We start from the raw sequence: 111544 nt of genomic DNA on the forward strand, positions 1-111544 counted from the left end.
ATCGAGGGGTTGTTCGCGCCGGAAACCCCTGCCGCACAAGGGCTATAGGACGCACTTTCTCCAGCGCGCGGTGACCCAAATAAAAAGGCCCGGCAGGATCGCTCCTGCCGGGCCTCTTCATGTGACCTGTCGGTCGGGGGCTGGGCTTAGAAGCCCATGCCGCCCATACCGCCCATGCCGCCCATGTCGGGCATTGCCGGGGCAGCCGACTTGTCTTCGGGCTTCTCGGCGATCGCAGCCTCGGTCGTGATCAGCAGGCCGGCCACCGAAGCGGCGTCCTGCAGCGCGGTGCGCACGACCTTGGTCGGGTCGATGACGCCGGCCTTGACCAGGTCTTCGTAGGTGTCGGTCGCCGCATTGAAGCCAAGCGAGGTATCGTTGGCATCGGTCAGCTTGCCGGCAACCACAGCGCCGTCATGGCCCGCGTTCGAGGCAATCTGGCGGACCGGAGCCTGCAGCGCACGACGGATGATGTCGATGCCGCGGGTCTGGTCGTCATTGATGCCTTCGAGGCCTTCGAGAGCCTTGGTCGCATAGAGCAGCGCGGTACCGCCGCCCGGGACGATGCCTTCTTCGACGGCTGCGCGGGTGGCGTGCAGCGCGTCGTCGACGCGGTCCTTGCGTTCCTTGACTTCGATCTCGGTAGCGCCGCCGACCTTGATCACCGCCACACCGCCGGCGAGCTTGGCGAGACGCTCCTGGAGCTTCTCACGGTCGTAATCGCTGCTGGTGTTGTCGATCTGGGTGCGGATTTCGTTCACGCGCGCCTTGATGTCGCCTTCGTCACCGGCACCGTCGACAATCGTGGTGTTGTCCTTGTCGATGGTGACGCGCTTGGCTTCGCCGAGCATGCCGAGGGTAACGTTCTCGAGCTTGATGCCGAGATCTTCCGAAATCATCTCGCCCTGCGTCAGAATCGCGATGTCCTGCAGCATCGCCTTGCGGCGATCGCCGAAGCCGGGAGCCTTGACCGCTGCAACCTTGAGGCCGCCGCGCAGCTTGTTGACCACGAGGGTGGCCAGCGCTTCGCCTTCGATGTCTTCGGCGATGATCAGCAGCGGACGACCGCTCTGAACAGCCGCTTCGAGCACCGGCAGCATTGCCTGCAGGTTCGACAGCTTCTTTTCATGGATCAGGATGTACGGATTTTCGAGTTCGACCGTCATCTTGTCCGGGTTGGTGATGAAGTAGGGCGACAGGTAGCCGCGGTCGAACTGCATGCCTTCGACGGTTTCGAGCTCGAATTCGAGACCCTTGCTCTCGTCGACGGTGATCACGCCTTCCTTGCCGACCTTTTCCATGGCTTCGGCGATCTTTTCGCCGACTTCACGGTCGCCATTGGCGGAGATCACGCCGACCTGGGCGATTTCTTCGCTGCCCGAGACGTCCTTCGAACGGCTCTTGAGGTCTTCGACGACCTTGATGACGGCGAGGTCGATGCCGCGCTTGAGGTCCATCGGGTTCATGCCCGCGGCGACCGACTTCATGCCTTCGGTCACGATCGACTGTGCCAGCACGGTAGCGGTGGTGGTGCCGTCACCGGCGGCGTCATTCGCCTTCGATGCGACTTCCTTGATCATCTGCGCGCCCATGTTCTCGAACTTGTCCTTAAGTTCGATTTCCTTGGCGACGGTGACGCCGTCCTTGGTGATGCGCGGGGCGCCGAAGCTTTTGTCGATCACGACATTGCGGCCCTTGGGGCCGAGCGTGACCTTGACGGCATTGGCGAGGGTATCGACGCCGCGCAGGATGCCTTCGCGCGCGTCGCGGCCGAACTTTACGTCCTTGGCTGCCATTGGTGTTTCTCCTGGAATTGGTGTGTCTGGTGGAAAGCGTCAGGATCCGGCGATCAGCCGATGATCCCCATGATGTCGCTTTCCTTCATGATCAGCAGGTCTTCGCCATCGAGCTTGACCTCGGTGCCCGACCACTTGCCGAACAGCACGCGGTCGCCGGCCTTGACGTCGAGCGGGGTGACCGTGCCGTCTTCCGCCTTGGCGCCCGAACCGACGGCGACGATTTCGCCTTCGCTCGGCTTTTCCTGGGCGCTGTCGGGAATGATGATCCCGCCGGCGGTCTTTTCTTCGGCTTCGATGCGACGGACCAGTACGCGGTCGTGCAGCGGACGAAATGCCATGATGATGACCTCTCTTCTAAGAGTGAAAAAGGGATGTTGGCACTCACTCGGTGAGAGTGCCAGCACGGGGCATTTGGGTGCACGGGTTGGCAGAGTCAACGGGTCGGCGAGCAAAAAATGAACTCTTGCGCCAGTGCTGCGTTGGGGGTGGCGAAGCCGGTGGACCAATCCCCGATGGGCCCACCCCGATCGATATGAAAATGCCGCGATAAAGGGCTGCCCACGAATGACGACCGACCAAGCCATTTCCGCACTGACCATTCCCGAACAGATCTGGCTTTGGCTGCGGCTGCACATGATGGATATCGCGGGGGCTTTCGCGGTGCTGGTCATCGGCCTGCTGCTTGCCGGGATACTTTCGCGTTGGGCGGAACGCGCGATGACGCGCTCGCCGCGGTTCGAGCCGACCGTGGCCAATTTCCTCTCGAGCATCGTGAAATACGCTCTGTGGGCGGTGGTGCTGGTCACCGTGCTCGCGCAGTTCGGAGTGGAAACCACCAGCATCCTCGCCGCGCTCGGCGGCATGGCGCTCGCGGTGGGCCTCGCGTTGCAGGGCACGCTCAGCAATGTTGCTTCCGGGGTGATGATCCTCGTCCAGAAGCCGTTCAAGGTGGGCGAGGCGATCTCGGCCGGATCGGTGACCGGTACGGTCCAGCAGATCGGGCTGTTTACGACCGAGCTCAAGCAGTTCGACGGCCTGTTCGTGATGGTGCCCAATTCGCAGCTGTGGAACCAGGCGATCGTCAATTTTCACCGGCATCCGAACCGCCGGCTCGAACTGGTCGTGGGCATTGCCTATGGCGACAGCATGCTGCGCGCGCGAGAGGAGCTGTTGAAGCTGGCACTCACCGACGAACGTGTGTTGTCCGAACCCGAGGCGGTCACCTTCGTCAGCTCGCTCGATGACAGTTCGGTCGGGATCGGCCTGCGCGTATGGTGCAGCACCTCCGACTATCTCGGCCTGTCATGGGATCTCACCGAAGCGGTCAAGGCGCGCTTCGACGATGTCGGCATTTCCATCCCGTTCCCGCAGCGCGAGGTGGTGCAGCGCGCCGCCTGAGCTATGCGTTCAGCGGGTGGCGGGTCAGCCCCAGCGCCTCGCGCCGGTGCCAGCGCCAGCCGAGCAGTGCGGCGGCCACGGTCAGCCCGGTCGCCAGCCCGATCCACACGCCGATCCCCGCCAGCGGGGTGTAGAAGCCCAGTACCAGCGCGGTGCCGATCCCCGGGACCCAATAGGCGAAAGCGGCGATCCACATCGGGATGCGGGTATCCTGCAGCCCGCGCAGCGCGCCTGCAGCGACCGCCTGCATCCCGTCGAACAGCTGGAAGGCCGCGGCGATGACGATATATTGCAGCGCGAAGCCTACCAGCACGGCATTCTTCGGGTCCCACGGATCGACATAGATCGCGATCAGCGGCTTGGGGATCACCACCATCGCCAGCGCGGTGAGTGCCATGAAACCGGTGCCGACGATGATCGCGGTCCATCCCGCGCGCTTGACCCCCTCGGGATCGCGCGCGCCATAGAAATAGCTCACCCGGATCGTCGCCGCCTGGCCGACGCCGAAGGGCACCTGAAACGCCAGCGCGGCGATCTGCAGTGCCACCGTGTGCGCGGCCAGTTCGCTCGCGCCGATATTGCCCATCAGGAAAGCGGCCGCGCCGAATATCCCTGCCTCTGCGGTAATGGTGAGCGCGATCGGCGTGCCCACGCGGACGATGTGCGTGAAGCGCGCCCAGTCGGGCGACCACCACCGCCCGAACACGCGGTAGCGGTGCAGCTTCGGGTCCACCCGGATCGCGACGACATATGCTGCAAGCGTGGTCAGCGTGGTGAAGATCGTCGCGACCGCGGCGCCCTGCAGCCCCAGCTCGGGCGCGCCCAGATTGCCGAAGATGAAAGCGTAATTGGCCAGCGCATTGACGAAAATGCCGCCCGCAGTAATCGCAGTGGCGAAGATCGGCCGGTCGAGCGTGGACACGAAGCTGCGCAGCACGTTGCAGAACAGCATCGGCACCAGGCTGAGCACCAGCAGCGAGTTGTATTCGATCGCCATCGCGATGATCTGCGGTTCCTGCCCCGTCACCTGCATCAGCGGGCCGAGCAGCAGGCACAGGCCGATCCCGGCCACGCCCGAAAACAGCGCCAGCCACAGCGCCATGCGGACCGTCCGCCGGACCGGGCGCAGCGCCGGGGCACGTTCGCCCAGCTCTGCAGCAGCCACCGGCGCCACCGCCCCGGTCAGGCCCGACAGCGCCCATAGCACCAGGCCGAACAGCGCGATCGCCAGCGCCGAGGCAGCGAGCTGGTCCTCGCCCAGCCGCGCGATGAAGATCACGTCGATCGCATAGGTCAGCATCTGCAACAGGTTTGCCGCCGCCAGCGGCCAGCTCAGCCGCAGCGTCGCGCGCAGCTCGGTGCGCCAGCCATCACTGCCAGGAGGCGTGGGCTCCATGGCGGTTGCGTTCGTCATGCAGCCGGACCGGATAGGGACGGGGGGCGCTGTCGCCAATTGCGATCTGGCCTATGGGTTGAATTCGTCCTGCCGGTGCAGCCATAGAGGCACACTTTTGGTGCCCGGCTCGCCACTCTTCACGCAGGAACCCCCGCAATGAACGCATGGATCTATCTTGCCCTGGCCATCACATTGGAGGTGACGGGCACGTTTTTGCTCAAACTGTCCGATGGCTTCGAAAAATGGCATTGGGGGGCGCTGTCCATCGCTTGCTATTCGGCCTGCTTCTGGGTGCTCGCGCCCGCGATGAAGGTTCTGCCGGTCGGGATCGTCTACGCCATATGGGCGGGCGTCGGCATCGTCGCCGCGGCCGCGATCGGGGTCCTGGCCTTCGACGAGAAGCTGGGCGCTATCCAGTATGCGTGCATCGCCATGGTACTGGTCGGCGCGATCGGTTTGCGCGTCACGACCACGACTTAGCGGGCTCGCTGCCCCGACAAACGAAAAGGGCGGCGCCTTGCGGCACCGCCCTTCCGTGATCTCGCACGCGAGATCGAAGCGTAAGCGCCCAAACGGGCAGTAGCTTACTTGAGCTCGACGGTGCCGCCGGCTGCTTCGATCTTGCCCTTGATTTCTTCGGCTTCTGCCTTGTTGACGCCTTCCTTGACGGGCTTGGGCGCACCTTCGACGAGAGCCTTGGCTTCCGAGAGGCCCAGACCGGTGATGGCGCGGACTTCCTTGATGACCTGGATCTTCTTGCCACCGTCGCCGGTCAGGACGACATCGAATTCGTCCTTTTCTTCGGCTGCGGGGGCGTCGCCGCCGCCGGCGGGGCCAGCAACAGCAACAGCAGCAGCGGCGCTCACGCCCCACTCTTCTTCAAGTGCCTTGGCAAGCTCAGCGGCTTCCATGACGGTCAGCTTCGACAGTTCTTCAACAAGCTTGGCGATATCGGCCATGATGTTTCACTCCAAATATAAGGCCGGGGTGTCCTGATGGACGAATGCCCCGATGAATGTGTGTTCGTACGTCGAACCAGCTCTTACGCGGCTTCCTTGGCGCCATAGGCGCCAACAACGCGTGCGAGCATCGACGTGGGTTCCTTGATCGTGCGGACAACCTTGGTTGCCGGCGCGTTGAGGAGGCCCACGATAGTGCCACGAAGTTCGTCGAGGCTGGGCATCGAGGCAAGCGCCCGAACCCCTGCTTCGTCGAGCTTCTGCGCGCCCATCGAACCACCGACGATTTCAATCTTGTCGGTGGTCTTGGCGAACTCCACCACGGCTTTCGCCGCAGCAACCGGATCCTCGGAATAACCAAGGGCGGTCGGACCGGTCAGGTACTCTTCGAGACCTGTGTAGTCGGTGTCCTTCAGGGCGAGCTTGGCGAGACGGTTCTTGGCAACCTTGTAGGACGCACCGGCTTCACGCATCTTCGTACGCAGTTCGGTGGACTGATCCACCGTAAGCCCCAGATTGCGGGTGACAACCACCACGCCGGACTGGGCGAAGACTTCGTTGAGCTGGGCGACCGCATCGGTTTTCTGCGAACGATCCATGCCATACTCCTTCACTATGGCCGCGCCGGGAAGACCCGCCGCGACCGGCTACGTTTGTCCGTCCCGGCGAGCCGGAACGGGCGAGTCCGTTGATGGGGAAGGAGTGCGCCTGGTGGCGCGAAACGGTGCCGAAGCACCGGAAATCTCTGTCCCCGCCTAGGCTGGAAATTAAGAAGGCGCCAATTCGCCTTCACCAACTGTCTCGGACGGATGAACGGGTGGAATCGAAAGAGACCCGCCGTTCGACCGCGGGCCTCTAAGGATTTGGGCGATTCTGTCAAGCGTCGGGCGCTATCGCGCGGCGGGTCCGGGCGACGCTTCGATCGGGGCGGGGCGCGTGGCGATCACATATTGGGCAGCGATCATCACCAGCGCGAGCCATGCGGTGACGACGCTGTCGAGTGTGAGCATGGCCCATTTCAGCTCTGTGCCCTCAACGAAGATTGCGCCGATGCCCAGCGCATAATGCAGCACCATCAGCGGGAGCATGGCGGCCAGCGGGAAGAGGATCGCGAACAGCGCGTCCGGCGCCATCACGCGGATCGACTGCAGCGGACTGATGAAGCTGCCCAGCGGCGCAGCGACGATGAAGCGCACGATCAGCGGCATGAAAATCAGGCCGAAGACAAAGAAGCCGATACCCATCGGTCCTTCGGTCCAGACAAAGAGGCCAAGCCAGGCGAGCAGTGCCTGCAACGCAATAACGAGGCCGAACAGCGTCACTGTGGGCCTGTCGAACCGCGTAGCGAAGGTGCGATCGCCTTGCGTATGCAGCCAGCGAATGAGGAAATAGGCGGGCAGGCCCAGCGCGACCGTCTTGAAGAACCCGGCGATCATCCGGTCGGGGTCGCTTTCGAGCGCCTGCGCGGCTTCGACCCCGGCATACATGCCGCTGCGTATCTCGACCACGTGCTGGACGAACTCGGCCACCAGCGGGATCGCCGCGACGAGCGGCAGCGCTGCGGCAAAGGCGAGGCTTCGGCTGTGAACGGTGCGGAATGCGGACAGGAAAGTGGTCATGGTTTGGTCCCCCCGGTTTCGGAATGGATTATCGGTTCGCCCGGCCGGATGAAATATGGGCTGATGCGCGGCCGCGCCACCGGATTGTCCCATCCTGATACATCTGCAGGCGAAGAAAAGTGCCCGCAATTTGGCGACAACCCGATTGCGCTGGTTGGCGGCGTGCAAGCCGTTGACTATGACGGGAAACCTAGGTGGTTCCCCTTATCGAGCTTCGATATGTCAACGCTGCCAATTATCGTCAATTGACCATCCCGAATTCCGCCGGGTCGGTTGGTTATGCCATTCGCCGGGTGCTGGCGGTCATTGGTGGAGGAGGTTTCGACCGTGAGGGTTCGATCGGCCACCGGGTCCTTGGATCGAAGGAGGAACTGTATGTATCGCCTGGCACCCCTGGTGGCGGCCTTTAGCCTGGCGGCCTGTTCCGGGTCCGCTGCCGATGCGCCCGTCCCCACCGAAGTGCGGATCGGCGGGTTGACCGCGGGGGATCGCGAGGCGCTGCATTCGCTCGACCGGGCCTATGTCAAAGCCTGGCGCGAGGATGGTACCGAGGCGCAGGCGGAGGCGTTGCTGAAGCTGTTTGCGGCCGATGCAATCGTTTATCCCGGGCGCGGCCGCGGCCCGCTCTCGGGGGTCGAGGAATTGCGCGCCTTCTGGTTTCCCGAAGGCGCGCCGCCGACCCGGATCGAGTATATCGACCATCGCACGATCGATGTCGAAGGCTCGGTCGCGCTGGCCGCGATCACAGGCTATAGCGAGATTGCCTTCGTCTTCGATGGCACGCGCACCGCGCAGCGCGGCCATTATATCATCCACGCCCGCCCCGACGCGGCAGGCCACTGGAAGATCGAACGGATGATGTGGAGCGCCCGCGCAGAGGGCTGAGCCCCGCGGCAAATCCGGCCCGATCGATTCCGCGTTTGACAGGCGCGGGGGCAATTCCTACATGCTGCTCCGACCGCACGCTTCGAGCGAGTCCGATTCATGCGCGGGAATCGGACACAGGATGGAAGCGGCGTTTCCATAATCGCGACGCTCGAGAAGCTGCAGCAGCCACCGCAACCGGTGTGCCATACGCTGCGGCCTTTTCGCGTCCCGACCATGGATCTCACGCGCATGAGAAGCAATCACCGGTCTTCCCGCACGGGACCGGCGCACACGAGAAGAGGTACGTACCCCTTATGGCTACCAAGGCGAAAGCTCCCGCGAAGTCCCCCAAGAAGGCACGCGGAGCAAATGCGCAGGGCACGGCGAAACGCCGGATCCGCAAGATCTTCGGCGACATCCACGAAGTCGTCGAGATGCCTAACCTCATCGAGGTGCAGCGCGAGAGCTACGAACAGTTCCTGCGTTCGAACAAGGAGATTGATTACGTCTCCGGCCTCGAGAAGACGCTGCGCTCGGTGTTCCCGATCCGCGACTTCGCCGGTACCGCCGAACTCGACTTCGTCCATTACGAACTCGAAGCGCCGAAATACGACATCGTCGAATGCCGCCAGCGCGGGATCACCTATGCCGCGCCGATGAAGGTCACGCTGCGCCTGATCGTGTTCGAGGTCGACCAGGAAACCGAGACCCGCTCGGTCCTCGATATCAAGGAGCAGGATGTCTACATGGGCGACATGCCGCTCATGACCGGCAATGGCACCTTCGTCATCAACGGCACCGAGCGTGTGATCGTGTCGCAGATGCACCGTTCGCCGGGTGTGCTGTTCGACCACGACCGCGGCAAGACGCATTCCTCGGGCAAGCTGCTGTTCGCCGCGCGCATCATTCCCTATCGCGGTTCGTGGCTCGATTTCGAATTCGACGCCAAGGACATCGTCAACGTCCGGATCGACCGCAAGCGCAAGCTGCCGGTCACCGCGCTGCTGTATGCGCTGGGCCTCGATAGCGAGGACATCCTCGCGCATTTCTACGAAACCGTCACTTGGAAGCGCGCAACCGGCAAGAAGGGCGAAGGCTGGAACATCCCCTTCGTCCCCGAAAACTGGCGCGGCCAGAAGCCGGCCTTCGCGCTGGTCGATGCCAAGACCGGCGAAGAAGTTTTCCCCGCCGGCCAGAAGATCAGCCCGCGTGCCGCCAACAAGGCCGCCAAGGACGGTCTTGAAACGCTGCTGCTGCCGACCGAGGAAATCTTCGGCCGCTATGCCAGCCGCGACATGATCGACGAGAAGACCGGGCGCATCTACATCGAGGCGGGCGAGGAAGTCTCGGCCGAGAACCTCGAAGTGCTCGATGCAGCGGGCGTCGATTCGATGGTCCTGCTCGACGTCGACCACGTCACCACCGGCCCGTGGATCCGCAACACGCTGCAGGTCGACAAGGCCGAGAACCGCGACGAGGGTCTCGAAGCGATCTACAAGGTCATGCGCCCGGGCGAACCGCCGACCAAGGAAACCGCCGAAGCGCTGTTCGAAGGCCTGTTCTTCGATAGCGAGCGCTACGACCTTTCCGCCGTCGGCCGCGTCAAGCTCAACATGCGTCTCGAGCTCGATGCCGAAGACACCGTGACCACGCTGCGCAAGGAAGACATCCTGGCCGTGGTCAAGGAGCTGGTCGACCTCAAGGACGGCAAGGGCGACGTCGACGACATCGACAATCTCGGCAATCGCCGGGTGCGTTCGGTCGGCGAACTGCTCGAAAATCAGTACCGCGTCGGCCTGCTGCGCATGGAGCGTGCGGTCAAGGAACGCATGAGCTCGGTCGATGTCTCGACCGTGATGCCGAACGATCTGATCAACGCGAAGCCGGCTGTTGCCGCAGTGCGCGAGTTCTTCGGTTCCTCGCAGCTCTCGCAGTTCATGGACCAGACCAACCCGCTGTCGGAAGTCACCCACAAGCGCCGCGTCTCGGCGCTTGGCCCCGGTGGTCTCACGCGTGAGCGGGCCGGCTTCGAAGTGCGCGACGTTCACCCGACGCACTATGGCCGCATCTGCCCGATTGAAACGCCGGAAGGCCCGAACATCGGTCTGATCAACTCGCTCTCGACCTTTGCGCGCGTCAACAAATACGGCTTTATCGAAACGCCCTATCGCAAGGTCCTCGACGGCAAGGTCACCGAAGAGGTGGTCTATCTCTCGGCGATGGAAGAGCAGAAGCACACCGTTGCGCAGGCTTCGGCCGATCTCAACGATGACGGTTCGTTCGTCGAGGAACTGGTTTCTGCCCGTCACGACGGTGACAACCTCATGGCGCCGCGCGAAACCATCACGCTGATGGACGTCAGCCCCAAGCAGCTCGTCTCGGTTGCCGCATCGCTCATTCCGTTCCTGGAAAACGATGACGCCAACCGCGCGCTGATGGGCTCGAACATGCAGCGTCAGGCTGTGCCCCTGGTTAAGGCCGAGGCACCCTTCGTCGGTACCGGCATGGAAGAAACCGTGGCGCGTGACAGCGGCGCGGCGATCGCGGCGACCCGCGGCGGGATCGTCGACCAGGTCGACGCGACGCGTATCGTCATTCGGGCGATCGGCGATGTCGAAGCCGGCCAGTCGGGCGTCGACATCTACACGCTGCAGAAGTTCCAGCGTTCGAACCAGAACACCTGCATCAACCAGCGTCCGCTGGTGAAGGTGGGCGAGACGGTCGAGCCGGGCGACATCATCGCCGACGGTCCTTCGACCGATCTCGGCGAGCTGGCGCTGGGCCGTAACAGCCTCGTCGCCTTCATGCCCTGGAACGGCTACAACTACGAGGATAGTATCCTCATTTCCGAGCGCATCGTGAAGGACGACGTCTTCACCTCGATCCACATCGAGGAATTCGAAGTCATGGCGCGCGACACCAAGCTCGGGCCCGAAGACATCACCCGCGACATTCCCAATGTCGGCGAGGAAGCGCTGCGCAACCTCGACGAAGCGGGCATCGTCTACATCGGCGCCGAAGTGCATCCGGGCGATATCCTGGCGGGCAAGATCACGCCCAAGGGCGAAAGCCCGATGACGCCGGAAGAAAAGCTCCTGCGCGCCATCTTCGGTGAAAAGGCCAGCGATGTGCGCGACACCTCGCTTCGCCTGCCGCCGGGTGTCGCCGGGACCGTCGTCGAAGTGCGCGTCTTCAACCGTCACGGTATCGAGATCGACGACCGTACCCGGGCGATCCAGAACGAGGAAATCGAACGCCTCCGCAAGGACTCGAACGACGAACGCGCGATCCTCAACCGGGCGACCTACAACCGCCTGCGCGACATGCTGATGGGCCAGACGGCTTCGGCAGCGCCCAAGGGCGTCAAGAAGGGCACCGAGATCAGCGAAGAGCTGCTCGACGACATCGACCGGCACGAATGGTTCAAGTTCGCCGTGGCCGACGATGGCCGCCAGGCGCAGCTTGAAGCGGTCAAGTCGCAGTATGACGAAGCGGTCAAGATCATCGAAGAGAAGTTCGAAGACCGTAAGGAAAAGCTCGAACGCGGCGACGAACTCGCTCCGGGCGTGCTCAAGATGGTCAAGGTCTTCGTCGCGGTGAAGCGCAAGCTGCAGCCGGGCGACAAGATGGCCGGACGTCACGGGAACAAGGGTGTGATTTCGCGCATCCTGCCGCAGGAGGACATGCCGTTCCTCGAGGACGGCACCCCGGTCGACATCGTGCTCAACCCGCTGGGCGTGCCCTCGCGCATGAACGTCGGTCAGATCTTCGAAACGCATCTCGGCATGGCGGCCCGCAATCTGGGCCACCAGATCGGCGAGCAGCTCGAAGAGTGGAAGCGCGCCAATCCGAATGCGTCGGAAGATTACGCCAAGGCGAAGCCGCCCGAAGCGATCATCGATCGTCTGAAGGAAGTTTACGGCGAGGAGTATCACGACGCGATCGACAGCCGTTCGACCGCCGAAGTGATCGAACTGGCAGGCAATCTGACCACGGGTGTCCCGATGGGTACGCCGGTGTTCGACGGTGCGCGCGAAGGCGATGTGACGATCGAGCTCGAAAAAGCCGGTCTGCACAGCTCGGGCCAGTCGGTCCTGTTCGACGGGCGCACAGGTGAAGCCTTCGACCGCAAGGTCACCGTGGGCATCATCTACATGCTCAAGCTGCATCACCTCGTCGACGACAAGATCCACGCCCGTTCGATCGGCCCCTACAGCCTCGTCACCCAGCAGCCGCTGGGCGGTAAGGCGCAGTTCGGCGGCCAGCGCTTCGGGGAAATGGAGGTCTGGGCGCTCCAGGCCTACGGCGCCGCCTACACGCTGCAGGAAATCCTCACCGTGAAGTCGGATGACGTGATCGGGCGGACCAAGGTCTACGAAGCGATCGTCAAGGGTGACGATACCTTCGAAGCGGGCATTCCGGAGAGCTTCAACGTGCTCGTCAAGGAAATGCGCAGCCTGGGTCTCAATGTCGAACTCAAGTCGCTCAGCGAAGGCGACGAGGACGGCGACGGCCTCGCGATCGCGGCGGAGTAAGGGGAGCCTAGCGCTCCCCACCACCGCCCCAAGGAATTCACCCGCTAAGGGAATAAGTCATGAACGAACTGACCAAATTCACCAACCAGCTCGCGAAGCCCGAAACCTTCGACGAGATCCAGATCGGCATCGCCAGCCCCGAGCGCATCCGCTCGTGGTCCTTCGGCGAAATCAAGAAGCCCGAAACGATCAATTACCGCACGTTCAAGCCTGAACGCGACGGGTTGTTCTGCGCGCGCATCTTCGGTCCCGTGAAGGATTACGAATGCCTGTGCGGCAAGTACAAGCGTATGAAGTACAAGGGCGTCGTCTGCGAGAAGTGCGGCGTCGAAGTGACCGTGACCAAGGTTCGCCGCGAACGCATGGGCCATATCGAACTGGCCGCGCCGGTCGCGCATATCTGGTTCCTCAAGTCGCTGCCCTCGCGCATCGGCCTGCTGCTCGACATGCAGCTCAAGCAGCTCGAACGCGTGCTGTATTTCGAAAGCTACATCGTCACCGAGCCCGGCCTGACCCCGCTCGAGAAGTTCCAGCTCCTCACCGAGGATGAACTGCTCGAGGCGCAGGACGAGTATGGCGAAGATGCCTTCACCGCCGATATCGGTGCCGCCGCGGTCAAGACCATGCTGATGGATCTCGATCTCGAGCAGGAAAAGGCCGATCTGCTGGAAGAGCTCGCGACGACCAAGTCGAAGCTCAAGCCGGCCAAGATCATCAAGCGCCTGAAGGTCGTCGAAAGCTTCATCGAAAGCGGCAACCGTCCCGAATGGATGATCCTCGAAGTCGTCCCGGTCATTCCGCCCGAACTGCGCCCGCTGGTGCCGCTCGACGGGGGCCGTTTCGCGACCTCGGATCTCAACGACCTCTATCGCCGCGTCATCAACCGTAACAACCGCCTCAAGCGGCTGATGGAACTGCGCGCGCCGGACATCATCGTCCGCAACGAAAAGCGCATGCTGCAGGAAGCCGTCGACGCATTGTTCGACAACGGCCGCCGCGGCCGCGTGATCACCGGCGCCAACAAGCGTCCGCTGAAGTCGCTCAGCGACATGCTCAAGGGCAAGCAGGGCCGCTTCCGCCAGAACCTTCTGGGTAAGCGCGTCGACTATTCGGGTCGTTCGGTCATCGTGACCGGTCCCGAACTCAAGCTGCACCAGTGCGGCCTGCCCAAGAAGATGGCGCTCGAGCTGTTCAAGCCGTTCATCTACGCCCGCCTCGACGCCAAGGGTCTCTCGATGACCCTCAAGCAGGCGAAGAAGTGGGTCGAGAAGGAGCGCAAGGAAGTCTGGGACATCCTGGATGAAGTCATCCGCGAACACCCCGTCCTCCTGAACCGCGCGCCGACGCTCCACCGTCTCGGCATCCAGGCGTTCGAGCCCGTGCTGATCGAAGGCAAGGCCATCCAGCTCCACCCGCTGGTCTGCGCCGCCTTCAACGCCGACTTCGATGGCGACCAGATGGCCGTCCACGTCCCGCTTTCGCTCGAAGCCCAGCTCGAAGCGCGCGTGCTGATGATGTCGACCAACAACATCCTCTCGCCCGCCAACGGCAAGCCGATCATCGTGCCGTCGCAGGACATGGTCCTGGGTCTCTACTACCTCTCGATGGAGCGGCAGGAGAAGACGCCCGAGTTCGTCGAGGACAGCGACGGCAACAAGGTCGAAAAGCTGCAGATGTTCTCGGACATGGCCGAGGTTCACCAGGCGCTCGAGACCAAGCAGGTCTCGCTGCACACCAAAATCCTCGCCCGCGTTCCGCAGGCCGACGAGAACGGCAAGATCGCGATGTCGCGGTTCGAAACGACCGCCGGCCGCATGCTGATCGGCGAATGTCTGCCCAAGAACCACAAGGTTCCGTTCGACATCGTCAACCGCCTGCTGACCAAGAAGGACATCGCCGACGTCATCGACGAGGTCTATCGTCACACCGGCCAGAAGGATACGGTGCTGTTCGCCGACGCGATCATGTCGCTCGGCTTCCGCCACGCGTTCAAGGCCGGCATCTCCTTCGGCAAGGATGACATGATCATCCCCGAAGAGAAGATCGAAATGGTCGAGACGACCAAGGCGCTGGTGGCCGATTACGAGCAGCAGTATCAGGACGGCCTGATCACCCAGCAGGAAAAGTACAACAAGGTGATCGACGCCTGGAGCCGTTGCGGCGACCAGGTTGCCGAAGCCATGATGGAGAAGATCCGGGCCCGCCCGATCGGCAAGGACGGTGTCCAGGCCGAGATCAACTCGATCTACATGATGGCGCACTCCGGTGCCCGTGGTAGCCCGGCGCAGATGAAGCAGCTCGCCGGGATGCGCGGCCTGATGGCCAAGCCGTCGGGCGAGATCATCGAAAACCCGATTATCTCGAACTTCAAGGAAGGCCTCAACGTCCTCGAATACTTCAACTCCACCCACGGTGCCCGTAAGGGTCTCGCGGATACGGCGTTGAAGACGGCGAACTCGGGTTACCTGACCCGCCGTCTCGTCGACGTGTCGCAGGATTGCACCATCGTCGTCGAGGACTGCAAGACCGACAACTCGCTCGACATGCGCGCCATCGTCCAGGGCGGTAGCGTGATCGCCTCGCTCGGCGAGCGTATCCTGGGCCGCACCGTGGCCGAGGATATCGTCAACGCGGCGACCGACGAGGTCATCGCCAAGGCGGGCACGCTGCTCGACGAACCGATGATCAAGGTCATCGAGGAAGCCGAAGTGCAGGTTGCCAAGATCCGTTCGCCGCTGGTCTGCGAAGCCCAGCAGGGCGTTTGCGCCAAGTGCTACGGCCGTGATCTTGCACGCGGTACGCCGGTCAACATCGGCGAGGCCGTCGGCGTCATCGCCGCACAGTCGATCGGTGAACCCGGCACGCAGCTGACCATGCGTACCTTCCACATCGGCGGTGCCGCACAGCTCAACGAGACCTCGCATCTCGAAGCGGTGTCGGACGGCAAGGTCGTCTATCGCGACATGCCCACCATCACCGACAAGAAGGGCCGTATCCTGTCGCTTGCCCGCAATGGCGAGCTGGCGGTGATCGACGCCGAGGGCCGCGAACGCGAAATCCACAAGGTGCCCTACGGTACCGTGCTGATGCACAAGGATGGCGGCAAGGTGAAGGAAGGCGATCGTCTGGCCGAATGGGATCCGTTCAGTCTGCCGATCATCACCGAGACTTCGGGCGTGGCGAAATTCCAGGACCTGATCGACGGTACGACCATGGAAGAACGCGTCGACGATGCCACGGGCATCGCGCAGCGCGTGGTAATCGATACGAAGACGTCGGGCCGCAAGAAGAACGAGGATCTGCGTCCGCGCCTGACCCTGTTCAACGATGCGGGCGACGAGACGGAAGCCGCGCGCTACATGCTGGCACCGGGCACCGTGCTTTCGGTCGAGGACAACCAGCAGGTCGATGCCGGCGACATCCTCGCCCGTGCATCGCGTGAAGCTGCCAAGACCCGCGACATCACCGGCGGTCTGCCGCGGGTGGCCGAGCTGTTCGAAGCGCGCTTGCCGAAGGACAATTCGGTCATTGCCAAGATTTCGGGCAAGATCGAATTCGTTCGCGAATACAAGGCCAAGCGCAAGATCGCGATCGTTCCGGAAGAAGGCGATGCAGTCGAGTACCTGATCCCCAAGACCAAGGTGATCGACGTGCAGGAAGGCGACTTCGTGAAGAAGGGTGATACCCTGATTTCCGGTTCGCCCAACCCGCACGACATCCTCGAAGTCCTGGGCGTCGAGGCGCTGGCTGAATATCTCTGCACCGAAATCCAGGAAGTCTATCGACTGCAGGGCGTGAAGATCAACGACAAGCACATCGAGGTGATCGTTCGCCAGATGCTGCAGAAGGTCGAGATCAAGGACGGCGGCGACACCGTGCTGCTGCCCGGCGAACAGGTCGATCTGGAAGAGCTCAAGGAAACCAATGCCAAGCTCGGCCGGAACAAGGAGCCTGCCAAGGGCACCCCGATCCTGCTTGGCATCACCAAGGCCTCGCTGCAGACGCGTTCGTTCATCTCGGCCGCTTCGTTCCAGGAAACCACGCGCGTGCTCACGCAGGCCGCGGTCGAAGGCAAGAAGGACACGCTGGTCGGCTTGAAGGAGAACGTGATCGTGGGCCGTCTCATCCCCGCCGGTACCGGCGCGGGTATGAACCGCATGCGCATCACCGCCACCAGCCGCGATGCGGCGCTGCGCGCCCAGTGGAAGAAGGCACAGGAAGCGATCATCGCTGCCCAGACCGCCGAAGAAGAGCACGCGGCGGAACTCGCCCAGGGCCCCGAAGCGGCGATCGGCGACGATCCGCTGGCAGTGATGGAAGGCGAAACGCATGGCACCGATGCCGATGCGGGCGAATACCTCAACGAGGATGCCAAGGACGGCGAATAAGCCGCGCCTAAATCGCACCGAAGTATTGGGCCCCGCCGGAGCGATCCGGCGGGGCCTTTTCTTTGGCGGGTAGCCTTTGCGCCGCGTTAATTAGTTCTGCTTCGCATGTTACTTGACCTTGAGTTGCGGGGGTTGCACGATGTGTCCCGAGTGGCCGCATCGGGGGTGTTGGCAACGACCGAGGGGAATTCGTGGCCACAGAAGTGCCCGATACCGAACTGCGTGCCGAGCCCGGTCCTGCCGGGGCGGATGCGGTGGGCCGCCTGCTCCTGACACGCCGACTGGACGACTTCATGGCCGGGGCGCGTCTGGCGCTGCTCCCCACGATCGGATCGCTTGCCGCGCTGCTGTTCACCTTTATCGGGCAGGTGCCCTTTGCAATTCTGCTCGCCTGGACCGCGATGCAGATCGCGCTGCTGGTGACCTATGTCCTGCTCGAGCGGCAGCTCGATTGTGAAGAGGCCCCGCTGGAGGAACTGGAGCGCCACTGGCGCCGGCTGATCGCGCTGCAATGGGTCGGCTCGTCGATCTGGGCGGCCATCTTTCCCTTTCTCGCCACGGTCGCGACCGGGTTCGATGCGGCGGTGCTGGCGGCCATTGCGATTGCGATCCTGTGCGGGGTCCTGCTGGTCCATCGCACTGCGCCGCAGGCGGCGATATTCCACATTGTCGTGATGACGGTGTCGATCACCGCGGCGACCTGGATCCAGACCGACGGTGCCGGCTGGCCCGCGCTGATGCTGCTGGCGCTGTTCGTCATCGCCCTGCTTGGTTCGACGCGCGAGCAGGAAAAACAGATCATCAGCGGGGCCGAGGCGGAGATCAGCCGCCGCGAGGCCGCGGGCACCGTCCGCATGCTGCTGTATGATTACGAGGAACATTCGTCCGACTGGCTGTGGACCGTCGATGCGAGCGGCAATTTGCGCGACGTTCCCGCGCGGTTCGCGGCGGCGGCGGGCAAGACCGAGGATGCGCTCGAAGCCACGCCGCTGATCGCCATGTTCTCCCCGGGGGACGACCGCGACCGGCTCGCGCGCCATCTGATGGAGCGCAGCCGGTTTCGCGATCTCGTGCTCAAGCTGCGGGTCGACGGGGCGGTGCGGTACTGGAAGCTGTCGGCGCGCCCGCGCAGCGATGGCCGGATGAGCGGGGTCGCGCGCGACGTCACCAACGACCGGCTGATCGAGGACCGCGTCGCCTTCATGGCGCATTACGACAACCTCACCGGCCTCGCCAACCGCTACCTTTTCAACGAACGGCTGCGTGCCGCGCTGGCGCAGCAGGACCGAGTGCGCAACATCGTGCTGTTCTATCTCGATCTCGACGATTTCAAGGCGGTCAACGACACCCGCGGCCATCTGGTCGGGGACCGGCTGCTGCGCGAAGTTGGGACCCGGCTCGAACAGGAGGTGCGCGGACAGGATCTCGTCGCGCGGCTGGGCGGGGACGAATTCGCCGTGCTGCTCGAAACGCGCGCGGGCGCGGGCATGCTGATCGAACGCGCGCATCGTTTCCTCTCGGTTATCCGCGACCCCTTCGAACTCGACGGGCAGGTCTATCGCATCTCGGGCAGCATCGGCATCGCCAAGGGCGCCGATGGCGACCGCGACGCGGAAGAACTGATGCGGCGCGCGGATATTGCGCTCTTCGCTGCCAAGGCCAAGGGCCGCGACACGCTGGCGCTTTACGACGAGGAACTCGACCGGGTGGCGCGCGAGCGGCGCGATATCGAGACCGATCTGCGCGAAGTGCTCGCCCGCGATCAGCTCCATCTCCATTACCAGCCGGTGATCGATCTCGATTCCGGCAAAGTCGCGGGCTACGAAGCGCTGCTGCGCTGGTACCATCCCAAGCGCGGCATCGTGACACCGGACGATTTCCTCGAGGTGGCCGAGGAAACCGGGATGATCGTGCCCATCGGGGAATGGGTCATCCAGCAGGCGCTGGCCGAAACCGGGCAGTGGGAAGGCAATTTCCGCATCGCGATCAACCTGTCGCCCACGCAGGTGCGCAGTCCGCATCTTGCCGATGTGGTCGCGCAGGCGATCCATGCCCACGGGATCGCGCCCCACCGGGTCGAATTCGAGATTACCGAGCATGTGCTGATGCAGAACAGCGATTTGTGCGAAGGCAATCTGGCAAAGCTGCGCGAGCTTGGCACCAAGGTCGCGCTCGACGATTTCGGGATCGGCTATTCCTCGCTCAGCTATCTGCGCCGCTTCCCCTTCGACCGGATCAAGATCGACAAGGATTTCGTCGAGGGGATCGAAGCCTCGGCGGACAATCAGGCGATCGTCTCCAGCATCACGCGGCTGGCCGATGCGCTGGGTATGGCCGCGACCGCCGAAGGCGTCGAAACACGCGCGCAGCTCGACCTCTTGCGCAAGCTCGGTTGCCAGGAAGCGCAGGGCTATCTGATCTGCCAGCCGGTCCCGGGCGAGAATTTCGCCACCCCCGCGGCGGTCCAGGCGGCGATGAAGGGCGATGCCAGCGGCATCCTCGATTACCGCAAGGCGCGCGAGGCTGCGCTCAGGCGGCGTTCCTCGCGGGCCAGCTGACCTCTCGCCAAGCGCGCGCCCCTCGGCTATCGGCGCGCGCATGACCCATGTCACCCGCTTCGCCCCGTCGCCCACCGGGCGGCTCCATGTCGGCAATATCCGCACTGCGCTGCACAACTGGATGCTCGCCAAGCAAAGCGGCGGGCGTTTTCTGCTGCGTATCGACGATACCGATGCCGAGCGCAGCCGCGAGGACTTTGTCGAGGCGATCCGCGCCGACCTCGAATGGCTGGGCCTCGAGCCCGATGGCGAGGCCCGCCAGTCGCAGCGGCTCGCGCTGTACGAACGCGCCTTTACGGCGCTGCGCGAGGCGGGCCGGGTCTATCCCTGCTACGAGACGCAGCAGGAGCTCGAGCTCAAGCGTAAGATCCGTCTCGGACGCGGGCTGCCGCCGATCTACGATCGCGGGGCGCTCGAACTGGGCGAAGCCGAGCGTGCCGCCAAGGAAGCCGAGGGCATCGCTCCGCACTGGCGTTTCCAGCTCGATCACACCGCGCCGATTACCTGGGTCGATAGCGTGCGCGGACCGCAGAAATTCGACCCCGCGCAATTGTCCGACCCGGTTATCCGCCGCGCCGACGGCAGCTGGCTCTACATGTTGCCTAGCGCAGTCGACGATCTCGACATGGGTATCACACAGGTGCTGCGCGGCGAGGATCATGTCAGCAATACCGCAGTGCAGATCCAGATGTTCACCGCGTTGATCGCGGCGCACGATGGTGCGGGGCAGATGCCGGGGTTCGCGCATGAGGCGCTGCTGGTCGGTGCGGAGGGCAAGCTTTCGAAGCGGCTCGGCTCGCTCGGCTGCGATGCGTTTCGCGAGCGCGGGTTCGAACCGCAGGCGATCGTCGCGCTGCTGGCGCGGCTGGGCACTTCGCTGCCGGTCGAACCGATTGCGGACCGCGCGGTGCTGCTCGAAAGCTTCGATCTCGCCACCTTCGGCCGCGCCCCCGCCCGGTTCGACGATGCCGAGCTCGAACGGATTAACGCCGCGCTGGTCCACCAGATGGACTATGCCGCGGTTGCCGAGCGCCTGCCCGAGGGGATGGACGAAGCCGGCTGGCATGCGATCCGGCCCAATCTTTCACGGGTATCCGAGGCGGATGAATGGTGGCGTCTGGTGACCGGTCCGATCGTCCAGCCACAATTTTCTGAGGAGGATCGTAGTTATCTGTCCGAGGCGGTCCGAGCGTTCGGGCAGCTCGAGTGGAGGTACGACGATATCCGTGAGGAGCTTTGGAAAACTCTCACGCAGATCTTGAAGAGAGAGACCGGTCGCAAGGGCAAGCCGCTCTTCCTCCCCTTGCGACAGGCCTTGACGGGAATGGACCATGGGCCCGACATGGGGGAATTGCTGCCGCTGATCGGTGAGACGCGCGCACGCGAGCGGCTGGAGCAAGCCGCGCAGGGGTAGGGGATACGCGATCATGGCCGCGACTTTGGCAAGCGAACTGAAATTGCCGTGCGGCGCCGTGCTGCCCAACCGGCTGGCCAAGGCGGCGATGACCGAAGGGCTGGCCACCCCCGACGGGCGGCCCACGCCCGAACTCGAGCGGCTCTACGGTCTGTGGGCCGATGGCGGTTCGGGCATGCTGCTGTCGGGCAACATCATCGTCGATGCCGACCATCTCGAACGGCCCGGCAATGTGGTGATCGACCGCGAGCCCGATGCCGACATGCAGGCGCGGCTGGCACGCTGGGCACAGGCGGCGACGCGGCAGGGCAATCATTTCTGGGCGCAGATCAGCCATGGTGGGCGCCAGACGCAGAAGCTGGTCAATCCGCATCCCAAATCCTCTTCCGACGTCGCGGTGGCGCTTCCCGGGGGGCAGTTCGGCAAGCCGGCGCCGCTAACCAAGGGGGAAATCGCCGATCTGGTCGCGCGCTGGGCCCTCGCCGCGCGCGTTTGCAAGGATGCGGGCTTCACCGGGGTGCAGGTACATGGCGCACATGGCTATCTGGTCTCGCAATTCCTCTCGCCCAGGGTGAACCGGCGGACCGACGAATATGGCGGCAGCCTGGAGAACCGCGCACGGTTCCTGCTCGAAATCGTCGCCGCGGTGCGCGCGGCAGTGGGGCCGGGCTTCCCCCTCTCGGTCAAGCTCAACAGCGCCGACTTCCAGAAGGGCGGGTTCGATTTCACCGACAGCCTGCAGGTGGTGCAATGGCTCGAAGCCGCTTCGGTCGACCTGATCGAAATCTCGGGCGGCACCTACGAACAGCCCAAGCTGCTGGGTGTGGCAGGGCAGGAGGCCGAAGAGGCGCCGCAAGTCGCGCCCTCGACCGCCGCGCGCGAAGCCTATTTCGTCGATTTCGCCAAGGCGATGCAGGCCGAGGTTTCGGTCCCGCTGATGGTCACCGGGGGCTTCCGCACCCGCGCGGCGATGGAACAGGCGCTGGCCAGCGGGGCGGCGGATGTGATCGGGCTAGGCCGCCCGCTCTGCGTCGACACCGATGCCCCCGCGCGGCTGCTGCAAGGTGCCGACGAGCTGGCGCGCTACGAAGACAGCCTAGAGCTGCTGCCTGGCTGGCTCGGCTTCCTCAAGCGGTTCGGCGCGGTGAAGGCGATCAGCGGCTTCGCGGGGATCTACTGGTTCTACCAGCAGCTCTGGCTGCTCGGGCATGAAGGGCGCACCGACCGCGCGTTCCCCGTTTTCAAGGCCTTCCGGCTCGTCGATGCGCGCAGCAAGCGCATCATGAAGGAACGCCCCGCTCTTGTAGCGGGCAGGGGGCAGGCCTAACTCCCGCCATCATGCTCGCTGCACTCTACCAATGGCCCTTGCGCGCGTGCGCCGCGCTGTTGCTGGCGGTCCTGTGCGCGCAGGCCTTGCCGCATCAGCCGATCTCCCTCGACCGCGGCCGCGGCCCGGTGTTCAGTGCTGCGACTGCAGAGGTCACGCTCCCGCCGCGTGAAGGGGAGGCAGGGCTGGTCTGCACGGTCGCAGCCCCCTGTCCGAAAACATATGTGGCGCTTGGACGGACGCTTCCCGCGCTCGCGCTCGATGCACAGCCGATCTTGCCCCAGCGCTGGGCAGCACATCGTGTTCGCGGCCCGCCGCTGCGGCCACCGCCACAGTCGATCGCCGACCCCCGCGGACCCCCGCACCTGATCTGAACCGCCACGCGCCCGCAACGGGCGCGTCCTTCCGTTTCAGACAGGACATATACCATGACACGTCCCACCGACGGCGCCACCGCCGTCCACGATCGCTTCGACCAGATCGAGGCGCTGCTGCTGCGTTATCCCGAGATCGCCGAAACCGAACTGGCCGATCTCAAACGCTGGTTCACCAAGGAGGCCTCGGCCTTCGAAGTCGCCAGCCTGTCGAGCAAGGATGAGCTACGCCAGCAATACCGCGCTTTCCGAGCCGAGCATATCGACCGGTTGGGCGCGGTGGAACTGGCCGCGATCATCCTCGGCGGCATCTTCTCGCTGGGGGCGATCGTCTTTCTCGCGCTCGGCGGTTGAGGCGATGCGGCTGGTGGGGGCAGAACGCGCCTGCCAGCCGCCGCTAGTCGTCGTGCTTGTCGAGCTCGTCGCCGCTGATGGTGACGACGTGGAGCAGATTGGTCGATCCCGGCGTGCCGAAGGGGACCCCGGCAAGCGCGATCAGCTTGCTGCCCGCTTCGGCAAAGCCATGACGCAGCGCCATGCGCTTGCCCTTGGCGATCATCTCTTCGAAGCTCCCGATATCCTTGGTCGCCACCGCATGTGCGCCCCATAGCAGGCCCAGCCGGCGCGCGGTCCGCATGCTCGGCGTCAGCACCAGCATCGGCACGCTGGGGCGTTCGCGCGCCACGCGCCGCGCGGTCGAACCCGACCCGGTAAACACGGTAATCGCGCTGACCGGGACGGTATCGGCCACGGTCATGCAGGCATGCGCCAGCGCATCGGCGGTAGTAGAATCGGGGGGCGTATCGAGCAGGCGCACGCGTTCGATATAGGCCTCGTCGCGTTCCACCTGGCGCGCGATCTTGTGCATGATCGTGACCGCTTCCTCGGGCCAGTCGCCCGCTGCGGTCTCGGCCGAGAGCATCACGCAATCGGCCCCGTCATAGACCGCATTGGCGACGTCGGAGACCTCGGCGCGCGTCGGGGCGGGGCTTTCGATCATGCTTTCGAGCATTTGCGTCGCCACGATCACCGGCTTGCCCTTGAGGCGCGTCTCGTTGACGATCCGCTTCTGCAGCGGCGGGACTTCCTGCGGCTCCAGCTCGACCCCCAGGTCGCCGCGCGCGACCATGATCCCGTCCGACGCCTCGATGATCTCGGCCAGGCGGCTCACCGCATTGGGCTTCTCGATCTTGGCGCAGAGCGAGGCATGCCCGCCCATCAGCCGGCGTGCTTCGGCCAGATCCTCGGGGCGCTGGACGAAGCTGAGGCCGATCCAGTCGACCCCCTTCGCCACGGCAAAGGCCAAATCCTTGCGGTCCTTGTCGGTCAGTGCGGGGATCGGCACTTCGGCATCGGGGACATTGACGCCCTTGCGGTCGGAGATCACCCCGCCGACTTCGGCCGAACAATGGATTTTCTCTTCATCCGCGCTGATCACCCTGAGGCGGATCTTGCCGTCGTTGATCAGCAGCCGCTGCCCCTTCTCGAGCAGGCCGAACAGTTCGGGATGCGGCAGTTCGACGCGGGTCTCGTCGCCGGGTTCGGGATTGCGGTCGAGCGTGAAATGGCCCGAATGGCGGATCACCGCCTGCCCGTCCTTGAACTTGCCCACGCGCAGCTTGGGGCCCTGCAGGTCGGCGAGGATCGCGATCGGGCGCCGGAACTGTTTCTCCAGCGCGCGGATCGTCTCGATCGTCTGCGCATGGTCGGCATGCTCGCCATGGCTCATATTGACGCGGAAGGCGTCGACCCCGGCCTTGAACAGGCGGGCGAGCATTTCGGGCGAACGGCTTGCCGGACCGACGGTGGCGAGGATCTTGACCTTGCGGCCGCGCGGATCGAGCTTGGGGGCGGGGTTGGCCATGACCATCGCCTATGGCAGCGGTGTGCGACAAAGCAAGGACCATACGATCATGATAACGAATGCACGCGATCCGCTTGACGATTTGCCCGATGCCGTAGCGGCGGCAGCATTCCGCCGGCTGGTGCGCCATTTGCGCCATCGCCACGATGCGCAGAACATCGAACTGATGGGGCTGGCGGGTTTCTGCCGCAATTGCCTCGCCGACTGGATCCGCGAGGCGGGGTTCGACGGCGACAAGCTCGCCGCGCGCGAGCTGATCCACCGCATGCCGCAGGATGAATGGAAGGCCACCCGCCAGACGCCCGCGACCGAGGAGCAATTGGCGCGGATGGAAGCGAGCGTCGCGAAAAATCGCGTGGAGTAACGAGTCGCCGCCTTCACCCGAGCAGGCTGGCTGGCTATCGAGCCGTCAACCGATTCTCATTTTACCGGAGTACACCCGACCATGGCCGAAGCCACCGACGACCGCCTGCGCCTGCTGATCGAGCGCATCGAACGCCTCGAGGAAGAGAAGAAGGGCATCGCCGACGACATTCGCGACGTGTACGCCGAATCCAAGGCGGTCGGCTACGACACCAAGATCATGCGCCAGATCATCCGCCTGCGGAAGATGAAGCCCGACGAGCGCAGCGAACAGGAAACCATCCTCGACACCTACAAGGCCGCGCTTGGTATGGGTTGATTCCGGCGGGGCGTGCCCTACATTCATAACACACCTATTGCCGAGGAGAATGAGGACATGCCCAGCCCCTGGAAAGACGCCCGCGGGATCACCGTGACGACCACGCCCACCATCGAAGGGCGGCCGATCCAGGACTATCTCGGCATCGTCACTGGCGAGGTGATCGTGGGCGCCAATCTCTTCCGCGACCTGTTCGCCAATATTCGCGACATCGTCGGCGGACGCTCGGGCAGCTACGAGCGCATCCTGCGCGATGCGCGCGAACAGGCGATCCAGGAATTGCAGGCCGAATGCGGCGCGCTCGGCGGCAATGCGGTGGTCGGGGTCGATCTCGACTACGAGGTCATCGGCGATACCGGCTCGATGCTGATGGTCAGCGCCAGCGGCACTGCAGTTAAGATCTGACCTAGCCCGCGCTGCCCGCCAGCAGCACCAGCGAAATGAACGCGCCATTGTGGAGCAGGTGGAGCAGCACGCTGGCCCACAGGCCATAATGGACACGCAGATAGCCGAGCATGGTCCCGGTCGCGAATTGCGGCAGGACCAGCGGCAGCGCCATGGCCATGTCCTCGGCGGGGAAATTGAACAGGTGGACGCTCGCAAACGCCAGCGTGCTCAGCCAGAACAATACTGGGAAGAAGCGCGCGAACCAGCCCATGGCCGCCCGCCTGCGCAGCGCGAAGAGGATGGCCAGCGCGGCCAGCAACCCGGCTCCCCCGACGAGCGCAGCGTAGATCGTCCCGTTACCGCTCAGCATGATCGCGGCCAATCCGGCGCCCAGCAGGACGATCAGCGCCAGCACGTGACCCGGCCGGCCCGACAGCCAGCCGCGAAACGCGATCTCTTCCACCAGCGGGGCGAAGATTACCACCGCGAACACCACCGCCGGACCGATATCGATCCCCGCCAATGCGGTTTCGGGCACGGTGATGCCGGTGGACATGACCAGCCCGGCAATTCCCAGCAACACGCCCATTACTGCCAGATCGAGCAGGAACAGCCGCCATACCGCACCAAGGCTTGCCAGCCGCGGCAGCGGTGCGCGTGCGGGCAGGGTGGGCCGCTTCAGGAAAGCGGCGAATTGGGTCCATTCGCCCCGCATCGAATTCGCGGGCGCAAGGCTTGTCGTTGCGGCGTGCATGAGGCTAAGGCGACCCTCTGATTCCAACCATTTCAGCTACGCAAAGCGAAACCATGGCCGGCCATTCCAAATTCAAGAACATCATGCATCGCAAGGGCGCGCAGGACAAGAAGCGCAGCGCGATGTTTTCCAAGCTCAGCCGCGAAATCACCGTGGCGGCGAAAATGGGCATGCCCGATCCCGACATGAACCCGCGCCTGCGGCTGGCGGTCAATGCCGCCAAGGCGCAGTCGATGCCCAAGGACAACATCCAGCGCGCGATCGACAAGGCCAGCGCTCAGGATGGCGAAAGCTATGAAGAAGTGCGTTACGAAGGCTACGGCCCGGGCGGCAGCGCGATCATCGTCGAGGCGCTGACCGACAATCGCAACCGCACCGCCACCAGCATTCGCACTGCCTTTTCGAAGAACGGCGGCAATCTCGGCACCGAGGGCAGCGTTGCGCATGGCTTCGACCGGCTGGGCTTCATCTTCTACCCGGCCGACGCGGGCGGCGAGGAAAAGGTCCTCGAAGCGGCGATGGAAGCGGGCGCGGAAGATATCGCCTCGAGCGAGGACGGCCACGAAATCTGGACTGCTGCCGAAGACCTGCACCAGGTCGCGGCCGATCTCGAGAAGGCGCTGGGCGAGGCCGAGACGGTCAAGCTGGCGTGGAAGCCCAACCTGACTGTCGACATGGACGAGAAGAATGCGAGCACGCTGCTCAAGCTGATCGACGCGCTGGACGACGATGACGATGTCCAGACCGTGTGGGGCAATTACGACATCTCCGACGAGGTGATGGACAAGCTCGAGTGATGAGCTTTCGCCTGGTGTACCTCTGGCCCCGGCGGACACCCTACGGCACCCGCCGATGACGCTTATCCTCGGCCTCGATCCCTCGCTCAGCTGTACCGGTTGGGGCGTGATCCGCGCCGAGGGATCGCGGATTGCGCATGTTGCCAACGGGCAGGTGCCGACCGACCCCAAGGCGCCGATGGCGCAGCGGCTGGCGGGCCTGCAGGCGGCGCTGGCCGATGTCATTGCCACGCACCGGCCCGACCGCGCGGCGGCCGAAGAAGTCTTCGTCAACAAGAACCCGCAATCGACGCTCAAGCTGGCGCAGGCGCGCGGCTGCGTGCTGGCCGCGTGCGGGGCCGCCGGGCTGATGGTGAACGAACACGCCGCGCGGCTGGTCAAGAAGGCCGTGGTCGGCACGGGCGGGGCGGACAAGACGCAGGTGCAGGCCATGGTCAAAATCCTGCTGCCGGGTGTGCAGATCGCCGGGGCGGATGCCGCCGATGCGCTGGCCGTGGCGATCGCCGACGCGCATCTGTCCTAGACTGCGGATTTCGCCCGCCGCAGGCGCGGTCGCCCGATGTCCAAAAGCTGTCCCAATTCCTTCTTATAATTGATAGACTTTCGCCGCCGGTGTGTCACAAGGCGGGGCTAGGCGCGTTGCGATCCAATCCAACGACAGGGGCCTTCCATGACATTCCCAGCTTTTCGCAGCGCCTTGCTTGCTTCCATCGCTCTCGTTCCCGCTCCGCTGCTGGCGCAGGAGGTGCCGACCGCGGACCAGCCCGCCAGCAGCACCACGATCATCGTCACTTCGCAGAAGATCGAACAGCGCGCGCAGGATGTGCCGATCACCATTTCGGCGGTGACCGGGGACCGGATCGAGGAACTCGGCGTGTCGGATCTGGACGAGCTGTCGAACTATGTTCCGGGGCTGAATATCCAAGAGCAGAGCGCCAACAACCCCGGCATCGTCATCCGCGGGATCACCTCGGATTCGGGTTCGTCGCAGCAGGGGCCGCGCGTCACGCTCTATTACAACGGCGTCGACATCTCGCGTTCGCGCGGGTCGTACCAGGCGATCTATGATCTCGAGCGGGTCGAGGTCATCAAGGGCCCGCAGGCGACGCTGTTCGGCACCGCTTCGGCGGTCGGCGCGATCAGCCTCGTTTCGGCGCGTCCGCGCGAAGGCTTCTCGGGCGAAATCACCGGCGGCTACGGCAATTTCGACCAGACGCTGCTCGGCGGCTATCTCAATGCCGGCAACGATGTGATCGCCGGACGGCTGGCGTTCGAATGGCGCACGCGCGACGGTTATGTCGAGAACCTCGCCGCCAGCCAGGAGGAAGAGCTCTATGCGCAGGACCAGCTCGGCCTGCGCGGCTCGCTGCGCTTCACCCCGACATCCGACCTGACGATCGACCTCATCGGCACCTACGACCAGCAGCGCAATGGCGGTACGCCCTTCATCTCGGGCACCTTCCCCGCCTTCGCCGGTGCGCCGGGCGGCCGCGACAATGCCTTCGAGGATGCCAATCTGGGCGGCTCGCCCTTTTCGGGCGCAGCGCTGGGCGACGACCAGCTCGGCCTCAACCGCGAGGTCTATGATGTGAACCTCACCGCGGAATGGGAGTTTGCCGACAGCTGGACCTTCACCACGGTCAATGGCTACCGCAAGTTCGACAGCGCCGAAGTGTTCGATGCCGACGGCACGGCCGCGCCCTTCCTCGAATTCGCCGAGATTGCCGAAGGCGAACAGTTCAGCCATGAAAGCCGCTTCAGCTATTCGGGCGTGGATTTGCGCGGTTCCTTCGGCTGGAACGTCTTCACCGAGGACGGGTTGCAGAACGTCCCCTTCTCGACCGAGGAAGGCACCTTCCTCCAGTGCCTGACGAGCCTGTTCGGCGCGCCGCTGATCCCGGGCATTCCCTGCGTCGCGCCCGACGGCAGCGTGCCGGCCAGCGCGGTCACCGGCCTCGCGACCGGCGGCGCCGCCACTGCCATCCCCTACCGCTCGATGTTCGAGAACCAGGGGCAGAACGACACTTACTCGGTCTTCGCCGATGCCACCTGGCTGGCCACCGACGCGCTCGAACTGACCGCCGGTCTGCGGTATCTGCGCGAAAACCGTCAGTCGGGCTATCGCACCGATGTTCCCGATTCGGTGCTGTCCGGCGCACCGTTGATCCCCGGGCAGGTCGATACCGGGGGGGAGACCTTCATCGGCGAAGCCGACTTCGATGCGTGGCTCCCGCGCTTCAACGTGCTCTACCGGATCTCGCCCGAAGTGAACGTCTTCGCCACCGTCTCCAAGGGCCGCCGCTCGCCGGTCGTGCAGCAGTCCACCACGCTGCAGCTTGTTGCCCGTGAAACGGTGTGGAACTACGAAGGCGGCATCAAGCTCGCCAGCGGCGGCGTTTCGGGCTCGCTCGGCGTCTATTACCAGGTCTATGACAACTTCCAGGTGTCGGTCGAGGAGCTGGACCCCGACGGCAACCCGACCGGGGGTTTCATCACCCAGAGCGCCGGTGCGGCGTCCAATCTGGGTGTCGAGGCCGAAATCGCGGTCGAGGCGACCGACTGGCTCAGCTTCTTCGGCAATGTCGGCTATATCGACGGGGGGATCGACGAGGACAACAGCTTCGCCCCCGAATTTTCGGGCGCGCGTTTCCGCCTCCAGCCCGAATGGCAGGCCGCAGCCGGTTTCACGGTCGATTATCCGCTGGGCGGCGGGGCGCGGCTGTTCGCCACCCCCAGCATCACGCATCGCAGCCGGATCTACTTCGAAGTGCCCAACAGCGAAGTGACTTCGCAAGGCCCGGTTACGCTGGTGAATGCGCGGGCGGGGGTAAGCTTCGCCGATGATCGCTACGAAATCGCCGGATTCATCCGCAATGCGTTCAACGAGGATTATCTGCTCGATGCGGGCAATACCGGCGGCGCTTTCGGCATCCCGACCTTCATCCCGGCAGAACCGCGCTTCTTCGGCGTCCAGCTGACCGCGCGCTTCGGCAACTGATCCGACAGCGCCGCCGGGGTTCGCGCCCCGGCGGCCTGTTCAAGCGCTGCGCAAGCCGTTAGCGAGGCGCGTTCCAACCAGAAGCGGGCAGATCAGTGACTGAGACTATCCTTTACGGCATTCCCAATTGCGACACGGTCAAGAAGGCGCGCACATGGCTCGATGCGCAGGGCGTCGACTACGCGTTTCACGATTACAAGAAGCAGGGCACCGATCCGGTCAAGCTGGCCGCATGGATCGAGACGGCGGGCGTCGATACCGTGCTCAATCGCCGCGGCACCACCTGGCGCAAGCTGCCCGAGGCCGACAAGGCCGATGTCGATGCGGCAAAGGCCGCCCGATTGCTGCAAGACAATCCGTCCATGATCAAACGCCCCATCGTCGAAGACGGCGGGGCCCTGCTGGTCGGTTTCAAGGAAGACGAATGGTCCGCGCACTTTTCCTGATCCTCGCGGCACTCGGTGCCGTCCCCGCGGCTGCTGCGGCCGAAGGCGACTTTCTCGTCATCGCGCATCGCGGCGCCAGCGGCGAACGGCCCGAGCATACGCTGGCCGCGTATGAGCGCGCGATCGACCAGGGGGCGGACTATATCGAGCCCGATCTCGTGGCGACGAAGGACATGCGGCTGGTGGCGCGGCACGAGACCGAGATCGGCGAGACGACCGATGTCGGCACGCGCGAGGAATTTGCCGATCGCAAGCGCTCGAAGACGATCGAGGGGCGGCTGGTGACCGGCTGGTTCGCCGAGGATTTCACGCTGGCCGAATTGCGCAGCCTGCGCGTGAAGGAACGGTTGCCCGGATTGCGGCCGGCCAATGCGCGGTTCGACGGGCTCTACCAGATCCCGACCTTTGAGGAGATCGTGACGCTGGTGCGCGCGAAAGAGGCCGAAACCGGCCGCGCGATCGGCATCTATCCCGAGCTCAAGCACCCCACCTGGCTGCTGCAGGAAGAGGGGATTGACACGGTCGACCTGCTCGCCACTGCGTTGCGCAAAGCCGATCTCGACGACGCCGATGACCGGGTATTTGTGCAGGCGTTCGAAATCGGCCCGCTGCAGCGGCTGGATGCGCTGGTCGAGAGCCCGCTGGTGCTGCTGATCGCGGTCGGGGGCGGTCCCTATGACGAACCCGCGATCACCTGGGACGAGTTGCTGACGCCCAGCGGTCTCGCCGACGTGGCGCAATATGCCGATGGTATCGGCCCCTATCTGGGCCGTGTCCTCGCTGCGGATGGAAGTCCAACTGCGCTGATCGCCGATGCGCATGCGGCGGGGCTGGCGGTCCATCCGTGGACCCTGCGAAAGGAAAATGCCTTCCTCCCGCCCGCGCTGCGCAAGGGTAGCGACGCCGCCGCGCCGGGCGATCTGGCCGCGCTGGTTCGCATGGTTGTGGCAGCAGGGGCCGATGGTGTCTTCACCGACGATCCCGCGCTGGTGCTCAGCGCGCTCGGGCGGTGACGATGTAGTTCAGCGACAGATCGCCCGACAGATGCAGGCCCTTGGCGGGTGAGAAGCCGATCCCGCGCGGTTCGCCCATGTCGAGGCCCGCATCGCCGAGCAATTCGTCTAGTTCCTCGGGCGTGATGAAATCGTCCCAGTGATGCGTGCCCTTGGGGATCAGCCCGATGCCTTCGGCCGCGCCGATCATCAGCAGCCGCGATTGCGGCGTGCGGTTAGGGGTCGACAGCACCATCAGCCCGCCCGGCGCCAGCCGGCTGGCAAGCGCCGCCACGAAGGCACGCTTGTCGGCAACATGTTCGATCACCTCCATTGCAGTGACCAGGTCGAAGCTGCCGATATCCAGCGCGCCGGCCTCGCCCGCGATATAGCGGATATCGAGACCCGCGCCTTCGGCATGCACCGCTGCAGCTGCGGCGTTCTCGGGCGCGGCATCGACGCCGGTGACATCCGCCCCCAGCCGCGCCAGCGGTTCGCACAGCAAGCCGGCACCGCAACCCACGTCGAGCGCGGTCTTGCCCGCGAGCGGTTGGCGCGCCTCGATGTCGCCTGCCCAGTGCAGGTCGATCGCCTCGCGCAGGAATTGCAGCCGCACGGGATTGAGCCGGTGGAGCATGGCCGAAGAGCCCCTGGGGTCCCACCAATCCTTGGCCAGCCTGCCGAAATGCGCGGCTTCGTCGGCGCGGATCGTTGCGCCCGAAATTGTGCCGGCCGAAGTATTGCTACGCGGCTGTGTGGTTGCATCGCTCATGCCCTCTGGCTAGCAGCCTAGCTCGACGCATTCCAGCACGGAGACCTCTACGCTTGGCCCGTATCGTGATGAAATTTGGCGGCACCTCGATGGCGGGGACCGAACGCATCCGGCGCGTGGCCAATATCGTGCGCAAGCAGCAGGCGCGCGGGCACGAGGTCGCGGTGGTGGTTTCGGCCATGGCGGGCGAGACCGACCGGCTGGTCAATTTCTGCCGCGAGGCCAATGCGCTCTACGACCCGGCGGAATACGACGTGGTGGTGGCGAGCGGCGAACAGGTCACCAGCGGGCTGCTGGCGCTGACGCTGCAGTCGCTCGGTTGCCAGGCGCGCAGCTGGCTCGGCTGGCAGATGCCGATCAACACGATCGAGGCGCATGCCAAGGCGCGGATCGACAGCATCGATGCGGACGCGCTGATCGCCAGCATGGAGCGCGGCGAGATCGCCGTGATCCCCGGCTTCCAGGGCCTGTCGGGCGAGGGCCGGCTGACCACGCTGGGCCGCGGCGGGTCGGATACGTCAGCAGTAGCGGTGGCTGCAGCCATTGGCGCGGATCGCTGCGACATCTATACCGATGTCGACGGTGTCTATACCACCGACCCGCGGATCGTCGCCAAGGCGCGCAAGCAGACCGCGGTGACCTATGAGGAAATGCTCGAACTCGCCAGCGTCGGGGCCAAGGTGCTCCAGACACGCTCGGTCGGGCTGGCGATGAAGGAGGGCGTGCGCGTGCAGGTCCTTTCCAGCTTCGTCGGCGACGACGCGGTTCCCGCAGACGAATACCCCGGCACGATGATCGTGTCGGAGGAAGAAATGAACGCACTGGTGGAGAAGGGCGATATGGAACGCCAGCACGTGACCGGCATCGCGCATGACAAGAACGAGGCCAAGGTGATCCTCACCCGCGTGCCCGACAAGCCCGGCGCGGTGGCCCACATCTTCGAACCGCTCGCCGCGGCCAGCATCAATGTCGACATGATCATCCAGAATGTCGGCCGCGACAAGGGCGAGACCGACGTGACCTTCACCGTGCCGCAGGCCGACCTTGCCCGCGCGCAGGCGCTGCTCGAGGACAAGCGCGACGACATCGGCTACAACCGCCTGATCACCGACAGCAAGGTCGCCAAGATCAGCGTCGTCGGCGTCGGCATGAAAAGCCATGCGGGCGTCGCCAGCACGATGTTCAAGGCGCTGGCCGACCGCGCGATCAACATCCAGGCGATCACCACCAGCGAGATCAAGGTCAGCGTGCTGATCGACGAGGACGAGACCGAACTCGCGGTCCGCGTGCTGCACACCGCCTATGGGCTGGACGCTGCCGACGAGGCGGCATGAGCCACACCGCCCGGATCCTCCTGCTCGGCTCGGGCGAGCTGGGGCGCGAATTCGTGATTTCGGCCAAGCGGCTCGGCGCCTATGTCGTGGCCTGCGACAGCTATGACGATGCGCCCGCCATGCAGCTGGCCGATGCACGCGAGGTGTTCTCCATGCTCGATGGCGAGGCGCTGCGCCGTGTAACCGAAAAGCACCGGCCCGATTACATCGTCCCCGAAATCGAGGCGATCCGCACTTCGGTACTGGCCGAACTGGAGGAAGAGGGCTTCACCGTCGTCCCCTCTGCGCGCGCCGCGCAGCTGACCATGAACCGCGACGCGATCCGCGACCTTGCGGCCAATGATCTGGGCCTCGTTACCTCCCGATATCGCTACGCCAAGAATTTCGAGGAAGTGCAGGCGGCCGCGCAGCACACCGGGCTGCCCTGTGTGATCAAGCCGGTCATGTCGTCATCGGGCAAGGGCCAGTCGACCGTGCGCGACGCGGCCGAGCTTGAAGCGGCTTGGGCCTATGCCTGCGCCAACATGCGCGGCGACCGCCAGCGCGTGATCGTCGAGCAATTCGTCGATTTCGATTACGAGATCACGCTGCTAACCGTGCGCCACAAGGACGGCATCAGCTTCTGCCCGCCGATCGGCCACCGGCAGGAACGCGGCGATTACCAGGAAAGCTGGCAGCCCACACCGATGACCGACGCGGCGATCGCCAAAGCGCAGGACATGGCGCGCACAGTGGTCGACGATCTGGGCGGCTACGGCCTGTTCGGGGTGGAGTTCTTCGTGAAGGGCGAGGACGTGATCTTTTCCGAGCTGTCCCCGCGCCCGCACGACACCGGCATGGTCACGCTGGTCAGCCAGAACCTCACCGAATTCGACCTGCATGCGCGGGCAGTTATGGGGCTGCCGGTCCCGCCCGTGCTGCGCGCACGGCCCGCCGCCAGCGCGGTGATCCTTGCCGAACGCGACAGCGAGACACTCGCTTATGACGGGCTGGCCGAGGCGATGGCCGACGGCGCCGATATCCGCATCTTCGCCAAGCCCACCAGCCGTCCCTACCGCCGCATGGGCGTGGCGCTGGCCACGGCGGGCGATACCGACGAGGCGCGCCGCATCGCACGCGACGCAGCGCACAAGGTCCGCATCGACTACGGCGACTAGCCCTCTCAGCCGAACAGCATGACATTCATCAACCGGCCCGGCAGCAGGAATGCGGCAAGGCCGGGAAAGACCAGCCCGGTGAGATAGGTGAACACCAGCTGCCGCCTGTGGCCGGTAATATTGCCGCGCCGCGCGGTCGCGACCGAACGCCAGGCGGAAAAGATGGTCAGCGGCACGAAGATATGGATCGGGCTGTAGCTGCCGCCGGTCTTGATGAAGATCGCCGAGAAGGCAGTGAGCAGCATCAGCAGCAGCCAGACCTTGCCCAGCTGCTTGTGCCGCGCATCGCCCTTGCGCGTCAGCAGGACATAGGCGCCCAGCGGGATCGCGGGGATCACCGCCACCACATGGATCGCGATCGCCACATTGCGAAGGCGCGGCAGTTCGGGCGTCAGTCCGCCTAGCGCGCGGCCGATTGCGACCACGCACAGCAGCGTCATGACAGTGCCGACGATCGTCACCAGCGCGCGGCTGACCGGGCCGATATCGAAACCGGAAGGCGTGCGGGCGGTGAAGGGGGCGGGAAGCGCGAATGCGAACATCGGTAGGTCTCCATGACGGGTCGTTGCACCTGCCTTGGTGGCAGCGCGACATTCGCGGGCAAGCGGACCTGCGCGAATGGGCCGCCCGCTTCGCAAAAGGGGCGCAAATCGGGCGCTTGGCCACTTTACGAAGCGCGAACGGGCACTAGTCTGCGCAGCCATGAACCAGCCCCAGACCGCTTCCGCGCGAATCGCCCGCAAGCTCGTGATCGACCTGTCGGTGATGACGGTGATCGGGCTGGTGCTGGCAATGATCGGTCCGTTCGGGACCGCTACTGCGCCGCTCGCGCTGCGGCTGGTGAGCTGGGTCGGGCTCGCCTGGCTCGGCTACGCCTTCTACCGCCCGCTGGCACCGCTGGTCGCGTGGCTGCATATGCGGCTTGAGCTGCCCAAGGTCGGGCTGTGGATCGGTTTGATCCTGCTCGCGACCATGCCGCTGACGGCGGCGATCTGGGTCATCGAATTCCTGCCCGGGCCGATCCCCGCACCAACCCTCGAAGATGCGTTGCTCGCCTATCTCAACGTGCTGGTGATCGGGGCCAGCATCGTGGTGGTGTTCTACCTGCTCGAACGCGGCAAGGGAGATACGCATGGGCAAGCCAGCGCGCTATCGCCTGCCGAAAAGCCCACTCCGCAAGACGACCTGCGGCCCGCGTTCCTCGCGCGCCTGTCGGCCGAACTGGGGTCCGACCTGATCGCGCTCGAGATGGAGGATCACTACGTCCGCGCGCATACCATGCTCGGCTCGGACTTGGTGCTGCTGCGCCTGCGCGATGCGCTGGGCGAGCTCGACGGGATCGACGGCGCGCAGGTCCATCGCAGCTGGTGGGTAGCGCGCGATGCGGTGGAGGGTGTCGAGCGCGAGGGGCGCAGCGTCCGGCTGGTGCTGCCGCGCGGGATCGCGGCGCCGGTCGCGCGCAGCCGCATGGCCGAACTGACCAAGGCGGGCTGGTTCTAAGCGGGTTGCCGTTGCGGCAAGCGCGCCGTAAGCGCCCAGCCATGAGCACCTATCCCAAGACCGCCCGCCTGATGCAGCGCGGCGCAGATTTCCTCGGCAGCGAAACCGCCATCCTGTGCGGCGCGATGAGCTGGGTTTCCGAGCGCACGCTCGTCTCCGCCATTTCCAATGCGGGCGGCTTCGGCGTGATTGCCTGCGGGGCGATGACCCCCGACCTGCTCGACGCCGAGATCGCCGCGACCAAGGCGCTGACCGACAAGCCCTTCGGCGTGAACCTGATCACCATGCATCCCGACCTGTTCGACCTTATCGCCGTTTGCGAAAAGCACGCGGTGGGCCATGTCGTGCTGGCGGGCGGCATCCCGCCCAAGGGCAGTGTCGAGGCGATCAAGGGCGGCAAGAACCCCGCCAAGGTCATCTGCTTCGCGCCCACGCTGGCGCTGGCCAAGAAGCTGCTGCGATCGGGCGCGGATGCGCTGGTGATCGAGGGGATGGAAGCCGGCGGCCATATCGGCCCCGTATCGACCAGCGTACTGGCGCAGGAAATGCTGCCCGAACTGGCCGAAGACCATCTGATCTTCGTCGCTGGCGGGATCGGCCGGGGCCAGGCGATCGCAGGCTATCTGGAAATGGGTGCGGCAGGTGTCCAGCTCGGCACGCGTTTCGCCTGCGCGCAGGAAAGCATCGCGCATCCCGATTTCAAGAAGGCCTTCTTCCGCGCTTCGGCCCGCGATGCGGTGGCCAGCGTCCAGGTCGATCCGCGCCTGCCGGTGATCCCGGTCCGCGCGCTAAAAAACAAGGGAAGTGAACTATTTACTCGGAAACAGATCGAGGTTGCCGGCGTTCTGGACCGTGAGGAGATCGCGATGAACGAAGCGCAATTGCAGATCGAGCATTATTGGGCGGGCGCATTGCGCCGTGCGGTCATCGACGGCGATGTCGAGAACGGCAGCCTGATGGCCGGGCAATCGGTCGGCATGCTCAAGGAAGAAGAGCCGGTCGCCGCGATCATCGACAAGCTGATGGCCCAAAGCGAAGCAGCGCTCGCGCGTCGCTGATATGCCCCCTCGCCCGCTCGACCTCGATGTCGCCATCTATCGCGATCGGGTGCAGGTCACCAATCGCGCCACCACAACCTTTGCCGACCAGCGCGCCAATCACGAGTTTTCGAACGCGGCCTCGGTAGTCGCCGAACCGCGTTATCTGGAAGACACGATCGTCCGCGCGATCCGTCAGCTCGCGCATGAGGACAGGGCGTTCATGCTGTGCGATCCGATCGCGCATGTGGTCGGCTGCGAGACTGCGCTTGACGAATCCGAACGCTACATCGTGGAAAGCGCCTTGCACCAGTCGGGCATGAAGACGGTGGTCTTCGAGATCGACTGACCAAGCCTGTATTGCGGCCGGCCAAGCCTGTTTGCGCTTGCACCGTTGGGCGCGGGGCGCACATGAGAGCGCATGTCCGACCCATTCGTCCTGACCCTGTCCTGTGCCGATCGTCCCGGGATCACCGCGCGCGTCACCTCATTCCTGTTCGAGCGCGGCGGCAACATCCTCGAAGCGCAGCAGTTCAACGACCGGATGAGCGACGCCTTCTTCATGCGCGTCGAATTCGATCCGGGCGCGATCTCGCGCGATGCCTTCCGCGCCGAGTTCGCCCCGCTGGCAAGCGAATTGGCGATGGAATGGAAGCTGTCGCTGCGCGACCGCCCGCGCCGCGTGCTGATCATGGTCAGCAAGTTCGACCATTGCCTGGCCGACCTGCTCTATCGCTGGCGGATCGGCGAATTGCCGATGGAGCCGGTGGCGATCGTATCGAACCATCCGCGCGAGGCGATCGAGCACACCGATCTCGGCGACCTCCCGTTCCACCATCTGCCGATCACCCGCGACACCAAACCCGCACAGGAAGCGCAGGTGCGCGCGATTGCCGAGCAAAGCGGGGCCGAACTGGTTGTGCTGGCGCGCTATATGCAGATCCTGTCGGATGAGCAGGCGGCGCATTTCGCCGGGCGCTGCATCAATATCCACCACAGCTTCCTGCCCGGCTTCAAGGGCGCCAAGCCCTATCACCAGGCCTATGAGCGCGGGGTCAAGATGATCGGCGCGAGCGCGCATTACGTCACCGGCGATCTCGATGAAGGTCCGATCATCCACCAGGATGCCGAGAGCATCGGCCATGCCGACACCCCCGATGCGCTGGTCCGCAAGGGCCGCGATATCGAAAGCCGCGTGCTCGCCGAAGCGGTCCGCCTGCATCTGGAAGAGCGCGTCCTGCTCAACGGCCAGCGGACAGTGGTGTTCAGGGGCTGAGCAGCTCTTTCCACGGCGCCATGGCAGCGTCGTCGCCGGATAGCGGGTCCCACACCGTCGCCATCCGCGCACGCGCTGCCTGTTCGTCCATCCCGGCCTCGAGATCGGTCAGGTAGAAGAACGCCGTGACGCGGTAGTTCATGATGCAATGGACATGCACCGGCGCTTCGCTCTGCTCCAGCGCGGCACGAAACGCCGCGACATGGCGCGCATCCGGCGCATCGAACGGCACGGGAATATGCGTGTAGCCGATCCCCTGCTCGGCCAGCAGCCGCTCTTCATCCGCTAACGCTTCGGGATGATCGTCCAGCGCCAGATTGATCACATGGCGCACGCCGATGGCCGCCAGCCTCGCCGGGTCGTCCGGCTCGAGCTTGCCCGACGTGGTGATCCCGTCGGGCCGCCTGCGCCAGTTCCTGATGTCGGATGGGTCGTCCACGCTCAGCGTGCGGCGACGCGGGTCTTGGCGCGTTCGACCTCCATCGCCTTGTCCTCATTGGCGCGCTTGATGACATATTGGCGGATCGCCTCGACCTCGTCCTCGGATAGCGATGGGGCGAAGCTGGCCATGCCATTGTCGCTCAGCGCGCCGCCATGGACGATCTGCAGCCACGCGGTCCGGTTTTCGAGCGCACCCGAGCGGCGCAGGTCGGGCAATTCGGTCGATCCGACCGCGCCCGGCGCATGGCACACCGCGCAATAGCGGGCGTATTTGCTGCCCCCCAGCGCAAGGGTCGCGGCACTCGCGCGCGACGGCGGCGGGTCGAGCGCGGCCAGCGTGAAGTCGGGTTCTTCGGGCAGGGCAGCGGTGCCGCCCAGCTTGAACGCCAGCAGGCGGCTGATGTTGCGCACCGGACGCATATTGTCGATCAGCGCGCCATCGGCGGAGATCGCGAAGGCGCCGCCCCAGCCGGCCAGAACCGCGACATATTGTTCGCCGTTCACGGTGTAGGTGATCGGCGGGGCGACCACGCCGGTCTGCGCGGCGAAACTCCACAGCCGTTCGCCATTGGCCGAATTATAGGCAGCGAACTCGCTGCCCGAATTGCCCTGGAAGACCAGCCCGCCGCCGGTCGCCAGCAGGCCGCCGTTCCACGGGCCCGGGTGCTCGACGCTCCAGCGCGCTTCCTGCGCCACCGGGTCCCACGCGACCAGCTTGCCCTTGATCGTGCCCTGCACCTCGCGGCGGATGCCCAGATCGGGCGGCAGGTCGCCCGCGCCCAGGTCGAAGCCGATGTTGAACCCGCGCGCGCGGTCGGGCTTCCAGTTCGCTTCGGGGGCATAGAGCATCGCGGCCTCGAAGGCGGGGATGTACACGAGGTTTTCGCCCGGATGGTATGCCATCGGGTGCCAGTTGTGCCCGCCCAGCGGCCCGGGCATCACCAGCGCAGGCTGACCGGTGATGTCGATCCGCGTTTCGGGATTCATCTGCGGGCGGCCATCCTCGCTCATCCCGGTCGACCAGTTGAGCGGGATATAGGGTTCGGCGGAAATGAACTCACCCGTCGCACGGTCGAGCACGTAGAAATAGCCGTTCTTGGGCGCCTGCATCAGCACCTGCCGGCTGCGTCCGTCGATTTCCATGTCGGCCAGCACGATGTGCTGCGTGGCGGTATAGTCCCAGGTCTCGCCCGGCGTGGTCTGGTAGTGCCAGACATATTCGCCCGTATCGGGCCGGATCGCGACGATGCTCGAAAGATAGAGGTTGTCGCCTTCGCCGCGCCCGTCTGCTCCGGGGCTGCGATAGGCGCGGTTCCACGGGCTGCCATTGCCGACCCCGAAATAGAGCAGGTCGAGCTCGGGGTCGTAGGCCATCGAATCCCACACCGTGCCGCCGCCGCCGATGCCGTCCTCGCCCGCCAGCGCATCACCGCTCCAGGTCTCGGCCGCGGTCTTGAGGTAGTCGGGCGCATCATCGCCCTCGTCGCCGGGCACGGTGTAGAAGCGCCACAGCTCCTCCCCGTTGTCGGCGTCATAGGCGGCGATATAGCCGCGCACGCCGAACTCGGCGCCGCCATTGCCGATCAGCACCTTGCCATCGACCACGCGCGGCGCGCCGGTGATGGTGTAGCTCTTGTCCTGGTCGACCGTAACCTTCTCCCACGCCACCGCGCCGGTGTCGCGGTCAAGCGCGACCAGCCGCCCGTCGAGCGTGCCGAAGAAGAGCTTGTCCCCCCAAGCCGCCAGCCCGCGATTGACCACGTCGCAGCACGCCTTCACTCCGGTTTCGCCGGGCACTTCGGGGTCGTAGCTCCACAACGGTTCGCCGGTCGCGGCGTCATAGGCGAAGACCTTGCTCCACGCGGTGGTGACATAGAGCTTGCCGTCCATCACCAGCGGGGTCGCTTCCTGCCCGCGCGCGGTGTCCATGTCGGAGAACCATGCAAGCCCCAGTTCGCCCACGCTGTCGCGGTCGATCTGGTCGAGCGGCGAGAAGCGCTGTTCGGCATAGCTGCCACCATGCGTGATCCAGTTGGCCGGGTCCTCGCCCGCATTGACCAGCCGGACGGTGTCGATCCCGCTTTCGGGTGCGTCCGCGGCACCCATCTTGCAGCCTGCCAGCGTCCCGCAAAACCCCAGCGCGGCCACTGCCGCCCAACCGATCCCTCGCATCATCCTCTCCCCGGCGACATTTGCGTCGCTCTATGCAACCTATCCTGCCGACGATGCGCGGGCTTGTCCATAAGGCTGCACCCTGCGAGGATCGGCGCGAACGGGGCTGCGAGGAGAGACGAGCGATGTGCGATGAACAGGATCTGGCGCGGTGGGCGCGCGGCAAGGTCTCGCGCCGGGCCTTCGGCGGCGGTGCGATGGCGGCGGGCGTGGCGGCTTGCGCGCCGGTCGATGCCAATGTCGATCGTCCGGCGGAGGCAGGCGGGCTGACCGAACGCATGGTCAGTTTCGCCGCACCCGGCGGGACGATGGACGGGTTCTTCGTCCATCCCGCGGACAGGGCGAGCCCGCTCGTGCTGTTCTGGCCCGACATTGCCGGACTGCGCGAAGCCAAGCGGCAGATGGCGCGTCGACTGGCGAGCGAGGGCTATGCCGTGTTCGTCGCCAATCCCTATTACCGCGATGTCGCAGGCGAGCAGTTCGCCGACTTCGCCGATTTCGCGGGCAATGGCGGCTGGGACAAGGCGCGCCTGTGGCGCGCAAAGCTCGATGCGGAAGCGATCCAGGCCGATGCGCGCGCCGCCACCGCATGGCTCGATACGCAGGACGCCGTCGATACCGCGCGCGGGATCGGCACGCAGGGCTATTGCATGGGCGGTCCCTTCACAGTGTGGAGCACGGCGGCGGTTTCGCGGATGAAAGCGGCGGGTAGTTTCCATGGCGGCGGGCTGGTGCGCGAGGGCGCGGACAGCCCGCACCGGATGCTGCGCGGCGATGCGCATTACCTGATCGCGATCGCGCAGAACGACGATGCCAAGGAGCCCGAGGCCAAGACCGAATTCCGCGCGGCCGCCGAGGCGGTGGGCGCGGCGGCGGAGGTCGAGGTCTATCCCGCCGACCACGGCTGGTGCGTGCCCGATTCGCCGTCCTACGACGAGGCCGAGGCCGAGCGGGCCTGGGCGCGCTTGCTGGCAACCTACGCTGCGGCGCTCTGACCGCTTTCGCTTGCCGCCAGCCCCGCGGGCGCTACGATGCGGGCGAATAGAGGAGGGTCGTGATGCTTGGTGGTACGCTTGTCCTGATGCTGCTGGTCCTGGTCGTTGTCATGTTCCTGGTGATGGGCGTGCGCATCGTGAAACAGGGCTTCGTCTATACCATCGAACGGCTCGGGAAATATCACCTCGCCGCCGATCCCGGCCTGCACATCATCTATCCCTTCATCGATCGCGTCGGTCACAAGATCAACATGATGGAGCAGGTGCTCGATATTCCGGGGCAGGAAATCATCACCAAGGACAACGCCATGGTCGGCGTGGATGCGGTGGTGTTCTTCCAGGTGCTCGATGCGGGCAAGGCGGCTTACGAGGTCTCGGGCCTCCACAATGCGATCCTGGCGCTGACGACGACCAATTTGCGCACCGTGATGGGTTCGATGGACCTCGACGAGACGCTGTCGAAGCGGGACGAGATCAACGCCCGGCTGCTCAGCGTGGTCGATCACGCCACCTCGCCCTGGGGGATCAAGATCACCCGGGTGGAAATCAAGGACATCCGCCCGCCGGTCGATATCTCCGAAGCCATGGCACGTCAGATGAAGGCCGAACGCCTCAAGCGTGCCGAAATCCTCGAGGCCGAAGGCGACAAGACAAGCTCGATCCTGCGCGCCGAGGGCCGCAAGCAATCCGCCATCCTCGAAGCCGAGGGCAAGCGCGAAGCGCAGTTCCGCGATGCCGAAGCGCGCGAGCGCGCGGCGCAGGCCGAAGCCAAGGCGACCGAGATGGTTTCCAACGCCATCGCCTCTTCGGGCAACCAGGCGATCAATTACTTCATCGCGCAGGAATACACCAAGGCAGTGGGCAAGTTCGCCGACAGCCCCAATGCGAAGACCATCCTGTTCCCGGTCGAGGCGACCCAGCTGATCGGCTCGCTCGGCGGTATCGGCGAACTGATCAAGGGTACATTCGACGGCGTCGAGGGCACGGTGGACAGCGGTATGCCGATCCCCGCCGGCCGCGGTAACGCGCCCCCGCGCCGCACCAGCGTCCCGCGTTCGCGCGGCGAGTGAGCGGAATTGCGATGGATGGCATCGAATCCTACTGGATCTGGCTGATCCTCGGCCTCGCCCTGGCCACGCTCGAGATGGTCGTGCCCGGGGTCTATCTGATCTGGCTGGCGATGGCGGCGCTGGGCATCGCGGTGCTGGCCTTTGTCTCGGCGCCCCCGCTGGCGCTGCAGATCATCGCCTGGCTGTCGCTCTCGTTGATCCTCGCCTTTTCGGCAAAGCGCTGGCTGCGCGACCGCCCGGTCAGCTCCTCCGACCCGTTGCTCAACAACCGCGTCGGCCGGCTCCACGGCGAAACCGCTTTAGTGACGCAGGCGATCGAAAGCGGCTCGGGCCGCGTGAAGGTGGGCGATAGCGAATGGATCGCACGCGGGGCGGATACCGCCGCGGGTGCGCGCGTGCGCATCATCGGCAGCAATGGCGCCGAACTGCTGGTCGAGCCGGTCGCGCTGCTCGAAGGCGATAGCCCGCCCGGAGGCGAGGGCTAGCTCAGCCGTTCAGCGCTTCGGTGAAGCGGCCGTGCTTGCGGTAGCGCACCATCCATTTGTCGAGGAACAGGCCCAGCGGCTTGGGTTCGATGCCCAGCTTCGCGAAACCGGGCAACTCGCCCGAGACGACATTGCCCTGCTTGAGCAGCTTCCACTGGTCGCTGCCCATCGGTGTGCCCGGCAGCGCGGCGAAGGTCGCCGAAAGCGCGTCGGGCATCGCCAGGAAAGTGCGCTTGCGTTGCTGCGCGGCGGCGATCGCTTCGTTGATCTGCATCATCGACATCTGCTCGGGCCCGCCAAGCTCGTAGGTCTTGCCGCCGAACGTGGCCGGGTCCTCGAGCGCGCGCACCGCCGCTTCGGCGACATCGTCGACATAGACCGGTTGCAGCTTCGCTTCGGGGGCGAAGACCGGCAGCAGGGGCAGCGCCGAAATCAGCCCGGCGAACATGTTGATGAAATTGTCGTCCTTGCCGAACAATATGCTCGGCCGCAGGATGGTCGCCTGGGGGAAGGCGGCAAGCACGCGCTCCTCGCCCAGCTTCTTGGCCGCGGCATATTCGATCTCGGTGCCCTCCTCGGGCTCTGCCGCGATCGCGCTCACATGGACGAACGCGCTTGCGCCTTCCTTGGCGGCGGCCTCGGCCATCCAGCCCGGTGCTTCGCCCATCAGCCGGCGCAGATTGCCGCCAAATGCGCCGACGAGGTTGATCACCGCATCCGCTCCGACGAGGCAGCGCTCGACCGACTGGCGATCGCTCGCATCGCAGCGGGCGAACTGCATCTGGCCGAGGTTGGCGAGCGGCTTGAGCTTGAACGCCTTTTCGGGGTTGCGGCTGGCGATCCGCACCCGCGCACCGCGCTCGAGCAGCGCCTGCGCCACGTAATTGCCGATAAAGCCGCTGCCGCCCATCAGCACTACCAGTCTGCCGTTCAACGCGCCGCTTTTCGCCATGGTATTCGCCTGTTTCCTCGAAGGGAGAAGTATCGCCACGCCCCTAGCCTCAACCCCCGCTGCGCCGCAAGCGTTCCGGCGGGTGTGAAAGGCGTTGACAGGTAAGCCACTGCTTCGCTAGTGGCCCGCGCCTACCCGCAGCCGTGCTACGACGACCGGCCAGCGACAGTGTGCCCAGATGGCGGAATTGGTAGACGCGCATGCTTCAGGTGCATGTATCCGCAAGGGTGTGGAGGTTCGAGTCCTCTTCTGGGCACCATTTGTTCTTCTCACGTTCTCCCAAATAATCTATAAAACCCGCAGAAATCCTAGGGATTTGGCCCTTGGATCGTTCCGGATCGTCCCGCCTGTTCTCGGGGGTTCCAGACACTTTTGTGGGCCTTTTGAGGCCGTTTCGCAAAGGCCCAGATGAAAAGGCCCCCACATGCCGCTGACAGATACTCGCCTCCGCGCTCTCAAGCCCAAGGACAAACCGTACAAGGTAACCGATGAGCGCGGCCTATATGTCGAGGTCACGCCGACCGGCAGCAAGCTTTGGCGATTCCGATACCGGATCGGTGGTGCGCAAAAGAAGCTCTGCATCGGCAGCTATCCTGACATCAGCCTCAAGCAAGCCCGAGACGCAGCCTACGAGGCACGACGAGCTGTTGCTTCTGGGGGCGACCCGGCCTTTGAGAAGCGGAAGCGGAAAATCCGCGCCGAGTTCCTTTCTGCACAGACGTTCGAGGCAGTCGCGCGTGAATATATCGAGCAGATGATGGTCCAGAATGGCCGCGCCGATGGCACGATCGTCAAGGCCAATTATTTCCTCGACAAGCTTGCGCCTGCCATCGGTAACCGACCCATCCACGAGATCGAGCCGTTCGAAGTCCTGGCTCCTCTGAAACGACTGGAAGCCACTGGTAAGCACGAGACTGCGAAGAAATGCCGCTCGTTCGCAGGCCGCGTGTTTCGTTACGGTGTCGCTACCACCCGCTGCAAATCCGATCCGACCAGTATGCTGAAGGGCGCTCTCGTAACGCCGAGAGCCACGCATTATGCAGCAATCCTCGAGCCCACCGAGCTAGGCGGGCTGCTGCGCGCAATCGACGACTTCACTGGCTACATGGTGACCAAGTTTGCTTTGCAGATCGCGCCGCATGTGTTCGTACGTCCCGGCGAACTCCGCCACGCCGAATGGCATGAGATCGACCTGGTCGATGGGGTCTGGAAGATCCCTGCCGGTAAAATGAAAGCGCGCCGAGCGCATGCCGTCCCGCTGTCCAAGCAAGTTAGAGGTTATCTCACAGACCTGGCCGAGATGCTCGGCCGCGAAGGATATGTCTTCCCGTCTGCGCGCAGCTCCAAGCGTCCCATGAGTGAAAACACGCTCAATGCCGCATTTCGTCGCATGGGATATTCGAAGGAAGAAGTCACCGCGCATGGACTCCGGGCGACAGCATCGACATTCCTGAACGAGTCGGGCCTTTGGAATCCCGATGCGATCGAGCGTGCCCTGGCACATGGCGACAGCAATGTTGTGCGTGGCATCTACCATCGCGGCAAACATTGGGAAGAGCGCGTGCGCATGGCTCAATGGTGGAGCGACTACCTCGATGAGCTCCGGACAGGAGGAAAGGTCATCATGGGAAAGTTTGCGAATGGTTGATCGGAAGAACGAATTTCTTCTCAGCCAGTGCAGGATTGAAGGCTCAGGACGAGCCCTATCAGGGACACTGACGCGAGCAAGGCGAACTCAATTCTGATGCCCCAGACTTTAAGCCACTTCCGCATCGTGCTGAGCCTCAGTTCGCAGAGCTTTGGCAGCTAAGCTGATCGAACCGTTCAGCAACAGTCTTCCACGTTGCTATGCCTGCCTCGTCCCCTTCGTTGGAAAGTCGCTGGATCTGCTTTGCGATAAACGCGGCTCCCTCTTCGCCATGGTTCTTTTCGACCCAAAGTGCAACGGCCCACAATTCTTGATCGCGGTTCAGCACCATGGTTCACGTCGCCCGGTCCAGGTCCGCGCCAGCCCTTCGCTGACCAACTGATCGCCAAGCGAGCGGCCGCCGCGCGTTACGACCCGCAGTTTACGACCGTACTGATCCTCATCTCTGCTTCCGATGGTCCTCAGTTCAAAGGGTCCGCCATTGAGCAATTCGACAAGGCGATGCGTCGCGCGCATGCCGAGTTGGTATTCATAATCGCAACGAGGCTCGCTGATCTCTGGTGTATCGATGTCAGCAATGCGGATCTTTACGCCATCAAGCCAGAAGGTATCTCCATCCACGACGCATGTGCGCCGGACGGATCCGCAAATGTCGAATTGTGGGAAGCTCGCTTGCTGGAATAAAGTTTGAGGCTGCTGATCGTCGTTAGCAATGCTGGCATCATGGACTGGCCAGGTGAGTGCCAGCATCCCTCCAGCAAATACGATCGCGAATGCTCCCAATCCCAACGCGATCTCCTTTCTCAGCTTCCGGCGCTTCTGTGCCTTCAACGACTTGCGAAAATCGAACGGCTCACCGGGGGTCTCATTCACTAGCGTTGTCCGTTTTCATTCCGGCACATGATTTCAGACAATAGCCGGAAATCAGGCAGTTTCGTCAATTGTACGTACCAATTGCTTGCCAACGTCCCAACACGGACCGGACATATTGCGGTGTTTCACCGTTGCTGGGAATGCCGCGTGATCGGGAGACGGCACCTGGGCCCGCATTGTAAGCAGCCAAGGCCAGGTGGACCGCGTCGAACCGGTCCAACATATCGCGAAGATACCGGGCGCCACCGTCGATCGATGCAAGAGGGTCATGACGGTTCCGGACGCCCAGTTCGCGCGCCGTGGCCGGCATAAGCTGCGCCAGCCCGGCAGCACCGGCTGGACTCACAGCCATCGGATTAAAGCGGGATTCAGCCCAGATAAGAGCACGAAGCAGGTTGGTCGGAAGCCCGTAACGGCGCTCAGCCTCGGCTATCGCCGCCATATACAGGCTTTCCCGATAGGATATGTTTGCTGGCTCGGCCTGGTAGATTGCAGGAAGATATTGCCTTGCCGGCTGCTGGTCCGTCTTCGGCGGAACGACCGCGTGTTCGAACAAGGTGAAATCCTGGGCGCGGACTTGCTGAGAGGAGGTCGCGATCATTCCCAAACAGGCGACCGCTATCGCGGTCCGACGATTGAGGCGGGTCATCTCGAGTGGTGCTCCATTGATTCGAATCGATATAGAACATAAGTAGAACATATGCCTGTAGGAAATCGGGAATTGGATTTTGGGGCTTTCGACCAAGCAAAAAGCGACATCGGGAGGTGCGATGCACGGGATTCGCGCAGGCTGATCGCGCAACAGCGCTGACTGTGCCGGCATCTGAGCGAAGAGAGCCGCGATATGCGCGCAGGCGACCGAAATTCGCGCGAATCGTCGGAGGAAGCTGATCGTTCCTTCCTCTATGTTCTCTAAATGTTCTTTTTGTTTTCCTACAGGCTTCCTTCGCGGTTAGCCGGAGAGTCGATCACTCTGGAGATAAGGATTCGTCGATGACCAACATGGCGCTCTTTGCCGAACAACAGGTTCGCGCCGACCTCGCCCGGCTGCTTTTGGCCGCCGTCGAAGCCAGCGGCCGTGCCCGCTGCGACATCGCTCGCGACGCGCAGATCCATAAGGATGCCCTGCGCCGTGTTCTTGCGGGCGAACGCTCGGCCAGCCTCGGCGAAGCCTTGCGCATTCTTGCCGCGAGCGGCGTCGCGCCGCACGCACACCTGCTCCTGTTCCTCGTCAGCGGCGGCGATCACGCGATTGCGTGGCTGCAATCGGACCTCGCGCAATTCTTCGAGGACTTTTCCGGCGAACTGCCTTCAGCGCTCGAGCGTGTCTTGGGCAACCAGGTTCACGATGTGAAGCCGCGCTGGGCCAAGGGGACCGCGCACCGCGTCGCCCGCTTGCTCTCCGACCACATCGACGAGCTCGAACGCAAGGATGCGCTGCTTGGCGATGTCTTTGCCGGTGCCGAGGGAGGCCATCGTGGGTGAAGAGATAGACAAAGGAGCGACCGAAACCCGGCGGGTGACGCGGCTCATTCGCCTGCCCGAAGTTCAGCATCGCGTCGGGCTTGGCCGTTCGACAATCTATCGCTGGATGGCCGAGGGCAAGTTTCCGAAGCCCGTGCAGCTGGGTGGATATGCGGTCGCATGGGCAGAAGACGAAGTGGAGGCCTGGATTTCGGACCGCCTGAAGTGACCGCTTATTGGTCTGGAGCTGACTGGTTGGAGGCGGACGTGCCATCGACAGGGGCAGTCAAAGGCATCCTTTGCGCGGTCGCCGGATCGAAGCAGTCGGCCCGATACCCTCGAGTATTGGGAGCGCTCGTCGCTGCAAGAACCGAGCTGATTTCGGAAGCCACCGGCGCCTATTAAGGAACATACAATATTGAGTAGGTCGAGCCGATCATGACAAAGTGCATCGAACAAGATTTCCCGTGTCAAAATCAAGAGTACGATGCGTTCGATCAAATAGCGCTCTTAGAACTAAGCCAGCCAATTTCTGCCCATGAGTTGGTGAACGAGAGCGCATTTTGTGCGGAACTGCCGGTCGACGACGAACTTCGTATTGGGAACATAACGTACAAGCTCTATCTTAAATTCCTCCGTGGTCAGACAGGCCTCTATCACCTGTGGGTAGACTATGACGCCTGCGACGACCATGGCAATTACACGATGTTATGCGTGTATGTCGGGAAAGGGTTTGCTGAGCTTCGCGTTGATAGCCACGTCAAAAAAATGGCCGAAGAATGCCCAGCTATACGTGACATTCACCAGCATGGAGAATCGTCTCTCTAAGTACTACGAGCAATTGTTTCTCGATGTGTACGATTTCGAATTAAACAACATTGAGAATTCTGGCGCAGAACATCTGTTTGCGGTTTGGGATGAGGAACGCCATCACTTGGAAACGCACTTGAATGAGGTTTCCAATCTGAGCAAAATTCAAAGTTTCGACGACTGGTAAGAAGTCGTAATCCGACCGGCCTCAGGTCGAACGAACTCCAGTCTACAGCCCACGCCGTTACCGGTCTGGACGTCTGGTGTTTTGGCGCAGAGCGGCGGCTATATTACACCCCAAAAGCGACCGCCGAGCACGAATATGGCCGCATGATTCTTCAAGAGATCGCACACCTGCGTGGAGCAATGAGAGCTTCCGGATCAGATCGGCTTAATGCCTTCGAATTGGACATCGGCAGCGTGTCCCCGCCAGATGGGCCTTTCAACGTTTTCCGCCAACGCAAAGCCAAAAGATGCGAAATTCCCCAAGTGACTGAGAGCTTCGCATTGCTTAGCGATGGCCTCTACGTTGCTCGGGATCTGAGCCACCTTTTCTGGATATCGCGCTGCTCGTACGATTACCCACTCGGGTCCATTGTCTCCGACAAATCAGATGTTCGGATCGACGTTGGGATTTGAGTGAGTGGACATGATCTCGAAACCCTTCCTTTGGAGCCATTGCTTGACAACTTGAACTGCAAAATCAAGTAGTTCCCAGTCGGTAACCTCAATGAGTTCATCTGAGGCCAGGGAAAACGGATCGACCGATTGCGCGTTTCTAAGGTCGATCAAGCCCCAACCGCCCAACTGCGGTTTCCAGCCTGTCAGCGTCCTTCCCATCGGCCAGAGGTGACCTTCCCCCCGAAAAGTGGTCCGTTTTGAGAGTTAGGATTTCGGCTATTTACGGCTTGAAAGGGGCTGATGAATGGCACGGAAGAGATACACGCCGGAACAGATTATCGGGATACTGCGTGAGGCCGAAGTTCGGCTCTCGCACGGAGAGAAGATCGGGGAGATCAGCCGATCGCTGGGGATTTCGGAGCAGAGTTACTATCGCTGGCGACGCGAGTACGGTGGGCTGAAGGTCAGCCAGGCTCGGCGATTGAAGGATCTCAAGAAGGAGAACCAGCGGCTCAGGAAGGCGGTGTCTGATCTTACGCTCGATGCGCTGATCCTGAAGGAGGTTGTCGAGGGAAAGTACTGAGCCCTTCACGGCGTCGGCTGGCCATCGACCATGTGCAGGAGGCATTGGATATCTGCCAGCGCCGTGCCTGCCGGGTCGTTGCCCAGCACCGCTCGACCCAGCGCAAGCTGCCCGCACCACCAGCCGACGAGAAGCCGCTGACAGCTGCAATCATCCGGCTGGCCCAGCAATATGGTCGCTACGGCTATCGCCGGATCACGGCGCTGCTGCGCAATGAAAGTTGGTTGGTGAACGCCAAGCGGGTCGAGCGGATCTGGCGCCGTGAAGGGCTCAAGGTTCCGCAGAGACAGCCAAAGCGCGGGCGTCTGTGGTTCAACGATGGATCATGCGTGAGGCTGCGTCCGCAATATAGTGGCCATGTGTGGAGCTACGACTTCGTCATGGATCGCACCCATGACGGCAAGGCCTTCCGCATGCTTACCGTGATCGACGAGTACAGCCGCCAGTGCCTGGCGATCCATGTCCAGCGCAAGCTCAAGAGCGATGATGTCCTGGCCGTGCTGACCGAGCTGTTCCAACGCCATGGTCCGCCTGATCACATCCGTAGCGATAATGGCGCTGAGTTCACTTCTCATGCCGTGCGCGACTGGCTCTGGCGGATTGGTGTGAAGACCCTCTACATCGAACCCGGATCACCATGGGAGAATGGCTACAACGAATCCTTCAACGGCAAGCTCAGGGATGAGCTTCTCAACGGGGAGATCTTCTACACTCTGAAGGAGGCAATCATCCTGATCGAGCGCTGGCGTATCCACTACAACACCGTCCGGCCACACTCTTCGCTGGGCTACCAGCCGCCGGCCCCACAAACGATCTTGCCTCGTCCTGCCATGCTGCCTTACGCTGCGCTCCAGGCCGCCCAGCAGGGCGACCCCAACCGCCGGAACTCTAACTTAACCGGTGGACCACCCTGATGGGGCAGGTCAGCAGCATGGTGGCGGCAGGCACCGCTTCGGCAGGTTTCTGTTCGGTCATTTCCACTCTTCTCCCTTGATGTAGCCAATATCGGTGCCGGGCGGCCGTGGTCTAAGCGTTCATTGTGTGTGGTCTTATCAGTTCCATCTAGGAATGAGTGCTATTCCCGCGAAAGCCAGAACAATTCCTGCCAGTAACAACGATTGGTCGGCCAGCAATGCGGCAGAGATGATCAACGCTGCCACCACCGGACCCTTGACGGGGGTGCTGCGGTCCTCTTCCCGCGTCAGATGGTTCAGACTGGCTGGGTCGATGGATACCTGAATCGTACCTGATCGAGCGACCGAGGCAACGTTATCGATTAGCTCGGGCAGCGATGCCGAGAAATCAAGCAGGCCACTGCGGACCTTGGCCAAATGATCCCGCGCGGCTCCGATCGAAAATCGCTCGGCAAACAATTGCATCACGATCGGCTTCGTTTCTTCGGCGATATTGTAGTCCGGCGCCAAAGAGCGAACGAAGCCCTCTGCGGTCAGCAGGGTGCGCAGCAAAATAGCGAGGTCGGGCGGCAATACGAGGCGATAATCGCGCAACAATCCGAAAACCCGATCGAAAATTGCCGCGAATTCTATCCCGGCAAGAGCTGTGCCGCTAAATTCCGCGATCAGCTCATCCAGGTCCATCACCAATTGCGCGCGATCCACGAGTGGATTGCCTGCCCAGTCGAGCAGCAGATCGGCCACCTTGTCTATCTGTCCGTTCGCGATAGCGAAAATCAGTCGGACGATTTCCTGACGCCGCGCGCCGCTGAGAAAGCCGACCGAGCCGAAATCGATGAAGCCTACCTGGTTCCCTTCCATCCAGAAGACGTTGCCGGGATGCGGGTCGCCATGAAACTCTCCATTGAGAAGGATCATCCGTAGCACTGCATCGGCATAGCGCTTCGCGAACTGGGCATTCCCTGCCGGATCAGTTGCCGGGTGCCGCGACGCGGGCTTTCCGCCCAGGGCTTCCTGCACATTGATCGTCAAGCCTGTGAGTTCCCAGTGGATCGCGGGCGTCTTCACCCCAAGCATCTCCAGATAACCGCCAATCCTTTCACAGGCACGTGCTTCTGCCGCCAGGTCCATCTCCCGCGCTAAATTCTTGGCGAATGTCTGAAGGAATTCCACGGGTCGATAGCGAGCAATGTCGCTTGACCGACGCTCGGCGAGGCCCGCGAGCCGTGTCAACAGCCTCATGTCCGCCTCGATCCTGGACGCCATGCCGGGTCGGCGGATTTTCACGATAGTCTCGCTTCCGTCCAGCAGGGTTGCGACATAAGTCTGCGCGATAGAGGCTGAGGCGATCGGGTTTCTCTCGAAAGCGGCGAATTCACGTTCCCAGTCGCTGCCCCAAGCCGATACAATCACCGGTTCGATCTTATCGAACGGCAGCGGTTCCACCTGGTCGTGGAGAGTGCCGAACGCGGAAATCCAGGGTTGTGTAAACAGATCGCTTCTGGTCGCCAGGAGCTGGCCAAGCTTTATTCCGACAGGGCCGACATCGCGCAACAGCGCCACCACCGATGCAGGACGCAAGTCCTCGGTATCTGGCTCATTCTCCGAAACCGGCATAAAGCCAAGCAAGCTTCCGAGATTTTTCAGACCGTGCCGGGCGAAAATCTGACCGAGTTCTGCTAGCCGCGTCAGTTCACCGACACTGTTTTCCAGATCATGCTTCATCGGCTTTCTTCGCAAGTGTCAGCCTGCTTCTGATTCTCCGCAACTTTTCGAAGCATCGTACGCAGGAGGTCGATTTGAGGCGCAGACATTCCCTTCCAGAGAATTTCGTGGAGTCGATCAGCCGCTTCGCGCAGTTCCGGCCAGATGGTTCTTACTTGCTCGGTGAGGTGGAGGTTCCAAACCCTTCGATCGTGCGCCGCCCGCTCTCGCTCGATCAAACCTTTTTCAACCAAAACTGCGACAGCCTGTCCTATCGTCGCCGATTCAAGCTCGAGCAGGCGAGAAATCTCGGTCTGTGTTAGCGTAGGTTCTCGCAACAAGGACGCGATGATCCGCCATTGTGTTTGATTGAGGTCGAGCCCCACGATCAGAGCGTCGAAGGTCCGCCGAGCGGTCCTGTTCACCTCTTCTAGCAAATAAAGGATGTCATCCTTTTCGTTGGGGGCGTAATCACGTATCTCATCTTTCGGCATATGCTTATCCATAGCGCTATCTTGGAAGGCTCGCGCATGCCTGGCGTGTTCAAGCTCAGCGTCAACCATATTCGCTAGCAGTGCCGCCATGCAAACACTCGCTGATTTCACGCTACAGCAGAAACTGAATCCGATGGTCGCTCAAGCTGATAAGGAACCGAACTGCGCTGGGTGAGTGCGGGGGCTCCGGCCACCTCGCCTGCCACGACTGCCGGGATGTTATGATCGCATGCGCTCGGCGTCCCTCATCTGAGCATCAGACCCCCTGAAGGGCAAACGCGGGCGTGAACGCGGGGCATGGGCTCGATTTCGAGTGATTATGGCTCGCTGCCCAGATTGTCATGCATCCTAGCCAGCGATCCGCGTAAGCGCTCCAGTTCCCCAAAACGGATCCCCCCGAGCAAGCGAGCATACATTGCATCAGCTTCTACTCGCATCTTGGGAAGTAGCTCGATTGCGGCAGGGCGTAAATGAACCCGCCAAACGCGCCTGTCGTTCTTCGCGCCTGCGTCTTTCCACCAGCTCAAGTTCTTCCAGGCGATCAATAGTCTGGCCGATGCTAGCGCGCTCTAGCTTCAGTTCCCGAGCCAGCTCTGTCTGGGTCATGCCTGGGCTCCGAAAGATAAGCCAATATACTCCATTGCGTCCGCGTGAGCCCGAATTGTTCAACCGAAGAATCGGCGGTCCTGCGCAAACGCCGGGTCACTTCCTCCATAAGAAAGAACAGCCGATCGGTATCGGTGAGGGAACTTGCCCCCCTTTGTATCCGCGTCATAGCCCGTCATGGCAGCCATCTAGGGCAACCTACCATAGCGGATCAGGAAATAAAGCCGTTTACTGTAAATCGATTTACAATATGAGGTTGCGGTATGCAGTCGCAAACTTTCCATATCGGGGGAAATGGTGGCATCTCCATAGCAGCCGAAGCGACCGGAAATGCCGATGCTTTACCGGTCTTGCTCGCGCATGGGGGCGGCCAGACCCGTCACGCATGGAAACGTGTCACAGCCGATCTCGCCAATGCGGGATTTCGTCCGATCGCAATTGATATGCGCGGTCATGGCGACAGCGAATGGTCTGCCGAGGGCGCTTACGAAACGCGCGACTTCGCTTCAGATCTCGTTGCGATCGCTTCAAAAATGGACCGCAAGCCAGCGCTCGTCGGGGCCTCCCTTGGCGGGTTGGCCGGACTGATCGCCGAAGGACACCTTGCGCCGGGCCGCTTCGCGTCGCTCACTCTCGTCGACATCGCGCCGCGTATGGAGACGGGGGGCGTTATGCGCGTAGTCGGCTTTATGGAGGAGCACGTGGAGACCGGTTTCTCTTCACCGGACGAAGCGGCAGAGGTCATCGCGCGCTACATGCCACATCGCCGCAAGCGCGGAGCCGGCAAGGGCTTACGGCGCTATCTGCGAGAGAAGGAAGACGGCCGCTACTACTGGCATTGGGATCCGGCCTTTATCCGCAACATCACACTAGCCAAGCGAAGCGATCCGGCTCATCAGGAACGCCAGTTTGATGCGCTGAACGATGCAGCCAGCAGGCTTTCGCTGCCATTGCATATTATTCGCGGCGGATCGAGCGATCTGGTTTCCGAAGACGCGGTCGCGCAATTGCTCGAACTTGTTCCACACGCTGAATACACCGACATCGCAGAGGCAACACATATGGTGGTTGGCGATGCCAACGATGCCTTTTCGGCAGCGATACTCGATTTTCTCAAGCGTAATCACAGTCCGCAGGGAGCCGTTACATGACCGATAATCTGACAAGGATCGATCCTAAGCGCCTCGAAGAGATCCTGCAGATTGCCCCGTTTCACCGGTGGCTTGGCCTCACTTTACGGTCATGCTCGAACGAGCAGCTTGAACTGGAGATGCCTTGGCGCGACGAGATCGTGTCAAACCCGGCAATCGGTTCAGCGCATGGCGGCGTGCTCGCCTCTCTGATCGATTTAACCGGGCTCTACACCTTATTGTCGCAAGGTACAGGGGCCAAGGCGACCGCCGATCTGAGGGTCGACTACCACCGCCCGGCAACCTCGGGACCACTCGTAGCATCGGGCAAAATAATCAAGATCGGTAAAAATATCTCGGTCGCTGAAACACGTGTATACGGTCCTACTGGCAACCTTTTGGCTAGCGGCCGCGGTGCCTACGTATGCTAACAGCGTTATCCTAATGGAACTAACTGCAGGGCGAAAATTAGCAGGTCTGTTCCTCGAAGACCTGCAAAATAGTCCCACGACTTTCAGAGCGAATTGCGTCGCGATAGCCGCCTTCCAATGAGTGACGTGACCCCCTGATCTTCCCCCCAGCCGGGATTAGAGCCGAGCTGCGTTGATGCGTATGAGCGCGGTTGAAGCAATGGGCTGCGCAGCGGAGCCCGTAGGGCGTGGCGAAGCAGGCCATTGCTTATCTAGTTCGGCGGCGAACGCCGCCGGTGTCGCGTAGCCAAGGGATGAGGGCGGTCTCTCTCGGTTGTAGTCTTCCACCTGACCTGCCCCATCAGGGTGGTCCACCGGTTAAGTTAGAGTTCCGGCGGTTGGGGTCGCCCTGCTGGGCGGCCTGGAGCGCAGCGTAAGGCAGCATGGCAGGACGAGGCAAGATTGTTTGTGGGGCCGGCGGCTGGTAGCCCAGCGAAGAGGGATTCATGCAGCGAACACCGCTGCCGGCCTCTCCCTATCACATCATCGACGATATTGAGCACACGGAACTTTTGTTCGGACGCCACCTAGTCGTGAGCAAATAAAAGTTCGAAAAAGAGGGCTCGACACAGCGAAGCGCCGAACCCTCTTGCAATTAGCGAGTAAGTTTAAAACTTGCCGCGCACGGTGATGCCGTAAGTCCGCGGTTCCGCAAGAAAAGCGGAGAACGTTTGTTGCGGAGCCACGAAAGGCGTGTTGAAGGCCACCTGCGTATACCCAACGTCAAACAAATTATTGACCCATCCCTCGATCGCGAAGCGATCCGCAATATTGGTCAGACCCACACGCCCGTTCACTACGACGAAGCTGTCCTGTTCCTTGCTGAAGAGCAGGTCGGAGCCGGTGTTGTAATCACCAGCCATACGAGCGTTCACGAAGACCAGGCCTTCGAGCCCACTGTCGCCGATTGGCGGCGTCCACGTAAGCGACGATGTTGCCACGATCTCTGGTGCATTCGACAGGTTGTCGCCTGGCAGCAAGCGTAGTGCGGGGTCGAGCGGTGCCCCGGTATCGTCCCCGATAAGATTGTCTTCAAAGCTCGTATCAGAATAGGTGACGCCAAGGGTAATATCCAAATCACGAGCGGGCCGTAGATAGGTTTCGATCTCGACACCTTGAGCGATCACACCTGGTGCAACTTCATCGGAAGAGCATGCACCGGTTGTCGCGCTTGCGTCTCTGTCGGCCCCGCCGAGATCGCTATCGCAACTATTGACCGTCTGCACAATGTAGAACGCCCCATTGAACGTGTTCAACTGGAAGTTACTGAACTCTTGCCGGAAGCCTGCAATGCTAACCCCGAACTCGCGTGTCGAGTATTTGAGGCCGATCTCATATGCATCGACTGTTTCTTCATCGAACTGCAGCGCGGCTGCCGAGATATTGGCCGGATCGAACGCAAGCGGATTTGACAGTGCAGACCTGTCGAGGTTGAAACCGCCCGCCTTGTAGCCGCGTGAATACGAACCGTAGACTAGCAGATCGGGAGTTGGCTTCCAGCTCAGGATAGCCGTGCCGGTAAACTCCTCTTCTTCGCGCGAGTCTTCGAGAGAAACTCCATCGAGCTCCGATGTCGAATTGCCTTGGCAGGAAAGGCTGATGATACCACCGGCCAGAGGTGCCAAAGTCGGAACACCCAGAAAGCCTCCGAGCAGATTGCGGTTTGTCGGACAAACCGTGTTGTCGTTGCGGAAAGTTGCGTCGAAGTCCTTGGTTTCGTTTGTATAACGAAGCCCCAGCGTCAAATCGAGCGTATCCGTGATCGCAAAGATATTATGCGTGAAGAACGCGAAGTTCTCACTCGTCTGATTGTAGACCTCGCTGACCGTTCCCAAATCGCTGATGCTTGCAAGGTTGTTGATACCTGCGAGGATCGCCGGGGTTGCAGCGCCGAATGCCGGGCTTCCGGTCAGCGTACCGTCCAATGCCGCCACGTTGGCACCCAGGCAATTGGAAGCCCCCGGATTGACCAAAGCCGGGTTGATCGCGATAGCGATGCGGCACGCTACGAAATTGCCGTACTGGGTGCCGAACCGCAGATTGTCACGCACCTGCAGTTCTTCATTGGCGTAATACGCGCCGATCAACCAATCGAGTTTGCCATCGAAGGCCTCACCGGTAAGGCGCAGTTCCTGAGTGAATGTTTCAAAGTCTCGAGCAAGAGCATTCTCGGTCGGAGCGCGGTAGAGAATATCGACAGTAGTGTAATCGGTGTCAGATCCCTGGCTGTTGGCATATTCACGGTAGCCCGTGATAGACGTCAACGTGACGTTCCCGAAATCCCAATTGATCTCAGCCGAAATACCGTAGTCTTCGGTTTCGCCTTCATAGCTTCTGCCCGGCGTAGGGTACAGGTCGCGGTTGAATGTATCCTGGGTGAGGGCACGCGGATCCTGCCCAAGCGCAAGCAACACGGGAACGATCGGATTTGCGGTACTCGTCAGGGCGGCCCCATCCGATGGCCTCGTAAAGGGATCAAATCCAGCGCTGATCCGTGCAAGCGGAGCAAACTCGGGCTGGACGAACGTCGCGGCACAGCACGCTTCGTCCTTTTTGGAATAATCCCCGACAAGGCGAATGGACAGGTCGTCATTGGGTTCGAACAGGAGCTGACCGCGGACCAGATAACGATCGCGATTGTTGATCGTCCCGCCGTTGGTAATATCGTTGTAGAAGCCGTCGCGCTCAAAATACACGCCGTCCACACGCGCAGCTACGGTGTCGCCAAGCGGAGCGTTTATGCCACCTTCGACGCGGATCGCATCATAGTTGCCATAAGTGAAGGCCCCGTATGCGCTGAAATCGAACTCGGGCGGTGCGGTGTAGATATTGATCAGGCCTGCCGATGAGTTCCGCCCGCCCAGAGTACCTTGGGGACCGCGAAGGATTTCGACCCTGTCGATAGGGCCGAGCTCACTCAGGGCGCTTCCCGAACGAGAGCGATAGACTCCATCGACAAAAACCGCGACCGAACTTTCCAGACCAGGGTTGTCGCCGACCGTGCCGATACCGCGAATACGCGCGGAACCGTTAGCTTCGTTGCCGGTGGAAGACACCAGCAGGGACGGTGCAACCTGGTTCAGCTCACGTATGTCGCTGGCGCCCGAATTCTGGAGGGTTTCTCCGGAAACAGCTGACACGGCGACTGGAACATCCGCCAAGACCTGCGATCGCCCTTGCGCGGTAACAATGATTACGTTTTGGTCTTCGACATCGGCCCCTTCAACCAGATCCGCATCGGGTTCGCCAACATCCTGGGCGAAGGCGGCTGTCGGTGTGAAGGCAAGTGCCGCTGCCAATGCACCAAGGGCGCAATGGTGGCGTGATGGAAATCTTTTCATGTGCCTCTCCTCTAAGAATGTGCCCCATCCTAGGCACTAGTCGATGTTAGAAACGATGCCGATAAGCGCGTTTCATTTCAAGACTTGGTAGATGAATTGACGGATTATTTCACATTGTCGACAAGCATGTGGCAAAAATGCCATGCAGGTCACTACATGCAGGTTTCTAGTAGCCAGAAAGCTTGGAAAATCGGTCCTTTAACCAGCTCGACGAACCGAAGCTCTGCTCCAGCACGCGGGCGCGCTTGAGATAGAAGCCGACGTCGTACTCATCGGTCATGCCGATCCCGCCGTGCAGCTGGATGCCCTCGTTTGCCATGGTGTGCATAACGCGGTTGGCTTCCGCCTTGGCGATGGTCGCCGCGCGCGCCACGCCGAAGCCGGCATCGACGGCTTGCAGGCCCGCCTCGACCGCGCTGCGCATCTGGGCGAGATCGGCGAAGAGGTCCGCCATGCGGTGTTGCAGCGCCTGGAAGCTCGCCAGCACCTGGTTGAACTGCACGCGCTGCTTCAGATAGTCGAGCGTGTCGTCGAACACTTGCTGCGCCATGCCGAGCATTTCGGCTGCGGTGAGCACGCGCGCGCGGTCGAGCACGTCATCGAGCAGGTTGTCGCCGCCATTGGCGAGCTTCTCCGCCGCCGCGCCGTCGAAGGTGACGTCGGCATGGCTGCGCTGGTCGGTCAGCTTGCGGGTGGTGAGCGCGACGCCGTCGCCTTTCTCGACCAGGTAAAGCCCGTCCTTCGCCGCGACGACGAACAGGTCCGCACCATGCGCTTCATGGACGAAGGCCTTGGTGCCGCTCAGCTTGCCGTCGGACACACTGGTCTCGATCTTCGCAGGATCGTGGCTCGGCCCTTCGTCGACGGCGAGGGTGGCGATGGCCTCGCCGCTCGCCAGCCTGGGCAGCCACCTGGCCTTCTGCTCGTCGCTGCCGCCAAGAACGATCGCCGAGGCGGCGACGGTGTTCATCACCAGCGGGCTGGCGGTGAGCGTCTTGCCGAGTTCCTCGACGACGAGGCCCGCGGACAGGAAGCCGAAGTCCGACCCGCCATGCTCTTCGGGGATGATGACCCCGGCCCAGCCCATCTGCGCCATCGTCGCATAGGCGTCGCGGTTGAAGGCTTCGGGCTCGCCGCTGGCGCGGACCTTGCGGAATTCGGTGACCGGGCTTTCGTTGACGGTCCATTCGCGCGCCATATCTCGCAGCATTTCCTGTTCTTCGTTGAGAACGGCCATTGTCCTTGCTCCCCTCTCTTACTGGTGGTCGAGCATGCCGAGCACGCGCTTGGCGATGATGTTGTTCTGGATTTCGGTCGAGCCGCCATAGATGGTGGTCGCCTTGCCGAAGAGCCACGCGCGCACGGCCCCGAGCTCGCCGTCCGAAAAGCCGTCGCCTTCCCAGCCGAGGCCCTGCAACCCGCGGATTTCGATCAGCAATTCGCTGCGTTCCTGGCTCAGCTTGGTGCCGAGCTTCTTGAGCACAGAGCTGATTTCGGAGACGCCGCCAGCTGCCTTGCTCTCTTCCATCGCGCGGCGCGCGGTGAGCAGGAAGCTGTTCCAGCGGATTTCGAAATCAGCGATCTTGTCGCGCAGCACCGCATCGGCGAGTTCGCCGTCGGCGCCCGTCGGCTGGTACTTCTTGGCGATATCGCCAAGGCTCTGGCCCATGAGTCGGGCGAGGCTGCCGCCGCCCGAGATATTGGTGCGCTCGTGCTGCAGAAGGCGCTTGCCGATGGTCCAGCCCTGGCCTTCCTCGCCGACGAGGTTTTCCTTCGGGACCTTCACGTCGGTGAAAAAGGTTTCGCAGAACGGGCTGGTCCCGCTGATCATGGTGATCGGGCGGACTTCGACGCCGGGCGTGTCCATGTCGATCAGCATGAAGCTGATGCCCTTGTGCTTGTCGCTCTTGTCGGTTCGTACAATTGCAAAGCACTTGTCGGCCCATTGGCCGCCGCTGGTCCAGGTCTTCTGGCCGTTGACAAGGTAGTGGTCGCCCTTGTCCTCGGCAAAGGTCTGGAGGTTCGCGAGGTCAGAGCCGGCATTGGGTTCCGAATAGCCCTGGCACCAGCGGATTTCGCCGCGGCAGATCGGCGGAATATGCTCCTGCTTCTGTGCCTCGTTGCCGTATTCGAGCAGCGTCGGGCCGAACATCATGACGCCCATGCCGCCGATCGGGTTGTAGGCACCCGCCTTGGCGAATTCCTGGTCGATGATCTTGGCCTGCGCCTTGGTGAGGCCGCCGCCGCCGTATTCCTTCGGCCAGGTGGGGGTGCCCCAGCCGCGCGCGCCCACGGCTTCGCGCCACTTGGTCTGCGCCGGCGTTTCATTGGTGGGGCCGTCCACGCCGGCCAGCGCGTTCGACTGGCCCTTGAGTTCGGCGGGAAAATTGTCCGCCAGAAACTGCTGCACTTCCGCGCGGAAGGCGTCTTCGTCGGTCTGGGTTGCGGGCTCGATTTGTGTGGCCATGGGTGTTTTCTCGAAGAATCAAGGAAAGACAGATAAGAATGTAGGCTACGGGGACGAGGATCCCTCCGTCAGTATTGTTGTTCGGGTAGGTGAAGAACCAATCCATCCAGCATCGGCTTCATCGGAATCTGACAGGCAAGGCGACTGTATTCAGTGGTGCCTTCGGCGAACTGCAAGAGGTCGGCCTCCATTCCATCATGCATAAGCCGACCCACCTTGTCGATCCATTCGGGATCGACATGCACATGACAGGTCGCGCAAGCACATACCCCTCCGCAATCGCCATCGATACCCGGCACGTCATTGTATAGCGCCGCTTCCCTGGCTGTCTCGCCTTCTTCTATTTCGACCTCCCGTCGCTCACCATCGCTAGCCACGAACGTAATTTTGATCATCTTGAACTCCGCATTTCGATCTCGAGAGTCAGCGGGCGCGGAGCCGCACCGGCAGCCTGGTGATTCCGCGGACGAGGTTTGAAAAAAGACGCTCTGGTTCACCTGTAACCTCGACCCGGGAAAAGCGCTTGTGAATTTCTTCCCAGATGATCCGCAGCTGCAGTTCCGCGAGCCGGTTTCCCATGCAGCGGTGAATGCCATAGCCGAATGAGAGGTGATGGCGCGGATTTTTGCGGTCGATGATGAACTGGTCCGCGCGCTCGATAGCACTCTCGTCGCGGTTGCCTGACAGGTACCACATCACCACCTTGTCGCCCTTCTTGATCTGTTTGCCGCCGATCTCCCAATCTTCCAGCGCGGTGCGGCGCATATGAGTGAGGGGGGTCTGCCAACGGATGATTTCCGGAACCATTTTGCTAATGAGCGAAGGATCCGCGTCGAGTTTCGCGTACTCGTCCGGGCTTTGGTTCAAGGCGAGCACGCCGCCGCTGATGGAATTGCGTGTTGTGTCGTTTCCACCGACGATCAGCAGCATAAGATTGCCGAGAAACTCGAGGAACGGCATGTCGCGCGTGGCGGGAGAATGAGCCATCATCGAGATGAGGTCGTTCTTCGGCTCCTCGTTTATCCGTTCGTCCCACAGAGTCTTGAAATACATCGCGCAACCGATGAGTTCTTCGCGCCGCGCCTCGTAGGATTCGACGATCCCGGTTTCAGGTGCCGCAGTTGCTACATCGGACCAGCGCGTCAGCTTGCGCCGCTCCTCCCAAGGGAAATCAAACAAGGTTGCCAGCGTCATCGTCGTCAACTCGATCGCAACCTTATCCACCCAGTCGAAATCTTCGCCAATCGGGAGTTCATCGAGAATCTCTCCCGCGCGCTTGCGGATGATCGGCTCGAGCAGTTGCAGGTTGGACGGAGCCACTGCCGGAGTCACCGCCTTGCGCTGCTGATCGTGCTTGGGCGGGTCCATCGCTATGAACATTTCAAGTTCGAGCGCGCCTTCCACCGAATGCATGTCCTGGATTGCAATTCCGCCTAGCTTCGCTTCCGAAGAGAAGACCTTATGATTGGTGTCCACCGCCATGATGTCGTCGAACTTGGTAATGGACCAGTAAGGGCCGACATAGCTCTCGCGGCAGTAGTGGACAGGTTCTTCGGCGCGCAACCTGTCAAAAAATAGACCGATGGTATCGTTCTGAAACAGGCTTGGCCGGGCCACGTCGATTTCCTCGATCGGAATTGACGCGATCCTCGCCGCGGCATCCGGCTCGGCGATCTGGCTGTCCATAAGAACTATTCCTTCTACATCTCAGGCCTGATCGGCCTTCAGTCATCCTTAAGGGAGACATCTCGTGCAGTCAATAAATCGTATACTCTTTTAGTCCCTTGCAGACACCAATCCCATCGGATAGTGTGCCGATCCAACGAAGGTTTGCTAATATCCTTATACTTTTTATTCGAGAGGTGCGGGTGTGCTGATGAGTGGCGGATGTCAGCGGTGAAGAAGGCCAAGCGTGCCCTTTCTCTTGCGCAAAGCATCGTGCGGGACATCGAGGCGGGTCGCCATAACCCGGGTGACAGGCTTCCGCGCGAGGATGAAATGCTCGCGCGTTACGAGGTTGCGCGCGCAACTTTGCGGGAGGCTTTGCGGTTCCTGGAATTGCAAGGGGTCATCCATCTCCAGCTCGGCCGTGGTGGAGGTCCCGTCGTAGCCCGTCCGCAGACCGGCGATTTTGCAAGCAGTTTGTCATTGATTCTGCATTTCATGGAAGCCGATTTGCGTGGTTTGCTTGAATTGCGCGAAGCAATTGCTCCCGATGTCGCAGGGTATGCAGCCCAGCGTGCAACTACCGCTGATCTCAGCGCGTTGGCAGGGTGTCTGGCGGAATTGAGGCATCATGAAGCCTCTGATCAATTCGAGGAACTTAATCGCAGATTTCACGACTTGTTGGGTTGGGCGAGCGGCAATCCGCTGTTCGGTTTGCTGACCTCTGCGATGCATCTGTTGACCCGCGAGTTTTCCCATTCGCTGGGATATTCGGCACAGGAACGGGCGGTGCAGATGAAGTTTCTGGTGCGGGTGCTCGAGGCAGTGCGGACTGGCGACAGCGCCGCGGCCCGTCAAGCAATGAGCCGGTTGGTGGCCGGCTCTGCCGTCTATCTTTCGGAGCGCAGCCCCGAGCTGGTCTCGCAGCGGGTGCGGTGGGGGCAGCTGTAGAATTTTCAATAGTTTGAGTGTGCGTTTAGGCAAGTGGCTGGAGAGGAAGAATGGCGTTGAAGAGCCGAATATGCGAAATGCTGGGGATCCGGTACCCGATCCTGCTTGCCGGGATGGGCGGAGCGAGCGTTCCGGCGCTGGCGGCTGCGGTTTCGAATGCCGGCGGGCTCGGGGTCCTGGGTGCCGCGGCGTGTTCGCCCGATCAGTTGCGTGACTGGATTCGCCAGACCCGGGAATTGACCGACAAACCTTTCGGTGTCGATACGCTGCTCCCCGCGTCGGTCAGGCGCGGCTCTGCCCCTCAAAGCGGTGCTGCACCCCAAAATCCCATGGATCTGATGGGTGAATATCAGCAGTTCGCGCGCGACTTCATGGATCGTGAAGAGCTTCCGGAGGTCGATGCTGCCGCCGCCATGCGGGCGGCGGGCGCGCCTGAAATGGGCAAGGGCGGCCCGCAGTTGTTCTCGAAGGAATTCTTTGAGGCGCAGATGGAAGTGGTGATCGAGGAAAAGGTGCCGGTTTATGCTGCCGGCCTTGGCAATCCTGAACCGTGGATGGATCGGCTCCATGCCAATGGCACCAAGGTCATGGCGGTGATCGGCAAGGTCAAGCACGCCGAACAGGTCGTCGGGTCGGGCATCGACATGATCGTCGCGCAAGGGCACGATGGCGGAGGTCACAACTCGCCGATCGGGACTATTTCCTTGATTCCCCAGGTGGTCGACGCCGTTGGCGATCGTGTTCCTGTCCTTGGGGCCGGCGGTATCTCGGATGGCCGGGGTGTTGCCGCTGCGATGATGCTGGGGGCAGAGGGCGCGTGGGTCGGCACGGCATTTCTCGCGACCGAGGAAGCGGGCATCGAGCGCTTCCAGAAAGAGGCGATCACCGAAAGCGGCGATGCCGATACGGTCGTTAGTCGATCGCTTACCGGCAAACCGGCGCGCATGATCCGTAACAAATGGGCCGACGCCTGGGTGCAGGCCGGAAAGGAGCCTCTGCCGATGCCCTATCAGTCGATGATCTCCGGCCCGGTCATGGCCTCCGGGATCAAGGCAGAGCGCAAGGATGTCATCCCCGGCTTCGCGGGGCAAGGCATCGGCCTGATCGATTCGATCCGGCCTGCCGCCGAAGTGATGCGCGACCTGGTCGATGGAGCCGAGAAGGCGTTGGCGTCCGCTGGTATCTACAAGTGAAGCGCAGGAGGCAAGAAGATGGCTTACGCCAAAGGTCATGAATTGCGCCGCCCCGTAGAGCCTCTCAGAGCGCTGGGGCAATGAGGCAGTTGATTGCCGACAAGGAGGATACGGCGCAGGTGTTCCGTATCGTCAAGGCATTGTCGGGCAATTCCTATTATCGGAATTTCAATCGCTTCATGAAGTCGAGCGATGGGCGGCGTATCGCTTCCGACCGGGCCGACCTACTTGAAACCTTGTGCGATCGCAAACGCCTTGCGACCTGTGCGTCTGGCACGCTTGGCCGAGCCTACCTCGATTTTGTTTACGGGGAGGGTCTGACAGCAGAAGGTCTGGCGGAAGCCAGCGAGGCCGGAGGTCTGGAGGACCTCGGCGACCCCGATGTTTCCCTCTATCGTCGGCGCCTTCGCGATTCGCATGACCTGTTTCATGACGTCGCCGGATACGGCAGGGACGCACTGGGCGAATTGTGCGTGCTGTCCTTCGGAAACGCGCAATTCTATAATCACGGGATCGCTTTCATCTTGGGCGTCGGCATTCCCAAGATGAAACTGGAAGCTGCCCAGTTGCCAGTGGCGCGCGCTGCATTTGAAGCGTGGCGCCGGGGCCGGGCTGCAGCCGATCTGACCACCTTCTACTGGGAAGAAAATCTCGATCGTCCGTTGGAGGATGTCCGCCGCGAGTTGCGACTGCGTCCGCCGGAGACCTATCAGAGGGTGCGCGCTCTTTCCGAACAGCTCGAACGCGATTACCAGGCGGTCAGGCAGGCATGAGCTTAAGCGACAAATCGGCCATCACCGGAGTGGGCGAAACCGCTTTCGTGAAAGGCACCGAGAAAACCGCGGTCGACATGATGCTGGAAGCATCGCGCAAAGCCATAGCAGATGCAGGGCTGAAGCCGTCGGATATCGACGGCATGGTTCCTCCGCCGATCTACACCACCTCGGAAGAGATGGCGGCTAACCTCGGTATCGAAGTTCTGCGCTATGCCTCTACGGTCCACATGGGCGGGGCGAGCCCTACCACGGCACTCCAGAACGCCGCGATGGCAATTGCCAGCGGCTTATGCGACCATGTGCTGGTGACGCTCGGGTGGAACGGTTATTCCGCCTTGCGGCCCAAGCCTGGCGCACCGCCGACGCGGCCGATGAACATGAACACCCTGACGAATACGATCCAAGGCTATTACATTCCGTATGGCGTGTTCCTGCCGGTGCAGATGTATGCCTGGCTCGCCACCCGGCACTCCCGAATTTACGATATCGGCCCGGAAGCGATGGCGGCCGTTGCACTGGCGTGCCGTCGCCATGCGCAGATGAATCCGCAGGCCTTCACTTATGGCCGGGAACTGGATGCCGAAACCTACCATTCCGCGCGCTGGATATCCGAACCCTTTCGCCTCTACGATTGCTGTCTGGAGACTGACGGGGCATGCGCAGTCGTGGTTTCGCGAATAGACCGCGCCAGGGACATGCCGCATGTTCCCGTGAGCATCGCCGGTGCGGCTGAAGGGCATCCTTACCCCGCCGACGATATCCCTTCGCGTCCCGACCCCTTCAAGATCGGCCTGAGCTACGCCGCGCCGCGCGCGTTCGAAATGGCGGGGGTCGATCGCGAAGACATGGATTTTCTGCAGATCTACGACTGCTTCACCTACGTGGTTCTCCTTCAGCTGGAGGCCCTGGGCTATTGCGAACCAGGTGGACAGGCAGAGTTCGTCGCGAATGGCCAGATCGAGCTGGGCGGGCGCTATCCCGTCAACACCCATGGCGGCCTGCTGAGCGAGGCCCATGTTTGGGGACTGAACCATGTCGTCGAGGCGGTGCGTCAGTTGCGCCACGATTGTGGGGAGCGGCAGGTCGAAGGCGCCCAGACCGGCCTGGTGACCGGCTGGGGCGATCTGGGTGACGGCAGTATAGCGATTTTGAGGAGGTTTGCGTGAGCGACGAGAAAGATCTGCCGCCCAAGATGCGCCCCTCGGCGCAGGCCGCACCAGCCAAGCCAAAGCCGCGCCCGCAGGATCCGGTGGAGCAGGAATTCTGGAACCGGTGTCAGGACGGCAACCTTTACTTCCAGCAGTGCGAAGGATGCGGCAGTTTTCGGCATTTGCCGCGCTATATGTGCGCCCGATGCGGTTCTCCTGAATGGTCGTGGGAGCGTAGCACCGGCAATGGCACGCTGTTTTCCTGGACGGTGACCCATCAGGCACTGCATCCCGCCTTCGCCGGCGAGATTCCCTTCATCGCTGCGGTGGTGGAACTGGAGGAGGGAGTGCGCATGGCAACCCGGCTGGTCGATTGCGCGCTCGACGAGCTTGAGCTCGATCTGCCGGTCACGCTGGATTTCGAGCCGATCTCCGAAGATTTTCGCCTGCCAGTATTCCGACCCGTCGCGATCGCGCGCGCAGAAGGATAGACCAAGATGGATCTCGACTACGGACCCCAGTATGACGCGTTTCGCGAGGAAGTGCGCCAGTTCCTGCAAACCCACGGTCACCGCGCACCCGATGGCCAAGGCCGTGCCGCGCGCCCTTCCCCCGAAGCCGTCGAATGGCAAAAGCTGTTGATCCTGCATGGTTACACGGCGCGTACGATTCCCAAGGAATACGGCGGATACGGAGCCGAGCCGGACATCCTGAAATCGCGGATCATTGCCGAGGAATTTTCGCGCGCTGGCATCCCCGCAGGCCTTGCGAACCAGGGCATTTCCATGCTCGTTCCCACGCTGCTGGAACTCGGAACCGAAGCCCAGAAACGGCAATGGATCGAGCCGACCCTAAATGGCGAGATAGTCTGGTGTCAGGGATATTCGGAACCTGGAGCGGGATCGGACCTCGCCGCGCTCAAGACCAGCGCCCGCGTCGAAAATGGCGACTTTGTCATCAACGGACAGAAGATCTGGACCAGCACGGCCAAGCAGGCGGACATGATCTTTTGCCTTGTTCGGACCGAACCGGACGCGCCCAAGCACGGCGGCATCTCCTACTTGATCTTCTCGATGGACACACCAGGGATCGAGGTCCGACCACTCAAGACCATGACCGGTCATGCCGAGTTCAATGAAACGTTCTTTACCGACGTGCGGGTTCCCCTGGATCAGATCGTCGGGCAGCGCGGGCAGGGGTGGTACGTGGCCAATGCCACACTGGGCCATGAACGTGGCATGCTGGGCGACCCCGATGCACTGGAAAACCGGCTCCAGGCGCTGGTCAGGCTGATGCAAAAAGAACGCATCGGCCAGGGTTGCGCAATGGACAACGCCGTTCTGCGTGACCGGCTGGTTGCATTGCAAGCCGAAGTCGCGGCGATGAAATTCAACGGCATGCGCATCCTGTCGAACAGCCTTAGGGGGGATGCCGGCGGCATGGCGAAACTTGTCGTGAAGCTGCAGAGCTGTGAGCTCGCCCATCAGATTTCCGCGCTCGCGATCGACGCAATGGGCGAGATGGGCATACTCTATCACGGAAGCGAGCGCGAGCGCGAAGACGGTGCCTGGCAGTGGAACTACATGTTCCAGCTTGGTCTGATCATCGGTGGAGGCACCGCCCAGATCCAGAAGAACATCATCGCCGAACGCGGGCTGGAAATGCCGCGCGAACCCAAGTTCGCAACGCCTCCCGCCGTCGAACAGGCGACGGCCGTTGCAAGCGGGCAGAATAAGGGAGCCGCCTGATGGATTTCGGACTTTCGCAAGACCAAGAGATGCTCTGCGACGCGATCAGCCGCACTCTTGCTGATACTTGTCCGCTCGATCATGTGCGCGAATGCGCGGAGGGCTCGGTTCCCTTCAGCGACAACGTGCGTTCGGCGCTGGGCGAAATCGGCATTTGGGGAATGATGGTTCCCGAGCAACATGACGGGCTCGGGATGACAATGCTCGATGCCGCCGCTGTGGCCGAGCAGCTCGGCTATGCCGTCGCGCCGGTGCCTTTTATCGGTGCCCATGTACTGGCACCCCTTGCGCTGGCACAGGGCGGTAGCGAGGAGTTGAAGGCGCACTGGCTGCCGAGGATAGCGAAGGGCGAGGCGCAAATCGCCGTCGCGATCGCGGAAACGGTGGAGATCCGGGACCGGGCAGGCGTGGACTTCGACGGCGCAAAGCTCGACGGAACGGCTTTGTTCGCGCTCGACTTCCTGGAAGCCGACGCGTTTCTGGTAGCCGATACCGCCGGTCGTATGCACTTCGTAGCTGGCGATGCTGCGGGTCTGGAGAAGGTTGCTCTCAAAACGATCGACCGCACCCGGAGCGTAGGGGAGCTGCGGTTTTCTGGCGTAGCGGGCGAGGCTCTCGCGGACGATGGTGGGGCCACAGTCAGGCGCCTGCGGGACGCCGGCCGGGTGCTCCTGGCCGCCGATAGCCTCGGTGCGGGCCAGGCTATGATCGAAAAAGCGGTCGACTATGCCGGGCAGCGCGAACAGTTCGGACGAGTGATCGGCAGCTTCCAGGCGGTCAAGCATATGTGCGCGGAAATGGCTGCCCGCCATGAACCATGCCGTTCGCTGGTCTGGTATGCCGCCCATGCGTTCGATGCGACGCCCGACGAGGCTTCGCTGGTGGCATGCCATGCCAAATCACATACGGGCGAAGTCCACCGTTTTGTCGCCCGAACCTCAACCGAGGTGCATGGGGGGATGGGTTTTACCGATCTCCTAGGTCTGCATTTCTGGTTCAAGCGAATCGGTTTCGACCGCCAGGTTCTGGGAAGTCCCGAAGCGGTCCGGGCCGAAGCAGCGGCCTTGCAGGGGTGGACGCAGGTCGCATGAGACGATGAATTAGGCGCACGCTACCGACAAAATCGTGGCCACCAAGGAGAGAGGAATTAATACGTGATCGACTGGAACCTTGGCGACATCCTTGATGCAATCGAACCTGCGGTCCCGGAAGATGCTCCGGCGCTGATTCACGGCGACCGGATCATTAGCTGGCCCGAAATGTCGAAGCGTTCGAACAATTTGGCGCGCAATCTGCGCGCGCAAGGTGCAGGCGACGGGGCGAAGATAGCCTTCTACATGCGCAACCGTTCCGAATACGGGGAATTGATGGCCGCGTGCTTCAAGGGCCGCCTCACGCACGTGAACATCAATTATCGTTACCGTCCCGAGGAGGTTTTCTACATCTTCGACGATTCCGATAGCGAGGTAATTGTTTACAGTTCCGAGTTCCGCGACTGCATTCTTGAACTGAAGGAACGGTTGACCAAGGTTCATACATTTGTAGAAATCGGCGATGCTTCGCAGATCGCTTCCTTCGCGCTTCCTTACGAAAAACTTGTAGAAGGTAACGGCGCGCCTCTCGATATCGAGCGTTCTCCCGATGACCTGCTGTTCATATATACAGGCGGTACCACCGGCATGCCCAAGGGCGTGATGTGGCGACACGATGATATGCGCAAGGCTCAGCTCGACGCGCAAAAGCTGCTGGGTCCGGTTCCCCAGACCATGGAGGAAATGGTGGCCCTGGTGAAGCAGGGCGAGCTTGCGCGCATCACTTTGCCGGCGTGCCCGCTGATGCATGGAACCGGGTTCATTACTGCTATTGGCACGCTCATGTCGGGCGGGGCCATCGTCACGCTGTCCGATCCATCCTTCGACGCGGAAGAATTGTGGGATGCGGTGGACCAGCACAAGGTGCAGAGCATCGCCATTGTCGGTGACGCTTTTGCCAAACCCATGCTGCAGGCGCTGGACGCCCACCCGAAGCGCTGGGACACGAGCAGCCTGATTTCGATCATCTCGTCCGGCGTCATGTGGAGTAAACAGGTAAAGGCGGGCCTGTGCAAACATATCCCCCAGGTCATCCTCATGGACAGTTTTGGCGCTTCGGAAGGGCTGGGCTACGGCTTGTCGGTGACGACCGCACAGGGCGGCACCAACACCGCGAAATTCGGGATCGGGGAATTTTGCGACGTATTCGACGAGAACGACCGGAAGGTCGAGGCGGGGAGCGGCGTGCCCGGCTTTATTGCCCGCAAGGGCGCAATCCCCACAGGATACTACAAGGACCCGGAAAAGTCGGCCAAGACTTTCAGGACGATCGATGGCGTGCGTTACTCCATCCCGGGCGACTGGTGCCGGGTGGAATCCGATGGAAGCCTGACCTTGCTGGGCCGCGGCAGCGTCTGCATCAACACCGCAGGTGAAAAGGTTTACCCCGAGGAGGTGGAGGAAGTGCTCAAAACCCATCCCGCCATTGCCGACGCGCTTGTCGTCGGGGTGCCTGACGAAAAATGGGGCGAAGCGGTGACCGCTGTGGTGCATTTGACCCAGGATGCGGACTTCGACGCGCAAGCGATCAAGGATCACGTGCGCCAGCAACTGGCAGGTTACAAAACGCCCAAGGCGATTTGCCCAACGCAAACCGCCTTGCGCGCGTCAAACGGCAAGGCGGATTATACTACGGCTAAAGACATCGCGAAAGCGGGTGCCGGGGCCTCGTGAGCCATTCGCCCCCTCCTGACTATGATGTCGTAATCGTCGGGGCCGGGTTCAGCGGAATATACCTGCTTTACAAGCTGCGTCAGGCGGGGTTCGATGTTCTGCTGGTAGACGCAGCGGAGCAGCCGGGCGGAATCTGGTACTGGAACCGCTATCCGGGAGCACGGGTCGATTCCCAGGTTCCACTTTACGAATTTTCCATTGCGGAAGTATGGAAAAGCTGGACGTGGAGCGAACGATTTCCAGGCTGGGAAGAACTGCGCGCCTATTTCCTCCACGTCTGCGATACGCTCGACCTCTGGCCGGCAATGCGAATGAAAACACGGGTCGAAAGCGCGCCGTTCGATGAAGACACCGCCTGCTGGCGATTGAAGCTCGACGATGGCGGAAAAGTAAGCGCGCGTTTCCTCTTGCCGGCCCTGGGGTTCGCCTCGAAACCCTACATTCCCGATATCCTGGGCCTTAGCGATTTCGAAGGCGAATGGTGCCATACCGCCCGCTGGCCGCAGGAAGGCATCGACCTTTCCGGCCGCCGGATCGCCCTGATCGGCACGGGTGCCAGCGGCGTACAGGTGGCGCAGGAGGCGGCAAGCTGCGCGGAGCAGCTGACGCTTTTTCAGCGAACCCCGATTCTCGCCCTTCCCATGCGGCAGGAAAAACTGGACGCTGATCGTCAGCTTCGCGAAAAATCCGAATATCCCGCTGTCTTCCACAAAAGGCTTACGACAAGTGGCGGTTTCGAATGCCAATCGCTGGACATCTCGGCCCTGGCTGTGACCGAGGAAGAGCGGACTACGCATTTCGAGGATTTGTGGCAGCGAGGAGGGTTGCGCTTCTGGTATCATAATTTCGCTGACATACTGACGAACGAGGACGCCAATCGCCACGCCTACGAGTTCTGGTGTGACAAGGTGCGCGAGCGGATCTGCGACCCGACCATTGCCGAGAAGCTCGCTCCCGATGAGCCGCCACATCCCTTCGGGACCAAGCGACCATCGCTCGAACAGAATTATTACGAGATCTTCGCACAAGACAATGTTACGCTGGTCGATCTGAACGACACCGCGATCACTCGCGTCACCGAGGCCGGGATAGAAACAGCCACTGGCATGATCCCGTGCGATCTCATTGTCTTCGCGACCGGCTTCGATGCCGGTCGTGGCGGGCTCATCGACATGAACATCACCGGCCGCGGTCGGCTGGCGCTGGCAGAAGCATGGAAGAGTGAGATCAAAGCCTATCTGGGCATGGCCGTCGCCCAATTTCCGAACATGCTGTTCGCCTACGGCCCGCTCAGCCCTTCAGGCTTTTCCAACGGTCCGACAAGCGCCGAAATCCAGGGTGACTGGATCTGCGATTTCCGGATCTGGCTGCGCGATAACAGGATCGGCCTTTTCGAAGCCGATGCGCTGGCCGAGCGAAGCTGGACCGATATGGTCGCCCAAGTAGGGTCGATGACGCTCTTCCCCAAGGCTGAATCGTGGTACATGGGCGCCAATATTCCCGGCAAACCCCGACAACTGATCAATTTCCCCAGCGTATCTGGTTACGCCGATCTATGCCACGATGTCGCACGGCACGATTATCGTGGTTTTATCAGGAATACACTATCCGGTATGGAGACTGCGCCGAAATGAATGAAATGAAACCAATCCACGACGGGTCAACAGATATTGATCCCGTATGGGCCGGCGACGGGGCGGATATACCCGAATGGTTCGCCTGGGCGCTGAGCGTGCCCCGTGAGGAAGGCTTCGTAGAGGTTGGTGGCGCGCGGGTGCATTATCTTCGCTGGGGCAGGCGTGACCGGCCCAAATTGCTCATGACTCACGGTTTTCTCGCCCATGCCCGCTGCTTTGCCTTCATCGCACCGTACCTTGCCGAAGACTACGACGTGGTGGCGTTCGATCTGGCCGGTATGGGCGATAGCGAGATGCGCGGCGTGGCCGATATAGCTGCGCGGGGAAAGGAATTTGTCGAGATCAGCGAAGCGCTCGATTTGTTTGCGGATGGAAGCAGACCGACGATCATCGCCCATAGTTTCGGCTCGGGTGCAGCGCTGACCGCCGTTTCCCAATCGCCGGATGCCTTCGCCGGCGTTATTGTCTGCGATCTCATGGTGATGCGGCCCGAAAAGCTGGAGAAATACTGGACCATGGGCAGATCGAGCCCCGGGTCGGGTAATCCTGACAAACCGGTGCGACGCTACCCGACCTACGAAGCGGCGCGCGAGAGGTATATCCTGTCGCCGCCGCAGGCAGTTGGTGAGCCGTTCCTGATGGATTACATGGCCTATCACTCTCTCCGCCGCGATGGCGAGGAGTGGACATGGAAGTTTTCTCCCGAAGTGTTCCGGCGCAGCAACAAGCCCGACGAATGGCTGACAGTAGGCCAGAGGCTGGTCGATGCGCCCGGGCGCAAAGCGATTGTGTACGGCGAGAAAAGTCAGCTCTTTGATCGCGATTCCGCCCGCTATATCCGGGAACTGGGAGGGGGAAAGATACCAATTGTTGCAGTGCCCGATGCACGCCATCATCTCATGCTGGATCAGCCGCTCGCGTTCGTCGCTGCGCTTCGGGCGGTACTGGCCTTTTGGAGCCTCTGAGATCCCCCATACTAAGAGGCTGGTTCCTGGTCAGAGGCCAGCGAGATGGGGGCAAAGGGCGTCCATATTCATCTTGTACTATATCCGAACTATTGTCGCCGTCGGCACGGCGAACGCTTCGTTGGTCTCGATGCCAGCTGGGGCAAAAGCTTTATCGGGAGCAACTCGCTTAGCGCGCCAACCATTGCTGATCTTTAGCAAACGTTCACTCCGCGTGCGATCTGGATCGTGGCCCATGGGGTCAAAAGATAAGGCGCTTTACTAATATCACGCGGATGTATATGCCCATGGACGGGGATTGGGCTAATTCTCTCCCTCTCCTCTCCACAGACTAAGGGGCGACCCTCGAGGTCGCCCCATTTTGCAGTAAGCGGCGGAGCCAATTATCGTCGCACTGAAGAGATGGGAAGGGATGCTATATGACACTGAGAGCGATGGTGCTCGCCACTTCGGCCATCTTGGCTTGGCCGCAGATGGCTTTAGCGCAGGATCCCACAACTGATGAGGCGGAACCCCAAGGATCCGTAATCATCGTTACGGCCCAACGCCAATCTCAAAGTCTGCAAGAGGTGCCGATCGCGGTCAGTGCCTTCGATGCTACGGCTCTCGAAAGCCAGCAGATCGAAAACGCTGCTGACCTTCAATTGACGCTCCCGAACGTCTCATTTTCGAAGGGCAACTTCACCGGGTCGTCCTTCACCATCCGTGGTATCGGCGATCTTTGTGTTGGTGTGACGTGTGACGCAGCGACGGCTATCCATATCAATGGTTCCCCTCTTTTTGGTACCCGGCTGTTCGAAACAGAATATTTTGACCTTGAGCGAATTGAGGTCCTACGGGGGCCGCAGGGCACCCTCTTCGGCCGCAACGCTACCTCGGGTGTTGTCAACCTTGTGACAGCCAAGCCTGACCTCGGTTCTTTCGGCGCGGCCGGAGAGTTCGAGTATGGGAATTACAACAGCATCAAGGCCGAAGGGATGGTCAATGTCCCGATCGGCGATTCTATCGGCGTTCGGGTAGCCGGATTCTTTCTGAATCGCGACGGTTACACCACAAACCTTTTCGACAATTCGGATGTCGACGACCGAGACATGTACGCTGTTCGTGGTTCTCTTCGTTTTGAACCCGGTGCCGATACCACTCTCGACTTCATGGCATATTATTTCAGGGAAGATGACACCCGTTTACGTAATCAAAAGCAGGCCTGCCAGCGTGACCCGCTCGGCGTGCTGGGTTGTCTGAACAATCGCCGCGACTTTGACATCACCAATGCCAATTCCACAGTCGGCGCAACGCTCAGTTCGCAAGAGTTCTTCGCTATTCAGGGAATTCCCTCAGTACTGGGATTGGGAAGCCTGTACGGCCCCGACGCATTTGCAGGATTCGATAAGCCCGACGATGTGCGCACGGTAAACACGGCGTATACTCCATTCTATTTTGCCGATGAAGTGCAGCTACAGGCCCGTCTCGAGCAGCGCATCGGAGCTATGACACTGACTGCAACCGGTCTTTATCAGGACACCGAAGTCGATTCCCGGCAGGACTACTTTCTGGGCATTCAGGATCGTACCGGCTTTGCTACGGCCTTGAACGTGTTGTCCGGCTTCGCGGCCAACGGTTTGCCTACCGGCCTCCCCGCACCTGCACCGGCGTTCGTGCCAGGTTCGTCGGCGTATTTTACCCCGATTGTGGAGGCTCTCATCCCCAATGGCCCAGGGGGCGTATTGTGCACCTCCGATAACGATGATGGGAACAGGGGCGCGTTCGAAGGTAATGTATTGTGCGGCGAAACGCCGCTATCCTTCGACAGGTCTTCAGAGCAACGCGAATCCTGGAGCGGCGAAATCCTCCTTTCCAGTGATTTCGACGGAGCATTCAATTTCCTGCTCGGAGGGATCTATGCAAAGTCCAAGACTACCGACAACAGTTACTATGTAAACTCATTCGCGCTTGACTACGCCAGTGCCATTCTGGGATCGTTTGGTACTTTGGCAGGCGGTGCACCGCCATCCTACTTCGCAACATCCATGTACCGCAACAATTCTCTCGAGGCTAATCTTGAGAGCTTCGGTGTGTTCGGGGAGATCTACGTCGACCTGACCGAGCGTCTGACCTTCACCGGAGGTTTGCGGTATAACGACGACAAGAAAGACGTGACTGCGCGCACGACCTTGATTAGCTTCCTCAATCCTTACGCGAATGACGGGGAGCCGTTCGACAGCCCGATCACTCCCTTAACCGGTCCCTCTGGTCTTTTTGATGCCGATCCTGGTACGCCAGGTGAGCAGCTAACGCAATTTAGAGAAGTAGGTTTCGATGAAATAACCGGGCGTGCGGTGCTCGACTACGAAGTTACGCCTGACAATTCGATTTACGCATCTTATGCCAGGGGCTATAAATCCGGGGGTATCAACCCGCCCCTTTCGCCCGTTTTCGATGTGGCTGAAAGCTTCGGATCAGAAACCATCGACGCATTTGAAATCGGATCGAAAAATACCTTTGCGAATGGCGCACTGCAATTAAACGCTACTGCATTCTACTATAAGTATAGCGGGTTGCAGCTTAGCCGCATCGTCGCCCGTACCTCAGTTAATGATACTATCGATGCCGATATCTGGGGTGTGGAACTAGAGTCCGTTATCCGGCCCGATCCCGATTGGCTTGTCAACTTGACGTTCAGTTATCTCAACGCGGAAGTTGCCGGCGACCAGTTCTTCTCCAATCCGCGCGACCCGGGTGGCGGCGATCCTGATGCCGTCATCATCAAGGATATTAGCAACGGTGCTAATTGTGCCGTAACCGGGCCAGCCCCCGGCGCGGCCGACGCATTCGTGGCCGGAGTGAACGCAGCTCTGGGTCTTCGTGGTCCCGAAGAATTTCCTAATGACGGCAATCTTGCGTCAAGCGGCGCATTCAGCATTTGCGATGTCTTGGCCGGAGCCGTTCCGGCGGGCAGCGGCCTTGCGGTATTAAGCCCTGGCGTAGAGGTCAACATAAAAGGGAACAAGTTGCCGCAGGCCCCCGAAATGAAGGTTTCGATGGGTGTGCAGTACACCGCCACTTTCGACAATGGCATGACTCTGGTTCCTCGCGTGGACGTAGCGCTGACTGGTGAGCAATACGGCAATATCTTTAACGGCAGGGTCAACCGGATCGAGCCATTCGTGCAAGCCAACGCGATCGTGCAGTTGAACAGTGCGGATGAGCGTTGGTTCGTGCGCGGATTTGTTCAGAACATTTTCGACAGCAGCTCGGTGACAGGATTGTACTTGACCGACGCATCCTCGGGGAATTTTACCAATATCTACACTTTGGATCCTCGTAGATATGGTGTTGCTTTGGGGTTCAGTTTCTAACAGGTCCAGATCGTGTTGGCGGGGAGATCGGTGGTCCTCCCAACGACCCGAACGGACAGTGCCAGCTAGTTCGTATTTCGACCCATGACTTTATAGCTTTTCCAGAGCGGCGTAATGCTCGATGACCGCCTCGTAAGCCTACCGACGAGGCGGTCATCGAACCGGCCAAATGCGAGCTGCACTCGAAATGCCTGTACGATCGCTCGTTGATGTCGCTACGAGATGCTCGCGGAAAGCTTAAGGCCTTACATAGAAACGACAATGAAGAGTCACCGAATAGTGCAATCGGGATATCCGATGGTGATACTGGCAAACGCACTCTGCGAAAGGCGGAAACATGCTGACCCCTATGATCCAAGATTGGGTCGTAGTGCACGAGGTGCTGACGCGTTAGGAAAAGTTGGAAGGGGCTGCGGGGCAGACTTCTGAGAAAACTTATCCTAACTCTGTTCAGGTTTCATAACTGATTTTCGATCGACCGGAGCTGGCTCAACCGACGTGCGATTGTCGCGAGACAATTCGACCCATCCCAACCCAAGCGACTTCTGGATCGCGATCCAGCCATTTGTCATGGCGGCGATCGCCCGATCGAGATTTGCTCTGGCCTGTTCGCGCTTGCGGATCGAAGTGTTGAGTTCGCCTTGCGAGATTACCCCCGCGGCGCGGCGTTGCTCGTTAAGCTCCGCAGCCGTGTCGGCCTGCCGACTGATCTGCGCCAGCGCGGCTACGTTGGCTCTTTGTTGCCCGAACCGAGCAAGCGATTGTTCGGCGTCGCGTAGTGCGCCCAGGACCACTTCAAGATAGCGCGCTTCGGCCTCGTCGCGCGCACTCTCGGCCTGATCGATCGATGCTGCCGTGCGGCCGAAATCAAGCAGGTTCCACTGCAGCCGCGGCAAAGCGATTGCCGATAAGTTGCCCGGGTCCAGGATGTCGTCGGGCTCCGATCCGCCCAAACCGAGAATCCCCATGAAGGAAATCTTGGGGAAGCGAGCAGCCTCTGCCACGCCAATGCGCGCATTCGCCGCGGCCAGCATGCGTTCGGCGGCTCGAACATCCGGCCGCCGCGCTATTAGCGCTGCGGGATCGCCCACCGCGACCCGTTCGGGGGGAAGCGGAATTTCGGCCTGAGCCGCCAGGAGCCCGTCGAGTGCGCCGGGCGCTTCGCCCGTCAGCACCGCGAGCGTGTCTTTGAATACATCGATGTCCGCTTGAGCTTCCGCGATCTGCGACTTGAGCAGTTCGAGCTCGGCGTTCGCGTTACCGACCGGGAACAGCGCGAGAGCGCCCTGTGTATAGCGCTGATAGGTCAGTTCGAGAATTTGCTGCTGCAAGTCGCGCTCTCGCTGGACAAGCTCGAGCCGCCCTTGCGCTTCTCGCAGGCTCACATACGCCCGCGCGATTTCGGCGGCGAGCTGGACTTTCGCATCCTCGGCGTTCGCCACCGAGGCCGCAGCCTGAGCGTTAATGGCCTCGACACGCCGTGCCTGCCCCCCAGCGAAATCGATCTCCCAGTTTGCATTGAGCCCGACGTTGTAGACGCTGAGGCTGTCCTGCTCTTCGGTGTCTGCAGGAGCGCCGGGCGATCCCGGGGGCGGGCCACTGCCGATATCTAGCCCTGGGATATTCGCCTGGACCGCAGTCGCCTGCGCAGCCACGGCGGGTAGCCGGTTGGCGCGCTCCTGGCGGACAGAAGCCCTTGCCTGTTCGATGCGAGCGCGCGCCGCGGCCACGCCCGGATTGCCGACCAGCGCGCGCGCCTCCAGTTCATTGAGAACCGGATCGCCGAGCAGCGTCCACCAGTCGCCGGCAATCGGCGCAAACGGATCGATTTCGGGGCCGGCGCGTACGAACGCATTGCCTGCGGCGGTCGCAAGTTGCGGGGGACCGGCATAGTCGGGACCGGACATGCAACCCGCGAGGAGCGCCATGGGAGCGAGGAGGGTTAGGGTCTTGCGCATAGAGTTCTCAGTGCATCGAAAGGGATAAGTTCTTCGGGAGAGGCTTGAGGAACAGTACCAGCGGCACCGTGACCAGGGTAATCGCGCCCATGGCGAAAAAGACATCGTTGTAGGTCATCACGAACGCATCGCGCTGAATGATGCCGGAAAGCATCTCCAGCGCGGCCTGTGGGCTGCCCAGCGACGCCGTCATGCCGTCCAGGTATTCCTGTAGCCGGGGGCTGTTAGCGTTGAGGGTTTCTTCCATGCGTCGACTATGATGCCACTGGCGCTGATCCTGGAACGAGGCAAGCCCCGCGAGCGCGAACGAGCCCCCGAGGTTTCGCGCCGCGTTGAAGATGCCCGAAGCATCGCCGGCATCCTCCTTGGCAACCGAAGCTACCGTCGCCTGGTTGAGGAACATCATCGTGAGGATCATGCCGATGCCACGCAGGAACTGGCTTTCGGTGAACACTCCACCTCCCGATTCCGCTGTCAGATTTATGCTGACGAAACAGCTTAGCGCCATGATGAACATGCCCGCGCCGACCGCAATGCGGATGTGAATCCTGCGGATCATGAACGGGAGAACGGGCATCAACAGGAAAGCCGGAACGCCCATCCAGAAGATCACAAGTCCGGTCTGCAAGGCATTATAATCGGAAATTATCGCGAGAAATTGCGGGATCACGTAGGTCGAGCCATACATGACCATGCCAAGCGCCAGTGCCATCACCACGACGCTGGCAAACTGCCTGCTGAGCATCAGGCGCAATTTGAGCACGGGTTTGCGCGCGTAAAGCTGTCCGTAGGTCAGAAGTGCAAAACCCACGACCGTCATCAGTGTGAGCTGGACGATCAGCGTGGAATCGAACCACTCCTCGCGGTGGCCTTCTTCCAGAACGATGGTCAGCCCACCCAACCCAAGGATCATACCAGCTATTCCCGCCCAATCAGCCTCGCGCAGGTAAACCCAGTCGGGCTTTTCATGGGGTAGCCCGATGAATAGTAAAGCAAGGAGCAACGCGCAGACGGGCACGTTGACGAAGAAGGCGTAGTGCCAGCTCAGGTTCTCGGTAAGCCAGCCCCCCACCAACGGGCCCATTACCGGCCCAAGAACCACGGTCATTCCGAAGAGCGCCATGCCGATCGGCTGTTGCGATGGAGGCAGTCGCTTTGCGACGATGGTCATAGCGGTTGGAATAAGCGCGCCGCCCATGAACCCTTGACCGGTGCGACCGATGATCATCGTCGTCAGATCGGTGGCAATGCCGCACAACACCGAAAAGGCCGTGAAGGCAGAAACCGCGACGATGAGCAGCGTGCGAAGGCCGAGCAGTCTTTCCAGCCACGCGCTCAGAGGGATGATGATGATCTCGGCAACAAGGAAGGCTGTCGCGATCCAGGTGCCTTCGGTTCCGGTCGCGCCGATTTCCCCCTGGATCGTCGGCAGCGCCGAATTGACGATCGAGATGTCAAGCGTTGCCAGCATCGCCCCCAGCGCACCGGCGGCTACGGCGATCCAGGCCGTAGCATCGGCCTTTTCGACCGGCGGCGAAACCGCTGCAGCGGCGCCTGCCATCGGTCAGTCTCCGGCCGCGTTGCGGATCGAATCGAGTTGGTCTCTAGCGGCGCGCGTATCGACACTCGCGACAACAGACATGCCCGGCACCAGCAGACGCAGGATCTCGGGCGAAGCCTGAATGGATATGCGCACCGGGACGCGCTGAACGATCTTGGTGAAATTACCCGTCGCGTTTTGCGGAGGTAGGATCGAGAATTCTGCCCCGGTCCCGGGGGCGATGCTTTCCACTCTTCCTAATAGCTCGAGGTCCGGCAGCGCGTCGATTTCCAAGGTGACGGGTTGCCCCGGGCGGACAAGTCCGAGCTGCGTTTCCTTGAAATTTGCTGTCACGTAGAGGCGGTCGGTCGGTACGAGGCTCATAAGGCGTTGGCCAGGCTGGACAAATTGTCCAGGTCGGACCGTGAGGTCACCCACCCGCCCGGAAATACTGGCCTGGAGCGTGGTCGATGACAGGTTCAGACGGGCGGCCTCGAGTTGCGCACGAGCGGCGTTGGCTTGCGAATTGGCCTGGTCTATCTGCTCGCTAAGCGTGTTCTGTCGGCGCTGTGCCGCCGTGAGCGCGGCGCGCGCTGCCGCGACTTGAGCCTGCGCTTCTCTGGCCTGGGCCTCCAGCTGATCGAGCCTCTCGCGCGGCTCCGCTCCCGAAGCGGCAAGGGGGCGGTACCGGACAACCTGCTCAGCAGCGAGACCAGCCTGTGCAGATGCTGCTGCGAGCTGTGCACGGGCCTGGGCAATTGCCGCGTCCTGCTCTTGTTGCTGGGCGCGTACCGTATCTGCTCCGGCGAGCGACGCGGCGATCTGGGCTTCGACCTGGTTCGTTTGGGCACGATAATCTCGCACGTCCAGCTGGACAAGTGCATCGCCCGACGCGACCGTTTGATTCTCCGTCACTAATACGCGCTCGACGTAGCCCGCAATTTTGGGGGAGATGATGACGCTGTCGGCGGCAATATAAGCGTTGTCGGTGGACTGCTGGAATCTGCCGTACGTCTGATGATTGTAATACCAGTAGCTCCCGGCGAGCAGGACCAGAATGCCGGCGATCAGCAGACCCAGCCGGACCCGCGGACTGGACAACCCCGTCGGACGTGCGCCTTCATCGCTAGCCCCTGCTGTCTCGTCCGCCATGATTATTTCGCTCCTCGCCATCGTTTGAGCCGCTGCGCGAGCGATATAGCGGCCAAAACAAAATGCGAAAGTCCTTTACTATTTTTCTCCGATCGATAGGAATGTCTCATGCCAGAAGATGAGGGCACTCTCGCACTCGACAATGTCATCACCCACGATGATCGAGCGATCTTCATGATGGACCAGATCAGCCGCGCCGCGCGCAAGGCATTCGATGACCGAGCACAGCCGCTGAGCCTCAATCGTACGCAGTGGCGTGTGTTGGCGCAGCTCATCAGAGCTCCTGCCCTGAACCAGACGGACATCGCCAGGAGACTTGAAATCACATCCTCCAGCAGCGGCCTGGAAGACATGACGCCTTCGCGCTTGAGTGACCGGACGCGGCTTGCGCAAGTCATAGCAATATTCGGTCGCCACGGGCGGGGCGGCATCACGCCCGTGTTGGGACTAGGCCGATCTCAAACCAAAACACATTCGACGCGCCCGGATGCCCCGCTCGTGGCGATTGCGCCAGGGGACGAACCTCGGTCATGTTCTATAGCGGACAACCGAATGGAGCATGCGGGACGCGAACTTTCATTGCACCGGCCCTCTGCCGGACGAACAAACCGCTGGCGGCGTGCTAGATGGAAACTAACGCAAACTTCTCCCTAGTGGCGTGGATCGTTGGCATTCTGATGCTTACGACCATCGCTTTCGCGATGTGGCTAATCGATCCCAGACCAAATCAGGAAACATATCAGATCAAGTTTGATCGCTCCGTGGAAGGCCTTCAGTCGGGATCGACTGTAACACTATCGGGAGTCCCTGTGGGACAGGTAACATCGGTCCGTCTGGCGGAAAATGAACCGGAAAACGTGGTCGTTGTTCTGACTCTCGATCCTTCTGCGGCGAAAGTCCACGGCCTTGAAGCGACAATCAGCACGGATCTGATAACTGGAGAGGCTGCGCTCGTGCTCGAGGGCCGACGGGGTCGTCAGGGCATTTACACCGACAAGTCAGGAAAAAAGATCATTCCCGCCGCGGACGAAACCGGACTATTGGGGAGGGATGCGACCGCCACTGTAGAGACCGTGGCAAATAGCATTCGCGCTCTGAACGAAGGACTGGAGCCAGAAAAGCAACGGGTGATCACCTCCGATCTTGTCCGGCTTCGAGTCACGACGGCCGCACTCGCATCGGACGCCGAAGGTTGGGACGAACGATTGGCCTCAACAAAAGGAAGATTGTTAGACTTAGGGCAAAGGGTTGGTGGATGGGGAAATAATCTTCGAGATGCAGATCGGCGGATCTCAGGGCGGAGCGCTTCTGCTATCGCGCAACGACGCCTTCGCCAATTCAGGGAGGGGGTGCAGAACGCTGAAAACAAACTTTCCCAGATAAGGAGTGGCATTCCGGCGGTCGAAGATTCTTTGGTTGAAGGTGAAACGGACCTTCGCGAGCTTAGTCGCGAACTTGCTCCTCTCAGTGAAAAAATCGAAGATATTCAGGTTGAGGGAATTACATCAAATCCTCCCCTCCCAGACTATCGGCCAAAAAGAAGAGAAGCTGGAACGAATATCGATGATTTAAAGTAAACCGAACGGATGACTGCTTCCGGGCAGAGCGCGCAGCCCGTAGAATAGCGGAGATTGGAGCGCAAAGCGGATAACGACCTACTCCGCGGTCAAGTTTGAAATTGAAATTCCGAGTCCTAAAAAAGGCATCGAACCAATACATTAGAGGGATTTTGCGGGCCTTTTGCGGGCTTTTCAGCTTGACCGAAATATCTAAACATCAGAAATTAAACGGAAAAGAAGTTCGAATGTGATGCCTCTTCTGGCACCACTGCTTTTCTCCCGACATCACCGCACCGCGCCATCGCCCCCAATCGGCTCCACTGGCGCGCCCTCTCGCACACCCTGATACCGCACCCTTGTCGTTCTCATCCTTGCGCGACATGATGGATGGGTTGCGAATCGAGACTGGCGCGGCGGGGAGAGGGACATGGCTACGGCCCATAAGGACGGCACGATCGACAAGGAGGCGCTGCGACGCCGGTATGCGGCGGAGCGCGACAAGCGGCTGCGCACCGACGGGGCCGCGCAGTACAAGCGGCTCGAGAGCGAGTTCACCGATCTTGCCGCCGATCCCTATACCCCGCGCGCGGCGCGCGATCCGGTCACCGATCATGTCACCTTCGCTTTCATCGGTGGCGGGTTTGCCGGGCTGGTCGTCGGCGCGCGGCTGAAGGAAGCGGGGATCACCGACTATCGCATCGTCGAGAAGGGCGGCGACTTCGGCGGGACCTGGTACTGGAACCGCTATCCCGGCGCGCAATGCGACACCGCGAGCATGATCTACATGCCGCTGCTCGAGGAAACCGGGCACATGCCGAGCGAGAAATACGCGCATGCCCCCGAAATCCGCGACCACTGCAGCGCCATCGGCCGGCAATACGGTCTCTACGACAACGCGCTGTTCCACACGCAGGTGACCGATCTCGCATGGGATGAGACACGCCAATTGTGGATCGTGCGCACCGATCGCGGCGATGAATTCACGGCCAAATATGTCGGCATGGGCACCGGTCCGCTGCATGTCGCCAAGCTCCCCGGCCTGCCCGGGATCGAGCTGTTCGAAGGCAAGAGCTTCCACACCAGCCGCTGGGACTATGGCTATACCGGCGGCACGCCCGAGGGCGAGCCGATGACCGGGCTGGCGGACAAGCGCGTGGCGGTGATCGGCACGGGTGCGACCGCGGTCCAGGTGGTGCCCAATGTCGCGCGCGATGCGAAGGAACTGCTGGTGTTCCAGCGCACGCCGTCGAGCGTGGACGAGCGCAACAACCGCCCGCTCACCCGCGACTGGTTCGACGCGGTCGCCGAGCCCGGCTGGCAGAAGAAATGGCAGGAGAACTTCGTTGCCAATCTGGGCATCGGCTTCCCTGCCGAAGACCTGGTCGACGATGGCTGGACCGATCTCGGCAAGCGCATCCGTGCGCAGGTGATCGACATGCCGCCCGAGCAGCGTACGCCCGAAGGCATCATGGCCGCTTTCGAGGATGCCGATAACCAGAAGATGGGCGAGATCCGTGCGCGCGCCGAGGACATCGTCGGCGGCGATGCGGGCGAGAAATTGAAGGCGTGGTATCGCCAGCTGTGCAAGCGGCCCTGCTTCCACGACGAATATCTCCAGGCCTTCACGCGTGAGAACACCCAGCTGATCGATACCGACGGCAAGGGCGTCGAGCGGATCACCGCCACGGGCGTGGTCGCCAATGGGCAGGAGTACGAGGTCGATTGCATCGTCTATGCCTCGGGGTTCGAGGTCGGCACCGATTTCACCGAACGCGCGGGCTATGACGTGACCGGGCGCGGCGGGCGGCTGCTGTCGGACTATTGGGCGGGCGGCATGCGCAGCTTTCACGGGCTGCATGTCCATGGCTTCCCCAACCTGTTCTTCGTCCAGCAAAACCAGGCCGCGGCCTTCATTGCCAATTACCCGCACAACCTCGTCGACCATGCCGAAACGGTGGCGGCGGTGGTCGCCCATGCCGAGGCGCAGGGGCATGCCGCCGTCGAACCCAGCGCGGAGGCCGAACAGCAATGGCTCGACTTCCTGCTGACGGGTCCCGCCGCGCGGCTGGGCAGCACCGAATGCACGCCCGGCTATTACAACAACGAAGGGCAGGGTTACGGCGAGCAGGAACGTTTCGCACTGGGCCATCCGGCGGGCGCGCTGGGATTTTTCAACCATATCGACCAATGGCGACGTTCGGGCGCGTTCGAAGGGCTGAAGTTTGCCTGAACACCGTTCGCGGGTCAGGGAAAACGCTTTGTCGAAGGGGCTTTGCGGCAATTGCCCGCACGGCTAGCGTCGCGCTACGATCTCAGGGGAGACTGCACATCATGACTACCACTTTCGCGCGCCTCGCATCGGCGCTTGCCATTGCCTGCGCCACCGTGTCCGCACCCGCCGTGCTGGCGCATTCGCATCAGGCCGAAGCGCATGCGGCGGAGGCCGCCAAGCTCGCCGCCCTGTTCGAACGCAGCGAAGCGGACATGCTCGACCGCAATCCGATCGCGGCGTTCTTCCGCGGCGACTTTTCCGATGCCGACCAGCTGGGCGATTATTCGCCCGCCAGCTATGCCGCGGACCGCGCGGCGGCGCAGGCCAATCTGGCCGAACTGGCGACGATCGACCGCACCGCGCTGGGGGAGACCGACCGCATCGCCTACGACGTGTTCGAATATACGCAGCAGCGCACGCTGGCGCAGACCGCGCCCGATGTGCTGCCCACCGTGCTAGCGCTGCCGATCGACCATTTCCGCGGGCTGCATGTCTTCTATCCGCGCTTTTCCGCGCCCGGCGCGCTGATGCCCTATGACACGGTGGAGGATTACGAGAACAATTTCAGCCGCCACCGGGCGATGGCGGAGATCATCGACCAGGCGATCGCACGGTTCCGCACGGGTGCGGCGCAGGGCATCACGCTGCCGCGCATGTCGGTCGAACTGATGATCGAACAGCTCGATCTGCAGATCGGCGCACCGATCGAGCAGAGCCCCTATTGGGCGCCGGTCGCCAATTTCCCCGACATCTTCTCCGCCTCCGAACGCGAGCGCCTGATCGGCGAGCATCGCGCAGTGCTGACCGGCACGCTGATGCCCGCGCTCGCCAAACTGCGCAGCTTCCTCGCGGAGGAATATCTCGAGCAGGCACGGCCTAGCATTGCGGCGACCGACAATCCCGGGGGCGAGGCGTATTATGCCTACCGGATCGAAGAGAACACCACGCTGCCGCTGACCGCACAGCAGGTCCATGAAACCGGGCTGGCCGAAGTCGCGCGGATCAACGCCGCGATCGACGCCGCCGAGGCGGAAGCCGGTGACCGCACCGGGGCCACCTACACCAGCAAGGCCGACCTCCAGGCCGCGTGGTACGAAGTGGCCGAGCAGGTCGATCCGCTGATGGACGAGGTGTTCCTGCGCCAGCCCGAAACCGAACTGCGGATCGAGCCTTACGAACCCTATCGCGAGAAATTCAGCCTCGCCGCCAGCTACATGGCGGGCAAGGCCGACGGGTCGCGTCCGGGCACCTTCTACTTCAGCGGCTACAATGTCGCCGAACGCGAGCTGGGCACCTCGATCTCGCTCTACATGCACGAAGGCAATCCGGGGCATCACTTCCAGTCGATGTTCGCGATCGAGAACGAGGACCTGCCCGAATTCATGCGCTACGGCGGGTTCACTGCCTTCAGCGAGGGTTGGGGTCTGTACGCCGAGAGCCTCGGCTACGAACTGGGTCTCTATGACGATCCGGTCGAACGGCTGAAAGCGCTCGAGGGCGGTGAAATGCTGCGCGCGGTGCGGCTGGTGGTCGACACCGGCATGCATGCGCTGGGCTGGTCCAGAGAGCAGGCGATCGAATATATGGTCGCCAATGGCGCAGCGCGCGATTTCGCGGAAAGCGAGAGCGCGCGGTATATCGTGATGCCCGCGCAGGCGCTGGCCTACAAGACCGGCGAATTGAAGATCAAGCAGCTGCGCGCGCGCGCCGAGGCCGCGCTGGGCGAGGATTTCGACGTCCGCGCCTTCCACGAACAGGTGCTCAACACGGGCGATATCCCGCTGCCGGTGCTGGAAGCCAAGATCGATGCCTGGGTCGCGGGCGGGGGGCAGTAAGGGCATGGCCATGGAACACAGGGTCCTGCAGGTCGCCTCGGCGCTGGCTATGGCCGGCGCCGCGCTGGCGGCTCCCGCGGCGCAGGCCTGCGACCGGGTCGAAACCGCGCAGAGCGACAGCCAGCGTCTGCGCACGCTGATGGCCGACAGCGACGCCGCCTTCCTCGACCGCAACCCGCGCGCGGCGTTCTATCGCGGCGACTTTTCCGATGCGGGCAGCCTCGGCGACTTCTCGCCTGCGGCCTATGAGACCGAACGCGCGGCGGCGATGTGCGATATTGCTGCGCTCGCGACGATCGACCGCGCGGCGCTCACCGCGAGCGAGCGGATCGCCTATGATACCTTCCGCTATTCGCAGGAACGCACGCTGGCCGCGACCGAGCCCGACGTTCTCAAGACCATCCTTGCGCTGCCGATCGACCATTTCCAGGGTATCCAGGGCTCCTATCCCGGCCTGTCGGCGCCCGATGGCGTGATGCCGTTCGCGGCGGTTGAAGACTATGCCGACAATGTCGCACGGCATGGTGCCTATGCACAGATGGTCGAAGATGTCATCGCGCGCTTCGATACGGGGCTGGAGCAGGGCATCACCCTGCCGCGGCTGACGGTGGAGCTGATGATCGAGCAGCTCGACACGCAGCTGGGCGCCCCCGAGGACAGCAATCCCTATTACGCACCGCTGCGCCAGCTACCCGAAAGCTTCACCGAAGCGCAGAAGGGGCAGGCGCGCGCCGCGCTGATATCGGCGGTCGAAGGCACGCTCTACCCGGCAATGCGCAAGCTGCGCGCCTATCTGGCGGACAGCTACCTGCCGCACGCCCGCACCAGCATCGGCGCCACCGAGACACCCGGCGGCGATGCCTATTACGCCTACCGGATCGCCGAGATGACCACGCTGCCGCTGACCGCGGAAGAGGTGCACCGGCTGGGCCTGTCCGAAGTCGCGCGGATCAACGAGGCGCGCCAGCAGGCGATCGAGGAGCGCGGCGACCGCCGCCCGCCGGTCTACAAGACCAAGGAATCGTTGCAGGAAGCATGGTACGAAGTCGGCCGGAAGGTCGATGCCGCGATCGGCCCGCTATTCCTGCGCCAGCCCGAAACCGAGCTGCGGATCGAGCCTTACGAGCCCTATCGCGAGCAGTTCTTCCTCGCCGCGTCCTACCAGCCGGGCAAGGCCGACGGCTCGCGCCCCGGCACCTTCTATTTTAGCGGCTGGAACGCCGCCGAGCGCGAACTGAGCCCGTCCGTCCGGCTCTACATGCACGAAGGCAATCCCGGCCATCACTTCCAGGTGATGTTCGCGGTCGAGGACGAAAGCCTGCCCGACCTGCTGCGGCACGGCTGGTTCACTGCCTATGGCGAAGGCTGGGCGCTCTATGCCGAAAGTCTCGGTTACGAGCTCGGGCTCTACGACGATCCGGTCGACCGGTTGCAGGCGCTCGAGGATGGCGAATTGAAGCGCGCGGTGCGGCTGGTGGTCGATACCGGCATCCACGCGCTCGGCTGGACCCGCGAACAGGCGGTCGAATACATGGTCGAGAACGGCAATCCGCGCGACTATTCGGAGAACGAGGTCGCGCGCTATATCGCCATGCCGGGGCAGGCACTGGGCTACAAGATCGGCGAATTGAAGATCAAGGAATTGCGCGCGCGCGCCGAAACCGCGCTGGGCGAGGATTTCGACATCCGCCACTTCCACGAACAGGTGCTCGACAGCGGCAATATCCCGCTCACCGTGCTCGAAGCCAAGATCGACGACTGGATTGCCGCCGGCGGCAAATAGCCCGGCGCAAAAAACAGGGGCCGCGCGGTGGCATGCCGCGCGGCCCCTTTTTCATGCCCGTTCGGGGCGCTCAGTCGTCGCTGGAAACACCGGTGGTGCCTGCCGGAAGCACGGGGCGCTCTGCCGGCAGCGGCGCATCGCGGTCACCCGTCTTCAGATAGGTGTCGAACCAGCGCATCATGCGCAAATTGTAATCGTAGCGCGCGGCGGCCTTCTGGTTGCCGTGACCTTCGCCGGGATAGAACACCAGCCGCACGGGCACGTCGGGCTTGCGGATCTTCATCGCCCGGTACAGCTCGAGGCTCTGGCCCGGGTCGACGCGCGTGTCTTCCTCGCCATGCATGATCAGCAGCGGGGTGCTCGCCTTGTCGACATGGAAGATCGGCGAGACTTCGAGCATCGCCATCCAGTCGTCCCACGGCCACTTGCCGCTGTGCACATTGTACATCTCGTATGGGATGTCGCCCGTACCGAACTTGCTGACCTGGTTCGAAATACCGACGAACATCACGCCCGCGGCGAATTCCTCGCTCCAGCGGGTGGAGGACCATGCCGTGGCATAGCCGCCATAGGAGCCGCCGGTCACGCCGGTGCGGTCGGCATCGGCGATCCCGGCTGCGACCAGCGCGCGCTTGGCATCGACCAGGTCGGTAAACTCGGGATCGGTGTAATTGCCCGTGTGCTGCTTGGAGAACGCGGTGCCGTAGCCGGTCGAACCCCGATAGTTGGGCAGGAACACCGCATAGCCCTGGCCTGCGGCCACCTGGCCGGGCTTGGAATAGGCGGTCTGCCAGCCATTGCTGTCATGCGCTTCGGGGCCGCCGTGGACGTTGAGGATCAGCGGAGCGCCGCCGCGCGGTGCGCCGCCGACGGGCTCGATCAGCACGCCCTCGACTTCCTGCCCGTCGCGCGCGGTGTAGGTGAAGGCGCGCTGCTCGCCGAAATCGATTTCGGACAGCCAGGCATTGTGCTGCGTCCAGCGCTGGAAGGCGCCGTCGTTCCAGACGAACAATTCGCCCGGGTGGCGCGGGCTGTTGGCCTCGACCGCCAGCGTGCCTCCGCCCGCTTCGACGCTGGTGAGGATCAGCGCACCGCCGTCATGCTCCTCCGCGACCGAGCCATCACCGTTGTAGATCCGCAGCGCGCTCTGGGCGTCCTTGTGGATCACCGCGGCGAGACGTCCGTCGGCGAGCCATTCGGCATCGACCGCTGCCTCGGGCGCACCCGCATTGAGCGCGCGATAGGCGCCGGTCGCGACATCGACCAGATGCAGCGTGGTCGCCGCCGGGTCGTTCATATCGACCCCTGCGATCATCGACAGCTGCGCACCATCGGGCGAGATCTCGATATCGCCAAGCTTGCCCGGGGTCTCGACAATGCGCACCACCTTGCCACTGGTCAGGTCAAGCACATGCGCGCGTTTCGCGGTATAGGCATCGTCGATCTGCGGGGTAGGCGCGCTGTCGACCACCGCATGGCGGCCATCGGGCGCCACCTTGAACGCGCTGACATAGCCGGGGATCGCGACCGCCTTGGGTTCGGCGTCGATCTCGGCACCGACCCGCGCGGAAAACAGCCGCGTCAACTTGGCCTCTTCCTCGTAGACCACCGAATTGAACCCGGCCTTGGCCTGCTTCGTGCGCGCCTTGTCTTCCTCGGCCCCGGCCAGCATCCAGATCGTGCTGCCGTCGGGCGACCAGGCGTAGGAGCGCACCGCCGCGCCATCGACCGCGGCCAGCTTGCGCTGCGCCCCGCCATCGACGGGGATGCCCCAGACCGCGGTCTTCTCGTCCTCGTCGGCCCAGGTGAAGCTGACCATGCGGCCATCGGGCGAGAAGGTGACGCCCGACACGCTGATGTCGTCGGGCAGGAAGTCGCGGGCGTTGCTCGGGCCATAGGCCAGCTTGAGCTGCTGCTGGGTGGTGCCGTTCTCCTCGCCCTCGGTCACATCGGGCAGGCTGGCGGTGGTGTAGGCGATCCGGCTGCCGTCGGGCGAGACCGCGATGGTGCCCACGCTTTCCAGCTGGGCGACGTCTTCCGGCGTCATCGGACGGGCCTGCGCCTGTGCGGCGAGCGAGGCGGTGGCGAGCAGGGCGGCGGCGGTAAGCGGCGCGCGAAGGGTCATGGTTGGCAATCCTCTCCTGGAAATGGTGAGGGCCGCTATACCGATGCTGCGCTAGGGGGCAAATCCGCGTGTGGGGGCGAGCGCCCCGCGCCGCCCCGCTTGGCGCGAGCGCAGGATCGCTCCGCCCACTATGGCGAGCGTTACCAGCCAGAATATCGCGGCGAAGGGCGCCCCATTGCCCAGGGTCAGGCGGGCCAGCAGCGTTGCGAGGATCGCAACCGGCACACCGATCGTCACGCCCCACCAGCCTGCGCGGATCACGGGACGCGGGCGGCCCTTGCGCGCCTGCTTGTTGAGCCAGATGAAGGTCCCCGTCGTGACCACTACGCTGAGCGCGATGCCGAAGACGATATAGGCGATCTTCACCGGCAGACCGCCGTAATTGCCGAAATGCAGCTTGTAGATCGACGCGGCAAATTGCTGGCCGGTTTCGCCATCGGCAAGCCCGGCGGTGCCCTTGAAGCTGCCATCCGCCGCGAAGGCGTAATATTCGCCGAAGATCAGCCGCCGCTCATGCTCGCCGACCACCTGGACATGCTGGCCGCGCGTCCCGGGATCGTGGAGGATCAGATAGGACACGCGCACCCCGGGGTATTCGCGGTCCATATAGTCCAGCACGGGTGCGACACGGGGGAGCGGGGCGGGGGCCGCGTCCCCCTCGGGCTCGGCACCGAACACCGGTGCCAGCGCTGCATCGCCGTCGCCGTCATAAGCGGTTTCGGCAAGGCTGGCGCCGGAGACATAGAACAGGCCGATCATCGCCCCGGTCAGCGCGATCACCAGCGCGAAGGGCAGTGTCCACACCGCCAGCCGGTTGTGCCAGTCGAGCGTGGCGACATCGTCCTTGCGCCGCGCCCGCAGGCGGAAGGCGTCGCGGAAGATCCGCGGATGCGCGACAATGCCCGACACTGCGAGCGCGACGATCATCGCGCCGAACATGCCGACCAGCGTCATCCCCAGCACCGGGGGCAGGTTGAGCGTGTAATGCAGCCCGAGCAGGAATTCAGCCCAGGCGTTTTCCTCGGGCGCGGCGATGGCGCCTTGCGCATCGACATGCACCGCCTGCGTATCGGTGGTGACCGTCGTGCGCGGCAGTGCTTCGGTGGGCATATGGACATAGAGATGTGTGGTCGGCGTCTGTCCGGCTTCGGTGGCCGCCACATTGGCAATGGCGCGCTCGACCGCCTGCGGCGCGATGCTCTCCATCTCGGGCGCGCTTGGTTGTTCGAGCCGCTGCCATTCCTCGTACAGCACGATCGCGGTGCCGCTGACGCAGATGAGATAGAGCAGCGCGCAGCAGACCAGCCCGATCGCCGAATGCGCCGCGATGCCCCGGCGGACGGTATCTTTCGAAAACAGCGCGGTCATGGCCGGCTCCCCATGGCAAGCAGTGGCAGCGATGCGGCGATCAGTGGCACGATTAGCATCGCGATTTGCGGGCGCCGGCTTTCGGCCATCAGCATGGCGAAGGCGAGCAGCGGCCAGAACAGCGGGACCAGCGCCAGCACCATGACATTGGCATCCGCCTCCGCCACCGGCCAGTCGAGCGCTGCGGCACGTATCCCCAGCGTGAGTACGACCGCCACCGCCAGCGCGAGCGGCCCGGTCAGCGCGAAGGTGATTACGCCGCGGTGCCAGTCGCCCGGCGCAGTTGCGGCGGCCGCGCTTTCGGGCTCGGCGGCGCGGCGCGGCGTACGCGGCCGTTCGAATGCCGCATGGGTAAGCAACAGGCAGGCTATCGCGGTGGCGACCAGCGCGGCGATGGCAACACCCCATGCGCCGCTTGCCATCCCCGCGCCCACGCAGCCCGCGGCAAGCGCCGTCCAGCCGAGCGCGCTAAGCGCGGGCGATTTGCCCCTGCGCCCCCAGGACAGGCGCAATCCGGCCACGCCCGCCGCAGCAAGCACGCAACCGAGCCAGAGTGCGCCGTCCCCTGCCATCAGAAGCTACCCCGCAGCGTCAGCGTGTAATTGCGCGGCGCGGCGTAATAGGCCTGCTCCCAATAGAGGCTGGTGAGGTATTTCTCGTCCGCGACATTGGCGATATTCGCCTGCAGTTCGAGATTGTCGGTCAGCTGGTAGCCGGCCTGCAATTGCAGCGTGGCATAGGCGTCCTGTTCGATCCGGCCCAGCGCGGTGTCGAGATAGACATCGTCCTGCCAGCCCAGCACCGCGCCCAGCGACAGCCGTGTGGTCGGCTGCCAGCGCAGCGCGATATCGGCGGTGGTGCGCGGGACATAGGTGCGCACCTTGCCGTCATTGCCATCCTCGAGCGAGAGATGCGTCAGGCCCGCCTGCAGCAGCAGCCCCTCGGCCAGACGTCCGGTAATCTCGAACTCGACGCCTTCGCTGATCACGTCGATGCCATTGTAGAGCGTCTGGCCGGTGGCCGGATCGAGCCCGGCGGATTCGGCGAGGTTCGACTGCTCTGCACGGAACAGCGCCACCGTGCCGAGCAGCGCCCCGTCGGCCGTCTGCGCTTTGAGGCCGATTTCCATGCTTTCGCCCTTGGCCGCGCCCAGCGGGGCATAGTCGGTCCCGGTTTCGTGCTGGGGCAGGAAGATGTCCGAATAGCTGGCGTAGAGATTGACCCCGTCGATCGCCTCGAAGGTCACGCCGGCGAACGGGCTCAGCGCGCTCTCGCTGCGGCCGAAGTCGACTCCGTAGCTGATGCCCTCGGATTCGACATCGATGTAATTGGCGCCGCCGATCACGCTCAGCCGGTCGGTGAGTTCGAGCCGCGTCGCGGCAAAGGCGCGCCACATGCGGTAATCGAAATCGGCATCGACCTGCGCCGCGCCATAGGCGGGACGGCCGACTTCCTCGCCACTCCAGTCGGGCAGCGCGGGAAGCGGGCCCCAGGCGGGATCGGTGAAGGGGGCCTGGCGCCCGAGATAGCCGAAGCTGGTGTCGCTATATTGCACGCCCACGGCCAAATCGTGTTCGCGCCCGAAGGCACCGAAGCGCCCACTCAGCTCGGTATCCGAAACCCAGCCCCCGGTGTCGTACTGGTAGGCGCCGGGATAGCCGAGCAGCCCCAGCCCGGTCTCGCGATCGGGGGTGCCATAGACATAGAACAGCTCGGAATCGCTGGAGGTGTCCTGCCGCGTCAGCACCGTCCTGAGCGTCCAGTCCTGCGCGAGGTTCCACGCCACTTCGGCAAAGCCGCGGGTGTTGGTGGTGTCCCAGTAGGTCCAGTCCTGCGTGGTCGAGGTGCCGGCGGGATAGTCGGTCGGCGTGCCATCGGTGAACAATAGCGGCAGCGCGCCCCACAGCACGTTGTCGGCATTGTTCTGCTGGTGCGAATAGCCCATCGCGAGCGACAGCGTCGGGGTAATCTCGCCCGCCAGGACCAGCTGCCCGGCATAGCGGTCCGAGGTGTAGTCGCGCAGGTGCGAATCGCCCGTCGTGATCGCCCCGGTGGCGCGCAGGCCCCAGCTGCCGGTTTCGTCCAGCGCGATGTCGAGGTCGGCCTCGCCGCGGATCGTGTCCCATGACCCATAGCTGAGCGCGGCCGAACCGCCGGTTTCGCCGGTCGGGCGGCGGCGGACGAAATTGATCGTGCCCGCCGGATTGCCAATCCCCGACAGCAGCGCATTGGCACCGCGCACGACTTCGACCCGCTGGTAGAACACCGTGTCGAGCGCGCCGCTGGTGGGGCCGTAGACATTGGGCGTGGCCAGCCCGTCGACCATCAGCCAGCTGATGTCGAAGCCGCGCGCGGTGTAATAGGTGCGGTCGGTTTCGACCTGTTCGACATTGATCCCCGGGACCACCGCCAGCGCATCGTTGATCTCGTCGAAGCCGAAGTCCTCGATCAGGTCCTGCCCGATGACCGAGACCGATTGCGGCGTGTCGATCACCTCCAGCGGCAGCTTGGTCGCGCTGCGCGGCGGGTCCTCATCGCGTTCGCCCAGCACGACGATGCCGGGGGCGGCAGCGGCGCTGTCCATGGCCTCGTCGGCGAGCGCGGGCGCGGCGGCGAACAGGCAGGGAGCAAGCGCGGTGCAGGCGAGCAGGCGCGCGGCGGGGGAAGTGGTGGGCATGAACGATTTCCTCATCTGAACTTTTCGCGCCGCTATTGCGAATTAGTCGCAGGAGTCAAGGCTAGTGAGAATCATTTGCAAATAAACTGGCGGATGCGGTATTTTTCCCTCGCTGGACGCGGCGCGCGAACACGCCTACAACAGCGCCATCCCCGGGGAGCCTGCTCAGGCTGAGAGGGGCGCGTAGCACCGCCCGACCCGTCGAACCTGAACCGATTAGCATCGGCGGAGGGAGTGGGCGGTACCCGTGCAGGGCCCTGCTCTCCATCCGTCGCGAGGAGAGATTTCGCATGGCCGACGGTATCGATATTCCCGCCTGGATCGCCCTGTTTATCGGGCTCTATTCCGCCAGCGCCGCGATCGGCGAACTCCGCCATCCGGGCGGCTGGGTAGGGATGGTCGCGCATTTCGAACGCGACCTGGGCCTGCGCTTTCTCACCGGCATCGTCTGTCTCGGCCTTGGCGCCGCGATCTACCTCGTCTCGCCCTGGCGGCCGGGCGACTGGCTCGCGGTGCTGGTCACCGTCATCGGCGGCGGGATGGTCGTCGAAGGCGCGCTGATCCTCGCCTTTGGCGACAATTTCCTCGCTTTCGCGCGGCGCCTGATGGGCGCTGCCAACCGGCTCTGGGCCGGTCTCTCGCTCCTGCTCGGCGCGGCGCTCATCGTCGTCGCGCTGCTGCGCCTCTAACACTTCCCGCTCTTTTCCAAGGAAGGTCCATTTCATGGCCGACATCAACAGCAAATTCGACATCGGGGTGACCACCGGCCCGATCCGCGGCAGCCGCAAGGTCCAGATCGGCGCGAAAAGCGGCAGCGGCGTGCGCGTCGCCATGCGCGAGATCGACCTCGAGGGCGGCGAGCCCAGCGTGCGCGTCTACGACACCTCCGGCCCCTATACCGACCCCGATGCCACGATCGACATCCGCGCCGGCCTCGAACAGAAACGCCGCGAATGGATCATGGCCCGCGGCGATGTCGAGGAATACACCGCGCGCGAGGTAAAGCCCGAGGATAACGGCCAACTCGGCCCCGACCGGTCGGGCGGCGTCCCCGCCTTCCCCAATGTCGCCAAAAAAGTGCTGCGCGCCAAGCCCGGCATGAACGTCAGCCAGATGCACTATGCCCGCCGCGGGATCATCACGCCCGAGATGGAATATGTCGCCGAGCGCGAGAATTTGGGCCGCGAACAAGTGCGCCGAGAACTCGACGGCAATTCATGGGGCGCCGAGATCCCCGAATATGTCACGCCCGAATTCGTCCGCGACGAGATCGCCCGCGGCCGCGCGATCATCCCCAACAACATCAACCACCCCGAAACCGAACCCATGGCGATCGGGCGCAACTTCCTCGTCAAGATCAACGCCAATATCGGCAATTCGGCCGTCGCATCGGATGTCGCGGCAGAAGTCGACAAGATGGTCTGGTCGATCCGCTGGGGCGCGGACACCGTCATGGACCTCTCCACCGGCCGCAACATCCACGACACGCGCGAATGGATCATCCGCAACAGCCCCGTCCCCATCGGCACCGTGCCGATCTACCAGGCGCTCGAAAAGGTCGGCGGCATTGCCGAGGACCTCACCTGGGAGGTCTTCCGCGACACGCTGATCGAACAGGCCGAACAGGGCGTCGACTATTTCACCATCCACGCGGGCGTGCGCCTGCCCTATGTCCCGATGACCGCCAAGCGCGTCACCGGCATCGTCAGCCGCGGCGGCTCGATCATGGCGAAATGGTGCCTCGCGCATCACAAGGAGAGTTTCCTCTACGAGCGCTTCGACGAGATCACCGAGATCATGAAGGCCTATGACATCGCCTACAGCCTCGGCGACGGCCTGCGCCCCGGCAGCATCGCCGACGCCAATGACGAAGCCCAGTTTGCCGAGCTCTACACGCTGGGCGAGCTGACCAAGCGCGCCTGGGAACAGGACGTGCAGGTGATGATCGAGGGCCCCGGCCACGTACCGATGCACAAGATCAAGGAGAACATGGACAAGCAGCTCGAGGCCTGCGGCGAAGCGCCCTTCTACACATTGGGCCCGCTCGTCACTGATATCGCGCCCGGCTACGACCACATCACCAGCGGCATCGGCGCCGCGCAGATCGGCTGGTACGGCACCGCCATGCTCTGCTACGTCACGCCCAAGGAACACCTCGGCCTGCCCGACCGCGACGATGTGAAGGTGGGCGTGGTGACCTACAAGCTCGCCGCGCACGCCGCCGATCTCGCCAAGGGCCACCCCGCCGCCAAGGTCCGCGACGACGCGCTCTCCAAGGCGCGCTTCGATTTCCGCTGGCGCGACCAGTTCAACCTCAGCCTCGACCCCGACACGGCCGAGCAGTACCACGACCAAACGCTCCCCGCCGAAGGCGCCAAGACCGCCCACTTCTGCTCGATGTGCGGCCCCAAGTTCTGCAGCATGAAGATCACGCAGGAAGTGCGGGAGTTTGCCGCGAAGCAGAACTCGGACAGCTATCTCGCGAGCGAGAACATCAAGCGCGAGACCTCCGCCGCAGAGGCCGAGGAAGCGCGTGCGGGCATGGAGAAGATGAGCGAAGTGTACCGCGAGAAGGGCGAGCAGCTCTACCTTCCCGAAGACGAAGTGGACGGGGTGGGCCCGGCGCAATAGGCTGCCGCACGAGCTGCCCCACGGGGGCCACACAGAAGGGAGCGCCATGGCCGAAGTCGATACCGATGCGATATTGGACGACCGGCGCGAACGCCGCCGCCTGCCGCTGGTCGGGCTGCTCCTCTCGGCGCTCTATGTCAGCGGTGTGGCGCTCTACCTGTTCGTGCAGGGCCAGAACCCCGCCGACCTCCGGCTCAATGAGCTGGGCGATTTCCTCGGCGGGGTGTCCAGCCCGCTCGCCTTCCTGTGGCTGGTGCTCGGCTTCTTCCAGCAAAGCCGCGAGATCCGCCTAAGCGGCAAGGCGCTCCAGCTGCAAGCCAGCGAAATGCGCCGCAGCGTCGACGAACACCTACGGCTTGCGGGCGGGGAACGCGCGGAGTGACGATCGCGTGGGAAGCACGTTGCTGCGGGGCGAGGCCGAGTTCGGGTACCTACCTCGCGAGCGAGAACATCAATCGCGAGACGAGCGCCGCAGAGTCGGAGGAAGCGCGCGCGGGCGTAAAGAAGACGTACGAAGCATGCTGAAAAAGGGGGTAAACGATTGGGAGCAGAGCATAACAGGCAGCTAGAATCCATAGCCTGCTTTTTGCAATCGACGCATTAGCATCGACAAAAACGATAAATGATCGAGACAAGTATTTTGGTCATCTTGGATGTCGAATTCATGACCTCGGGGATTCCGAATAGCCCATACTGAACCAGTGAAAATCCACTGGTATCCCTTCTGCTCATCACATTCGCTTGTGGCACTAAGAGCATTCAAAGGAATGGTGGGGTTTGCTTCTTTAAAAGCTTCTTGCATCAAACTCGCGCCAGATTTCTTTAAGCCAGATTTTTTAGCTACATGCTTATCCAAAAATTTTGCAGCTTCGAACGTGGCCTGCGCGTAATGAGCGTCGTCAAAAAGTTTGCGGATTTTAGGAGGCATCGCTTCGTGAATGTTACGTTCCTCGAAGGGGTGAAGCTCTCCGCTTGGATTCAAGCGCTCCTGCGTATGCAATCCGGCACGGCGGGTAATTCTTTCGAAAAGATCAATCGTCGTCATTCAGAAGGTTCTTACGAATGCTTTTGAAGATATTGTCGTAAGTCGATGCGGAAGCGTTCGCGGGAAGATTGATTTCGACCCTTACGGATAGACCGAAGGTTTTGTTCTGTTCTGATTGAGGGAACGTCATGCGAGACGCCTCCCGCGGGTCAGGCTCATTCTTTTTGTTCAACTTTGGTTTGGTAGCGCGCGCCTGTCTTGGACCGGACGAAGCACGCGACGTCACAGTTTCATTCCTGTGACCAGCTAACGCCGCCAAAATCTGAAATGTCAGCGCCTGTCGGCCGCCTGTCACCGCACTCGTTTCATCCGCTCCACGAAAGAACGAAATCAGCGCATCCCGGTCGAGTTTCCACGCATCATCCCCGCGAAGTTCAAAAAGCTCTTCATAAGCAGACTTAATCAGGGAGGCTAATTCGTCCTGAAAGTCTTCATCTGCATGTTGAGTAAAAAGCTTAGTTCCTTCGGGTGTTTTGTCGTTTTGTTCAGTAAGTACACCGATAAACTTCAATATGTTTATCAAGGCGCCCTCATTGCTCGATGCAATACCAAGCTTCTTTAATGTGCCTGAGTCTACTTTAGAAGGGAAAGATTTCCTGAACTGGTTAAACGCAGTTTGAATCAATCCACCACTTGGAATGTATGGATAAGCCATAGAATGCCCCTGTTTCTGGACCAGATCATCTTGTGTCGCGGGATTGGTCAACCCACCGAAATCTTAGCTCCACAACTGAATTTTGGAGGATTGGGCGCCAATGCTTCGATGCTTGGATGAATAAGCTGCTTAAGATCACAAAAACCAATAATCATGCTGGGATCTCCTTCAGCCTTGCGCTTCGTTTCAGCCAGATCCCAGCTTTCGCTGGGAGGACGGGATGACCAACCTCACCGAGGCCGAACTGGCCGACCGGTTCCACCGGCACCTCACCCGAGGGCTTTCCTACTCCGCGCAAACCTGTTTTGCTGCACGCCATGCCCGCGCTCCGGCCCCTCGCGAAACCGCTCCGCCAGGCGCCCGCGTGCGCTCCCGGACTTTTTTCGCAATGGACTGTCGTCCATGCGGTCCATGTGATGGGACTGGCAGGGGGCAAATCCTCCACTTGTCCTACATGCCGCCTGGCCGCGTGCGCGCTTCACCGGCACGCGGGCCAGCGCCGGCAGCAATTCCGCAATTCCGGGGTCAGTGCACTGGGCCTCACGCCCCCTAGCCACCGGTCCCCAACACGCCCATATGCGCGGGCATGGCCGATCTCTATCTCAAGAACCTCGAATCCGAACGCCGCCAGCTGTGGGCGACCTGCCGTCTCAAGGGGCTGGCCAAGGGCACGCCCGAGCGGCAGCGGATTGTCGCGATCGACGAGGCGATTGCCGCGCATAAGGCGAAGAAGGCCTAGCGCGCGCCGCTTTGCGGCGGCGCCGCGGCGGACCGGCGGGGGACAGGCTGCGCCCGCCGCCCGCTCGCATCCGCTAGCTGTTCTTCATATTCTCCAGGCCCCTGATCGCGCCGGGCTTTTGCGACGGCTGCGAGGCGTTGGTCTTGACCTTTTCCTTCTTGGGCTTGCGGGCTTCGCGGTTCGATTTCTGTCCCTTGGACATGCGTGGTTCCAATCGGGGCGGAATGCCCCGGCCATGCTCCTACGCCTGCGCGCCGGACAAAGCGCGTTTATTCGCGTGGGCAGCCGCCGCGCGCTAGCGGCGCAGCTCCACCATCACCCGGTCGAGCGCCTGGAGGAAGTTGGAGCGATCGGCCTTGCTGAAGGGCGGGGGGCCGCCACCCACTCCGTCCATCCCGGCGCGCAGGTCTTCCATGATCGCGCGGGTGGCCACGGCGCTGCCGATGCTGGCGGCGTCGAAGGCGCGCCCATCGTGCTTGAGCACGCGCGCGCCCGCTTTCAGGCAGCGCTCGGCCAGCAAGATGTCGGCGGTGATGACCACGCTGTGAGCGTCCGCATGCTCGGCGATCCAGTCGTCGGCGGCGTCGAACCCGTCGGACACCACCACGCGCTTGACCCGCGCGCTCACCGGTACGCGGAAGGGGCTGTTGCTGACGACGCGCACCTCGGCGCCGAAGCGTTCGGCGACGCGGTAGATCTCCTCCTTCACCGGGCAGGCGTCGGCATCGACCAGGATCGTGACGGGGGCGGCTGTGGGGCTGGGGCTGGGCATCGCGCCTGCCTAGCCATCGGCGCGCGCGCGAACCAGCCCTGCGATCGGCGGATGGATCAATAGGCCCAGCGCTCGGTGAGCATCTCGGCCTTGCCGTCGGCCAGCTTCACCTCGGCGGCGGGTTCGCCCGGCTGGCCTTCGCGGAACAGCTCGTAGATCACCGCGCCGTCTTCCTGCACGCTCTCGATCACGCGGACGGGAGTGAACATGTCGGGCGCGGCCTCGGCCACGGCGCGCGCGGGTGCGGGTACATCGGCCCAGGCGAGATCGCGCTGGATCTCGACCACGCGGAACACGCCGTCCTCGACCAGCATGTCGAGTTCGACCTCGCTGCCATCGGCGCGCGTGCCTTCGACGTCATAGAATACCATGCCGCCACGCTCCTTGCGCTCGGCCCCGGCGAAGCTCATGCCCGGCACTGCCTCGAGCGCGGCGGCGCGTGCGCCCTCGGGGATATCGCCCGCGGCCAGTTCGGTAATCACCGCTTCGGGCCCCTCGGCGAGGATCGCGCTGTCGCTGACCGCGGCCTCGTCCGCTTCATCGGCGGGCGCGGGCGAACAGGCGGCGATGCCGGCGGCAAATGCCAGCGCGGCGGAAGTCTGACACCAAAGAGCGATACGCATGATCCTGTCCCCAAACAGCGCCCCAAACGGGCTATGACACCGGTGTACCGTTTGCGGGGCGGATTGGCAATTGCGGGGCTGGCGGCGGCGCGCGCGGGCAGAGTGATCGCCTTGCGTGCCGGGTCGTCCAATCGCAGCACCGCGTTCCGCCCGTTCCATCAAACCGCTGGAAACACGCGCGCCAATCCCCATCTCGAGGTCAGGCAAGACAACAACGAGAGGAGCCTTCCACTATGCAGGTCCAGTTCAATTCCGACTCTTCGGTCATGGGTACCGAGAACGTCGCCGAACGCATCGAGGCGAGTGTGCGCGAGAAGCTGGCGCGGTTCGAGGACCGGCTCACGCGGATCGAGATCCACGTGCGCGACGAAAACGGTGCGAAGGGCGGGGCGGACGACAAGGCCTGCACGATCGAGGCACGCCCGCGCGGCGGCAAGGCGATCGGCGTGACCGAACACGCGGCCAAGGTCGACGATGCCGCACGCAAGGCTGCGGCGACGCTCAGCCAGCGGCTCGAACGGCACTTCGGCAAGGAGTCCAAGCACAGCCACGACCCGCGGCCCGACAAGGTGTTGTAAGCGGTCGCGCGAGCGCGCTCCGCCCGGGCTGCGTGTGTCAGCCGGGGACGGAGCGTTCCTCCGCCCCGTGGCGGTGCAGCATGACATCGAGTAGCGCGGGGCGGTCCTTCTGCTCCCAGGCGCGTTCGTGGAAGAAAAACACCACCGCGTTGACCAGCGGTTCGACCAGCGCGATCCCGCCCGCAAGCATTACCGACCCGGTGAACAGGTAGGCGACCGTGAACCCGACCAGCAGGTGGAGGACGAGGAAGCTCAGCGTCTTGGACAGGTTGCGTTTCATTCACCGCAGATAGGAGTGCCGTTTGATCGATTGAAACGATGAATGGCGCATAGAGTAATCGCTTTTCGCTCCCATCAAGGGCGCGCCAAGACGCATTCGTCGCGCTTCGACCCTCCATTGCTCGCGCAACCCAGCCGCTTTGCCTTATTTTTGCCCAAGTTCGAAACATCCGGACCGGTGCAGCGTTCGTATCTTGAAGCAGCAGCCGGAAACCGTCGGCTGTGACAATGCTCACGACTACCGAATAAAGGGAATGGATATGAACAAGCTTACCATCGCGCTCGCCTCGGCCGCATCGCTGGCTATCGCCGCCTGCGCCGAAGAACCGGCCGAAACCGCTGCCTATGAAGACACCGCCACTGCCGATCAGATGGCCAATGCAGAAGCCGAAGCCGGCACTGTGGTCGAAGTCGCACAGGACGACGAGACTTTCTCGACGCTCGTCAGCGCGGTGACCGCCGCCGGCCTGGGCGAAACGTTGTCGGGTGACGGCCCGTTCACCGTCTTCGCGCCGACCAACGATGCCTTCGCCAAGATCCCCGAGGCGACGCTGACCGAGCTCACCACCAATGACACCGAAACGCTCGGCAACATCCTCACCTACCACGTGGTCGAAGGCCATGTGGATGCAGCCACGCTGACGCAGGCGATCACCGATGCAGGCGATGCTGGCTACACCATCGCCACCGTCAATGGCGGCACGCTGACCGCGACCGTGGTCGACGGCAATGTCGTACTGACCGATGCCGCCGGCGGCACCGCCACCGTCACCGCGACCGACGTCGCCGCCTCGAACGGCGTGATCCACGTCATCGATACCGTGCTGATGCCGCAGTAAGGCAATCGCACTGTTACTCGCGAAAGGCGGCTCCTTTACGGGGCCGCCTTTTTCGTGGGCGCTTTTCTTCAGCGTCGCCGACGCGCCATCCCAAGCCCGCACATCGGTATATGCCTGCTTCGAAGCTTGCACCTGCAGCGCGGCGCGCTAGCGTCTTGCGCGGGCGAGAGGAGAACAGCGATGGGCGTAGTCGCCAAGAAGCCGGTTTACAGCGTACCCTTTGTCGAGCGCACCGGGATGCGCCGGATTGAGGAGCGGCGCGGATATTCGAAACTGCTGATGCCGCTCGATGGCAATGCCAACCATGTCGACGTGATGTATCTCGGCGCCTTCTGTGTGCTTGCCGAAGCGATTGCGGCAGGGCCGGGGATCTCGATCCTCGACACCGCGCGCCATTTCCCGATCATCAAGGACATCGCGGTGGACTTTCATCGCATGGCGGCCAGCGATGTCACCGGCGAATACGAACTCACCGAGAGCCATATTGCCGCGCTGGAGGTCGATCTCGAGCGCAAGGGCAGCGCGGGCTACGCCGCCGAAGTCCCGATGCACGATGCCGATGGCGGGCTGGTCGCCACGGGCCGCGTCACGGTCAAGCTGCTGAGCCACGACTGGTCCGGTCGGGCCTGAAGGAAAGATAGATATGACCAGTATTCGTGCCCGCCTCGTCAAACTCGCGCTGCCGCTGCTCGGCATCAAGCGGTTCTTCTCGCAGCCCGACAAGTTCGACGAACGGATTGCCAAGCTCCGTGCGGCCAAGCCGGTTCGCCCGCGTGCGAAATGGAACAAGCGCTTCGATATTCGCGAGTATGGCAGTCGCGGGTTTCCGGTCGTCACGCTCGAACCCAAGGGCGGGGCCCAGCCCGGCGCGCCGCATCTGCTGTATCTCCATGGCGGCGGCTATGTGATGGATATCGCCGCGGTGCATTGGGACGCGGTGGCTGATCTGTGCGAGCGGCTGGGCGCCTCGGCGACCGTACCGCTTTACCCGCTGGCGCCCGAACACAAGGCGGACGAGACGCTCGAGGCGATGCGCTCGCTCTATCTCGAATTGGCCGAGCGCTATGGCGCGGACCATGTCACCGTGATGGGCGACAGCGCGGGCGGCGGCATGACGTTGGCGCTGGCGCAGATGCTCAAGGACGCGGATCAGCCGCTGCCGGGCAGCCTGGTGCTTTATTCGCCCTGGCTCGATGCGACGGCCACCGCCGAAGGGCAGCGCGAAATCGAACCGCGCGACGGGATGCTGGCGGTCAGCGGGCTCAAGGCCTGCGGCGACATGTATCGCGGCGATTTGGCAATCGACGATCCGCGCGTCAGCCCGCTGTTCGGACCGCTGGAGGGATTGCCCCCGATGGCGATCTTCTCTGGCACCGCCGACATCCTGCTCGTCGACGGGCGCCGCCTTGCCGGGAAGCTGGCGCAAGTGGGCATGCCCGACCACCTTTATCGCGAGTATGAGGATATGTTTCACGTCTGGATGTTGCTGCCTGTCCCCGAAGGCAAGCGCGCACGCGCCGAAACCGCGAATTTCATCCGCCAGCACGGGAAGACCGTATGACCACCCGCATCCTGTTCGCCGCCTTGCCAGCATTGCTCCTGGCCGCCTGCAACACCGGTTCGGGCGATGTGCCCGAGGGCCTCGCCACCGGCACTTTCGCGGGCATCGGTGCAGGCGAAGTGGTTCATTACATCGGCACCGAACCCTTCTGGAACGGCGCGGCCGGAGGCGGTCTCGCGCTCTATGCCACCCCTGAGAACCCGGACGGCAGCGAGTTCGCGGTCGAGCGGTTCGCGGGGAATAACGGGCTGGGTATCAGCGGGCGGCTCGACGGGGCGGCGTTCGACCTGATGATCACGCCGGGCGACTGTTCGGACGGGATGAGCGACCGGACCTATCCCTACACTGCGACCTTGCTTGTGGGAGACGAACAGCGCCAGGGATGCGCCTGGACCGACAGCCAGCCCTACGACGAGCCGGAACTGCCCTGATGGACACTGCCCCCGCCTTGCCGCGCTGGCTTGGCCGCGCCGGCCTGCTGCCGCAACTGGCCTGCGTCGGGGTGCTTTATGCGGGTCCGGCGGAATGGCGCGAACCCGCGCAGGCGCTGGCCTTCGCCTATGCTGCGCTGATCCTGTCGTTCCTCGGCGGGATGTGGTGGGGGATCGCGGCGGCGGCCCCCGCGGCGCAGCGGCGCAACACGCTTGGCTGGGTATGGATTGCGGCGGTGCTGCCGAGCCTCGTGGCGCTGGCCGGTTTCGTGCCATGGGCGCTTGGTTGGCAATGGCCCGAACCTTCGCTGGCCATGCTCAGCGGGGCGCTGCTGGTCAGCCTGGGTGTCGATGCCAGACTGGGTCCGCTCGCCCCGCGCTGGTGGATGCCGCTGCGGGTGCCGCTGTCTTTCGGCCTCGGGTTGATGACGATGGCGGCAGCGGTTGCCTAGCGCTTGGTGACGCCGGCCTTCTCGAGTTCGGGGCCGAGCCTGCCGGTCAGCCACATCCACCACATGCGGAAATCGGCGCGCAGGCTCCACAGCGGATAGGTGAAGGTCGCCGGGCGGTTCTTCTCATGCCCGAAATGCGCGATCCAGGCGAAGAAGTACCCGGCCAGCGGCATGCCGAGCAATAGCAGCCACTTGTCCGTCGCCAGCGCTGCCACGCCCAGCGCGACAACCAGCGAGGTGCCGATGTAATGCAACGCGCGGGTTCCAGGGCGCGCATGTTCGCGCAGGTAGAACGGCCAGAAGTCGGCGAAGGTGGTGTAGCGCCGCTCGGTCATTGCAGCCCCGGGATTTCGATCTGAGCGGGCGAGGGAGCCTGCGGCATGACCAGTTCGCGCTTGGCGGGTGCTGCCCGGCTTTCGGCGATACCTTCCGCCGCCGCGCCGATCGCGGTGCAACTGCGTCCGGCGAGGAAATCGAGCGCGGTGGCGATCGAGGCTTCGCCCGGGTCGCCCAGCGGGGTGAGGATATCGTCGCTCGCGCGGCAGGTTTGCGGCATCACGCTGGCGAGGCCCGAATAGTAATCGCCCCCGTCATCGGCATTGACCGAGCGGAAGGCGACCACGCGCAGCCGGTCGTCGCAGGCCGACCGGTCGCGGGCGATCTGCCCGACCGGCTTGCCATAGGTATCGGTGCCGATCAGCGCGATGTTGTCGCCCAGGATGGGGATGAAGGCATTGGCCACCAATTCGCTGGCAGACGCGGTCCCCATGGTGCCGATCACTGCGATCCTGGTTGCGGCAATAGCCTGCGGTGCGGCGGCGAAGCGGGCGATTTCGTTGAAGTCGCTTTTGGAATCGCGAAAGGTCGTCTTGCTGAAAACCTGTCCGGTCCGGTCCGCCGCGAGCAGGTCGCCAAGCAGTTCCGCGACCGATACCAGCCCGCCGCCATTGTAACGGAAGTCGAGGATGATCTGCGTCACGCCCTCGGCACGGAATACGGCGAAGGCATCGCGCAATTGGGCCTTGGCATCGTCGATGATGAAGGTGCGTAGATTGATATAGCCGACCTTGGTCCCGCCATTGTCGAGGATTTTCGCGCCATAGCGATCGGAGATCGGATCGAGCGCATATTCGGTCTTGGTAATCCCGACCGTAACCTCTCCGCCACCGGGCTGGCGGATACGCAATTGGCGGGTCACGCCGGGATCGCTGGGGCCGAGCGCATCGACCACCGCCTGCGCACCGCCGTCGGCCATGAGCGCGGCGACGGTCTGTCCGCCGATGGCGATGATTTCACTGCCGCGGTCGATGCCTTGCGCGAAGGCGGGGGCATTTTCGAAAGCCTCGACCACGAACACCCGGCGGGCGGCGGTATCATAGCCCAGGCGCACCCCGAAACCGGCGTTGGACCCGCTGCTGATCAGCGCGTTCTCTTCGGCGATCGAGGTGATGTAGGTGAAATACCGATCGCGGTCCTGCGCCCGGGCCGGCGCGACCAGCGCATCGATATAACCCTGGACCGAGCTGAAATTTCCCGCGTTCACGGTCCGGTCGAGCAAGTCGGGGAACAGATACCATTCATCCATCTGCCCCAGCGTCCAGTCCTGCCGGCTGGCGAGCGTGCAATCGTCGGAGGAACCGCCACCACCGCCGCCGACCGCGCCGCCTCCGGAGCCGCTGCCGCCTCTGCTCGAGCTGTCTCCACCGCCGCATGCGGCGAGCGAAAATGCCAGTGTTGCAGTGAAAATGGTGCGACCCAGACCCATGTGCTTCCTCTCCTGATCCCGTCCCTCGGTCCCCCCGAAGGCATCGGTCACGATCAATGACGGCTAAATCGGGGGCGAGCAAGGGCGCGAATGGTCTCTGGCAAGCCCCGGTTTCCCTCAAAAACGGTGCAAATTTCGGATCGCGGGATGGTTTGTCGCCCGCAGCTATGCCTTAAAGGTCGACCGGAATACGCCGCAGTGGCGCAAATACAGGAGTTTTCATGGCTAGCGGCGTTGCGCCCTGGGTTCAGAATGCGGTTGGCGGAGGTGCCATCGGGCATACGCTCACGCTGGAGAAGGTTGCCGAAGAGCGCGTGCTCGGTCGGGGCGGCTTTACCCTGACCAGTGCAGCATTCCGTCACGAGGGCGAACTCGATCCTTCCTTTACCGCGGTCGAGGAAGACGCCGTCGCGCCGCCGCTCGAATGGACCGCGCCGCCGCCGGGCGCGCACGAGCTGGTGCTGGTCGTCGAGGATGCCGACAAGGGGCACGTCCATTGGACCGTCTGGGGCTTGCCGCCGCAGAAGGGCAAGCTGATGGAAGGCGAAACCCCGCCGCGCACCGGCAAGAACTCCCACGGCAATTCGGAATGGCTGCTGCCCGATCCGCCGCTGGGCGAAGAGCATCGCTATATCTTTCAGCTTTTTGCAGTCGACCTCCCGCTCACGCTGATGCCGGGGGCGACGCTCGAAGAACTCGTCCGTAATCTTGACGGGCATGTAACCGCCGCCGCGGTCCTGACAGCCCGGTTCGAAGGCCATGAGGTCGAGGAACTGGATGTCGAGGATCTTGGCGACGTCGATTGAAGCATAGCCAAGGAAAGGAACTGTCATGGCTGGCAAGAACAACGCACTGCAGAAGCCGGTGAATCTTTCGCCGGAACTGGAAACCGTGGTTGGCAAGGGTCCGATGACCCGCGCCCAGGTCACCTCCAAGGTGTGGGATCACATCAAGGCGAACGACCTGCAGGATTCCAAGGATCGGCGCATGATCAACCCCGACGACAAGCTCGGCGCGGTGATCGGCAAGGAACAGATCTCGATGTTCAAGATGACGGGCGCCGTCTCGAAGCACATGAGCTAAGGTGTTACCGGCGGCGCAGCGGCCAGTCCGTTACGCCGCCGGTCCACAACGCCAGCCACACGACCAGCGGCTGCGCGATCATTCTCGGCGCATGATAGCCGAGCCCGAGCCCCCCACCCGGGCGCGCCAGATCGAGCGCGAAGTGATGGATGTTCGCAGGAAACACGCACACCGCGTAAAGCGCGAGGCCGATGGCGCCCGCGCGGCGCAGCGGCAGGCTGGCCCATTGCGCCAGCGCCGCCGCCCCCAGCAATTCGGCGATCCCGGTCCATAACACCACCGCCTCGGGCGCGGGCACCCATGCGGGCATGATCGACAGGAACGGGGCCGGGTTGGCGAGGTGCACATATCCCGCGAAGGCATAGAAGGCCGCGAGCAGCCAGCGCAGCGTGTGCCGGATCACGCGCGCGAACCTCCGGCAATCGCCCGAAGGATGGTCACAGTTCGATCACCTCGACGCCTTTCCAGAAGGCGATCCGGTCCCTGATCGCGGCGGCGGCTTCCAGCGGTTCGGGATAGTAGAAGGCAGCGTCGGTATTGATCGCGCCGCCCGCATTGATCGAATAATAGTTCGCCGTGCCCTTCCACCCGCAATGGCTGGTCGTCTCGCTCGGTACGAGCACGCCGCGCATGACATCGCCCGCGGGGAAATAGTGATTGCCTTCGACGACGAGCGTGTCGTCGCTGCGGGCCAGCGTTTCGCCGTTCCAGCGGGCGGTGATGGTCATGATTGGGGCCTTTCCTTGCCGCGCCTCTTTGCTAGGACGGGGCATACTACATCAAGGGGTTCCTGTTCATGCGCCATTTCCTGCTCGCTTCCGCCGCTGCCGCTCTCTCCTTCGGAACCCCGGCGTTGGCGCAGGACAAGGCCGAACGCACCGCCGCTGCCGCGCTCGAAGCGGCGCCGGTCTGGGACGGGCACAACGACGTACCCATCCAGCTGCGTTCCCGGCTGGGCAATGTGATCAATAGCTTCGATTTCCGCGATACGCTCGATACCGCGCGCGATGGCCGCGAAGCGATGCATTCGGATCTCGCGCGGCTGCGCCTGGGCGAGGTCGGGGCGCAGTGGTGGTCGGTCTATGTCAGCGCCAACCTGCCCGAAGCCGAAGCGGTGCAGGCCACCGTCGAGCAGATCGACGTGACCAAGCGGCTGATCGCGCGCTATCCCGATGCGCTGCAACTCGCGCTGACCGCCGATGATGTCGAGGAAGCGATGGCGGCAGGTCGGATTGCCTCGCTGCTCGGCATGGAAGGCGGCCATTCGATCGGCTCGAGCCTCGCAGTCTTGCGCCAGATGTACGATATGGGCGCACGCTACATGACGCTGACGCATGGCAAGACGCTGAGCTGGGCCGACAGCGCGACCGATGCGCCTCAGCATGACGGGCTCAACGCCTTCGGCATGGATGTGGTGCGCGAGATGAACCGTATCGGCATGCTGGTCGATCTCAGCCATGTGAGCGATGCGGCGATGACCGATGCGCTCGACGCCGCGCAGGCCCCGGTGATCTTCAGCCATTCGGGTGCGCGCGCGATCAACGGCCACGCGCGCAATGTGCCCGACGGCGTGCTTGCCCGGCTGCCCGAAAATGGCGGAATCGTGATGGTGGTGGCGCTGCCGTGGTATGTCACCGAGGACCTGCGCACCCATGCGGCCGATCGCGCTGGTGAAGAAGCGCGGCTGAAGGCGCTTTACCCGGGGCTGCCCGACACGGTCGAAGCGCAGCTGGCCAAATGGGACGCGC

At 62.7% G+C, this 111544-nt stretch carries 107 protein-coding genes, 1 tRNA gene, 1 pseudogene and 1 riboswitch (2 of these 110 only partly in view); of the genes and pseudogenes, 66 read left to right on the forward strand and 43 right to left on the reverse strand.

Translation table 11 applies throughout. From position 1 onward, the window contains the following. Window positions 1-48: the 3' portion of an endonuclease/exonuclease/phosphatase family protein gene (locus tag V6B15_RS00255; RefSeq protein WP_334199611.1), read on the forward strand. 1014 nt of this gene lie to the left of the window's left edge; the window shows 48 of its 1062 coding nt (coding positions 1015-1062); the start codon falls outside the window, past its left edge; the stop codon is at window positions 46-48. Between the two features lie 98 nt (window positions 49-146). Here V6B15_RS00255 and groL read toward each other — a convergent pair whose 3' ends face one another. Together groL and groES are read right to left on the reverse strand one after the other, a co-directional pair. Continuing rightward, complete coding sequence (gene groL / locus V6B15_RS00260; protein ID WP_334199612.1) at window positions 147-1796, reverse strand: chaperonin GroEL; 1650 nt, start codon at window positions 1794-1796, stop codon at window positions 147-149. Between the two features lie 53 nt (window positions 1797-1849). Then, window positions 1850-2137 (reverse strand): co-chaperone GroES, encoded by a 288-nt coding sequence (groES, locus tag V6B15_RS00265; protein ID WP_253521769.1) that lies wholly within the window; start codon window positions 2135-2137, stop codon window positions 1850-1852. Window positions 2138-2363: 226 nt separating this feature from the next. Between groES and V6B15_RS00270 the strand changes: the two genes are divergently transcribed. Beyond that, window positions 2364-3197 carry a mechanosensitive ion channel family protein gene (locus tag V6B15_RS00270; protein WP_320181511.1) on the forward strand — a complete coding sequence of 278 codons (834 nt, stop codon included), beginning with the start codon at window positions 2364-2366 and terminating at the stop codon, window positions 3195-3197. A gap of 1 nt (window position 3198) precedes the next feature. Here the strand turns inward: V6B15_RS00270 and V6B15_RS00275 are convergent, their stop codons facing one another. Beyond that, window positions 3199-4611, reverse strand: coding sequence for an MATE family efflux transporter (locus V6B15_RS00275; protein WP_334199613.1), 1413 nt, complete (start codon window positions 4609-4611; stop codon window positions 3199-3201). A 138-nt stretch (window positions 4612-4749) separates the two neighbouring features. Here V6B15_RS00275 and V6B15_RS00280 point away from each other — a divergent pair, with 138 nt between their 5' ends. Beyond that, complete coding sequence (locus tag V6B15_RS00280) at window positions 4750-5073, forward strand: DMT family transporter (RefSeq protein WP_334199614.1); 324 nt, start codon at window positions 4750-4752, stop codon at window positions 5071-5073. Window positions 5074-5177: 104 nt separating this feature from the next. On the opposite strand, the gene rplL is transcribed toward V6B15_RS00280, so the two are convergent. The 3 genes from rplL to V6B15_RS00295 all read right to left on the reverse strand — a co-directional run bounded on the left by rplL (window position 5178) and on the right by V6B15_RS00295 (window position 7171). After that, a complete protein-coding gene (gene rplL / locus V6B15_RS00285; protein ID WP_253521782.1) occupies window positions 5178-5552 on the reverse strand; it encodes a 50S ribosomal protein L7/L12 in 375 nt (124 codons plus the stop codon). Between the two features lie 83 nt (window positions 5553-5635). Further along, a complete protein-coding gene (gene rplJ, locus V6B15_RS00290) occupies window positions 5636-6151 on the reverse strand; it encodes a 50S ribosomal protein L10 (RefSeq protein WP_253521785.1) in 516 nt (171 codons plus the stop codon). Between the two features lie 291 nt (window positions 6152-6442). Next, on the reverse strand, window positions 6443-7171 hold the full coding sequence (locus V6B15_RS00295) for a hypothetical protein (RefSeq protein ID WP_334199615.1): 729 nt from the start codon (window positions 7169-7171) through the stop codon (window positions 6443-6445). Window positions 7172-7219: 48 nt separating this feature from the next. Between V6B15_RS00295 and V6B15_RS00300 the strand changes: the two genes are divergently transcribed. The 9 genes from V6B15_RS00300 to V6B15_RS00340 all read left to right on the forward strand — a co-directional run bounded on the left by V6B15_RS00300 (window position 7220) and on the right by V6B15_RS00340 (window position 22988). Further along, window positions 7220-7420, forward strand: coding sequence for a hypothetical protein (locus tag V6B15_RS00300; protein WP_334199616.1), 201 nt, complete (start codon window positions 7220-7222; stop codon window positions 7418-7420). Window positions 7421-7546: 126 nt separating this feature from the next. Next, window positions 7547-8056, forward strand: coding sequence for a YybH family protein (locus V6B15_RS00305; RefSeq protein WP_334199617.1), 510 nt, complete (start codon window positions 7547-7549; stop codon window positions 8054-8056). Between the two features lie 296 nt (window positions 8057-8352). Further along, entirely contained in the window at window positions 8353-12573 is a 4221-nt protein-coding gene (rpoB, locus tag V6B15_RS00310) for a DNA-directed RNA polymerase subunit beta (RefSeq protein ID WP_334199618.1), read from the forward strand. A 59-nt stretch (window positions 12574-12632) separates the two neighbouring features. After that, window positions 12633-16961, forward strand: a complete 4329-nt coding sequence (rpoC, locus tag V6B15_RS00315) for a DNA-directed RNA polymerase subunit beta' (protein ID WP_253521795.1) — start codon at window positions 12633-12635, stop codon at window positions 16959-16961. A gap of 191 nt (window positions 16962-17152) precedes the next feature. After that, window positions 17153-19519: a putative bifunctional diguanylate cyclase/phosphodiesterase gene (locus V6B15_RS00320; protein ID WP_334199619.1), complete on the forward strand. Its 2367-nt coding sequence runs from the start codon at window positions 17153-17155 to the stop codon at window positions 19517-19519. Window positions 19520-19559: 40 nt separating this feature from the next. Then, complete coding sequence (gene gltX, locus V6B15_RS00325) at window positions 19560-20933, forward strand: glutamate--tRNA ligase (RefSeq protein WP_334199620.1); 1374 nt, start codon at window positions 19560-19562, stop codon at window positions 20931-20933. Window positions 20934-20946: 13 nt separating this feature from the next. Then, window positions 20947-22260, forward strand: a complete 1314-nt coding sequence (locus V6B15_RS00330) for an NADH:flavin oxidoreductase/NADH oxidase family protein (protein ID WP_334199621.1) — start codon at window positions 20947-20949, stop codon at window positions 22258-22260. Between the two features lie 11 nt (window positions 22261-22271). Then, a complete protein-coding gene (locus V6B15_RS00335; RefSeq protein WP_334199622.1) occupies window positions 22272-22634 on the forward strand; it encodes a hypothetical protein in 363 nt (120 codons plus the stop codon). A 54-nt stretch (window positions 22635-22688) separates the two neighbouring features. After that, the gene (locus V6B15_RS00340) at window positions 22689-22988 is read left to right on the forward strand and encodes a hypothetical protein (RefSeq protein ID WP_334199623.1); all 300 of its coding nucleotides are present in this window, start codon (window positions 22689-22691) and stop codon (window positions 22986-22988) included. A gap of 43 nt (window positions 22989-23031) precedes the next feature. On the opposite strand, the gene pyk is transcribed toward V6B15_RS00340, so the two are convergent. Continuing rightward, window positions 23032-24498, reverse strand: a complete 1467-nt coding sequence (pyk, locus tag V6B15_RS00345) for a pyruvate kinase (protein WP_253521805.1) — start codon at window positions 24496-24498, stop codon at window positions 23032-23034. 49 nt (window positions 24499-24547) lie between these two features. Here pyk and V6B15_RS00350 point away from each other — a divergent pair, with 49 nt between their 5' ends. The 3 genes from V6B15_RS00350 (at window position 24548) to V6B15_RS00360 (ending at window position 25585) form a co-directional block, all read left to right on the forward strand. Continuing rightward, on the forward strand, window positions 24548-24862 hold the full coding sequence (locus V6B15_RS00350) for a DUF1244 domain-containing protein (protein WP_334201307.1): 315 nt from the start codon (window positions 24548-24550) through the stop codon (window positions 24860-24862). A gap of 81 nt (window positions 24863-24943) precedes the next feature. Then, complete coding sequence (locus tag V6B15_RS00355) at window positions 24944-25180, forward strand: DUF2312 domain-containing protein (protein WP_050601763.1); 237 nt, start codon at window positions 24944-24946, stop codon at window positions 25178-25180. A gap of 57 nt (window positions 25181-25237) precedes the next feature. Beyond that, entirely contained in the window at window positions 25238-25585 is a 348-nt protein-coding gene (locus V6B15_RS00360) for a heavy metal-binding domain-containing protein (protein WP_320181520.1), read from the forward strand. 1 nt (window position 25586) lies between these two features. Here V6B15_RS00360 and V6B15_RS00365 read toward each other — a convergent pair whose 3' ends face one another. Continuing rightward, window positions 25587-26282 carry a CPBP family glutamic-type intramembrane protease gene (locus V6B15_RS00365; protein WP_334199624.1) on the reverse strand — a complete coding sequence of 232 codons (696 nt, stop codon included), beginning with the start codon at window positions 26280-26282 and terminating at the stop codon, window positions 25587-25589. A gap of 92 nt (window positions 26283-26374) precedes the next feature. Here V6B15_RS00365 and V6B15_RS00370 point away from each other — a divergent pair, with 92 nt between their 5' ends. From V6B15_RS00370 to V6B15_RS00390, 5 genes are all read left to right on the forward strand, one after another. Then, window positions 26375-27118: a YebC/PmpR family DNA-binding transcriptional regulator gene (locus V6B15_RS00370; RefSeq protein WP_334199625.1), complete on the forward strand. Its 744-nt coding sequence runs from the start codon at window positions 26375-26377 to the stop codon at window positions 27116-27118. Between the two features lie 55 nt (window positions 27119-27173). Next, window positions 27174-27641, forward strand: a complete 468-nt coding sequence (gene ruvC, locus V6B15_RS00375; protein WP_334199626.1) for a crossover junction endodeoxyribonuclease RuvC — start codon at window positions 27174-27176, stop codon at window positions 27639-27641. Window positions 27642-27788: 147 nt separating this feature from the next. Then, on the forward strand, window positions 27789-30116 hold the full coding sequence (locus V6B15_RS00380) for a TonB-dependent receptor (protein WP_334199627.1): 2328 nt from the start codon (window positions 27789-27791) through the stop codon (window positions 30114-30116). Between the two features lie 95 nt (window positions 30117-30211). After that, window positions 30212-30562: an ArsC family reductase gene (locus V6B15_RS00385; RefSeq protein WP_334199628.1), complete on the forward strand. Its 351-nt coding sequence runs from the start codon at window positions 30212-30214 to the stop codon at window positions 30560-30562. Further along, window positions 30541-31575: a glycerophosphodiester phosphodiesterase family protein gene (locus tag V6B15_RS00390; RefSeq protein ID WP_334199629.1), complete on the forward strand. Its 1035-nt coding sequence runs from the start codon at window positions 30541-30543 to the stop codon at window positions 31573-31575. The genes V6B15_RS00385 and V6B15_RS00390 overlap by 22 nt, the downstream gene beginning before the upstream one ends. On the opposite strand, the gene ubiG is transcribed toward V6B15_RS00390, so the two are convergent. Continuing rightward, on the reverse strand, window positions 31556-32326 hold the full coding sequence (gene ubiG, locus V6B15_RS00395; RefSeq protein WP_334199630.1) for a bifunctional 2-polyprenyl-6-hydroxyphenol methylase/3-demethylubiquinol 3-O-methyltransferase UbiG: 771 nt from the start codon (window positions 32324-32326) through the stop codon (window positions 31556-31558). The two genes, V6B15_RS00390 and ubiG, sit on opposite strands and share 20 nt — an antisense overlap. 53 nt (window positions 32327-32379) lie before the next feature. Between ubiG and V6B15_RS00400 the strand changes: the two genes are divergently transcribed. Continuing rightward, window positions 32380-33660 (forward strand): aspartate kinase, encoded by a 1281-nt coding sequence (locus V6B15_RS00400; protein WP_050601771.1) that lies wholly within the window; start codon window positions 32380-32382, stop codon window positions 33658-33660. After that, on the forward strand, window positions 33657-34817 hold the full coding sequence (gene purT / locus V6B15_RS00405; RefSeq protein ID WP_334199631.1) for a formate-dependent phosphoribosylglycinamide formyltransferase: 1161 nt from the start codon (window positions 33657-33659) through the stop codon (window positions 34815-34817). Before V6B15_RS00400 ends, purT begins: the two co-directional genes overlap by 4 nt. Before the next feature lie 5 nt (window positions 34818-34822). On the opposite strand, the gene V6B15_RS00410 is transcribed toward purT, so the two are convergent. Beyond that, window positions 34823-35359, reverse strand: a complete 537-nt coding sequence (locus V6B15_RS00410) for a DUF2306 domain-containing protein (protein ID WP_334199632.1) — start codon at window positions 35357-35359, stop codon at window positions 34823-34825. A gap of 160 nt (window positions 35360-35519) precedes the next feature. On the opposite strand from V6B15_RS00410, the gene V6B15_RS00415 reads away from it, so the two are divergent. From V6B15_RS00415 to purU, 4 genes are all read left to right on the forward strand, one after another. Further along, complete coding sequence (locus V6B15_RS00415) at window positions 35520-36317, forward strand: LytTR family DNA-binding domain-containing protein (RefSeq protein ID WP_334199633.1); 798 nt, start codon at window positions 35520-35522, stop codon at window positions 36315-36317. Window positions 36318-36358: 41 nt separating this feature from the next. Further along, entirely contained in the window at window positions 36359-37375 is a 1017-nt protein-coding gene (locus V6B15_RS00420) for an NAD(P)H-dependent flavin oxidoreductase (protein WP_334199634.1), read from the forward strand. 1 nt (window position 37376) lies between these two features. Beyond that, window positions 37377-37703, forward strand: a complete 327-nt coding sequence (locus V6B15_RS00425; protein WP_334199635.1) for a hypothetical protein — start codon at window positions 37377-37379, stop codon at window positions 37701-37703. 72 nt (window positions 37704-37775) lie between these two features. After that, a complete protein-coding gene (gene purU / locus V6B15_RS00430; protein ID WP_334199636.1) occupies window positions 37776-38630 on the forward strand; it encodes a formyltetrahydrofolate deformylase in 855 nt (284 codons plus the stop codon). Here purU and V6B15_RS00435 read toward each other — a convergent pair. Next, window positions 38620-39069, reverse strand: coding sequence for a protein tyrosine phosphatase family protein (locus V6B15_RS00435; RefSeq protein ID WP_334199637.1), 450 nt, complete (start codon window positions 39067-39069; stop codon window positions 38620-38622). The two genes, purU and V6B15_RS00435, sit on opposite strands and share 11 nt — an antisense overlap. Window positions 39070-39071: 2 nt before the next feature. After that, window positions 39072-41246 carry a PQQ-dependent dehydrogenase, methanol/ethanol family gene (locus V6B15_RS00440; RefSeq protein WP_334199638.1) on the reverse strand — a complete coding sequence of 725 codons (2175 nt, stop codon included), beginning with the start codon at window positions 41244-41246 and terminating at the stop codon, window positions 39072-39074. Between the two features lie 122 nt (window positions 41247-41368). Here V6B15_RS00440 and V6B15_RS00445 point away from each other — a divergent pair, with 122 nt between their 5' ends. The 3 genes from V6B15_RS00445 (at window position 41369) to V6B15_RS00455 (ending at window position 43793) form a co-directional block, all read left to right on the forward strand. After that, window positions 41369-42238 carry a dienelactone hydrolase family protein gene (locus V6B15_RS00445; RefSeq protein ID WP_334199639.1) on the forward strand — a complete coding sequence of 290 codons (870 nt, stop codon included), beginning with the start codon at window positions 41369-41371 and terminating at the stop codon, window positions 42236-42238. Between the two features lie 62 nt (window positions 42239-42300). Further along, window positions 42301-43308, forward strand: coding sequence for an SPFH domain-containing protein (locus V6B15_RS00450; protein ID WP_334199640.1), 1008 nt, complete (start codon window positions 42301-42303; stop codon window positions 43306-43308). A gap of 11 nt (window positions 43309-43319) precedes the next feature. Then, entirely contained in the window at window positions 43320-43793 is a 474-nt protein-coding gene (locus tag V6B15_RS00455; protein WP_334199641.1) for an NfeD family protein, read from the forward strand. A gap of 1 nt (window position 43794) precedes the next feature. Here the strand turns inward: V6B15_RS00455 and V6B15_RS00460 are convergent, their stop codons facing one another. After that, window positions 43795-44745: a complex I NDUFA9 subunit family protein gene (locus tag V6B15_RS00460; RefSeq protein ID WP_334199642.1), complete on the reverse strand. Its 951-nt coding sequence runs from the start codon at window positions 44743-44745 to the stop codon at window positions 43795-43797. Window positions 44746-44917: 172 nt separating this feature from the next. Between V6B15_RS00460 and V6B15_RS00465 the strand changes: the two genes are divergently transcribed. Next, window positions 44918-45004, forward strand: a tRNA-Leu gene (locus V6B15_RS00465). Window positions 45005-45169: 165 nt separating this feature from the next. Further along, on the forward strand, window positions 45170-46393 hold the full coding sequence (locus V6B15_RS00470; RefSeq protein ID WP_222828596.1) for a tyrosine-type recombinase/integrase: 1224 nt from the start codon (window positions 45170-45172) through the stop codon (window positions 46391-46393). A gap of 136 nt (window positions 46394-46529) precedes the next feature. Here V6B15_RS00470 and V6B15_RS15015 read toward each other — a convergent pair whose 3' ends face one another. The 3 genes from V6B15_RS15015 to V6B15_RS00480 form a co-directional block, all read right to left on the reverse strand. After that, window positions 46530-46724, reverse strand: a complete 195-nt coding sequence (locus tag V6B15_RS15015) for a DUF6961 family protein (protein ID WP_176267530.1) — start codon at window positions 46722-46724, stop codon at window positions 46530-46532. Then, window positions 46715-47266, reverse strand: a complete 552-nt coding sequence (locus tag V6B15_RS00475) for a thermonuclease family protein (RefSeq protein ID WP_176267529.1) — start codon at window positions 47264-47266, stop codon at window positions 46715-46717. The genes V6B15_RS15015 and V6B15_RS00475 overlap by 10 nt, the downstream gene beginning before the upstream one ends. Before the next feature lie 64 nt (window positions 47267-47330). Further along, window positions 47331-47915, reverse strand: a complete 585-nt coding sequence (locus V6B15_RS00480) for a lytic transglycosylase domain-containing protein (RefSeq protein ID WP_253521855.1) — start codon at window positions 47913-47915, stop codon at window positions 47331-47333. 344 nt (window positions 47916-48259) lie between these two features. On the opposite strand from V6B15_RS00480, the gene V6B15_RS00485 reads away from it, so the two are divergent. From V6B15_RS00485 to V6B15_RS00495, 3 genes are all read left to right on the forward strand, one after another. Beyond that, window positions 48260-48751 (forward strand): hypothetical protein, encoded by a 492-nt coding sequence (locus tag V6B15_RS00485; protein ID WP_006834206.1) that lies wholly within the window; start codon window positions 48260-48262, stop codon window positions 48749-48751. Further along, window positions 48744-48959 (forward strand): helix-turn-helix transcriptional regulator, encoded by a 216-nt coding sequence (locus tag V6B15_RS00490; protein ID WP_006834205.1) that lies wholly within the window; start codon window positions 48744-48746, stop codon window positions 48957-48959. The genes V6B15_RS00485 and V6B15_RS00490 overlap by 8 nt, the downstream gene beginning before the upstream one ends. 209 nt (window positions 48960-49168) lie before the next feature. Continuing rightward, a complete protein-coding gene (locus V6B15_RS00495; protein ID WP_196793211.1) occupies window positions 49169-49558 on the forward strand; it encodes a hypothetical protein in 390 nt (129 codons plus the stop codon). A 591-nt stretch (window positions 49559-50149) separates the two neighbouring features. On the opposite strand, the gene V6B15_RS00500 is transcribed toward V6B15_RS00495, so the two are convergent. Then, window positions 50150-50380, reverse strand: a complete 231-nt coding sequence (locus V6B15_RS00500; RefSeq protein WP_006834202.1) for a hypothetical protein — start codon at window positions 50378-50380, stop codon at window positions 50150-50152. Between the two features lie 85 nt (window positions 50381-50465). Here V6B15_RS00500 and V6B15_RS00505 point away from each other — a divergent pair. Then, a protein-coding gene (locus tag V6B15_RS00505) for an IS3 family transposase (RefSeq protein ID WP_369765956.1) occupies window positions 50466-51658 on the forward strand; the annotation gives its coding sequence in 2 pieces (ribosomal slippage) (window positions 50466-50715 and window positions 50715-51658; 1194 coding nt in all). A 138-nt stretch (window positions 51659-51796) separates the two neighbouring features. Here the strand turns inward: V6B15_RS00505 and V6B15_RS00510 are convergent. The 3 genes from V6B15_RS00510 to V6B15_RS00520 all read right to left on the reverse strand — a co-directional run bounded on the left by V6B15_RS00510 (window position 51797) and on the right by V6B15_RS00520 (window position 54462). Next, window positions 51797-53383, reverse strand: a complete 1587-nt coding sequence (locus V6B15_RS00510; protein ID WP_006834199.1) for an ABC1 kinase family protein — start codon at window positions 53381-53383, stop codon at window positions 51797-51799. Next, the gene (locus V6B15_RS00515; RefSeq protein ID WP_006834198.1) at window positions 53380-53946 is read right to left on the reverse strand and encodes a MarR family winged helix-turn-helix transcriptional regulator; all 567 of its coding nucleotides are present in this window, start codon (window positions 53944-53946) and stop codon (window positions 53380-53382) included. Before V6B15_RS00515 ends, V6B15_RS00510 begins: the two co-directional genes overlap by 4 nt. Before the next feature lie 330 nt (window positions 53947-54276). After that, on the reverse strand, window positions 54277-54462 hold the full coding sequence (locus V6B15_RS00520; RefSeq protein ID WP_228135198.1) for a MarR family transcriptional regulator: 186 nt from the start codon (window positions 54460-54462) through the stop codon (window positions 54277-54279). A 263-nt stretch (window positions 54463-54725) separates the two neighbouring features. Between V6B15_RS00520 and V6B15_RS00525 the strand changes: the two genes are divergently transcribed. Beyond that, on the forward strand, window positions 54726-55613 hold the full coding sequence (locus tag V6B15_RS00525) for an alpha/beta fold hydrolase (protein WP_006834196.1): 888 nt from the start codon (window positions 54726-54728) through the stop codon (window positions 55611-55613). Then, a complete protein-coding gene (locus tag V6B15_RS00530) occupies window positions 55610-56023 on the forward strand; it encodes a hotdog fold thioesterase (protein WP_006834195.1) in 414 nt (137 codons plus the stop codon). The genes V6B15_RS00525 and V6B15_RS00530 overlap by 4 nt, the downstream gene beginning before the upstream one ends. Before the next feature lie 156 nt (window positions 56024-56179). On the opposite strand, the pseudogene V6B15_RS00535 reads toward V6B15_RS00530, so the two are convergent. From V6B15_RS00535 to V6B15_RS00560, 6 genes and pseudogenes are all read right to left on the reverse strand, one after another. Then, window positions 56180-56359 (reverse strand): annotated as a pseudogene (locus V6B15_RS00535) (IS3 family transposase); the annotation flags it as partial. Window positions 56360-56670: 311 nt separating this feature from the next. After that, window positions 56671-59403 (reverse strand): TonB-dependent receptor, encoded by a 2733-nt coding sequence (locus V6B15_RS00540; protein WP_063506921.1) that lies wholly within the window; start codon window positions 59401-59403, stop codon window positions 56671-56673. A gap of 166 nt (window positions 59404-59569) precedes the next feature. Further along, entirely contained in the window at window positions 59570-60640 is a 1071-nt protein-coding gene (locus V6B15_RS00545; RefSeq protein WP_006834193.1) for an acyl-CoA dehydrogenase family protein, read from the reverse strand. 18 nt (window positions 60641-60658) lie between these two features. Next, a complete protein-coding gene (locus V6B15_RS00550) occupies window positions 60659-61870 on the reverse strand; it encodes an acyl-CoA dehydrogenase family protein (RefSeq protein WP_006834192.1) in 1212 nt (403 codons plus the stop codon). Between the two features lie 68 nt (window positions 61871-61938). Beyond that, window positions 61939-62265, reverse strand: a complete 327-nt coding sequence (locus V6B15_RS00555; protein WP_006834191.1) for a 2Fe-2S iron-sulfur cluster-binding protein — start codon at window positions 62263-62265, stop codon at window positions 61939-61941. A gap of 28 nt (window positions 62266-62293) precedes the next feature. Continuing rightward, window positions 62294-63556, reverse strand: coding sequence for a cytochrome P450 (locus V6B15_RS00560; protein ID WP_006834190.1), 1263 nt, complete (start codon window positions 63554-63556; stop codon window positions 62294-62296). Window positions 63557-63757: 201 nt separating this feature from the next. Between V6B15_RS00560 and V6B15_RS00565 the strand changes: the two genes are divergently transcribed. From V6B15_RS00565 to V6B15_RS00615, 11 genes are all read left to right on the forward strand, one after another. After that, complete coding sequence (locus V6B15_RS00565; RefSeq protein WP_006834189.1) at window positions 63758-64486, forward strand: FadR/GntR family transcriptional regulator; 729 nt, start codon at window positions 63758-63760, stop codon at window positions 64484-64486. Window positions 64487-64536: 50 nt separating this feature from the next. Beyond that, a complete protein-coding gene (locus V6B15_RS00570) occupies window positions 64537-65679 on the forward strand; it encodes an NAD(P)H-dependent flavin oxidoreductase (RefSeq protein ID WP_006834188.1) in 1143 nt (380 codons plus the stop codon). 80 nt (window positions 65680-65759) lie between these two features. Next, window positions 65760-66452 carry a Coq4 family protein gene (locus tag V6B15_RS00575; protein WP_006834187.1) on the forward strand — a complete coding sequence of 231 codons (693 nt, stop codon included), beginning with the start codon at window positions 65760-65762 and terminating at the stop codon, window positions 66450-66452. Then, window positions 66449-67621, forward strand: a complete 1173-nt coding sequence (locus V6B15_RS00580) for a thiolase C-terminal domain-containing protein (protein ID WP_006834186.1) — start codon at window positions 66449-66451, stop codon at window positions 67619-67621. The genes V6B15_RS00575 and V6B15_RS00580 overlap by 4 nt, the downstream gene beginning before the upstream one ends. Beyond that, the gene (locus tag V6B15_RS00585; protein WP_006834185.1) at window positions 67618-68094 is read left to right on the forward strand and encodes a Zn-ribbon domain-containing OB-fold protein; all 477 of its coding nucleotides are present in this window, start codon (window positions 67618-67620) and stop codon (window positions 68092-68094) included. The genes V6B15_RS00580 and V6B15_RS00585 overlap by 4 nt, the downstream gene beginning before the upstream one ends. 6 nt (window positions 68095-68100) lie before the next feature. Then, window positions 68101-69351 (forward strand): acyl-CoA dehydrogenase family protein, encoded by a 1251-nt coding sequence (locus V6B15_RS00590; RefSeq protein ID WP_063506922.1) that lies wholly within the window; start codon window positions 68101-68103, stop codon window positions 69349-69351. Next, on the forward strand, window positions 69351-70442 hold the full coding sequence (locus tag V6B15_RS00595) for an acyl-CoA dehydrogenase family protein (protein WP_050599567.1): 1092 nt from the start codon (window positions 69351-69353) through the stop codon (window positions 70440-70442). The genes V6B15_RS00590 and V6B15_RS00595 overlap by 1 nt, the downstream gene beginning before the upstream one ends. A 63-nt stretch (window positions 70443-70505) precedes the next feature. Further along, entirely contained in the window at window positions 70506-72116 is a 1611-nt protein-coding gene (locus tag V6B15_RS00600) for an acyl-CoA synthetase (protein ID WP_006834182.1), read from the forward strand. Next, a complete protein-coding gene (locus tag V6B15_RS00605; RefSeq protein ID WP_063506924.1) occupies window positions 72113-73750 on the forward strand; it encodes a flavin-containing monooxygenase in 1638 nt (545 codons plus the stop codon). The genes V6B15_RS00600 and V6B15_RS00605 overlap by 4 nt, the downstream gene beginning before the upstream one ends. After that, on the forward strand, window positions 73747-74718 hold the full coding sequence (locus tag V6B15_RS00610) for an alpha/beta fold hydrolase (RefSeq protein WP_050599570.1): 972 nt from the start codon (window positions 73747-73749) through the stop codon (window positions 74716-74718). Before V6B15_RS00605 ends, V6B15_RS00610 begins: the two co-directional genes overlap by 4 nt. A gap of 419 nt (window positions 74719-75137) precedes the next feature. Continuing rightward, window positions 75138-78074: a TonB-dependent receptor gene (locus V6B15_RS00615; protein ID WP_006834179.1), complete on the forward strand. Its 2937-nt coding sequence runs from the start codon at window positions 75138-75140 to the stop codon at window positions 78072-78074. A gap of 440 nt (window positions 78075-78514) precedes the next feature. Here V6B15_RS00615 and V6B15_RS00620 read toward each other — a convergent pair whose 3' ends face one another. Genes V6B15_RS00620 through V6B15_RS00630 form a run of 3 tightly spaced genes read right to left on the reverse strand, consistent with a single transcriptional unit; the run spans window position 78515 to window position 82724 of the window. Beyond that, the gene (locus tag V6B15_RS00620) at window positions 78515-80002 is read right to left on the reverse strand and encodes an efflux transporter outer membrane subunit (RefSeq protein WP_006834178.1); all 1488 of its coding nucleotides are present in this window, start codon (window positions 80000-80002) and stop codon (window positions 78515-78517) included. A 37-nt stretch (window positions 80003-80039) separates the two neighbouring features. Further along, window positions 80040-81593 carry a DHA2 family efflux MFS transporter permease subunit gene (locus tag V6B15_RS00625; RefSeq protein ID WP_006834177.1) on the reverse strand — a complete coding sequence of 518 codons (1554 nt, stop codon included), beginning with the start codon at window positions 81591-81593 and terminating at the stop codon, window positions 80040-80042. A gap of 3 nt (window positions 81594-81596) precedes the next feature. Then, the gene (locus V6B15_RS00630; protein WP_063511170.1) at window positions 81597-82724 is read right to left on the reverse strand and encodes an HlyD family secretion protein; all 1128 of its coding nucleotides are present in this window, start codon (window positions 82722-82724) and stop codon (window positions 81597-81599) included. A gap of 177 nt (window positions 82725-82901) precedes the next feature. On the opposite strand from V6B15_RS00630, the gene V6B15_RS15020 reads away from it, so the two are divergent. The 5 genes from V6B15_RS15020 (at window position 82902) to V6B15_RS00655 (ending at window position 90173) form a co-directional block, all read left to right on the forward strand. Further along, window positions 82902-83378 (forward strand): MarR family transcriptional regulator, encoded by a 477-nt coding sequence (locus V6B15_RS15020; RefSeq protein WP_225082872.1) that lies wholly within the window; start codon window positions 82902-82904, stop codon window positions 83376-83378. A gap of 23 nt (window positions 83379-83401) precedes the next feature. Further along, complete coding sequence (locus tag V6B15_RS00640) at window positions 83402-84301, forward strand: MlaD family protein (RefSeq protein ID WP_082850750.1); 900 nt, start codon at window positions 83402-83404, stop codon at window positions 84299-84301. Window positions 84302-84710: 409 nt separating this feature from the next. Next, a complete protein-coding gene (locus tag V6B15_RS00645; protein ID WP_334199643.1) occupies window positions 84711-86513 on the forward strand; it encodes a flavin-containing monooxygenase in 1803 nt (600 codons plus the stop codon). A 101-nt stretch (window positions 86514-86614) separates the two neighbouring features. Further along, window positions 86615-88390: a DUF885 domain-containing protein gene (locus V6B15_RS00650; RefSeq protein WP_334199644.1), complete on the forward strand. Its 1776-nt coding sequence runs from the start codon at window positions 86615-86617 to the stop codon at window positions 88388-88390. A 10-nt stretch (window positions 88391-88400) separates the two neighbouring features. Then, the gene (locus V6B15_RS00655; RefSeq protein ID WP_334199645.1) at window positions 88401-90173 is read left to right on the forward strand and encodes a DUF885 domain-containing protein; all 1773 of its coding nucleotides are present in this window, start codon (window positions 88401-88403) and stop codon (window positions 90171-90173) included. Between the two features lie 70 nt (window positions 90174-90243). Here V6B15_RS00655 and V6B15_RS00660 read toward each other — a convergent pair whose 3' ends face one another. Genes V6B15_RS00660 through V6B15_RS00675 form a run of 4 tightly spaced genes read right to left on the reverse strand, consistent with a single transcriptional unit; the run spans window position 90244 to window position 96343 of the window. Then, entirely contained in the window at window positions 90244-92298 is a 2055-nt protein-coding gene (locus tag V6B15_RS00660; RefSeq protein ID WP_334199646.1) for a S9 family peptidase, read from the reverse strand. A 51-nt stretch (window positions 92299-92349) separates the two neighbouring features. Continuing rightward, entirely contained in the window at window positions 92350-93666 is a 1317-nt protein-coding gene (locus V6B15_RS00665; protein WP_334199647.1) for a PepSY-associated TM helix domain-containing protein, read from the reverse strand. After that, complete coding sequence (locus V6B15_RS00670; protein ID WP_334199648.1) at window positions 93663-94238, reverse strand: hypothetical protein; 576 nt, start codon at window positions 94236-94238, stop codon at window positions 93663-93665. The genes V6B15_RS00665 and V6B15_RS00670 overlap by 4 nt, the downstream gene beginning before the upstream one ends. After that, on the reverse strand, window positions 94238-96343 hold the full coding sequence (locus V6B15_RS00675) for a TonB-dependent siderophore receptor (RefSeq protein WP_334199649.1): 2106 nt from the start codon (window positions 96341-96343) through the stop codon (window positions 94238-94240). The genes V6B15_RS00670 and V6B15_RS00675 overlap by 1 nt, the downstream gene beginning before the upstream one ends. 143 nt (window positions 96344-96486) lie before the next feature. Beyond that, a riboswitch (TPP riboswitch) is annotated at window positions 96487-96595 on the forward strand. 38 nt (window positions 96596-96633) lie between these two features. Here V6B15_RS00675 and V6B15_RS00680 point away from each other — a divergent pair. The 3 genes from V6B15_RS00680 to V6B15_RS00690 are packed head-to-tail and all read left to right on the forward strand — an operon-like array spanning window position 96634 to window position 99356. Beyond that, window positions 96634-97032: a hypothetical protein gene (locus V6B15_RS00680; RefSeq protein WP_320181569.1), complete on the forward strand. Its 399-nt coding sequence runs from the start codon at window positions 96634-96636 to the stop codon at window positions 97030-97032. A 34-nt stretch (window positions 97033-97066) separates the two neighbouring features. Continuing rightward, window positions 97067-98974 carry a phosphomethylpyrimidine synthase ThiC gene (thiC, locus tag V6B15_RS00685; RefSeq protein ID WP_334199650.1) on the forward strand — a complete coding sequence of 636 codons (1908 nt, stop codon included), beginning with the start codon at window positions 97067-97069 and terminating at the stop codon, window positions 98972-98974. A 46-nt stretch (window positions 98975-99020) separates the two neighbouring features. Beyond that, complete coding sequence (locus V6B15_RS00690; protein WP_334199651.1) at window positions 99021-99356, forward strand: hypothetical protein; 336 nt, start codon at window positions 99021-99023, stop codon at window positions 99354-99356. Window positions 99357-99539: 183 nt separating this feature from the next. Here V6B15_RS00690 and V6B15_RS00695 read toward each other — a convergent pair whose 3' ends face one another. Then, window positions 99540-100019: a TIGR02391 family protein gene (locus V6B15_RS00695; RefSeq protein ID WP_334199652.1), complete on the reverse strand. Its 480-nt coding sequence runs from the start codon at window positions 100017-100019 to the stop codon at window positions 99540-99542. Further along, window positions 100006-100674: a DUF5343 domain-containing protein gene (locus tag V6B15_RS00700; RefSeq protein WP_334199653.1), complete on the reverse strand. Its 669-nt coding sequence runs from the start codon at window positions 100672-100674 to the stop codon at window positions 100006-100008. Before V6B15_RS00700 ends, V6B15_RS00695 begins: the two co-directional genes overlap by 14 nt. Before the next feature lie 586 nt (window positions 100675-101260). Between V6B15_RS00700 and V6B15_RS00705 the strand changes: the two genes are divergently transcribed. Continuing rightward, entirely contained in the window at window positions 101261-101413 is a 153-nt protein-coding gene (locus V6B15_RS00705) for a hypothetical protein (RefSeq protein ID WP_197458160.1), read from the forward strand. Window positions 101414-101486: 73 nt separating this feature from the next. On the opposite strand, the gene V6B15_RS00710 is transcribed toward V6B15_RS00705, so the two are convergent. The 3 genes from V6B15_RS00710 to V6B15_RS00720 all read right to left on the reverse strand — a co-directional run bounded on the left by V6B15_RS00710 (window position 101487) and on the right by V6B15_RS00720 (window position 102808). Further along, complete coding sequence (locus V6B15_RS00710) at window positions 101487-101615, reverse strand: hypothetical protein (RefSeq protein ID WP_255358288.1); 129 nt, start codon at window positions 101613-101615, stop codon at window positions 101487-101489. 93 nt (window positions 101616-101708) lie between these two features. Next, window positions 101709-102185 (reverse strand): YaiI/YqxD family protein, encoded by a 477-nt coding sequence (locus V6B15_RS00715; protein WP_334199654.1) that lies wholly within the window; start codon window positions 102183-102185, stop codon window positions 101709-101711. 56 nt (window positions 102186-102241) lie between these two features. Then, window positions 102242-102808, reverse strand: a complete 567-nt coding sequence (locus tag V6B15_RS00720) for a hypothetical protein (RefSeq protein ID WP_334199655.1) — start codon at window positions 102806-102808, stop codon at window positions 102242-102244. Window positions 102809-103041: 233 nt separating this feature from the next. Here V6B15_RS00720 and V6B15_RS00725 point away from each other — a divergent pair, with 233 nt between their 5' ends. After that, window positions 103042-103386, forward strand: coding sequence for an HPF/RaiA family ribosome-associated protein (locus tag V6B15_RS00725; RefSeq protein ID WP_334199656.1), 345 nt, complete (start codon window positions 103042-103044; stop codon window positions 103384-103386). Window positions 103387-103423: 37 nt separating this feature from the next. On the opposite strand, the gene V6B15_RS00730 is transcribed toward V6B15_RS00725, so the two are convergent. Next, window positions 103424-103666 carry a DUF2061 domain-containing protein gene (locus V6B15_RS00730; protein WP_253521959.1) on the reverse strand — a complete coding sequence of 81 codons (243 nt, stop codon included), beginning with the start codon at window positions 103664-103666 and terminating at the stop codon, window positions 103424-103426. Window positions 103667-103925: 259 nt separating this feature from the next. Between V6B15_RS00730 and V6B15_RS00735 the strand changes: the two genes are divergently transcribed. The 5 genes from V6B15_RS00735 (at window position 103926) to V6B15_RS00755 (ending at window position 106948) form a co-directional block, all read left to right on the forward strand. Then, window positions 103926-104504 (forward strand): fasciclin domain-containing protein, encoded by a 579-nt coding sequence (locus V6B15_RS00735; RefSeq protein WP_334199657.1) that lies wholly within the window; start codon window positions 103926-103928, stop codon window positions 104502-104504. 180 nt (window positions 104505-104684) lie between these two features. Next, on the forward strand, window positions 104685-105134 hold the full coding sequence (locus V6B15_RS00740) for a PaaI family thioesterase (RefSeq protein ID WP_334199658.1): 450 nt from the start codon (window positions 104685-104687) through the stop codon (window positions 105132-105134). Between the two features lie 13 nt (window positions 105135-105147). Beyond that, on the forward strand, window positions 105148-106065 hold the full coding sequence (locus V6B15_RS00745; RefSeq protein ID WP_334199659.1) for an alpha/beta hydrolase: 918 nt from the start codon (window positions 105148-105150) through the stop codon (window positions 106063-106065). Next, entirely contained in the window at window positions 106062-106496 is a 435-nt protein-coding gene (locus V6B15_RS00750; protein ID WP_334199660.1) for a COG3650 family protein, read from the forward strand. The genes V6B15_RS00745 and V6B15_RS00750 overlap by 4 nt, the downstream gene beginning before the upstream one ends. Continuing rightward, window positions 106496-106948: a DUF3429 domain-containing protein gene (locus V6B15_RS00755; protein ID WP_334199661.1), complete on the forward strand. Its 453-nt coding sequence runs from the start codon at window positions 106496-106498 to the stop codon at window positions 106946-106948. The genes V6B15_RS00750 and V6B15_RS00755 overlap by 1 nt, the downstream gene beginning before the upstream one ends. Here the strand turns inward: V6B15_RS00755 and V6B15_RS00760 are convergent. Together V6B15_RS00760 and V6B15_RS00765 are read right to left on the reverse strand one after the other, a co-directional pair. Continuing rightward, window positions 106945-107283: a DUF962 domain-containing protein gene (locus tag V6B15_RS00760; RefSeq protein ID WP_334199662.1), complete on the reverse strand. Its 339-nt coding sequence runs from the start codon at window positions 107281-107283 to the stop codon at window positions 106945-106947. The genes V6B15_RS00755 and V6B15_RS00760 overlap by 4 nt on opposite strands. Then, the gene (locus V6B15_RS00765) at window positions 107280-108713 is read right to left on the reverse strand and encodes a S41 family peptidase (protein ID WP_334199663.1); all 1434 of its coding nucleotides are present in this window, start codon (window positions 108711-108713) and stop codon (window positions 107280-107282) included. Before V6B15_RS00765 ends, V6B15_RS00760 begins: the two co-directional genes overlap by 4 nt. Before the next feature lie 221 nt (window positions 108714-108934). On the opposite strand from V6B15_RS00765, the gene V6B15_RS00770 reads away from it, so the two are divergent. Together V6B15_RS00770 and V6B15_RS00775 are read left to right on the forward strand one after the other, a co-directional pair. Continuing rightward, window positions 108935-109519 carry a YbhB/YbcL family Raf kinase inhibitor-like protein gene (locus V6B15_RS00770; RefSeq protein ID WP_334199664.1) on the forward strand — a complete coding sequence of 195 codons (585 nt, stop codon included), beginning with the start codon at window positions 108935-108937 and terminating at the stop codon, window positions 109517-109519. A 25-nt stretch (window positions 109520-109544) separates the two neighbouring features. Then, window positions 109545-109796 carry an SWIB/MDM2 domain-containing protein gene (locus tag V6B15_RS00775; RefSeq protein ID WP_253521981.1) on the forward strand — a complete coding sequence of 84 codons (252 nt, stop codon included), beginning with the start codon at window positions 109545-109547 and terminating at the stop codon, window positions 109794-109796. 4 nt (window positions 109797-109800) lie between these two features. On the opposite strand, the gene V6B15_RS00780 is transcribed toward V6B15_RS00775, so the two are convergent. After that, window positions 109801-110199, reverse strand: coding sequence for a DoxX family protein (locus V6B15_RS00780; RefSeq protein ID WP_334199665.1), 399 nt, complete (start codon window positions 110197-110199; stop codon window positions 109801-109803). A 34-nt stretch (window positions 110200-110233) separates the two neighbouring features. Next, window positions 110234-110524 (reverse strand): DUF427 domain-containing protein, encoded by a 291-nt coding sequence (locus V6B15_RS00785; RefSeq protein WP_334199666.1) that lies wholly within the window; start codon window positions 110522-110524, stop codon window positions 110234-110236. A gap of 68 nt (window positions 110525-110592) precedes the next feature. On the opposite strand from V6B15_RS00785, the gene V6B15_RS00790 reads away from it, so the two are divergent. After that, window positions 110593-111544: the 5' portion of a dipeptidase gene (locus V6B15_RS00790; protein WP_334199667.1), read on the forward strand. The gene runs 323 nt beyond the window's last position; the window shows 952 of its 1275 coding nt (coding positions 1-952); the start codon lies at window positions 110593-110595; its stop codon lies off the right edge, out of view.

Source organism: Qipengyuania sp. Mu-71, from assembly GCF_036867055.1.
In the GTDB taxonomy this organism is placed as follows: Bacteria; Pseudomonadota; Alphaproteobacteria; order Sphingomonadales; family Sphingomonadaceae; genus Qipengyuania; species Qipengyuania profunda.

Excerpts from the sequence above, each read along its gene's own strand:
- rplL (WP_253521782.1), bottom strand. The coding sequence starts at position 5,552 with ATGGCCGATATCGCCAAGCTTGTTGAAGAACTGTCGAAGCTGACCGTC.
- V6B15_RS00440 (WP_334199638.1), bottom strand. The coding sequence starts at position 41,246 with ATGATGCGAGGGATCGGTTGGGCGGCAGTGGCCGCGCTGGGGTTTTGC.
- rpoB (WP_334199618.1), top strand. The coding sequence starts at position 8,353 with ATGGCTACCAAGGCGAAAGCTCCCGCGAAGTCCCCCAAGAAGGCACGC.
- V6B15_RS00775 (WP_253521981.1), top strand. The coding sequence starts at position 109,545 with ATGGCTGGCAAGAACAACGCACTGCAGAAGCCGGTGAATCTTTCGCCG.
- purU (WP_334199636.1), top strand. The coding sequence starts at position 37,776 with ATGTCCGACCCATTCGTCCTGACCCTGTCCTGTGCCGATCGTCCCGGG.
- V6B15_RS00770 (WP_334199664.1), top strand. The coding sequence starts at position 108,935 with ATGGCTAGCGGCGTTGCGCCCTGGGTTCAGAATGCGGTTGGCGGAGGT.
- V6B15_RS00450 (WP_334199640.1), top strand. The coding sequence starts at position 42,301 with ATGCTTGGTGGTACGCTTGTCCTGATGCTGCTGGTCCTGGTCGTTGTC.
- V6B15_RS00445 (WP_334199639.1), top strand. The coding sequence starts at position 41,369 with ATGTGCGATGAACAGGATCTGGCGCGGTGGGCGCGCGGCAAGGTCTCG.
- V6B15_RS00580 (WP_006834186.1), top strand. The coding sequence starts at position 66,449 with ATGAGCTTAAGCGACAAATCGGCCATCACCGGAGTGGGCGAAACCGCT.
- V6B15_RS00300 (WP_334199616.1), top strand. The coding sequence starts at position 7,220 with ATGAAATATGGGCTGATGCGCGGCCGCGCCACCGGATTGTCCCATCCT.
- V6B15_RS00550 (WP_006834192.1), bottom strand. The coding sequence starts at position 61,870 with ATGGCCACACAAATCGAGCCCGCAACCCAGACCGACGAAGACGCCTTC.
- V6B15_RS00755 (WP_334199661.1), top strand. The coding sequence starts at position 106,496 with ATGGACACTGCCCCCGCCTTGCCGCGCTGGCTTGGCCGCGCCGGCCTG.
- V6B15_RS00480 (WP_253521855.1), bottom strand. The coding sequence starts at position 47,915 with ATGACCCGCCTCAATCGTCGGACCGCGATAGCGGTCGCCTGTTTGGGA.
- purT (WP_334199631.1), top strand. The coding sequence starts at position 33,657 with ATGAGCCACACCGCCCGGATCCTCCTGCTCGGCTCGGGCGAGCTGGGG.
- V6B15_RS00710 (WP_255358288.1), bottom strand. The coding sequence starts at position 101,615 with ATGTCCAAGGGACAGAAATCGAACCGCGAAGCCCGCAAGCCCAAGAAG.
- V6B15_RS00695 (WP_334199652.1), bottom strand. The coding sequence starts at position 100,019 with ATGACGACGATTGATCTTTTCGAAAGAATTACCCGCCGTGCCGGATTG.
- V6B15_RS00330 (WP_334199621.1), top strand. The coding sequence starts at position 20,947 with ATGGCCGCGACTTTGGCAAGCGAACTGAAATTGCCGTGCGGCGCCGTG.
- V6B15_RS00725 (WP_334199656.1), top strand. The coding sequence starts at position 103,042 with ATGCAGGTCCAGTTCAATTCCGACTCTTCGGTCATGGGTACCGAGAAC.
- V6B15_RS00640 (WP_082850750.1), top strand. The coding sequence starts at position 83,402 with ATGCTTACGACCATCGCTTTCGCGATGTGGCTAATCGATCCCAGACCA.
- V6B15_RS00370 (WP_334199625.1), top strand. The coding sequence starts at position 26,375 with ATGGCCGGCCATTCCAAATTCAAGAACATCATGCATCGCAAGGGCGCG.
- V6B15_RS00750 (WP_334199660.1), top strand. The coding sequence starts at position 106,062 with ATGACCACCCGCATCCTGTTCGCCGCCTTGCCAGCATTGCTCCTGGCC.
- V6B15_RS00715 (WP_334199654.1), bottom strand. The coding sequence starts at position 102,185 with ATGCCCAGCCCCAGCCCCACAGCCGCCCCCGTCACGATCCTGGTCGAT.
- V6B15_RS00735 (WP_334199657.1), top strand. The coding sequence starts at position 103,926 with ATGAACAAGCTTACCATCGCGCTCGCCTCGGCCGCATCGCTGGCTATC.
- V6B15_RS00295 (WP_334199615.1), bottom strand. The coding sequence starts at position 7,171 with ATGACCACTTTCCTGTCCGCATTCCGCACCGTTCACAGCCGAAGCCTC.
- V6B15_RS00415 (WP_334199633.1), top strand. The coding sequence starts at position 35,520 with ATGAACCAGCCCCAGACCGCTTCCGCGCGAATCGCCCGCAAGCTCGTG.
- V6B15_RS00610 (WP_050599570.1), top strand. The coding sequence starts at position 73,747 with ATGAATGAAATGAAACCAATCCACGACGGGTCAACAGATATTGATCCC.
- V6B15_RS00665 (WP_334199647.1), bottom strand. The coding sequence starts at position 93,666 with ATGACCGCGCTGTTTTCGAAAGATACCGTCCGCCGGGGCATCGCGGCG.
- V6B15_RS00565 (WP_006834189.1), top strand. The coding sequence starts at position 63,758 with ATGTCAGCGGTGAAGAAGGCCAAGCGTGCCCTTTCTCTTGCGCAAAGC.
- V6B15_RS00720 (WP_334199655.1), bottom strand. The coding sequence starts at position 102,808 with ATGCGTATCGCTCTTTGGTGTCAGACTTCCGCCGCGCTGGCATTTGCC.
- rplJ (WP_253521785.1), bottom strand. The coding sequence starts at position 6,151 with ATGGATCGTTCGCAGAAAACCGATGCGGTCGCCCAGCTCAACGAAGTC.
- V6B15_RS00595 (WP_050599567.1), top strand. The coding sequence starts at position 69,351 with ATGGATTTCGGACTTTCGCAAGACCAAGAGATGCTCTGCGACGCGATC.
- V6B15_RS00470 (WP_222828596.1), top strand. The coding sequence starts at position 45,170 with ATGCCGCTGACAGATACTCGCCTCCGCGCTCTCAAGCCCAAGGACAAA.
- V6B15_RS00525 (WP_006834196.1), top strand. The coding sequence starts at position 54,726 with ATGCAGTCGCAAACTTTCCATATCGGGGGAAATGGTGGCATCTCCATA.
- V6B15_RS00355 (WP_050601763.1), top strand. The coding sequence starts at position 24,944 with ATGGCCGAAGCCACCGACGACCGCCTGCGCCTGCTGATCGAGCGCATC.
- V6B15_RS00485 (WP_006834206.1), top strand. The coding sequence starts at position 48,260 with ATGACCAACATGGCGCTCTTTGCCGAACAACAGGTTCGCGCCGACCTC.
- V6B15_RS00425 (WP_334199635.1), top strand. The coding sequence starts at position 37,377 with ATGCCCCCTCGCCCGCTCGACCTCGATGTCGCCATCTATCGCGATCGG.
- V6B15_RS00730 (WP_253521959.1), bottom strand. The coding sequence starts at position 103,666 with ATGAAACGCAACCTGTCCAAGACGCTGAGCTTCCTCGTCCTCCACCTG.
- V6B15_RS00745 (WP_334199659.1), top strand. The coding sequence starts at position 105,148 with ATGACCAGTATTCGTGCCCGCCTCGTCAAACTCGCGCTGCCGCTGCTC.
- gltX (WP_334199620.1), top strand. The coding sequence starts at position 19,560 with ATGACCCATGTCACCCGCTTCGCCCCGTCGCCCACCGGGCGGCTCCAT.
- V6B15_RS00365 (WP_334199624.1), bottom strand. The coding sequence starts at position 26,282 with ATGCGGGGCGAATGGACCCAATTCGCCGCTTTCCTGAAGCGGCCCACC.
- V6B15_RS00740 (WP_334199658.1), top strand. The coding sequence starts at position 104,685 with ATGGGCGTAGTCGCCAAGAAGCCGGTTTACAGCGTACCCTTTGTCGAG.
- V6B15_RS00655 (WP_334199645.1), top strand. The coding sequence starts at position 88,401 with ATGGAACACAGGGTCCTGCAGGTCGCCTCGGCGCTGGCTATGGCCGGC.
- V6B15_RS00360 (WP_320181520.1), top strand. The coding sequence starts at position 25,238 with ATGCCCAGCCCCTGGAAAGACGCCCGCGGGATCACCGTGACGACCACG.
- V6B15_RS00760 (WP_334199662.1), bottom strand. The coding sequence starts at position 107,283 with ATGACCGAGCGGCGCTACACCACCTTCGCCGACTTCTGGCCGTTCTAC.
- V6B15_RS00280 (WP_334199614.1), top strand. The coding sequence starts at position 4,750 with ATGAACGCATGGATCTATCTTGCCCTGGCCATCACATTGGAGGTGACG.
- V6B15_RS00615 (WP_006834179.1), top strand. The coding sequence starts at position 75,138 with ATGACACTGAGAGCGATGGTGCTCGCCACTTCGGCCATCTTGGCTTGG.
- ubiG (WP_334199630.1), bottom strand. The coding sequence starts at position 32,326 with ATGAGCGATGCAACCACACAGCCGCGTAGCAATACTTCGGCCGGCACA.
- V6B15_RS00495 (WP_196793211.1), top strand. The coding sequence starts at position 49,169 with ATGACAAAGTGCATCGAACAAGATTTCCCGTGTCAAAATCAAGAGTAC.
- ruvC (WP_334199626.1), top strand. The coding sequence starts at position 27,174 with ATGACGCTTATCCTCGGCCTCGATCCCTCGCTCAGCTGTACCGGTTGG.
- V6B15_RS00785 (WP_334199666.1), bottom strand. The coding sequence starts at position 110,524 with ATGACCATCACCGCCCGCTGGAACGGCGAAACGCTGGCCCGCAGCGAC.
- V6B15_RS00420 (WP_334199634.1), top strand. The coding sequence starts at position 36,359 with ATGAGCACCTATCCCAAGACCGCCCGCCTGATGCAGCGCGGCGCAGAT.
- V6B15_RS00520 (WP_228135198.1), bottom strand. The coding sequence starts at position 54,462 with ATGACCCAGACAGAGCTGGCTCGGGAACTGAAGCTAGAGCGCGCTAGC.
- V6B15_RS00515 (WP_006834198.1), bottom strand. The coding sequence starts at position 53,946 with ATGGCGGCACTGCTAGCGAATATGGTTGACGCTGAGCTTGAACACGCC.
- rpoC (WP_253521795.1), top strand. The coding sequence starts at position 12,633 with ATGAACGAACTGACCAAATTCACCAACCAGCTCGCGAAGCCCGAAACC.
- V6B15_RS00675 (WP_334199649.1), bottom strand. The coding sequence starts at position 96,343 with ATGCCCACCACTTCCCCCGCCGCGCGCCTGCTCGCCTGCACCGCGCTT.
- V6B15_RS00625 (WP_006834177.1), bottom strand. The coding sequence starts at position 81,593 with ATGGCAGGCGCCGCTGCAGCGGTTTCGCCGCCGGTCGAAAAGGCCGAT.
- V6B15_RS00350 (WP_334201307.1), top strand. The coding sequence starts at position 24,548 with ATGATAACGAATGCACGCGATCCGCTTGACGATTTGCCCGATGCCGTA.
- pyk (WP_253521805.1), bottom strand. The coding sequence starts at position 24,498 with ATGGCCAACCCCGCCCCCAAGCTCGATCCGCGCGGCCGCAAGGTCAAG.
- V6B15_RS00410 (WP_334199632.1), bottom strand. The coding sequence starts at position 35,359 with ATGTTCGCATTCGCGCTTCCCGCCCCCTTCACCGCCCGCACGCCTTCC.
- V6B15_RS00545 (WP_006834193.1), bottom strand. The coding sequence starts at position 60,640 with ATGGCCGTTCTCAACGAAGAACAGGAAATGCTGCGAGATATGGCGCGC.
- V6B15_RS00670 (WP_334199648.1), bottom strand. The coding sequence starts at position 94,238 with ATGGCAGGGGACGGCGCACTCTGGCTCGGTTGCGTGCTTGCTGCGGCG.
- V6B15_RS00680 (WP_320181569.1), top strand. The coding sequence starts at position 96,634 with ATGGCCGACGGTATCGATATTCCCGCCTGGATCGCCCTGTTTATCGGG.
- V6B15_RS00575 (WP_006834187.1), top strand. The coding sequence starts at position 65,760 with ATGAGGCAGTTGATTGCCGACAAGGAGGATACGGCGCAGGTGTTCCGT.
- V6B15_RS00530 (WP_006834195.1), top strand. The coding sequence starts at position 55,610 with ATGACCGATAATCTGACAAGGATCGATCCTAAGCGCCTCGAAGAGATC.
- V6B15_RS00510 (WP_006834199.1), bottom strand. The coding sequence starts at position 53,383 with ATGAAGCATGATCTGGAAAACAGTGTCGGTGAACTGACGCGGCTAGCA.
- V6B15_RS00540 (WP_063506921.1), bottom strand. The coding sequence starts at position 59,403 with ATGAAAAGATTTCCATCACGCCACCATTGCGCCCTTGGTGCATTGGCA.
- V6B15_RS00705 (WP_197458160.1), top strand. The coding sequence starts at position 101,261 with ATGGCCGATCTCTATCTCAAGAACCTCGAATCCGAACGCCGCCAGCTG.
- V6B15_RS00620 (WP_006834178.1), bottom strand. The coding sequence starts at position 80,002 with ATGGCGCTCCTCGCGGGTTGCATGTCCGGTCCCGACTATGCCGGTCCC.
- V6B15_RS00555 (WP_006834191.1), bottom strand. The coding sequence starts at position 62,265 with ATGATCAAAATTACGTTCGTGGCTAGCGATGGTGAGCGACGGGAGGTC.
- V6B15_RS00380 (WP_334199627.1), top strand. The coding sequence starts at position 27,789 with ATGACATTCCCAGCTTTTCGCAGCGCCTTGCTTGCTTCCATCGCTCTC.
- V6B15_RS00765 (WP_334199663.1), bottom strand. The coding sequence starts at position 108,713 with ATGGGTCTGGGTCGCACCATTTTCACTGCAACACTGGCATTTTCGCTC.
- V6B15_RS00700 (WP_334199653.1), bottom strand. The coding sequence starts at position 100,674 with ATGGCTTATCCATACATTCCAAGTGGTGGATTGATTCAAACTGCGTTT.
- V6B15_RS00660 (WP_334199646.1), bottom strand. The coding sequence starts at position 92,298 with ATGACCCTTCGCGCGCCGCTTACCGCCGCCGCCCTGCTCGCCACCGCC.
- V6B15_RS00500 (WP_006834202.1), bottom strand. The coding sequence starts at position 50,380 with ATGGGAAGGACGCTGACAGGCTGGAAACCGCAGTTGGGCGGTTGGGGC.
- V6B15_RS00270 (WP_320181511.1), top strand. The coding sequence starts at position 2,364 with ATGACGACCGACCAAGCCATTTCCGCACTGACCATTCCCGAACAGATC.
- groES (WP_253521769.1), bottom strand. The coding sequence starts at position 2,137 with ATGGCATTTCGTCCGCTGCACGACCGCGTACTGGTCCGTCGCATCGAA.
- V6B15_RS00275 (WP_334199613.1), bottom strand. The coding sequence starts at position 4,611 with ATGACGAACGCAACCGCCATGGAGCCCACGCCTCCTGGCAGTGATGGC.
- V6B15_RS00340 (WP_334199623.1), top strand. The coding sequence starts at position 22,689 with ATGACACGTCCCACCGACGGCGCCACCGCCGTCCACGATCGCTTCGAC.
- V6B15_RS00335 (WP_334199622.1), top strand. The coding sequence starts at position 22,272 with ATGCTCGCTGCACTCTACCAATGGCCCTTGCGCGCGTGCGCCGCGCTG.
- V6B15_RS00630 (WP_063511170.1), bottom strand. The coding sequence starts at position 82,724 with ATGGCGGACGAGACAGCAGGGGCTAGCGATGAAGGCGCACGTCCGACG.
- groL (WP_334199612.1), bottom strand. The coding sequence starts at position 1,796 with ATGGCAGCCAAGGACGTAAAGTTCGGCCGCGACGCGCGCGAAGGCATC.
- V6B15_RS00455 (WP_334199641.1), top strand. The coding sequence starts at position 43,320 with ATGGATGGCATCGAATCCTACTGGATCTGGCTGATCCTCGGCCTCGCC.
- V6B15_RS00590 (WP_063506922.1), top strand. The coding sequence starts at position 68,101 with ATGGATCTCGACTACGGACCCCAGTATGACGCGTTTCGCGAGGAAGTG.
- V6B15_RS15015 (WP_176267530.1), bottom strand. The coding sequence starts at position 46,724 with ATGGTGCTGAACCGCGATCAAGAATTGTGGGCCGTTGCACTTTGGGTC.
- thiC (WP_334199650.1), top strand. The coding sequence starts at position 97,067 with ATGGCCGACATCAACAGCAAATTCGACATCGGGGTGACCACCGGCCCG.
- V6B15_RS00570 (WP_006834188.1), top strand. The coding sequence starts at position 64,537 with ATGGCGTTGAAGAGCCGAATATGCGAAATGCTGGGGATCCGGTACCCG.
- V6B15_RS00650 (WP_334199644.1), top strand. The coding sequence starts at position 86,615 with ATGACTACCACTTTCGCGCGCCTCGCATCGGCGCTTGCCATTGCCTGC.
- V6B15_RS00690 (WP_334199651.1), top strand. The coding sequence starts at position 99,021 with ATGGCCGAAGTCGATACCGATGCGATATTGGACGACCGGCGCGAACGC.
- V6B15_RS00305 (WP_334199617.1), top strand. The coding sequence starts at position 7,547 with ATGTATCGCCTGGCACCCCTGGTGGCGGCCTTTAGCCTGGCGGCCTGT.
- V6B15_RS00390 (WP_334199629.1), top strand. The coding sequence starts at position 30,541 with ATGGTCCGCGCACTTTTCCTGATCCTCGCGGCACTCGGTGCCGTCCCC.
- V6B15_RS15020 (WP_225082872.1), top strand. The coding sequence starts at position 82,902 with ATGGACCAGATCAGCCGCGCCGCGCGCAAGGCATTCGATGACCGAGCA.
- V6B15_RS00460 (WP_334199642.1), bottom strand. The coding sequence starts at position 44,745 with ATGGCGAAAAGCGGCGCGTTGAACGGCAGACTGGTAGTGCTGATGGGC.
- V6B15_RS00560 (WP_006834190.1), bottom strand. The coding sequence starts at position 63,556 with ATGGACAGCCAGATCGCCGAGCCGGATGCCGCGGCGAGGATCGCGTCA.
- V6B15_RS00645 (WP_334199643.1), top strand. The coding sequence starts at position 84,711 with ATGGCTACGGCCCATAAGGACGGCACGATCGACAAGGAGGCGCTGCGA.